Annotated in this window: 96 protein-coding genes (2 of these 96 only partly in view); 66 read left to right on the top strand and 30 right to left on the bottom strand. The window is 45.2% G+C overall.

Features of this window, described 5'->3' with window-relative positions; all coding sequences use genetic code 11:
• The 12 genes from MKX60_RS05025 to MKX60_RS05080 form a co-directional block, all read left to right on the top strand.
• Positions 1-1,695 carry the 3' portion of a catalase gene (locus MKX60_RS05025; protein ID WP_341059200.1) on the top strand. The gene continues 354 nt to the left of window position 1, outside the view, so only the last 1,695 of its 2,049 coding nucleotides appear in the window; its start codon lies off the left edge, out of view; it ends in the stop codon at positions 1,693-1,695.
• A gap of 173 nt (positions 1,696-1,868) precedes the next feature.
• Positions 1,869-3,008: a glycosyl hydrolase family 8 gene (locus tag MKX60_RS05030; RefSeq protein WP_341059202.1), complete on the top strand. Its 1,140-nt coding sequence runs from the start codon at positions 1,869-1,871 to the stop codon at positions 3,006-3,008.
• A 31-nt stretch (positions 3,009-3,039) separates the two neighbouring features.
• Positions 3,040-4,590 carry a glycan biosynthesis hexose transferase WsfD gene (gene wsfD, locus MKX60_RS05035; RefSeq protein ID WP_341059204.1) on the top strand — a complete coding sequence of 517 codons (1,551 nt, stop codon included), beginning with the start codon at positions 3,040-3,042 and terminating at the stop codon, positions 4,588-4,590.
• Entirely contained in the window at positions 4,587-6,143 is a 1,557-nt protein-coding gene (locus MKX60_RS05040; RefSeq protein ID WP_341059206.1) for a hypothetical protein, read from the top strand. The genes wsfD and MKX60_RS05040 overlap by 4 nt, the downstream gene beginning before the upstream one ends.
• Positions 6,144-6,171: 28 nt before the next feature.
• On the top strand, positions 6,172-7,422 hold the full coding sequence (locus MKX60_RS05045; RefSeq protein ID WP_341059207.1) for a glycosyltransferase family 2 protein: 1,251 nt from the start codon (positions 6,172-6,174) through the stop codon (positions 7,420-7,422).
• A gap of 52 nt (positions 7,423-7,474) precedes the next feature.
• Entirely contained in the window at positions 7,475-9,571 is a 2,097-nt protein-coding gene (locus MKX60_RS05050; protein WP_341059208.1) for a cellulose biosynthesis cyclic di-GMP-binding regulatory protein BcsB, read from the top strand.
• Complete coding sequence (locus MKX60_RS05055) at positions 9,561-10,415, top strand: diguanylate cyclase domain-containing protein (RefSeq protein WP_341059210.1); 855 nt, start codon at positions 9,561-9,563, stop codon at positions 10,413-10,415. Before MKX60_RS05050 ends, MKX60_RS05055 begins: the two co-directional genes overlap by 11 nt.
• 207 nt (positions 10,416-10,622) lie before the next feature.
• On the top strand, positions 10,623-10,871 hold the full coding sequence (locus tag MKX60_RS05060) for a type B 50S ribosomal protein L31 (RefSeq protein ID WP_042131530.1): 249 nt from the start codon (positions 10,623-10,625) through the stop codon (positions 10,869-10,871).
• 132 nt (positions 10,872-11,003) lie between these two features.
• Positions 11,004-11,525, top strand: coding sequence for a YcxB family protein (locus MKX60_RS05065; protein WP_042192757.1), 522 nt, complete (start codon positions 11,004-11,006; stop codon positions 11,523-11,525).
• A gap of 92 nt (positions 11,526-11,617) precedes the next feature.
• On the top strand, positions 11,618-13,192 hold the full coding sequence (locus MKX60_RS05070) for a sensor domain-containing diguanylate cyclase (RefSeq protein WP_341059211.1): 1,575 nt from the start codon (positions 11,618-11,620) through the stop codon (positions 13,190-13,192).
• An 18-nt stretch (positions 13,193-13,210) separates the two neighbouring features.
• Positions 13,211-13,918 (top strand): DNA alkylation repair protein, encoded by a 708-nt coding sequence (locus tag MKX60_RS05075; protein WP_081382694.1) that lies wholly within the window; start codon positions 13,211-13,213, stop codon positions 13,916-13,918.
• A gap of 245 nt (positions 13,919-14,163) precedes the next feature.
• A complete protein-coding gene (locus MKX60_RS05080; protein WP_341059212.1) occupies positions 14,164-16,884 on the top strand; it encodes a CHASE3 domain-containing protein in 2,721 nt (906 codons plus the stop codon).
• Positions 16,885-16,984: 100 nt separating this feature from the next.
• Here MKX60_RS05080 and MKX60_RS05085 read toward each other — a convergent pair whose 3' ends face one another.
• The gene (locus MKX60_RS05085) at positions 16,985-18,025 is read right to left on the bottom strand and encodes a copper amine oxidase N-terminal domain-containing protein (RefSeq protein WP_341059214.1); all 1,041 of its coding nucleotides are present in this window, start codon (positions 18,023-18,025) and stop codon (positions 16,985-16,987) included.
• 157 nt (positions 18,026-18,182) lie between these two features.
• Between MKX60_RS05085 and MKX60_RS05090 the strand changes: the two genes are divergently transcribed.
• Both MKX60_RS05090 and MKX60_RS05095 read left to right on the top strand, forming a co-directional pair.
• Complete coding sequence (locus MKX60_RS05090) at positions 18,183-20,750, top strand: DUF2339 domain-containing protein (protein WP_341059215.1); 2,568 nt, start codon at positions 18,183-18,185, stop codon at positions 20,748-20,750.
• Positions 20,751-20,783: 33 nt separating this feature from the next.
• Entirely contained in the window at positions 20,784-21,497 is a 714-nt protein-coding gene (locus tag MKX60_RS05095) for an HAD family hydrolase (RefSeq protein WP_341059216.1), read from the top strand.
• Positions 21,498-21,583: 86 nt separating this feature from the next.
• Here the strand turns inward: MKX60_RS05095 and gdhA are convergent, their stop codons facing one another.
• Positions 21,584-22,969 (bottom strand): NADP-specific glutamate dehydrogenase, encoded by a 1,386-nt coding sequence (gene gdhA / locus MKX60_RS05100; protein WP_042192743.1) that lies wholly within the window; start codon positions 22,967-22,969, stop codon positions 21,584-21,586.
• A 239-nt stretch (positions 22,970-23,208) separates the two neighbouring features.
• Here gdhA and MKX60_RS05105 point away from each other — a divergent pair, with 239 nt between their 5' ends.
• The 3 genes from MKX60_RS05105 (at position 23,209) to MKX60_RS05115 (ending at position 24,294) form a co-directional block, all read left to right on the top strand.
• On the top strand, positions 23,209-23,487 hold the full coding sequence (locus tag MKX60_RS05105; RefSeq protein WP_060626091.1) for a hypothetical protein: 279 nt from the start codon (positions 23,209-23,211) through the stop codon (positions 23,485-23,487).
• A gap of 257 nt (positions 23,488-23,744) precedes the next feature.
• Entirely contained in the window at positions 23,745-23,945 is a 201-nt protein-coding gene (locus tag MKX60_RS05110) for a cold-shock protein (protein ID WP_019914790.1), read from the top strand.
• 118 nt (positions 23,946-24,063) lie between these two features.
• Entirely contained in the window at positions 24,064-24,294 is a 231-nt protein-coding gene (locus MKX60_RS05115) for a cold-shock protein (protein ID WP_042131520.1), read from the top strand.
• A 104-nt stretch (positions 24,295-24,398) separates the two neighbouring features.
• Here MKX60_RS05115 and MKX60_RS05120 read toward each other — a convergent pair whose 3' ends face one another.
• From MKX60_RS05120 to MKX60_RS05145, 6 genes are all read right to left on the bottom strand, one after another.
• A complete protein-coding gene (locus MKX60_RS05120) occupies positions 24,399-24,860 on the bottom strand; it encodes a VOC family protein (protein WP_076297992.1) in 462 nt (153 codons plus the stop codon).
• A 44-nt stretch (positions 24,861-24,904) separates the two neighbouring features.
• Positions 24,905-25,372, bottom strand: a complete 468-nt coding sequence (locus MKX60_RS05125; protein WP_341059217.1) for a VOC family protein — start codon at positions 25,370-25,372, stop codon at positions 24,905-24,907.
• On the bottom strand, positions 25,369-25,932 hold the full coding sequence (locus tag MKX60_RS05130) for an NADPH-dependent FMN reductase (RefSeq protein ID WP_076284919.1): 564 nt from the start codon (positions 25,930-25,932) through the stop codon (positions 25,369-25,371). The genes MKX60_RS05125 and MKX60_RS05130 overlap by 4 nt, the downstream gene beginning before the upstream one ends.
• Positions 25,933-26,083: 151 nt before the next feature.
• A complete protein-coding gene (locus MKX60_RS05135) occupies positions 26,084-26,776 on the bottom strand; it encodes a response regulator (protein WP_042192733.1) in 693 nt (230 codons plus the stop codon).
• A 16-nt stretch (positions 26,777-26,792) separates the two neighbouring features.
• Positions 26,793-28,469: a GAF domain-containing sensor histidine kinase gene (locus MKX60_RS05140; protein WP_341059219.1), complete on the bottom strand. Its 1,677-nt coding sequence runs from the start codon at positions 28,467-28,469 to the stop codon at positions 26,793-26,795.
• Positions 28,470-28,615: 146 nt separating this feature from the next.
• Positions 28,616-30,007: an MATE family efflux transporter gene (locus tag MKX60_RS05145; protein ID WP_076284917.1), complete on the bottom strand. Its 1,392-nt coding sequence runs from the start codon at positions 30,005-30,007 to the stop codon at positions 28,616-28,618.
• A 263-nt stretch (positions 30,008-30,270) separates the two neighbouring features.
• On the opposite strand from MKX60_RS05145, the gene hxlA reads away from it, so the two are divergent.
• The 3 genes from hxlA (at position 30,271) to MKX60_RS05160 (ending at position 31,931) form a co-directional block, all read left to right on the top strand.
• Positions 30,271-30,903: a 3-hexulose-6-phosphate synthase gene (hxlA, locus tag MKX60_RS05150; protein ID WP_076284916.1), complete on the top strand. Its 633-nt coding sequence runs from the start codon at positions 30,271-30,273 to the stop codon at positions 30,901-30,903.
• A 7-nt stretch (positions 30,904-30,910) separates the two neighbouring features.
• On the top strand, positions 30,911-31,468 hold the full coding sequence (hxlB, locus tag MKX60_RS05155) for a 6-phospho-3-hexuloisomerase (RefSeq protein ID WP_341059220.1): 558 nt from the start codon (positions 30,911-30,913) through the stop codon (positions 31,466-31,468).
• A gap of 85 nt (positions 31,469-31,553) precedes the next feature.
• Positions 31,554-31,931, top strand: coding sequence for a winged helix-turn-helix transcriptional regulator (locus MKX60_RS05160; RefSeq protein WP_036682121.1), 378 nt, complete (start codon positions 31,554-31,556; stop codon positions 31,929-31,931).
• 95 nt (positions 31,932-32,026) lie between these two features.
• Here MKX60_RS05160 and pepT read toward each other — a convergent pair whose 3' ends face one another.
• The 4 genes from pepT to MKX60_RS05180 form a co-directional block, all read right to left on the bottom strand.
• Entirely contained in the window at positions 32,027-33,259 is a 1,233-nt protein-coding gene (gene pepT / locus MKX60_RS05165) for a peptidase T (protein WP_341059221.1), read from the bottom strand.
• A 96-nt stretch (positions 33,260-33,355) separates the two neighbouring features.
• On the bottom strand, positions 33,356-34,009 hold the full coding sequence (locus tag MKX60_RS05170; protein WP_339799324.1) for a sortase: 654 nt from the start codon (positions 34,007-34,009) through the stop codon (positions 33,356-33,358).
• A 31-nt stretch (positions 34,010-34,040) separates the two neighbouring features.
• Positions 34,041-35,144, bottom strand: coding sequence for a hypothetical protein (locus tag MKX60_RS05175; RefSeq protein WP_341059222.1), 1,104 nt, complete (start codon positions 35,142-35,144; stop codon positions 34,041-34,043).
• Positions 35,145-35,619: 475 nt separating this feature from the next.
• On the bottom strand, positions 35,620-36,633 hold the full coding sequence (locus tag MKX60_RS05180) for an LLM class flavin-dependent oxidoreductase (RefSeq protein ID WP_081382673.1): 1,014 nt from the start codon (positions 36,631-36,633) through the stop codon (positions 35,620-35,622).
• A 254-nt stretch (positions 36,634-36,887) separates the two neighbouring features.
• Here MKX60_RS05180 and MKX60_RS05185 point away from each other — a divergent pair, with 254 nt between their 5' ends.
• The 5 genes from MKX60_RS05185 (at position 36,888) to pgmB (ending at position 45,045) form a co-directional block, all read left to right on the top strand.
• Positions 36,888-37,892 (top strand): LacI family DNA-binding transcriptional regulator, encoded by a 1,005-nt coding sequence (locus MKX60_RS05185; RefSeq protein ID WP_076297981.1) that lies wholly within the window; start codon positions 36,888-36,890, stop codon positions 37,890-37,892.
• Positions 37,893-38,224: 332 nt separating this feature from the next.
• Positions 38,225-39,649 carry an ABC transporter substrate-binding protein gene (locus tag MKX60_RS05190; RefSeq protein WP_042194681.1) on the top strand — a complete coding sequence of 475 codons (1,425 nt, stop codon included), beginning with the start codon at positions 38,225-38,227 and terminating at the stop codon, positions 39,647-39,649.
• A gap of 136 nt (positions 39,650-39,785) precedes the next feature.
• On the top strand, positions 39,786-40,874 hold the full coding sequence (locus tag MKX60_RS05195) for a carbohydrate ABC transporter permease (RefSeq protein WP_042194677.1): 1,089 nt from the start codon (positions 39,786-39,788) through the stop codon (positions 40,872-40,874).
• Positions 40,874-41,965: a carbohydrate ABC transporter permease gene (locus tag MKX60_RS05200; protein WP_042131499.1), complete on the top strand. Its 1,092-nt coding sequence runs from the start codon at positions 40,874-40,876 to the stop codon at positions 41,963-41,965. The genes MKX60_RS05195 and MKX60_RS05200 overlap by 1 nt, the downstream gene beginning before the upstream one ends.
• A 74-nt stretch (positions 41,966-42,039) precedes the next feature.
• Positions 42,040-45,045 carry a beta-phosphoglucomutase gene (gene pgmB, locus MKX60_RS05205; protein WP_341059225.1) on the top strand — a complete coding sequence of 1,002 codons (3,006 nt, stop codon included), beginning with the start codon at positions 42,040-42,042 and terminating at the stop codon, positions 45,043-45,045.
• Between the two features lie 61 nt (positions 45,046-45,106).
• Here the strand turns inward: pgmB and MKX60_RS05210 are convergent, their stop codons facing one another.
• The 3 genes from MKX60_RS05210 to MKX60_RS05220 are packed head-to-tail and all read right to left on the bottom strand — an operon-like array spanning position 45,107 to position 48,403.
• Positions 45,107-46,498 carry an aldehyde dehydrogenase gene (locus tag MKX60_RS05210; protein ID WP_341059226.1) on the bottom strand — a complete coding sequence of 464 codons (1,392 nt, stop codon included), beginning with the start codon at positions 46,496-46,498 and terminating at the stop codon, positions 45,107-45,109.
• A gap of 31 nt (positions 46,499-46,529) precedes the next feature.
• The gene (locus tag MKX60_RS05215; protein WP_341059227.1) at positions 46,530-47,504 is read right to left on the bottom strand and encodes an aldo/keto reductase; all 975 of its coding nucleotides are present in this window, start codon (positions 47,502-47,504) and stop codon (positions 46,530-46,532) included.
• Positions 47,505-47,506: 2 nt separating this feature from the next.
• Positions 47,507-48,403, bottom strand: a complete 897-nt coding sequence (locus MKX60_RS05220; RefSeq protein WP_341059229.1) for a LysR family transcriptional regulator — start codon at positions 48,401-48,403, stop codon at positions 47,507-47,509.
• A 96-nt stretch (positions 48,404-48,499) separates the two neighbouring features.
• On the opposite strand from MKX60_RS05220, the gene MKX60_RS05225 reads away from it, so the two are divergent.
• Positions 48,500-49,387: a DMT family transporter gene (locus MKX60_RS05225; RefSeq protein ID WP_339799311.1), complete on the top strand. Its 888-nt coding sequence runs from the start codon at positions 48,500-48,502 to the stop codon at positions 49,385-49,387.
• 114 nt (positions 49,388-49,501) lie between these two features.
• Here the strand turns inward: MKX60_RS05225 and MKX60_RS05230 are convergent, their stop codons facing one another.
• Positions 49,502-50,599: an FUSC family protein gene (locus MKX60_RS05230; RefSeq protein ID WP_076284905.1), complete on the bottom strand. Its 1,098-nt coding sequence runs from the start codon at positions 50,597-50,599 to the stop codon at positions 49,502-49,504.
• Between the two features lie 307 nt (positions 50,600-50,906).
• Between MKX60_RS05230 and MKX60_RS05235 the strand changes: the two genes are divergently transcribed.
• The 7 genes from MKX60_RS05235 to MKX60_RS05265 all read left to right on the top strand — a co-directional run bounded on the left by MKX60_RS05235 (position 50,907) and on the right by MKX60_RS05265 (position 58,160).
• Positions 50,907-52,016 (top strand): ABC transporter ATP-binding protein, encoded by a 1,110-nt coding sequence (locus MKX60_RS05235; RefSeq protein ID WP_042194671.1) that lies wholly within the window; start codon positions 50,907-50,909, stop codon positions 52,014-52,016.
• The gene (locus tag MKX60_RS05240; protein WP_042192705.1) at positions 52,006-52,818 is read left to right on the top strand and encodes an ABC transporter permease; all 813 of its coding nucleotides are present in this window, start codon (positions 52,006-52,008) and stop codon (positions 52,816-52,818) included. The genes MKX60_RS05235 and MKX60_RS05240 overlap by 11 nt, the downstream gene beginning before the upstream one ends.
• Complete coding sequence (locus tag MKX60_RS05245; protein WP_042131492.1) at positions 52,808-53,641, top strand: ABC transporter permease; 834 nt, start codon at positions 52,808-52,810, stop codon at positions 53,639-53,641. The genes MKX60_RS05240 and MKX60_RS05245 overlap by 11 nt, the downstream gene beginning before the upstream one ends.
• Positions 53,638-54,711 (top strand): ABC transporter substrate-binding protein, encoded by a 1,074-nt coding sequence (locus MKX60_RS05250; RefSeq protein WP_076284904.1) that lies wholly within the window; start codon positions 53,638-53,640, stop codon positions 54,709-54,711. The genes MKX60_RS05245 and MKX60_RS05250 overlap by 4 nt, the downstream gene beginning before the upstream one ends.
• A gap of 209 nt (positions 54,712-54,920) precedes the next feature.
• Positions 54,921-55,595 (top strand): response regulator transcription factor, encoded by a 675-nt coding sequence (locus MKX60_RS05255; protein ID WP_341059230.1) that lies wholly within the window; start codon positions 54,921-54,923, stop codon positions 55,593-55,595.
• Complete coding sequence (locus tag MKX60_RS05260; RefSeq protein WP_076297974.1) at positions 55,592-56,959, top strand: sensor histidine kinase; 1,368 nt, start codon at positions 55,592-55,594, stop codon at positions 56,957-56,959. Before MKX60_RS05255 ends, MKX60_RS05260 begins: the two co-directional genes overlap by 4 nt.
• 220 nt (positions 56,960-57,179) lie before the next feature.
• The gene (locus MKX60_RS05265) at positions 57,180-58,160 is read left to right on the top strand and encodes an alpha/beta hydrolase (RefSeq protein WP_076284902.1); all 981 of its coding nucleotides are present in this window, start codon (positions 57,180-57,182) and stop codon (positions 58,158-58,160) included.
• A 71-nt stretch (positions 58,161-58,231) separates the two neighbouring features.
• On the opposite strand, the gene MKX60_RS05270 is transcribed toward MKX60_RS05265, so the two are convergent.
• The 3 genes from MKX60_RS05270 to MKX60_RS05280 all read right to left on the bottom strand — a co-directional run bounded on the left by MKX60_RS05270 (position 58,232) and on the right by MKX60_RS05280 (position 60,860).
• On the bottom strand, positions 58,232-59,053 hold the full coding sequence (locus MKX60_RS05270) for a class I SAM-dependent methyltransferase (protein WP_341059231.1): 822 nt from the start codon (positions 59,051-59,053) through the stop codon (positions 58,232-58,234).
• Between the two features lie 293 nt (positions 59,054-59,346).
• The gene (locus MKX60_RS05275; protein ID WP_341059232.1) at positions 59,347-60,198 is read right to left on the bottom strand and encodes a 1,4-dihydroxy-6-naphthoate synthase; all 852 of its coding nucleotides are present in this window, start codon (positions 60,196-60,198) and stop codon (positions 59,347-59,349) included.
• A complete protein-coding gene (locus MKX60_RS05280; RefSeq protein ID WP_076284900.1) occupies positions 60,198-60,860 on the bottom strand; it encodes a futalosine hydrolase in 663 nt (220 codons plus the stop codon). The genes MKX60_RS05275 and MKX60_RS05280 overlap by 1 nt, the downstream gene beginning before the upstream one ends.
• 290 nt (positions 60,861-61,150) lie before the next feature.
• Here MKX60_RS05280 and MKX60_RS05285 point away from each other — a divergent pair, with 290 nt between their 5' ends.
• The 7 genes from MKX60_RS05285 to mprF all read left to right on the top strand — a co-directional run bounded on the left by MKX60_RS05285 (position 61,151) and on the right by mprF (position 68,533).
• Positions 61,151-61,621: a MarR family winged helix-turn-helix transcriptional regulator gene (locus MKX60_RS05285; RefSeq protein WP_081393105.1), complete on the top strand. Its 471-nt coding sequence runs from the start codon at positions 61,151-61,153 to the stop codon at positions 61,619-61,621.
• Between the two features lie 141 nt (positions 61,622-61,762).
• Complete coding sequence (locus MKX60_RS05290) at positions 61,763-62,164, top strand: DoxX family protein (RefSeq protein WP_042192683.1); 402 nt, start codon at positions 61,763-61,765, stop codon at positions 62,162-62,164.
• A gap of 17 nt (positions 62,165-62,181) precedes the next feature.
• A complete protein-coding gene (locus MKX60_RS05295) occupies positions 62,182-63,132 on the top strand; it encodes a ring-cleaving dioxygenase (RefSeq protein WP_341059234.1) in 951 nt (316 codons plus the stop codon).
• Entirely contained in the window at positions 63,129-63,749 is a 621-nt protein-coding gene (locus MKX60_RS05300) for an alpha/beta hydrolase (protein ID WP_341059235.1), read from the top strand. The genes MKX60_RS05295 and MKX60_RS05300 overlap by 4 nt, the downstream gene beginning before the upstream one ends.
• 155 nt (positions 63,750-63,904) lie before the next feature.
• Positions 63,905-65,137 (top strand): multidrug effflux MFS transporter, encoded by a 1,233-nt coding sequence (locus MKX60_RS05305; protein ID WP_341059236.1) that lies wholly within the window; start codon positions 63,905-63,907, stop codon positions 65,135-65,137.
• Positions 65,138-65,248: 111 nt separating this feature from the next.
• Complete coding sequence (locus tag MKX60_RS05310; RefSeq protein WP_042192675.1) at positions 65,249-65,599, top strand: FlxA-like family protein; 351 nt, start codon at positions 65,249-65,251, stop codon at positions 65,597-65,599.
• A gap of 282 nt (positions 65,600-65,881) precedes the next feature.
• The gene (mprF, locus tag MKX60_RS05315) at positions 65,882-68,533 is read left to right on the top strand and encodes a bifunctional lysylphosphatidylglycerol flippase/synthetase MprF (RefSeq protein ID WP_341059238.1); all 2,652 of its coding nucleotides are present in this window, start codon (positions 65,882-65,884) and stop codon (positions 68,531-68,533) included.
• A 587-nt stretch (positions 68,534-69,120) separates the two neighbouring features.
• On the opposite strand, the gene MKX60_RS05320 is transcribed toward mprF, so the two are convergent.
• Both MKX60_RS05320 and MKX60_RS05325 read right to left on the bottom strand, forming a co-directional pair.
• A complete protein-coding gene (locus MKX60_RS05320; RefSeq protein ID WP_076298125.1) occupies positions 69,121-70,593 on the bottom strand; it encodes an alpha-amylase in 1,473 nt (490 codons plus the stop codon).
• 138 nt (positions 70,594-70,731) lie between these two features.
• Positions 70,732-72,324: a histidine kinase N-terminal 7TM domain-containing diguanylate cyclase gene (locus tag MKX60_RS05325; protein WP_042192671.1), complete on the bottom strand. Its 1,593-nt coding sequence runs from the start codon at positions 72,322-72,324 to the stop codon at positions 70,732-70,734.
• Positions 72,325-72,608: 284 nt separating this feature from the next.
• Between MKX60_RS05325 and MKX60_RS05330 the strand changes: the two genes are divergently transcribed.
• The 6 genes from MKX60_RS05330 (at position 72,609) to MKX60_RS05355 (ending at position 79,320) form a co-directional block, all read left to right on the top strand.
• Entirely contained in the window at positions 72,609-73,391 is a 783-nt protein-coding gene (locus MKX60_RS05330; protein ID WP_076284892.1) for an ABC transporter ATP-binding protein, read from the top strand.
• Between the two features lie 2 nt (positions 73,392-73,393).
• Complete coding sequence (locus tag MKX60_RS05335; protein ID WP_076284891.1) at positions 73,394-74,206, top strand: ABC transporter permease; 813 nt, start codon at positions 73,394-73,396, stop codon at positions 74,204-74,206.
• Positions 74,206-75,123: an ABC transporter permease gene (locus MKX60_RS05340; RefSeq protein WP_341059239.1), complete on the top strand. Its 918-nt coding sequence runs from the start codon at positions 74,206-74,208 to the stop codon at positions 75,121-75,123. Before MKX60_RS05335 ends, MKX60_RS05340 begins: the two co-directional genes overlap by 1 nt.
• 138 nt (positions 75,124-75,261) lie before the next feature.
• A complete protein-coding gene (locus MKX60_RS05345; RefSeq protein ID WP_341059240.1) occupies positions 75,262-76,362 on the top strand; it encodes an ABC transporter substrate-binding protein in 1,101 nt (366 codons plus the stop codon).
• 104 nt (positions 76,363-76,466) lie between these two features.
• Complete coding sequence (locus MKX60_RS05350; protein ID WP_076284889.1) at positions 76,467-77,930, top strand: CoA-acylating methylmalonate-semialdehyde dehydrogenase; 1,464 nt, start codon at positions 76,467-76,469, stop codon at positions 77,928-77,930.
• A gap of 31 nt (positions 77,931-77,961) precedes the next feature.
• Positions 77,962-79,320, top strand: coding sequence for an aspartate aminotransferase family protein (locus tag MKX60_RS05355; RefSeq protein WP_341059241.1), 1,359 nt, complete (start codon positions 77,962-77,964; stop codon positions 79,318-79,320).
• Here the strand turns inward: MKX60_RS05355 and MKX60_RS05360 are convergent.
• The gene (locus MKX60_RS05360) at positions 79,295-80,983 is read right to left on the bottom strand and encodes a PucR family transcriptional regulator (protein WP_341059242.1); all 1,689 of its coding nucleotides are present in this window, start codon (positions 80,981-80,983) and stop codon (positions 79,295-79,297) included. The genes MKX60_RS05355 and MKX60_RS05360 overlap by 26 nt on opposite strands.
• A gap of 318 nt (positions 80,984-81,301) precedes the next feature.
• On the opposite strand from MKX60_RS05360, the gene MKX60_RS05365 reads away from it, so the two are divergent.
• The 4 genes from MKX60_RS05365 to MKX60_RS05380 are packed head-to-tail and all read left to right on the top strand — an operon-like array spanning position 81,302 to position 85,708.
• Positions 81,302-82,693, top strand: a complete 1,392-nt coding sequence (locus tag MKX60_RS05365) for an NAD(P)-dependent oxidoreductase (protein ID WP_341059244.1) — start codon at positions 81,302-81,304, stop codon at positions 82,691-82,693.
• Positions 82,694-82,737: 44 nt separating this feature from the next.
• Positions 82,738-84,027: an NAD-dependent dihydropyrimidine dehydrogenase subunit PreA gene (gene preA / locus MKX60_RS05370; protein WP_076284885.1), complete on the top strand. Its 1,290-nt coding sequence runs from the start codon at positions 82,738-82,740 to the stop codon at positions 84,025-84,027.
• Between the two features lie 2 nt (positions 84,028-84,029).
• Positions 84,030-85,457 (top strand): dihydropyrimidinase, encoded by a 1,428-nt coding sequence (hydA, locus tag MKX60_RS05375; RefSeq protein ID WP_076284884.1) that lies wholly within the window; start codon positions 84,030-84,032, stop codon positions 85,455-85,457.
• Positions 85,457-85,708 carry a hypothetical protein gene (locus tag MKX60_RS05380; RefSeq protein WP_076284883.1) on the top strand — a complete coding sequence of 84 codons (252 nt, stop codon included), beginning with the start codon at positions 85,457-85,459 and terminating at the stop codon, positions 85,706-85,708. The genes hydA and MKX60_RS05380 overlap by 1 nt, the downstream gene beginning before the upstream one ends.
• 144 nt (positions 85,709-85,852) lie before the next feature.
• Here the strand turns inward: MKX60_RS05380 and MKX60_RS05385 are convergent, their stop codons facing one another.
• Positions 85,853-86,980 (bottom strand): copper amine oxidase N-terminal domain-containing protein, encoded by a 1,128-nt coding sequence (locus MKX60_RS05385; RefSeq protein WP_076284882.1) that lies wholly within the window; start codon positions 86,978-86,980, stop codon positions 85,853-85,855.
• Positions 86,981-87,097: 117 nt separating this feature from the next.
• Here MKX60_RS05385 and MKX60_RS05390 point away from each other — a divergent pair, with 117 nt between their 5' ends.
• Both MKX60_RS05390 and MKX60_RS05395 read left to right on the top strand, forming a co-directional pair.
• On the top strand, positions 87,098-87,715 hold the full coding sequence (locus MKX60_RS05390; RefSeq protein ID WP_042192646.1) for a TVP38/TMEM64 family protein: 618 nt from the start codon (positions 87,098-87,100) through the stop codon (positions 87,713-87,715).
• A 44-nt stretch (positions 87,716-87,759) separates the two neighbouring features.
• Entirely contained in the window at positions 87,760-88,674 is a 915-nt protein-coding gene (locus tag MKX60_RS05395) for an aldo/keto reductase (RefSeq protein WP_076284881.1), read from the top strand.
• Positions 88,675-88,682: 8 nt separating this feature from the next.
• On the opposite strand, the gene MKX60_RS05400 is transcribed toward MKX60_RS05395, so the two are convergent.
• Positions 88,683-90,194 carry an aminotransferase class V-fold PLP-dependent enzyme gene (locus MKX60_RS05400; RefSeq protein WP_076284880.1) on the bottom strand — a complete coding sequence of 504 codons (1,512 nt, stop codon included), beginning with the start codon at positions 90,192-90,194 and terminating at the stop codon, positions 88,683-88,685.
• A gap of 343 nt (positions 90,195-90,537) precedes the next feature.
• Between MKX60_RS05400 and MKX60_RS05405 the strand changes: the two genes are divergently transcribed.
• Positions 90,538-92,757: a copper amine oxidase N-terminal domain-containing protein gene (locus tag MKX60_RS05405; protein WP_341059245.1), complete on the top strand. Its 2,220-nt coding sequence runs from the start codon at positions 90,538-90,540 to the stop codon at positions 92,755-92,757.
• A 174-nt stretch (positions 92,758-92,931) separates the two neighbouring features.
• On the opposite strand, the gene MKX60_RS05410 is transcribed toward MKX60_RS05405, so the two are convergent.
• Positions 92,932-93,654: a helix-turn-helix transcriptional regulator gene (locus MKX60_RS05410; RefSeq protein ID WP_341059246.1), complete on the bottom strand. Its 723-nt coding sequence runs from the start codon at positions 93,652-93,654 to the stop codon at positions 92,932-92,934.
• 188 nt (positions 93,655-93,842) lie between these two features.
• On the opposite strand from MKX60_RS05410, the gene MKX60_RS05415 reads away from it, so the two are divergent.
• From MKX60_RS05415 to MKX60_RS05430, 4 genes are all read left to right on the top strand, one after another.
• Positions 93,843-95,138 carry an ABC transporter substrate-binding protein gene (locus MKX60_RS05415; protein ID WP_076297952.1) on the top strand — a complete coding sequence of 432 codons (1,296 nt, stop codon included), beginning with the start codon at positions 93,843-93,845 and terminating at the stop codon, positions 95,136-95,138.
• Between the two features lie 83 nt (positions 95,139-95,221).
• Positions 95,222-96,100, top strand: a complete 879-nt coding sequence (locus MKX60_RS05420; protein ID WP_231573358.1) for a carbohydrate ABC transporter permease — start codon at positions 95,222-95,224, stop codon at positions 96,098-96,100.
• The gene (locus MKX60_RS05425; protein WP_076284877.1) at positions 96,100-96,948 is read left to right on the top strand and encodes a carbohydrate ABC transporter permease; all 849 of its coding nucleotides are present in this window, start codon (positions 96,100-96,102) and stop codon (positions 96,946-96,948) included. The genes MKX60_RS05420 and MKX60_RS05425 overlap by 1 nt, the downstream gene beginning before the upstream one ends.
• A 22-nt stretch (positions 96,949-96,970) precedes the next feature.
• Positions 96,971-99,247 (top strand): glycoside hydrolase family 65 protein, encoded by a 2,277-nt coding sequence (locus MKX60_RS05430; protein ID WP_341059247.1) that lies wholly within the window; start codon positions 96,971-96,973, stop codon positions 99,245-99,247.
• Positions 99,248-99,333: 86 nt separating this feature from the next.
• Here the strand turns inward: MKX60_RS05430 and MKX60_RS05435 are convergent, their stop codons facing one another.
• The 3 genes from MKX60_RS05435 to MKX60_RS05445 form a co-directional block, all read right to left on the bottom strand.
• Positions 99,334-99,810 (bottom strand): DsrE/DsrF/DrsH-like family protein, encoded by a 477-nt coding sequence (locus tag MKX60_RS05435; protein WP_042131456.1) that lies wholly within the window; start codon positions 99,808-99,810, stop codon positions 99,334-99,336.
• Positions 99,811-100,051: 241 nt separating this feature from the next.
• Positions 100,052-100,369, bottom strand: a complete 318-nt coding sequence (locus MKX60_RS05440; RefSeq protein WP_076297950.1) for a hypothetical protein — start codon at positions 100,367-100,369, stop codon at positions 100,052-100,054.
• Between the two features lie 54 nt (positions 100,370-100,423).
• A complete protein-coding gene (locus tag MKX60_RS05445; protein ID WP_042192624.1) occupies positions 100,424-101,047 on the bottom strand; it encodes an acetate uptake transporter in 624 nt (207 codons plus the stop codon).
• A 335-nt stretch (positions 101,048-101,382) separates the two neighbouring features.
• On the opposite strand from MKX60_RS05445, the gene MKX60_RS05450 reads away from it, so the two are divergent.
• The 4 genes from MKX60_RS05450 to MKX60_RS05465 all read left to right on the top strand — a co-directional run bounded on the left by MKX60_RS05450 (position 101,383) and on the right by MKX60_RS05465 (position 105,358).
• Positions 101,383-102,300 carry a prenyltransferase gene (locus MKX60_RS05450; protein WP_231573357.1) on the top strand — a complete coding sequence of 306 codons (918 nt, stop codon included), beginning with the start codon at positions 101,383-101,385 and terminating at the stop codon, positions 102,298-102,300.
• A 133-nt stretch (positions 102,301-102,433) separates the two neighbouring features.
• The gene (locus tag MKX60_RS05455; protein ID WP_339267698.1) at positions 102,434-103,210 is read left to right on the top strand and encodes a DUF6081 family protein; all 777 of its coding nucleotides are present in this window, start codon (positions 102,434-102,436) and stop codon (positions 103,208-103,210) included.
• Between the two features lie 38 nt (positions 103,211-103,248).
• On the top strand, positions 103,249-104,202 hold the full coding sequence (gene menA / locus MKX60_RS05460) for a 1,4-dihydroxy-2-naphthoate polyprenyltransferase (protein WP_149645390.1): 954 nt from the start codon (positions 103,249-103,251) through the stop codon (positions 104,200-104,202).
• A 160-nt stretch (positions 104,203-104,362) separates the two neighbouring features.
• Complete coding sequence (locus tag MKX60_RS05465) at positions 104,363-105,358, top strand: Gfo/Idh/MocA family protein (RefSeq protein WP_042192615.1); 996 nt, start codon at positions 104,363-104,365, stop codon at positions 105,356-105,358.
• A 91-nt stretch (positions 105,359-105,449) separates the two neighbouring features.
• Here MKX60_RS05465 and MKX60_RS05470 read toward each other — a convergent pair whose 3' ends face one another.
• Positions 105,450-106,808 carry a dicarboxylate/amino acid:cation symporter gene (locus MKX60_RS05470; protein ID WP_042194660.1) on the bottom strand — a complete coding sequence of 453 codons (1,359 nt, stop codon included), beginning with the start codon at positions 106,806-106,808 and terminating at the stop codon, positions 105,450-105,452.
• 412 nt (positions 106,809-107,220) lie between these two features.
• Here MKX60_RS05470 and MKX60_RS05475 point away from each other — a divergent pair, with 412 nt between their 5' ends.
• Together MKX60_RS05475 and MKX60_RS05480 are read left to right on the top strand one after the other, a co-directional pair.
• Positions 107,221-108,003 carry a hypothetical protein gene (locus tag MKX60_RS05475; RefSeq protein WP_341059249.1) on the top strand — a complete coding sequence of 261 codons (783 nt, stop codon included), beginning with the start codon at positions 107,221-107,223 and terminating at the stop codon, positions 108,001-108,003.
• 73 nt (positions 108,004-108,076) lie between these two features.
• Entirely contained in the window at positions 108,077-111,805 is a 3,729-nt protein-coding gene (locus tag MKX60_RS05480; protein ID WP_341059250.1) for an S-layer homology domain-containing protein, read from the top strand.
• 60 nt (positions 111,806-111,865) lie between these two features.
• Here the strand turns inward: MKX60_RS05480 and MKX60_RS05485 are convergent, their stop codons facing one another.
• Positions 111,866-112,879, bottom strand: coding sequence for a zinc-dependent alcohol dehydrogenase family protein (locus tag MKX60_RS05485; RefSeq protein WP_341059251.1), 1,014 nt, complete (start codon positions 112,877-112,879; stop codon positions 111,866-111,868).
• 114 nt (positions 112,880-112,993) lie between these two features.
• Here MKX60_RS05485 and MKX60_RS05490 point away from each other — a divergent pair, with 114 nt between their 5' ends.
• From MKX60_RS05490 to MKX60_RS05500, 3 genes are all read left to right on the top strand, one after another.
• Entirely contained in the window at positions 112,994-113,386 is a 393-nt protein-coding gene (locus tag MKX60_RS05490; protein ID WP_042192606.1) for a winged helix-turn-helix transcriptional regulator, read from the top strand.
• Positions 113,387-113,587: 201 nt separating this feature from the next.
• The gene (locus MKX60_RS05495; RefSeq protein ID WP_339243859.1) at positions 113,588-114,388 is read left to right on the top strand and encodes an ABC transporter ATP-binding protein; all 801 of its coding nucleotides are present in this window, start codon (positions 113,588-113,590) and stop codon (positions 114,386-114,388) included.
• Positions 114,381-115,343, top strand: the 5' portion of a protein-coding gene (locus MKX60_RS05500) for a hypothetical protein (protein WP_076297944.1). It continues 696 nt past the right edge of the window; the window shows 963 of its 1,659 coding nt (coding positions 1-963); the start codon lies at positions 114,381-114,383; its stop codon lies beyond the right edge, outside the window. The genes MKX60_RS05495 and MKX60_RS05500 overlap by 8 nt, the downstream gene beginning before the upstream one ends.

Consider the following 115,343-nt stretch of genomic DNA (forward strand, 5'->3'; position numbering starts at 1 on the left):
GGATCACGGGGATCAGCCGAGACGGTGCGGGATGCCCGCGGATTCTCTACCAAATTCTATACAGAGGAAGGCAATTACGATTTAGTCGGAAATAATATGCCCGTCTTCTTTATCCAGGATGCGATCAAGTTCCCAGATTTAGTACATGCGCTTAAGCCTGAGCCGCACAATGAAATGCCTCAGGCCGCATCGGCTCACGATACCTTTTGGGATTTCATAGCCAATAACCAAGAATCGGCCCATATGGCAATGTGGCTGATGTCGGACCGTGCTATTCCACGTAGCTTCAGAATGATGGAAGGGTTTGGGGTGCATACTTTCAGGTTGATTAATGAGCAAGGAAAAGCCCATTTTGTTAAATTCCACTGGAAACCGGTGCTCGGTGTACACTCTTTGGTGTGGGACGAAGCTCAGAAAATATCAGGTGCGGACCCTGACTTTCATCGCCGTGATTTATGGGAATCGATTGAAGCCGGTAACTTTCCGGAATACGAGTTGGGCATTCAACTTCTAAGTGAAGAAGATGAATTTAAGTTTGATTTTGACGTGCTGGATCCTACAAAGCTATGGCCAGAGGAAGATGTACCTGTACAGATTGTTGGGAAAATGACCTTGAACCGCAACGTGGATAATGTCTTCGCCGAAACGGAGCAGGTAGCTTTCCACCCTGGACATGTGGTTCCAGGCATCGATTTCACCAATGATCCACTGCTTCAGGGTAGATTGTTCTCTTATACGGATACTCAGCTAATTCGGCTTGGCGGTCCTAACTTCCATGAGTTGCCGATCAATAGACCGGTATGTCCTTTCCACAACAATCAGCGTGACGGGTATGGACGGCAGACGATTAATCAGGGTTCAGTGAGCTATCATAATAATTCGCTTGCTAACAATACGCCTGCACCTGCAACAGAGGCTGAAGGTGGTTATGTACATTATCAGGAGAAGGTTGAGGGCCGTAAGGTGCGTAGCCGGAGCAAAAGCTTTGAAGACCATTTTTCACAAGCCAAGCTGTTCTGGAACAGCATGAGTGCTCCAGAAAAAACCCATATTATTGAAGCCTATTCATTCGAGCTCGGGAAGGTAAAGAATAAGTCTGTCCGGCAGCAGGTTGTAGATATGCTCGCGAACGTTACGTTAGAGCTTGCTGTGCCTGTAGCAGAAGCTATTGGGGTGACGCCACCGAAAACAGGCGGTTCCGAGGTGGCTCAAATCTCCCCGGCACTAAGTCAGGCAAATACGAAGAAGCACCCAAACACACGTAAAATAGGTGTGATTATAGGCGACAGATTTGATGAAGACTTGGTGATGCCTGTTCTGGATACGCTTATGAGAGCCGGGATCCAGCCGGAAATAATCAGTGATAAGCTTGGATTTATTAAAGGCTCGAAGGGGACAGAGCTTGAAGTCATTCATACCTTATCCACGACAGATTCGGTGCTCTTTGATGCAATTTATGCAGCTGGTGGAAATTCGGAACGTAAGAAATTCCATAAGGATACAGCACAATTCTTGAACCAAGCCTATTCTCACTTTAAGCCCATCGCGGTGACTACTGAAAATGCTAAACTACTTGAAACGGCCGAGCATAGAAGCAGTCCGGGTGTAATCATTGGAGATGGCGGAGAGGTGTTCGCTGCCAGCCTTGTCGCGGCAATTACTGCCCATCGTTTTTGGGAACGTATGAATGAATAAATAACTGATACAGAGGGGATATCCCGCTCGCCAAAGGCGTAAGGATATCTCTTTTTTGTCTAAGGATAGATACATAACGCTCACAGTTTGATTTAACATTTTGTTGTATATTACCGTTATAGATAATACTAGGCAGTAAGCAGAATAGGAGAATATTAAAAGGAGGTGATCACTTGAGGAAAATAATTATTGCTGCACTAGCGATATTTGCAGGCATTATAGGGTTAACGGCATGCGAAAAAACGGCAGTACCGAATCCGTCCAATAGTGTTCATACTAATTCTCCAGCTCCAGTAGATTCGGAAAATGATACTAAGGTAATCCAGACGCAGGAAGTAACTAACTTAGAGCAGTTTATTACCTCGAAACTCACAGGCGAGTACGGTGTATATACTAATTTTATTGAAACAGATCAGTCGGCGGAAGCGGCGAGTGGACACGAAGTTCTGAGTGAATCGGCATCTCTCCGGATGCTGGCAGCTGTGCGTAGCGGCCAACAAGAGAGATTTACAGAGCAATGGCAACTAGCTAAGCAAACCTTTGATATCAACAGCGGTTTCAGCTACCGTTACAGTCCTAAACAGCAGAAGCTATACCCCTTGAATGCTGCCGTTGATGATTTGCGTATGATTCAAGCTCTTTATGAGGCAGGGGAGAAGTTCGGCGATAAACGTTATACAGCTGAAGCGGATAAATATGGCGAAAGATTTTATGATTATAATGTAAAAGACGGAAAACTTTATGATTTCTACGATATGGAATATTCTTCAACAAACACATTCGTCACTTTGTGTTATATTAATTTGGGCACTTTGCGAAAAATGTCGTTTCCTAGCCAATTTAGTAAGAAACTGACGAATGATTTGAACGTAATATTGGAAAACGGATATTTATCGGATGAATTCCCCTTTTATGAGACACGGTTTAATTATGAGACCGGAAAATATAGTTCGGAAAACATCAATACAGTAGAGTCGCTTTTATCCATTCTAGCCTTAGCTGAAGTGGGCCAGCAGAAAGCCACCAGCATTGATTTTATCAAGCAACAGGTCGAAGCTGGAACGTTATATGGGCAATATTCGAGAGAAGGTAAGCCGCTGAACGATATCCGCTCCACAGCCATTTATGCCATTACGGCTATGATCGGCGCAGAAATCGGCGATGAATCTCTCCACCATAAAAGCATTGAAAGAATGAACGAGTTCAGAGTAACAGATGTGGATAGCCCACTGTACGGAGGATTCGGTGATGTCGCTAGCGGCCAAGCGTATTCTTTTGACAACCTGATGGCATTACTGGCCTATGTCTATTAACTTAAACTTATTGTATTGAAGGTGAACCTGCATGATGGACAACACGGTGAAAACGCCTCTAAGGCAGGGGATATCACTTGCTAATTTATCGGTTTCTCCTGCATTTCTTGCTGCATTTGGAGTGCTGCTTATTACCATCATCGCGCTGTTCACAGCTCCGTATGTCGGAGTGGCGGATAACGGTGACTTTTTCCGTAGCATTTATAGTAATGGACTCTATTTCAATCTGCCGGATTATGATAGTCAGTACTTTGGTTATTTTGTGAAGCAATATGGGATCTTTCAATATTTTAATGAGAATGGTGCAATGTTATTTTCCTCTCAGTCCTTATTTATCAAGCTGGCTATAGGACTTAACAAGTTGTTCTTCAGTAGTGAGGTATTCGACATCCGCTTTCAAGCGGCGATTTATACGATTCTATATGTAATCGCAATTTACTTATTAATAGAGGCTATTACATGGAAGATGTCCCGAAAACAGGGATTCATCATTGCAGGTATTGCTATTTTTATATTCGGAGATACCGGGTATACGGCTTATTTTAACTCCTTTTACGGCGAAAGCGTTGTGATGATCACGATGATCTTCATGTTCGCTTCATGGCTGATGTTATATCGAAAAAGATTCAATGACTACGCGATGCTGGCCTTATTCGTAATTAGCACGCTGATCCTGACTACTTCTAAGCAGCAGAATGCGCCAGTGGGTATGATCATTGCTGTTCTGGCATGTTCACTGCTTTGGATTCGTAGAGACAAGATATTTCGGATACTGACAATGGCGTCTCTTGCTCTGATGCTGTTCGCAGGTGTGTTCACGTATTTGAATATCTCAAATGAGTTCGTAAACATTAACCAGTTCCATGCCATGACCCGAGGGGTGCTGAAGGAATCACCTGATCCAGAAGCCGCTTTAAAAGCGTTAGGGATGGACGAGCAATTCGCCATTCTGAAGAACAGCATTCACTATGAGAAGTACGTGACCATAGACGTGAATTCACCACTTCTCGAGGAGAATTTCTACAGTCGTTATGGATTTGTATCCATCCTTAAATATTATTTAACGAACCCTGACCAGCTTAATTCGATTCTTAATGTAGCTGCTCAAAGTGCATTCTCGATTAAGCCTGCGGCTATGGGGAATTTCGAGCATTCCGTTGGTAAGGAGTTTCGAGCACAGAGTCACTTTTTCACCGGATACAGCCAACTGAAACAAACGCTGGCCCCGCGAACATTCGGGTTCATCTTCCTCTGGATGGTGCTTGTCATCGGTCTCTATATGCCTTCCTTTGTAAAAGCGATCAAGTCCCGTGATTTCAGAGGTATGCAGCGAATGGTATTGATTGTCGCTTCGATTGGCATTGGGCTTTCAGGTATTTTTGTATCAATTATCGGGGCAGGCGATGCCGATATTTCCAAGCATGAGTTCTTATTTACATTATCCTTTGATTTAGTCACTTTTCTGACCCTATCCAGTGTGATCGGGCGTAGAGTTTCTAAAAACAGCAATCGGGTTAAGCAGGTTAACAAGAGCATCCCTTCTAGCCCGTATACAAAGCCTCAAAAGGATGTGAGTGTGTGAGCATCAGAGGAGTTTTAAACGGTATATTGCTACTGACGTTGACCCTAACAGCCCTTCTGATTCCCGTCACACCTGTCCAATCTGCTGCTTCGCCACAGCAGGTCCTACTACTCTACGACAGCCTCGCTAAGGGGACGACGAAGGAAGGCAACGTGACTGAACTCCAGCGACTGCTGGCGGCCTATTCCATGAAGGTCACACTTAGAAGTCTGGATCAATATGAACAAGGGATGCTGAATCATTACTCTAAAGTGATTATGGTCCGTAATGCAGCGGATATTTTGATTACTAATAAATTTTATGTAGAGGATTGGGAGCATTATCAGGGACAGTATTTGCACATCGGGTACAGTCCTCCAGCCTCGCTGAAAAAGAAACTACAGTTAACCACAGATGTCATGTATGACGCGAATCCAGATCTCCAGATCGGACAGTTCTCGGGAATTTCACTTCAGGTACAGGATATGCTCTATATAGCCGGAAGTCAGGGAACCCAGCCCCTTGGAAAGCTGATCTTCCAGGATGATAGCCTGCAAGCACCTTATGCTGTGAGTAAAGAGGATGCTGCTTATGTTCCGTATTTTGAACAAGGGAATGTCAGTGCACTGGCGATGGGGTATGTTCTGAAGGATTGGCTTCATATCAACGCAACGCCTAAAGTGTATCTTGCGATCAAAGAGATCTATCCCTTCTCTGATCTGGGATTGCTGACAGAGACTGCGGAGCGGCTGTATCAAGTGGGGATTCCTTTTCTTGCAAGTGTGCGGCCAGTGTTCAGCAATACCGATTATCCGGCAATGCAGCGTTATTTGGTAGCCATCAAAAGAGTGCAATCGAATAATGGCAGCATTCTGGTCAATGCCCCTATTGCGATGCATTCAACGAGTACCAGTAATATGGATCATTCACTTCAGGTGAAGATGAACGCGTTCATTAATCTGCTGGTGCACAACAAGATTGGGCCGCTTGGAATCGGAGCACAAATGCACTGGGCGTATGACAAGGAATATTCGGAGGCGGGGATGGGGTTTTTCGATTCTGTGATACTGTATCCGGATGAAAATGTTGATTATATGGAGCAGAGCAACACCTCCAAGTCCTTTCCATCCTCTTTATATAGTGTGCCGATTGATTTTTTGCAGGATCTGCAAACATCCAATAATGTGATGCCAGAACTGCCGATGGACACGGTAATCACTGTGGATATGCCTAAGGATAAGGAAGAACTTGAGGGAATGCTGAAGATGCTGGAACAATACTGGGTTTCTTTTGCGGATTATAAACAAGAAAAGCATGAGGTTGTTACAGACGTCAATACGATCACTTCATCAGAAGGAGTGATTTCTATTAATGGACAACCCCTGAGTCTGAATTATACGCCAGAAACAGTGAATAGCGATTATCGGTATACAGAAGAGCAGAAGAAGAGCTTTACGACGCTTTTTAATATACAGAATCAGTTCTTTATAGTTGCGATAATGATTTCTCTGTTGCTATTTGGGGGATTAATGATCATCGGATACCGATTGTATAGGAAAAAGTATTTGAAATGAGACAACTAATCGTGATTTGGAGGATCCTATGACGATTTCAGACATACTGATGGTAATTGCAGTGATCTGTATCTGGTCTCTATTGCTGGTGAATGTGACCCTCATTATCGCAGGCTATTTATATTACATTAAATCTGAAAATGAGGACATACCAGAGATAGAGGGCGAATATCCTTTGGTTTCAATTATGGTTCCTGCTCACAATGAGGGGGTAGTAATCTGTAAGACGGTAGAGTCTCTGCTAGCGCTTGATTATCCGGAAGATCGATATGAGATTATTGTGATTAATGATAATTCCTCTGATAACAGTGCTGAACTGCTGGCCGGTATCCAAAACCGAAATCCGGGGCGGCAGCTGATCGTTATTAATACGGATGCGATTACTGGTGGCAAAGGGAAATCGAATGCGCTGAATATAGGCTTCACCCATTGCAAAGGGCAGTTAATTGCGATTTATGATGCAGACAACACTCCTGAAAAAACGGCTTTACGTTATCTGGTCGCTGAGATCATGAATGATTCTAGCCTAGGCGCAGTAATCGGTAAGTTTAGAACCCGTAACCGTAACGCAAGCCTACTTACCCGGTTTATTAATATTGAGACGTTGTCCTTTCAATGGATGGCACAAGCGGGACGCTGGAAGCTGTTCAAGTTATGCACCATTCCCGGCACTAATTTTATTATGCGTAGGTCTATCGTAGAAAGTATCGGTGGCTGGGATGTTAAAGCGATAGCCGAAGATACAGAAATCAGCTTCAGAATATATATGATGGGTTATCGGATCAAGTTCCAGCCGAAATCGGTCACATGGGAGCAAGAGCCACAGACTTTAAAAGTCTGGTTCAAGCAGCGAACGCGCTGGGCTAAGGGCAACATTTATGTCATTGTCAAAAATATCCCCTTGCTGTTCGATAAATCCGCCGCAAAAGTCCGATTCGATATTCTTTATTTTTTAGCGATTTACTTCTTATTGTTGATTTCGTTAATTACCTCCGATGTGCTGCTCATTCTGCATGCTTTGGGCTATGTACATACTACTATTGCTGGGCTTAGCAATTTTCTCTGGCTGCTTGCCATCATACTGTTCGTTGTAGGTACTTTCATAACGTTGACGACAGAGAAGGGCGAGATGAGCTTGTCCAATTTATGGATCGTAATGTTGATGTACGTCTCTTATTGTCAGCTGTGGATGATTGTCGCGGCTTACGGATTATATCTTTATGCCAAAGATCTCATCTTCAAAAGAGAAGCAAAGTGGTATAAGACTGAACGCTATTAATAATGAACAAAGAAGTAATATGAGAAATATGTGATCACAGGAGAAACAGAACATGATGATGAAGAAACAAATGGTTATACTGTTAACCTGCCTCTCTCTTTTTCTAATTCAATTGAATGTTGCAGCCGCCGAGGCTCCGCCTCAGGATACTAGATTAACCTACACAACGTCTTTCACAGGAACAGATACTGCGTTAAAGGGTTCGAGTGCTCAGCAGCAATATTTTGAGGTCATGGATTATTGGAATGTGGATGAGATCAGAATTAACCTGCACTTTCAAATTTCGCAAATTACCAAGGAGCAGATTTCTAGCGTTACCTTAACGCTAAATGGCAGCCCATTCTATACATTTAGACCCTCTCTAAAAGATAATGGCGAACAACAGCTGGTCCTTCAGGCACCTAAAGGGTTTCTAAAAAAAGGAACCAATACGCTTGGAATTCAGGGCTATTTGCAGTCGAACTATACAGATGAACAATCTTGTTCTGTCGATTATGATTTTGATAATTGGCTGCATCTGTTTAATACATCCAGTATTAGCGTGATGTATACGCCGAAGCCCTTGACTGGAGGGATTAGTGACTTTAGCGAGCGCTTCTCTGGCGTTGATACCTTAACGAAGAATCATAGTGTGCTGACCGTACCGGATAAAAGCACAGGGGCAGAATTGGAGTCGGCTACTTATGCGCTCTCCGGGCTTGTGAAGGGAAATACATTGGACAATAGAACGATTCCAATGCTTCCCTACCGGTCAGATGCGGTGAAGAATAAAGCTGCGGTTGTACTGGTAGCTATGTATGACCGAGTACCAAGTGGGCTAAAGGCTCAGCTAAGCACCTCTGAAGATTTAAGTACACATGCACTGCTGCAGTTAGTGAATAAGGATACTCAGCCCACACTTGTCGTAACCTCGAAGGATGAGAACTTACTGATTAAAGCAGGTCGTTTTGTTGCGAATGAAGAGTTATTGGGTCAAATCAGCAGTGATTTAAAGGTGGTCGATGATGCTACAGAAGTATCTGCACCCCCCCTTTCGATTAGCTCCAATATTACGCTTACAGAAACGGGTGATAAACTCACTGGGGCACGTCATCAGGAGCAGACATACTTTGTTGCACTGCCCTCTAACCGCTCGATTGCAGATTCAGGCAGAATCAGATTGGATTTCCGTTATGCACAGAATTTAGATTTTGACCGTTCATTAGTGACTGTCAGCATCAACAACACACCCATTGGCAGCAAGAAGCTGACCAAAGAGCTGGCGAATGGCGATAAGCTGGATCTTCCAGTTCCCCAAAGCTTGAATATCTCTGGTAATTTCACGGTAACTGTAGCCTTTGATTTGGAGCTGAAGGGAGCCGAATGTACTTTAGATAAGCAACAAATGCCATGGGCGTATATCAGTAAAGATTCTGTAATGCGTCTTAATACTAAGGATCGTACGGATCTTTTGTTTAATAACTATCCGTATCCGTTTATACGTGACGGGCTTTACAATCAAGTAGCAGTTGTTTTGCCGCAAGAAATGGATGATTACTCATATTTGAGTTTAGCTAATGTATTTAATCTACTGGGAAAATACGCTAGCGGAAATATAGGTAACATTCAGTTCTACACGGATAACATTAGCGCTGATCATTTGAAGAATAATAATGTTATCGCCATAGGTACGTATAAGAATAATAAGATCATCCGTGATCATAATGATAAGCTCTATTTTCAATATAACGGGAACGGAACAGCGATTCGCTCCAATGAGAAGATGAGTATTGAAGATCATTACGGTGCTCAAATCGGTACACTGCAGCTGATTGAATCGCCATTTGAAGCGGGACGGGGGTTGCTTGCTGTTACGGGAGCACACTCTGAAGAGTACTATTTGGCGTCGAAGTTGATCGCAACAGAGCGGGATAAATGGAAGGTGTTTGGCGATGGGGTAATCGTTGATAAGGACGGTAATGTCAATGCACACCGTTTCAAGATCATTACTGGAGCAGCAGAGGATTCCGTGGTTAAAAAAATAGCGGAACGAACGGACGTGCTGAGTTTCATTATCGTAATTGTGCTGGTGCTGACACTGGTGATTTTATCGCTGATCCTGCTGCTTCGTAAACATATGAAGAAACGTGGTGATAAGCGTGAGACGTAATCGCAGCGGTTTAGTTTCGGATATCGCTCTCTTATCGTTCCTGGTGCTTCTTTTTATTTGTATTGTCTTCATTTCAGGGGCACCCGATGATTATATCCAGAATATTATCATTTTAAATGTGGCTTTTATTCTGGCGATTGTTACGTATTTTACAACGGTGACTGCAGGGTTGGTCTTGAACCTGGTGTTTATATTTGCTTACGGCTTCTACATGATGTATCAGACGATATCTTTGGGAGAGACAATTGGACTGAATACTTACTTCTGGCTAATTATGACCCCATTGTTAACAGTGGTACTGTGGATATTTACACTAAGCAATCGTGAGCTGCAGGCTGAGAATCAGCGTTTGGAGAAAAAGACTGCTAATATGGCCATCATCGACGAGAACACAGATCTGCGTAACAGTATTTCTTTTCAGAAGGATGCTGCCTTATTTACAGGCATTTCGACTCGGTATCAGATTCCACTCACACTGCTTGTAGTGAAAGTGAAATACTGGAATGAGATTAGACGTATTATTCCCGAAGATAAGCTGGCTGAGGCCATTCATGACGTGTCTCAGCTCAGTCAGGCCAGCATTCGTACCAATGATGCACTGTATCTGCTGGACAAAGATGACGCAACATGGGGCCTGCTGCTGTTCACCGACAACGATGGAGCAAAAATCGTGATCGAGCGGATTAAATTGAAGCTTCAAGAGCTTAATGACACTGAATTTGTCAAAAAGTATAAAGTTAGCCTCGGTCTCAAAATAGGTGCTGTAGAATATCAATCCAGCACTATTGAGAACCCGTTAGATTTTATTGTTCAGGCTAAAAAACAACTGGAGTATGATGTATAAGTCAGTTGAACGTAAGGGAATATAAGGAATATCGGATAGTAGTTGACTTTACATGTCGATTTCACGTATGATGGAGTGGTGGTCTAAATCGTAAGATTTACGAATTTTCCTACGTTTATTAGGTTATACTTATAGATAAACCTACAGATCATTTGGTTAATTTACCATAAAGGCTCCACTAATTTGTTCAGAAGGAGGACGATCAGAATGAGAGAAGGCATACATCCAAAGTACAACAAGGTTATTTTCATGGATGCAAGCGTAGGCTTCAAATTCTTGAGTGCATCTACAAAATCATCCAATGAAACAATGGAATGGGAAGATGGTAACACTTATCCTGTTATCCGCGTGGACGCAAGTTCCGCATCCCACCCATTTTACACTGGTAAACAAAGAGATACAGAACAAGGCGGCCGTGTTGACAAGTTCAAACAACGTCTTGCACAAAAGAAATAAGAATCCTTACGGATTAAAAAGGGACAACCCATTTAGAAGCGATCGCTTCAGGGATGTCCCTTTTTTGTGTTCAGACATGTTAGAATGAAATGGAATTGACAAATTTCGATAGTGGCAGGGGAGCGATCAGTAGTGGAAAATGAAATAAAAGTAGATACCGTCCTTAAGAGTGAGGACGTTCAGGAGTTTAACCTATGGTTCAGCTTGAACAGCCGAATTATACTTAGCTCTTTCAGTGTGGTTGCTTATTTTGTGATTTTGCTGTTAATTACTAAGGATTACAGTATTAAAAATATTTCAATCCTTGCTGTGACTGCTGTGATTCTTGCCGCTGTTTTATGGTATATGACCAAATCAAGTTTGACCAAAAAATCTAAGAAAGCCTTCGCAACAGACAGTTTAGCCCAGCAGCCTCAGAGCTATTCCGTATCAGATGAGGGTATAAAGTACGTATCTGAGGCAGGTTCCGGGCAAGTAAAATGGGAAGAGATACATAAAATAGGTGAAACGATGAACCTGTTCGTGTTTTTTGTGTCTTCTAATCGAGCGCTGATTATCCCTAAACGGTACTTTCAGTCGGTACAAGATAAAGATGCATTTAAGGACTTGGCCAGAAAGTATATGTTCTCCCATCGAGTAAAGTTCAAATCGTAAGATGTACAGATGTGCTGGTATTTGTTGATTCATTTGTAGGATTGATTAGGATATAATGATAGGAGCGACTTGAAAAATAGGAGAAATATGGCATGCCGTGGATTCAAGGATATCCGTATTACTTATTAATGGGCAGTGTTCTAAGCCTTTACATGGGCATCAGCTCCTATCGACATCGAAAGTCGGCAGGAAGACGCTATTTATGGATCTTAATGCTGCTGGTCAGCCTCATATTTATTGCAACGGCGGGAGAGATTATGTCATCCTCTTTTCAGGCTAAGTTGTGGTGGAAGAATATGCAGCAGGCTCCGCTTTTTTTAAGTGCGTTATTTACTTATGCTGTCGTTAAAGAATATGTGTCTCCTTCTGAGGAACGCCTACCTGTAAAACTTGCTATTTTCTCGATTCCAATTGCTTTGGACGTACTGCTTATTTTTACGGATACCTATCATCATCTAATGCGTAGTGAAGTGGGCATGGCCACTGTTGCGGGTGTTAGTGGAATTACTGTAAAGCCTACGCTTCTTAGCATGGCTTTTATTGCTTATGATCAGCTATTTGGTCTATATGCGGTCTGCTTGCTAGCTGTTTCCTTAATGAATAGACCGAGAGCCTTTTTGCGACGTGCGTTCTTCCTATTTGCCGGGTTACTTGTTCCGGTCGTTTCTGTTTTTTTACTTCCCTTGTTGAAGATCACGCTTACAGGCTTTACGGCCTTCACTTATCTACCCGCAATTATAGCGGCTTATTTGTGTTTATTCATTGACTCTAAATCTACGATCTATCCTTTAACTAAAATTAAAATCCTGGAGCATATGAAAGACGGCGTAGTTTTGACAGACCGGAATGATAGTATCATTGGTATAAATGAGGCTGCAACCTCCATTTTGTTTGAGATTACCGGGATATCGAATGAGACCTGGATGGGGAAAAATATTGATCTTTTTATGAGGCATCACAAGGACATTGGCGCTCATTATAGTCAAAGGACCGAAGGACAGTTTGAGATTGTATGTACTGGAATAAGAGAGGTTTGTTATGGGGTTTCCTTGATAGCCACTGAACATCAGGCAACAGAGAACAAGGGGATGCTAATTGTTTTTAGTGACCATAGTGAAAAGAAGCGGTATGAACGTGAATTGGTCTATCAAGCAACGATAGATGATTTGACGGGACTTTATAATCGCAGGCACTTTATGCAAATGGTGCAAAATCAAACGATTCCGGACGGGCTAGGACTGGCGCTGTTGTTATTTGATATCGATGATTTTAAGTTAATTAATGATACCTATGGTCATTTAGCAGGAGATCAGGCATTAGTTGATTTCTCGAATAAAATACTTCAGGTGTACCAAAACAAAGGCATTGCCGGAAGAGTCGGGGGCGAGGAGTTTGCTGTATGCTTTTTTGCTGAGGATAAACGTGCAGCCTTGATGGAAGCAGAGGATTTTCGCACTACGATGAGTGATTATAAAATAATTTTGAACGAACACGATAGCATTCAGCTTACCGCTAGCATCGGAATTTCTTTTACAGAGCGCAGAGAGGTGACTTTCGAAGATTTGTATCGGGAAGCGGATGAAGCGTTATATCGTTCCAAGAATTCGGGCAAGAATAGAGTAACGCTGGGTCGTGAGCCCATTTTAAGAGAAGCGATGAAGGGATAAAGAGGTGTTCTAATGAATCTGACAATTAATGAAGTGATGAGTAAGCTTGAGGAAATGGGTACAGAGCAGACGAAGCGTACCTTCATACGACATGGTGCTAAGGAGCCTTTATTTGGAGTAAGGATAGGGGACATGAAGAAGCTGGTAAAGGATATCAAGAAAGACCAAGGTCTAGCTCGCGCTTTGTATCAGACGGGGAATTATGATGCGATGTATTTGGCAGGGCTTACAGTTGACCCCAAGACGCTTACGAAGGAAGAGCTTCAAAGCTGGGTAGTGGCAGCTTACTGCTCTGGAATAGCGGAATATACGGTAGCGTCTGTCGCTGCAGAGAGCCCTTACGCACTAGAACTTGCAAGAGAATGGATTTCTTCATCGGATGAAATGGTGGCCACCTGTGGCTGGAGTACTTATGGGAATTACATTTCAGTTACGCCGGATGATCTGCTAGACATCGCTGAGATCAGAAAGCTACTACAGCAAATACAATCTACCATTCATCAGGAACGGAATCGAGTTCGTTACACGATGAATATGTTTGTAATTATCGCCGCCAGCAGCGTAACCGAACTGCATGATGAGGCAACGCAGATTGCTGCAAGCATTGGAAAGGTCCAGGTACAAATGGGACAAACTGCATGTAAAGTACCGCTGGCAGTAGATTATATTGCTAAGGTTGAACAGGCTGGAAAGCTTGGTGTGAAGAAGAAGACTTGTATTTGTTAATATACCCCGTGTAGTATCGCCTTCAAGTAGTCACTCCATGTCCCCTCATATTCTATTGAGGAGCGAGTGAACTTGGAGGTTTTTTATGGCAAATAAAGAGTGTTTCAACGGTATCCAAAAGTGTTTAATTTACAAGCAGTAAAAATTCTCATAGATGTCTACATAGGGTATTGGAGCAGGAGAAAAAGCTATTAATATAAGGATTTAGGCAAAGAGCTAGTTAGATGACAGGACGGAGGCACTTTGTGAAAAAACATCGATTTACTTTGCAGTATAAAATACTATCCGTTACAGTTTTGATCGTGATCTGTCTATTAGGATTTGTTATGATCATGCATGATAGAATTAATACGCTACAGCGGGAAACCAGCTTTATTTCCCATCAGGACCGAGAGATAACTAGTTTGGCAAACAAGATCGAGAAGAACATTCTTGATATGGAAACAGGACAGAGAGGTTATATTATCACCGGCGATGGAAAATATCTGGAGCCCTATAATTTGGGAAAAGCACAATGGAAGGCAAGCTATGATAAGCTCTCCGTGCTGAATGCTAATGATTCCTTGCAACTTCAGCGTCTGGTGGACATCGAAAATAGTATCCAGCATTGGATCGAGCAATCCGGGGATTATGTAATAGAGTTGAAAAAAGAGGGACAGGAAGCCGAAATCTTACGATATTTCAATTCGGATGATGGCAAGGACCAAATGGACCGGATTCGTAGTCAGTTCAGTACTTACCGCGAGACGATGAATGAGAACACTAATACTCTGATAGCCGAACAGGCAGATCGAAACAAATTGCTGCTAGATTTCCTTTATATTGCTTGGGCAATTATTGCTATTACCTCTGTGGTCGCCTCGTGGATCATTTCACATGCTATCGTTAGTACGATTCGTAAGGTTACCCATACGATTGCTGGTTTAGATTCTTCTGTAGATATGAAGACAAGAGTGGAGATTACCACGAATGATGAAATCAGCGATCTCAGCGTCGCTACGAATCATCTGATAGATACGCAACAAGAGCGGATATGGATTCAGGATCATGCTAACGATTTACTGTCAAGATATCCGGGCATCACACATGTCTCACAACTGGGAGACATCTTTTTAAGTAAAACGGCAGAAGTTATTGATTATCCATACAGTGCCTTATATATACGGACACAAGAACATGATCAGGACTTGTTTAATAGAACCTCCACGTTTGGTGGGAGTAGCAACATTACAGATCATCGGATATTTCATATCGGAGAAGGTTTGGTTGGTCAATGTGCTAAAGAGGCGCGCTTGATGCATATACAGGATCTTCCGGAGCATTATATCAATATTCAGTCTGGGCTGGGCGTTTTTGCGCCGAAAACCCTTTTATTACTTCCAGTTTCTTTTTCAGGTGAAGTAGTTGCTGTGGTGGAAATTGCGACCTTCTCTCCGCTTACGGAGCGGCAGATTGAATTCTTGGATTCTATTTCAGATGCGTTCGGCGCTGCAATTAACAGTACGATCAGCAGTATGAGAATTGAGCAGCTTCTGGAACAATCCCAGCGTTTAAACGAAGAACTTCAGGTGTATACCGAAGAACTACAAACTCAATCTGAGGAGCTGCAAATCCAGACAGAGTCGCTACATGCAACGAATAGAAAGCTGGAGGAGAAGAATCTCTTAGCCGAACGAAAGTCATTTGAGGCTGAACAAGCTCAAATCGAGCTTGCTCAATCTGCGGAGTTATTGCGGCAAAGCTCTCAATATAAATCGGAGTTCTTGGCCAATATGTCTCATGAACTCCGAACCCCGCTTAACGGCATATTGTTACTCTCCGAATTTCTGATGGAGAATCAGTCGGGAGCTTTAAGCGAGGAGGATATTGAATTCTCACAAGCTATACATTCTTCTGGACAAGATCTGCTTAGGCTGATTAACGATATTTTGGATTTGTCCAAGGTTGAAGCAGGGAAGCTGAATATTGAAATTGAAGCAATAAATCTAACGGAGATCCCGGAGGCTATGCTTCAGAGCTTCAATCAGCTTTCTCGAAAAAAAGAGATTCCTTTCCATATACAAATCGGGGAGGACTTACCTCCATTATTTTATTCGGATGCTCAAAGGGTACGGCAAATTATTATAAATCTGCTGTCCAATGCGTTTAAGTTTACAGCTAAAGGCTCAGTAACGCTTGAAATACGCTTAGCGACTACAGACGAGTTAGTGAAATTAGGAAATTTGGAAACAGGGTTATTTATTGCTTTCGCCATCAAAGATACTGGAATTGGGATCCCCTATGAGAAGCAGTCCATTATTTTCGAAGCTTTTCAACAGGCGGATGGAAATACAGAACGTCAATATGGTGGAACTGGGCTTGGGTTATCCATATCCAGAGAACTGGCAACACTGCTCGGCGGTAGAATTACAGTGGAGAGTCAAGAAGGAATGGGTAGTGTCTTTACGGTGTATTTGCCATTGAAGCTTCAGGATCCTAGCCTTGAAGAAATCACTGAGAAAGTAGTAGATCTTAGTCATGAGGAAGAAGGTTCGGTTGCTCTTGCCGCTGCAACCAGTGAGAATATTAGTAGCGATTTCACCTCGCTAAATCATAAGCATGTTCTAATTGTGGATGATGATGAGCGGAATCTGTTCGCGCTGTCTAACATGTTAAGGAAGCGTGGACTGCAAGTGACTACAGCTGCGGATGGAGAGAGAGGCATACATGCGCTGGAGCAATCTGCATCCATAGACATCGTTCTTATGGATATCATGATGCCGGTAATGAACGGCTATGAGGCTATCAATCGAATCAGAGAAATACCGACAAAGAAGCAAATTCCAATTATAGCGCTGACTGCGAAAGCGCTGAAGGAAGATAAGGCGAAAATCTTACAAGCGGGAGCAACAGATTATCTCAGCAAGCCCATTAACTTAGACCGTTTATTAGCTTTGATGCAATTGCTCTTAACTAGTGATTCATAGAGTGCTAGATTCTAGAAAAATCAAACAAGCGCGCGCCAATACTTCATTGGCGCGCGCTTGTTTAGTTTGTGCGATATGTCTATTAATAACGTTATGCTTCTTATTGTTGAGCGGAATCTACTACGACTTTAGCAGCTGTGCCGATTGGTGGCAGGCTCTTAGTCAGCATAGGGCTGTAGAATCCTATAACTTTTGCGCCTTTTACAAGCTCGCTGCTGTTTACAGCTTTGCCATCGGTATTAATTAGCGCGGTATCTTTGCTAATGCGAAGTACTACTTCTTGTTGTGACTGTTCGTTCAGGCCGCTGCCTTTAACGGTGATGCTGATGTTTCCTTCATCGTCTTTTTGAACTTCTTCAATGGTACCTGCAGTACCCAAAAGATCATTTTGTTTCTGCTCATCTAGAACAGTGATCTTGTAAGTTGGAGTTTGCGGTGGCAGGCTCATGGTCATGATCATGGAATGCTCTGCTTTTACGGTCATACCGATATGAAGATCTTTTAGAGCAAGCTTAGTACCGTCTGCCATTTCGATAGTCGTATCTTCACCTACATTCAGTACGATGCCATCTGTGCCTACACCCTGGATCTGAACGGATTGGTATTTACCCTCATTATTGACAGCTGTAATCACGCCAGTCTTGGTCATATGCTCTTCCTGATTAGCAGCAGTGATCACGATGGAATCTCCCTTCACTGTCATGTTGTGGTGGATGATTTCACTTACAAAGGAAGCTGGAACATACAAAATGGAGTCAACCAATTGTGGTGCAGTTCCAAGCGTAGTATTCATTTTATTAATGCTATAGCGATCTTCTCCGGCTTTCACTGTAGTGAACACAGCACCATTGATAAGATCAACGGATTTAGTTTGTCCATTCCAGGTTAATTCAAAGCCAAGTGCTTCAGTAACCGATCGAAGTGGCACCATAGGCTCTTTGCCATTTGTAGTTTGGAAGCCTGTTTCTTTCAGAGCGGAACCGTTGATTTCAATCGCAAATGTTTTTTGGTTAGCGCTAACGGTAGTTTGAGCAGCATCATTTTTGGTAGAAGTTGTTGTTGGTGCGGCATAGGCTGCTCCTGTTGATAGTGCTAGGGACAAAGTTAAAAGAACTGTACTTGTTTTTAAAATGTTGTTCATAGTTGTGAGCTCCTTTTAATTTCATTTGTTAGTGTTGTTATTATCTAGACGGGACATCCCTCAAATATGTTGCAGTTTTTTGCATAAAAAAGAGTAAGAGATCCTTCCGTTTGTAGTAAAATGGAAATATTAACAATCGCTCACATTAGGAGGCGCTATGGAGTCATTCAAAGATCGACTTAGATTTATGAAGGTCCAGCAGGACGGGCTTATTAAGGAATATGAAGCTCTGATCGCGGAATATGAAAGTCACGATCTGGTCAACGAGAATGAACACTTAAAGAAGCAATATGAGAAACATAAGCTTGCTTTAGTGGAGTTAAAGACTCAGGTAGGGAAGCTTCAAGAAGAGAATACAGAGCTAAAAGTTACGCTAACGGAACAAATTTTAGATGAGAAGCTTGGCATTCTTAGTCTGTCGAGACAGAAGCTGCAGACTTATTTTGCCTCTAAAAGCCTTGCCCATACGGACCGGCTGACGGCTTTTGAGATGGACACAAAGCGTCATATTCAGCAGCTGTACCAAACAGCCGCGAGGCAGCTCGGTGAGGATAAAGCGGAGTTATCCAGTCGACTTGGAGCGTTGTCGGCGGAGTTAAATGAGCGTGTACTAGCGCAGCGACAAAGACTGAGGGAATCCGAAATTGCTCTGAACTCCAGAATGGATAACGGATTACATGATTTTGCCTCAGAAGAGATCAGTGAAGAAGTATTGGAGCGTCGAAGAAAACAAAATCAGATCGAAATGAAAATTGGACTAGGCTGGATTAACAAGCTTGGGATCTTGTTGCTGATCTTGGCCGTGGGAGCAGCATTCAGATACTCCTATTCCAATTGGTTCACCGGTTATATGAAGGGAGGCGCCTTTTTCCTACTGGGTTTACTGATGTTAGGGGGCGGGGAGTGGTTATACCGCAAAGGAAAAGGGACGTTCGCTTTAGGGCTACTTGGCGGCGGGATTTCAGTGCTGTACGGCTCTATTTTCTATAGCTATTTTTTACTGGATATTATCAGTATTTATGTAGGGCTGTCCTTATCCGTGCTCGTCACTTTGACTGCGGTGCTCCTGTCTTTAAGGTATGAATCACGAAGTATTTGTGCGTTGGGTTTAATCGGAGGGTACCTGCCACTATATTCTTATCTTGGGGCTTTCGGGCTTTCAGGCAACGCAGTTTATGTGGCAATGGGCTACTTGTTTCTTCTAAATTTATTCATTCTACTAATCTCCTTCCGCAAACGCTGGAACGTGGTCAATTACATCAGCTACTTATTTAATACACCCTCCATGCTGATATTAATAGCGTTATCGGATAGCAACGCAATGAATATGATTTATGCGGTGCTGACTTTTGCGATGTATTTGGGTATTACGTTATGGTACCCGTTCAAGTATCGCTCCAAGTTGTCTTGGTGGGATTTCTCTCTACTGGGATGCAACACGTTTATTAGCTGTCTTACCTTGTATCTTCTATTTCTGGATGCAGGGCTCAAGGATTACAATGGTGCGCTGGCGCTGCTCTTCTGTCTGCTGTATCTAGGGCTTGGACGAGGGCTTGAAAAGCTGATGCCACAAGAAAAAGAAAGCATGCTGCTGTTCTACGCTACTTCGCTGACCTTTGGTATTCTGATGATTCCGTTCCAATTCGGAGCGGCTTGGTGGTCCATTGGCTGGTTGGTTGAAGGCGTTGTGCTTACCTTGTTTGGTAATCTGAATCGGTTTAAAGGGATGGAAAGGGCAGGCTGGGGGATTTTAACGCTTTGCCTTGCGGTGTTCTTCGGATTAAATGTACCAATGCAGCTCAGTATAGCCAATGAATGGTTGAATTCCGCAGACGTCTATTTTCCGCTAAAATATGTCTTCATTACTGCAGGCATGCTGATCATTGCCGTATGGTACGCCGTTCAGCATAATCGAAAGGATGTCCTACAGCGCAGTGAGCCTTACGAAATCACCTTAGCCCTGTGGTTTAAATACGCGGCATTATTGAATTTCTGGATCTATGGTTTGTATGAATCGAGAAGACTGTATCGTCTGGCTGTACCGGAGGATTTCTCGCATAGAACCTTCTATAATTTGCTGCTGTCCGCTCTGTTAACTATTGTTCTGGCCTATGTATTGCCAAAGGTGAAGGTGCTTTATGACACGATTGTTAAGTATTTTGTGAGACTTCTCTTTGGGATCGGCTACGCTATTTGTTTGGTGATTACAGTAGGCTTGCCAAGCCTGCAGAATGATCTTTCACGTAATACTGGTGCTGATTATATCGCGCTGAGTGTACTTATCATCTTCAATATCTTCGTGTGGTTTAGTGGACGTGATCTGCTGATCACCTTGCTTAAACGTGAGTATAAAAGTATGGAAATCTATCCTGTCTTCATGGGAGTGTATCTACTCGGAATCATCACCGCTTTTCTAGGGGTACAGCTGCAATTAAGCGATGCGGGATTAATATTTAGTCTTGTGTATCTGTTGATAGCAGTTCTGTTCATCATGTACGGCTTCCGCAAAAGATATGTGTATATCCGGCGCTTCGGCCTTGGATTAACGCTTCTGGCGACAGGTAAGCTGCTGCTATACGATCTTGGACTACTGAATACCGGAAGTAAAATTATCGCTTATGCCAGCTTTGGGATTTGCCTGCTCGGGATCTCCTATCTCTATCAAAAGGTGTCAAACAAAATGGAGGAGGGGCAGGCAGCGACGGAGAATGTGACTAAGGGGTAATTTACAATGTGAATCATGGGAAGGAAGACAGGGATGTATCAGACTTATATTTTCGATCTGTACGGTACACTGATTGATATTGAGACAGATGAGGAGCAATCTCAGGTATGGGAAAGGTTGGCTCTCCATTTCGGATATCAGGGACTCTCTATATCAGGTGGTGAACTGCAAGAACGGTTTTTGCGGGAGCGGGATCTTCAACTTGGTGAAGCCGCACGGAGCTGCGAGTATCCGGATTTCGTAATGGAGGAAGTGTTTCGGTCTGTGGCCCGTCAATTAGGTGGAGAACCGGATCAAGCCTGGTTATATGAAACCGTGAGGTGGCTACGGACGTTATCAATGGTCCATATCTCTCTATATGAGGGTGTGACTGAAATTCTACAAACGTTAAGAGAACGCGGCAAAAAAGTATTCTTGCTCTCCAACGGGCAGAAGACATTTATTGAGGCAGAGTTAACTATGCTCGGAATCATACATCTATTTGATGGCATTGCGATCTCTTCGGAAGCAGGGGTGAGCAAGCCTGATCCGCTATTTTATCGCTATTTAGTTGAAAGGTATGGAGCGGATTTGAGCTCAGCCATTATGATTGGAAATGATCCTCGTACGGATATTGAGGGGGCTCTGAAGGCAGGGATTGATTCCTGTTACATTCACACGGCTTCTTCACCGTCCGATATGGTTGTGAAGAGTACGTATTCTATATGGGATGGTGGTTTGCGGCAAATCCCAGGTTGGAACTCATAGTTGAATTAAAAAGTCCCCGTCCCCGGCTTCTTACTCACCGGTTACGGGGACTTCGTATGATCACAACGCCGTTTGTTTATGCTTGATTAGATTACGCCTTCAGCCAACATAGCATCGGCTACTTTCTTGAATCCAGCGATGTTCGCTCCTGCAACGAGGTTGCCGGACTGTCCATACTGCTCGGATGCATCTACAGACTGTTGATAGATGGAAACCATGATCTCATGTAGCTTCGTATCAACTTCTTCAAAGCTCCAGGACATACGCATGCTGTTTTGGGCCATTTCAAGCGCAGATACAGCTACGCCGCCAGCATTAGCAGCTTTGGCAGGCGCGAATAGCACGCCAGCTTGTTGGAACTGGTGAATAGCTTCAAGGGTGGATGGCATGTTGGCGCCTTCGCCTACTGCTTTAACACCATTCTCAATCAGTTTCAAAGCCATAGCTTCATCAATCTCATTCTGAGTAGCACTCGGAAGGGCGATATCACAAGGAATAGTCCAAATTTGTGTGGAATCTTCGGTATACACTGCGTTAGGGTGTTCATTCACATATTCACTAATCCGTTTTCTTTCGACTTCTTTCAGGCGGCGGACAGTTTCGAGGTTAATGCCGTTTTCGTCATAGATATATCCAGCGGAGTCACTACAAGCTACGACTGTTGCACCTAGCTGTACAGCTTTTTCAATCGCATAGATCGCTACGTTACCAGAACCGGAAACAACAACGCGACTTCCTTCAAAGGAAAGGCCTTTTGCTTTCAGCATCTCGTTTACGAAATAAACTGTACCGTAACCAGTAGCCTCTGTCCGAGCCTGACTTCCACCGTAACCAATACCTTTACCAGTCAATACGCCAGCCGGATATCCTCCGCGGATCCGCTTGTATTGTCCGTACATGTAACCAATCTCACGACCACCTACACCGATATCTCCTGCAGGAACGTCTTGGTCAGGACCGATGTAATTTTGCAATTCAGTCATGAAGCTTTGTGCAAAACGCATGATTTCGCCTTCGGATTTTCCTTTAGGATCAAAGTCGGATCCGCCTTTACCTCCGCCGATGTGTTGGCCGGTAAGAGCGTTTTTGAAGATTTGCTCGAAGCCGAGGAATTTGATAATACTAGCATTAACGGAAGGGTGAAAGCGAAGTCCACCTTTGTAAGGTCCAATGGCACTGCTGAACTGTACACGATATCCACGGTTAACTCTGACCTTGCCTTGATCATCTGTCCAAGGAACACGGAACATAATCAAACGTTCTGGCTCAACCAATCTTTCCAGAATGGCATTTTCCTGATACTTAGGTTCAGCAGCCAGGATTGGAAGCAAAGATTCAAGGATTTCCTTTACAGCCTGATGGAATTCGGGCTCGAAAGGATTACGCGCAACAACCTGTGCGTATACGTCTTCGATATAACGATGTGCCTTGTTGCTGTTTGTGTCTAATTGCTGGGAAGATACAGAGCTCATGAATTCAACCGCCTTTTCTAGTATTCAATTTGGTCCAACACTTTTTTTATATTTTGGCACAAGTCAATGTTCCTCACAACTGTTTTTATTAAATAACTTACCTGAAGTGGAATGTTGCAGAGCCTGTGATAGCAAGAAAAGTGTGAACAAACCGCGGTATACTTCGCGTAATGACGCGTTAAAGCGTGAAATATGCTACAATGGAGATGTAATAATTGTAGGGAGATGAAATTTGAAAAATGAGTGACAAATTAAACGAGCAGGAATTAGTAACCGTATTATCTGCCAAAACCAAAGTAGATCCTAAATTAATTCGTTTAGTATTGAAGCATGAACAGACCTTTATCAATAACGCCAAGGCCAATGCCAAAGGCGAGGTAGACATCGACAATGATGATCTGGTTGACTATGTTGTTGCCCAGCGTGATGTGAAGCTGGATGAAATCACAGTGGAGACGATTCTTGATGCGGAGATGGATTACTTAATGGATAAAGGGTTGGCAGGATACATCGATTAACCCTTGCACATTTCCGGCTCTAAAGCCTTTAATATAGAGGATATTGAGCCGGAATGAAAAAAGTAGGCATTTACATTGCATTCAATGATTTAGTGTGGTACAATGAAGTTAATCATAAATTTAACCCTTAATTCACATATTGTAAAAGGTTATCATTTGTGCGTATGAGTCCTTTTCCAATGTGTGAATTTTTATTTGTTCGTACACTACGTAGGAATAAAAGGACATGTGTTAAATAAAATATTGGAGGTAATATCATGCAAACAGGTACAGTTAAATGGTTTAATGCAGACAAAGGATTTGGTTTTATCGAGGTTGAAGGTGGAAGCGACGTATTCGTACACTTCTCCGCAATCACAGGCGACGGATTTAAATCTTTGGACGAAGGCCAACGCGTTGAGTTCAACGTAACTCAAGGCGCTCGTGGACCACAAGCCGAAAACGTTGTAAAACTGTAATTCGAAAATTAGGCTGCCCTTAACACAAGTTGAGGGCAGCTTTTTTATTTTTCATCTTATGAATCTGCCCCTAATAGGGTGGCGAAATCGTCTCGATTCGATCCAAGGAGGGGTACTTATGTATTTTCGTAAAAAAGCACTGGAGGATCTTCCGCAGGAAGACACAGCCATTTGGTCTTGTACCAAGGAAGGTTGCACCGGTTGGATGCGCGATAACTTTGCATTTCAGTACGTACCTACCTGCTGGCAATGTAACTCTCCCATGACGAGAAGTATGAAGATACTGCCAATGCTTGTGAACACGAATTCGGATATGAAGGCTATGAAGAAAGGCATCACGATTAAGTAACAGCCTTTACTAAAACCATGCTAGAGATGGTTAAATAGAAGCAGCTAACATACTCAAACAGCTGGACCCTTGATGGTGGGCAGCTGTTTTTTTGTTGGATTATTTTATTTCTGTTCGAGCAATTTCTCCCACTCGGTTAAGATGATATTCTCTGAGAGATGCTTCAAATGTTCAGGAACCTCTACATGGCACATCAATTCCAGGCTGTTGCCGTCCGGGTCGTTGAAGTACACAGAAGCATTCCCTTGATAAGCTCGAATAAAAGGCTCAACGGAAGTTCGATTACGGAACGGAACAGCGTCTACCCCAATGGATTCCAGCCATTGCAGTGATTGCTTCAGATCCTCATAAGTTACGCGGAAGGCAATATGCCGTAAAGATGGGTGGTATGGCGTTTCTACTTCCTTTCCTTCCCAAATGCCGATCCAACTCCGACCTTCCTCAATCCAGAAGAATGCAGTTTCCTCATCCCGCCAGGCCATTTTTAATCCCAATTTCTCATAAAATTCGATAGATACCTCAAGATTGCTTACTGGTAAATGTGCTTCGTATAGTCCTTTTATCATATTCTCGTCTCCTCGTGCAGGCTTAGCCTGAATTCTATCAATAACTACCAGGTTCTTCCGTGTATCAGTTCCCATTCTTTCCAGGATACCATTCCTAGCTCAGGTCTGGGTGAATCAGACAGTACAGCTAGGAACTCTAAGGAATGACCATCTGGATCACTGAAATACACGGATACGGCAGGCATCCAGCCAAATACATACAATTGTCCCTTATCATCATCGAGGAAGTTAGAGGTTTGAATCCCCTTGGCCTTTAGGTAGGATACTGACTGCTTCAAATCCTCAAGCGTTACTTGAAAAGCAAAGTGCTGACGCACAACCTCGGAAGGTGCCTTCTCCCAAATCCCCAGCATGGCCTGATTACGATCTTCTCCAATCCAGTAAAATCGCCGCTTGCGGCCTTCAGTATTCTCCGAATGTGCTAAGGGTAGTCCTAGAACATGTTCATAGAAATGAGCAGATTGTTCAAGGTTAGTCACGTTCAGATGGGTTTCAAACAGTCCTTTGATCATAGGGCGGCACCTGCCGGGCTATTGATTTTGCGAGCTAAATTTAGGAATGATTCTAAGACTAGGCGAATGCGATCTTCAATTTCTTGACCACCCTCGTACCCGTCGTATTCAACCTCGAACCGCTTGCGCTGCATCCCGCCGATGGAGATCCAGTCTGGCGTATTAATCCCATGTAGATTGCGTACAACCGCCTGCAATTGAAGCAATGAGCTTACACCTACAGCTCCACCTGCAGAGCTAGCAGACAATACCACTTTGCCGTTGAAGTGCGTCTGGCCTAGATGGTCGAGAGCATTTTTCATCACGCCGCTCATGGAACCGTGGTATTCCGGGGTAATCAGGATGATTGCGTTCGCAGTTAGCATCTCTTGATGGAGAGCGCTTAGATGCTCATGCTCCGCGTAAGACTCATCTGGTGAATAAAAGGGCAGTGGGCGTTTATGGAGATTAAACAGGGTGACTTGTTCGCCTTGCTGATTAATAAAATGTGCGGCATGCTCTGCCAACTTTGTGCTGGTCGCTTCTTTTCGATTGCTGCCTGTCAGGATCATGACTTTCATCTGTATCCACTCCTATAAGGTCGATTGCTATAAACCAATGATAGCTGAATCGACATTTGTTGACGTCAGCACATGGAATGAACCTGCATAATAAAAACGCTCAGCCATTGTGCTGAGCGTCTAAGACTATAGTTGTAGATGAGCTGTGGCGCTATGAGTTGTAGCCGCTTTTCAATGCAAAAATGGCAGCTTGAGTCCGATCCGATAAGTTCAGCTTTCCCAGTACATGACTGACATGTGTCTTAACAGTCTTCTCGGTGATGACCAGCTTACTGGCAATCTCTTTGTTGCTCATACCTAGTGCAATGAGGTCTAACACTTCCTGCTCTCGCGGAGTAAGAAGCTCAGATCCGGTGATTGTAACCGATGTAGTACTGGATCCATTCAGATCTGAGTTGCTAACATTCAGTTGTTCTGGTGTAGAAGCTGCCATTAGATTCATCAGTTGGCTGGCAGCTGCGGAATGCAGCTCAACTTGACCACTGTGTACCTTGCGGATGGCGACTACCAGCGCTTCTGGTTCTATGTCTTTTAGCAAATACCCTTTGATCCCTACGCGGATAGCAGGGAGTACATGATCCTGATCTGAAAAGGAGGTCAACACAATGATTTTGACCTGTGGATGGGAGACCCGCAGCTGTTTAGCCGTCTCGATGCCGTCCATAACGGGCATGTGCAAATCCATTAATATGATATCCGGCTGGAGCTCAGCCGTTCTCTCTAGTGCCTCGCGGCCGTTCGACGCTTCTCCGATAACCTTGATGTCCGGTTGTGTCGAGAGAAACACTTGTAGCCCTCGACGAACCATTGCATGATCGTCAACCAGTAATAAACCTATTGTCATTTGTGATCACCCGACTTCATGTGGATTGGAGGGGCAAAGGGATGGTTACCTCAACCGTTGTGCCTTGGTGCTCCTCACTGTGGATCTGAATATGGCCGTAGAGCGCCTCGGCTCTTTCCTTCATAATATGCAGGCCGAGAGATTCATTGGTGTCTGTGTTACAGCGCCGTTTGGCACCGCCCTTGCCCTGATCGGCAATGCTCAGTATCACCTCGGTAGCGTTCAAAAGTAGAGATACTTCAGCTTTAGAAGCACCGGAGTGCTTTCGTACATTATTAAGTGCTTCTTGACCAATGCGCAGCAGTCCTTCTTCCACATTGCGGGGAAGTTCGAGTACACTGCTGCGTTGAGTCTGTATTAACAGCCCTAGTTGCTGACCATGAGCCTGCAGCGCGGTCAATAACCCGGCTTCCAGTCCTGCAGGGCGAAGCTGCATGATTAAAGCACGCATTTCTTTGAGTGCAGATTGAGAGAGCTCTTGAATATCGCGGACAGCCTCAGCAGCCGGATGGGAGATGTGCTCTTGCTGCAGCATGCTTTCTACACCTTTGGCCGTCATCGAGAGGGAGAACAGAATCTGGTTCACCGAGTCGTGGAGGTCACGGGCCAGTCGATTCCGCTCGTCCAGACGCGCGATTTCGCGGCGCTTCTCTCCGAGCTGTACACTTTCCAGTGTAGCTGAAATATGCTCGGCAATCGCTTCGAGTACTTCTCCATCTGCGGTTGCGGAGGCGAGTGCTTTAGGCGAGGTGATGAGTAGAATGGCTGAACCATGTGCAGTAATCTGCCGAAAGGGGACGGCAAGCATTACAACTCGCTCTGTAACAGGCTGTTCGGAACAGCATGAGTTCGTAATTTCCTGTTCTTCGTCAGAGGTTAATGTTGCGAAGCGCTGTCCTTTTGCAATATCCCTTAGACGATTCTTAAAGGAATAAGAGAGCTCAAAAGGGGCTAATTCAGGTGTTATATTAGCTGCATGAGCGGCTGCATGTACTTCGAATTTGCCCGCGTGTTGTCCAATAATCGCTGCAAAAGGCCAATCGAAATATTGGCCAATCAGGGCGGTGGTTTTCTCCACCAGAATGCTTGGGGAGATGCATTCACTAGCCGTTATATTCAAAGCAGCGCTGAACTCCCCTAATTTGGCGTACAGATTGGCACGGCGCTGCTCGGTGCTATATAACTGCATGCGTTCAATGGCACTGCCAATTTGCAGGGCCACGGATTGTAGCAGAGCCAGCTCACTGTCGGGGTAATGTGCTTTGCCCGGTGCAGCTACATTCATAAGTCCTAGGTAGCGATCGCCTGAATGCAGCGGGATAGTGGCGTGGTGGGTGATCCCTAATGTATCGCCCCAGTTATTTTGCCTGGCATTACTCAGCCGCTTGCAGTTTAGAATGTTAACAGCATGCTCTAGCCGTCCGTCCCATAGGCGATCTAAGCACCAGCAGCTTCCACACTGCATCGGCTGTTTATTGTCCCGCTGCAGCGCTGGCGGTAAACCCCGATCTGCGGCGAATTCATACTCCATATTCTCTTCGCTCAGGAAGATCCAGCCTGCCGTATTTCCTGTTAGATCTAACAGCTTGCCCATAACTGTATCGAGCATCGGTTTGAGCTCATTGGAACTGTTTAAGGTCTCCGCAATCGTCTTGAGCGTCAATAACTCGTGGATCCCGGTTTCTTCCGACATGAGGTTCTCCCCTTTAGATTAATTACGTTCTATCTATTGTAACGTAGAATGCTTCATTCATTCTAAAATTTTGTAATCATGAAGCGACAAAAAAGGTGGACCCTTAAGATCTGGTATGACCTTAGAGAACCACCTAAATAAATTCGTTAATTTACAGCTGCAGGGGTAGTGGAAGGCGCGCTGTGTTCTACATCATCGTGCTGAATCAGTCCATGTTTCTCCCAAGCTCGACTCTTCCAGCGGAAATACATAATGACAGCTCTTGTCCACTCATCAGCCGCAGTGGCAATCCACACACCGGCTAATCCTAGGTTAAGCTGGAATACCAGAAAATAGCCAAGGGGTAAGCTCATACAGACCATGGAGATCAGTCCCATATATACTGGGAACTTCGCATCGCCCGAGGCGCGTAGTGAGTTAATGATGACCAAATTAGTTGTACGCCCGGTCTCTAGGAAGAAACTAAGCAGTATAACCTGAGCCCCCATCAGAATAATGTTCTCGTTGTCTGTGAAGAGGCCGAATAGCGGTACCCGGAAGACGATCACAAGCACATCTATTACTACTGTGACCAGAAGTGCCCACTTCACACTGGTGAATACACGCTTATAGGCCTCCTTGGGACGTCTAGCTCCCACCAGATGTCCTACGATAATGGAGGTTCCCATAGAGACGGCTACACTGAATAAATAAATATAATTGGAAATGTTGAGCGCATATTGACGAGTGGCCATAGCCTCGGCGCCCAGATAGGTAATATACAGCGTGAATACGAGCTGACAAGATTGATAAATAATCGATTCAAACGCGGACGGGATGCCGATTTTGAGAATTTGCTGCACATATTTTTTGGAAAGATGAATGTAGTAGGTTAACTTCACCCGTACCTCCATCACTCTGTAGAGCAATAAGAAGAAAATAATAAGACAGATAAACCGACTGACAACCGTTGAGATAGCTGCACCTTCGACACCTAACGCTGGAAGTCCAAAATGACCATAGATGAGTAAGTAGTTACCCACCACGTGAATGATGTTCATCAGCAAGGATACGACCATCGTCTGTTTAGTGAAACCGTGCGTACGGATTGTGGTCGCCAGAGCATTGATTAATGCTTGGAGAAAAATACCGCCCCCGACAATATGTATATAGGATTTAGCGTAAACGAGAATATCCCCTTTTACATTCAGGGCAGTTAGTAGAGTCCCTCCGAATATCAGCAAAAACGTACTTAGGAGAATTCCTACTAACAGGTTTAGGGTAATGGCATTGCCGGTCACTTGAGCGGCTTCCAGAGGTTTTTTGGAACCGAGGTATTGGGAGACCACAATCGCTGCGCCGTTACCAATTACACTGAGAACTAAAATAGCCATCGCGATAATCTGATTCGCTGCGCCAACACCCGATACGGCATCGTCCGATACGGAGCTGATCATAAAAGTATCCACACTGCCCATGAGCATAAATAGGAACAGTTCCAGGAATATCGGCCAAGTTAGTTTTACAAGGTTAAATTCTTGGTGATTATTGTGCTTCATTGTACACCTTCTTACATCATGATTAAATTGCTGTTATTCCATAAACAAACTGTAATGTTAGCACAGCTTTCATGAAAATGCAGTACTTTTACAAAAATATGACAAAAGGTTGTTAATGTCTGCAAAGATAAAGCTGGCAGCAGCACATTAGTATCCTCCAGGTAACTACATCACAATAAAGTGCCTACTTCCCTTAAAGGATGTAAGGATCTACAATTTGTACATGACTTACTAAAATATATTAACAAGGAGTGCAAATAAATATGAAATTGCAATTAGCATTGGATCTAGTGGATATTGCGGGAGCGAAAGAGATTGTCTCAGAGGTTGCTGAATATATAGATATCGTTGAAATTGGAACACCTATCGTTATTAATGAAGGCTTGCATGCGGTGAAAGCAATAAAGGAAGCTTTTCCTGCTTTGACAGTATTGGCTGATTTGAAAATAATGGATGCTGGTGGATATGAAGTGATGAAGGCGGCAGAAGCTGGTGCTGATATCGTTACTGTGCTTGGTGTATCTGATGATGCTACCATTCGGGGTGCGGTGGAGGAAGCTAAGAAGACGAATAGAGAGATTCTGGTTGACCTGATCAATGTAAAAGATATTAAGTCAAGAGCAGCTGAAGTAGACGCACTTGGCGTAGACTATGTCTGCGTACACTCTGGATATGACCATCAGGCGGAAGGGAAAAATTCTTTTGCAGATTTGAATGCAATTAAAAGTGTGGTTAAACAGGCTAAAACCGCTATCGCTGGGGGTATCAAGCTAAGTACGCTTCCGGAAGTTATTGCAGCGAATCCTGATCTTGTTATCGTTGGCGGAGGCATTACGGGTGAGGCTGATCAAAAGGCCGCAGCGGCAGAGATGAAACGTCTAGTTAACCAGGCTTAAGATTACAATGGACACATTGAAATATGCGCAGCAAATTATAGAGGAGCTTCAGCGCTCCATTTCTCAGCTTGATCATCAAGAGGCTGAACGAATGGCTGAACTGCTTCTTCAGTCGAATAAGGTATTTGTGGCCGGGGCTGGTAGATCAGGATTGATGGGACGAGCTTTTGCAATGCGACTCATGCATGTCGGTAAAGAAGCGTACGTCGTGGGAGAAACGGTAACCCCGGGTATTGAGCTTGGTGATGTGCTTGTGCTCGGTTCGGGTTCAGGAGAGACGAAGGGGCTGATCTCTATGGCAGAGAAGGCCAAAGGAGTAGGTGCAGAGGTTATTGCCGTTACGATTGCGCCGGACTCGACCGTCGGACGTTTAGCGAGCTATGTAGTGAAGCTGCCGGGATCTACAAAAGATCAGACCAGCGGAGGCTACAGCACGATTCAGCCAATGGCTTCTTTATTCGAACAGACGATGTTAGTCTTTTACGATGCAGTGATTCTGCGGATGATGGAGAAGACGGGGCAGACGACTAAGCAGATGTTCGGCAAGCATGCTAATTTAGAGTGAGAGTACAGAAACGAATGCCTTCCTAGTAAGGAGGTTATTCGTTTTTGTGTTAGTATGACAACAGGAGAGAGGAGGCGCTTTAGTTATGGCAACCGAGATTAAAGATCGCATCAACTTGAAGGAAATTAACTGCGAGAAGGAACTGACGCTTGCGGTGATTGGAGGCAAATGGAAGCTGATAATCCTGTGGCATCTTGGGCTTGAAGGGACAAAGCGGTTCAGTGAGCTGAAGAAGCTAATTCCTCATATCACGCAAAAAATGTTGACCAATCAGCTTCGAGAGCTTGAAGAAGATCAGTTGGTTCTTCGGAAAGTGTATGCCGAGGTTCCTCCAAAAGTTGAGTATTCTCTGACTTCATATGGACAGAGTCTGCTTCCCGTCCTTCGATTGATGTATGATTGGGGTAAGAATTACGGGGAAAACGTGATCTGGAAAGACACGCCGCCGGAAGAAAGATGCTAATCGAATAGACTTTGAACATTAATAATCCCTGAGAGGTCTGAATCGACCTTTTCAGGGATTTTTTGTATTCAATATGGAGTGACGTGAATTACGATTTAGGCTTTTTGTTCGAACAGCTTGGCGATCTCGACGATTACGTTTACCGCTTTTTCCATGTTGTCAGCAGAGGCGTATTCGAATTTACCGTGGAAATTTTCGCCCCCCGTGAAAATATTAGGTGTAGGTAAACCCATGTAGGAAAGCTGTGAGCCATCTGTTCCCCCGCGAATCGGGCGGATGATCGGTGTGATGTTCAGATTCTCCATCGCCTCATGGGCAATATCGACAATATGACGCACCGGTTCGATTTTTTCGCGCATGTTGTAATATTGGTCTTTCATTTCAAGCACGATGTTCTCTTCACCATGGATGCTCTTGAATTCATCTACGATGGCAGAAAGAAAGGCTTTACGTGCCTCGAATTTCTCGCGGTCGAAGTCACGAATGATATATTGAAGCTTGCTGAATTCCGGTGTGCCTTCTATGGAGCTAAGGTGGTAGAAGCCATCATAACCGTCTGTGAATTCTGGAGCTTCCTCAGCAGGGAGTCTAAGGTGGAGCGCCATAGCGATTTTTGCGGAATGAATCATTTTTCCTTTGGCAGTACCGGGATGTACATTGACGCCGTAAACCGAGATTTTGGCTGATGCAGCATTAAAGCTTTCATACTCTAGTTCACCGAGTGGGCCTCCGTCCACAGTGTAAGCATAGGAAGCATTAAAAGCAGCTACATCAAATTTATGAGGTCCGCGGCCGATTTCTTCGTCCGGTGTGAAGGCAACTCTAATCTTGCCATGTTTGATTTCTGGATGCTGAAGAAGGTAATTCATAGCTGTCATAATCTCGGCAATACCGGCTTTATTGTCTGCGCCAAGCAGGGTGGTACCATCGGTTGTAATTAATGTATGGCCTTTATATTCTGCCAGCTCTGGGAAGCTCGCTTTAGACAATACAACATTTAATTCTTTGTTCAAAAGAATATCTTTGCCATCGTAGTTCTCCACGATCTGTGGCTTTACATTTGTTCCTGTGAAATCAGTTGCTGTATCGAGATGTGCCAAAAAACCAATGGTCGGAACATCCTTCTCCGTATTGGCTGGGAGTGTAGCCATGACATACCCATGCTCGTCCACCTGCACTTCATCCATGCCGATCTCCTTGAGCTCTTCGACCAGCTTGTGGGCCAGCACCATCTGCCCCGGAGTGGACGGACAAGTTTCATTATCCTCGTTCGATTGGGTATCCATTTGAGCATACGAAATAAACCGTTCTACAACCTCTTTTTTCACTGTGGGTCATCTCCTCATTACTGTTGTATCTATATAGTATCACTTTCCATATCCGGTCTCATCCCTGAGGAGGAAGATTAAGAGTTAAGATTAGCTTTAATGACGCAATATTTCTTGCTTCACTAGCTTCGCTGAAAGTAAATACCGGTCCGGTGCTGACCCCACGTATGAAAAAGGATAACAGGTGATCAAGGTAAGAATAGCCTTATCGCTTGGTTTTATTGCGCCGCGTTCAGTCCCGTCTACAATCGTGCTGCCTGTCACTTCATAGGTGAACGTACCGTCCATGCTTTCCAGTTCGATTAGATCTCCTGCGACAAGTTCTCCTAGATTGCGGAATACGGTATCACGGTGTCCAGCAAGCACGCTATTACCGATGGCGCCGATGGCTGCGCTACCTATATAGTGTCCAGCTCCTTTTTTTAATTCAGGGCTTTCCGTACCCTCCAGAATAGCCACCTTCTTATTTAAGGTGGGGAAGCGGATTTCTCCAATCACTTCACCCTCTTTATAGGAGGGAGGAGAAGATGGTTGTTCTTTTGAAGAACTGACCATTCCCTTGGGGAGAGGGTTCTCTTCATTTGAAAGGGGGCGGGCGATGGCTTCCTCCCTCTTTTTTGCCCAATCATTTAGGGCCTGCTTGGCCTCGATGGGTGCTTTGACGACTTGGACGATCGAATAAATCAGCACAACTAAAGAGAGTATGAAGATTAGCTTCACGGTTAATAAAACACCATTACGCTTCTTCATACTCTCTCCTCCAGACTTATATTACTAAATGTTATTCTTTCTTCGATTTCAATCTGCGCATGATGATCACGCTGAGTACCGCAATAGCTAAGCTGGCCAGAATTAAGTTATACCAAGGCTCGGCGGTATTTGGAAGCTCGTTGCCTGCCTCTGGTGCTCCCAAAGGAATGTCGCCGTCAGGTAAGGCTACCTCATCGCTTGGCTGAGGTGTTGCACTGGTGGTTTGACTACCAGCACCTGGTGACGCTGCAGGTGTAGGCTCATTACTGCTTCCGCCCATTGGAATCGGTTCTTCAGTAACGCTTATTTCATCGACTGCAGGCGGTGAAGCCGTAGGTGTAGGCGATGGTGTTGCTGTTGCTGTTGGAGGCACTGACTGACCTGGTGTTACGACAGCTGTAGGTGAGGCAGTAGTCGTTGGTGAATCCGTAGGTGTTGTGGTTGGTGCAACCGTAGGTGACGGTGAAGCTTCAGGTGTAGCTGCTGGTGTTTCAGTAGGTGTTTCAGTAGGTGTTGTAGTAGGTTCAGTTGTTGCTGTTGCTGTTGCTGTTGCTGTTGCTGTTGCTGTTGCTGTTGCTGTTGCTGTAGGTGATGGATCAGGTGTAGGTGCAACCGTCGCTGTTGGCGTTGGCGTTGGCGTTGAAGTAGGCTCGGTGGTTGGACCTGGTTCTCCGGAAGCGGAGAATTCAAAAGCTACGGTCGTGGCCTTCCCTTGATATTCGTTGCCGGCTTCCCATGGGAAGGTTACATCCATTTGAATTACACTCTTCTCTCCTCCAGCAAGTGAACCGATAGTTACTCTGCCAGCAGCCTCACTCATCACTCCCGAATAGATGATTACTCCCTCTTTTTCGAGTGTCATTTGGAGAATATTGTACAATTCTACGTCTCCAGAGATGAATTTAAAGTCCACAAAGTAATCAAAGCCTTCTGTGCCATCATTAATAATCGTGTACTCTGAGCTCATTTCGTCACCGGGCTTCATATTGTTCATGGTGGCTGTGCTCGTGGTATGAGAATTCACAGTAAGCTTAATGGTATCCTGAGCGCTTACCCCTCCAGCGTGCCATATTACTCCTACCAGAATAATCAGAACGTAAGCAGCTATGAAGACCGAATGGTATTTCTTCTTCACTTTCTTTGCTCCTTTCTCCTGAGCCCATTGTAGCTGTTGAAAAACAAAATCTGCGGGCTTCCGGCAAAATTCTCCGTTTTAAACGATTATTCCATTCTACATTGTCGAAATAAGTGGTATTGTAAAGTACCACTCTTTCATTTGTGGGCGGAATCTTTCTGAATGAACGGAGAAAGAGGGCATAGCCAAAATACAAATCGTTCGTTATAGCGAATATATAAAGTATAATCAAAATGATATCCAAAGAAAAATGATGTATTACAACTAATTAGATCATATTTGCTTAAATAATAAGTATATGGTCTGTTTATCTGTTGATTTCTCTCTATATCTCTTTATTTTTATGTTTTTTAATATCTTATTAGTGTTTTATTAAGAACGTTTTCGAAAACAAAACAAAAAAGGCAAGACGAATATCTGAAACGGGAGAATTCCCGATACTCAGATAACGTCCTGCCTTGTTAAGACTGCAATCTTACAGTTCTTTCATAGCCTCAGCTACAATTTCATAGGAACGAAGACGAGCTTCATGATCATAAATCCCTGCGGAGATAATCAATTCATCTGCTTGTGTCTCTTTCAGAATGTCTTGAAGTCTTTCTTTAATCACTGCTTTATCGCCAGAGAAAGAATAACGCTGCTTATCGAGCATGATTGCTTTTTCTTGTACCGTCCATAGCCCATCCATACTCTCAACGGGTGGTTGTAGCTTGCCTGTACGCCCGCGGATGATATTGAGGAACTGCTGCTGCTGCGAGGTAGCTAGCTTTCTTGCCTCATCTACGGTATCGGCTGCTGTAACCCCTAGTCCGACCATAACATAAGGTTTGTCTAGTACTTCTGATGGACGGAAATTACTGTGGTATATGTGCAGCGCCTGAAGTAAATACTCAGGTGCAAAATGGCTGGCAAAGGCAAAAGGCAACCCTAGCTTGGCTGCTAGCTCAGCACTAAAGCCGCTGGAGCCTAAGAGCCAGATGGGAACATTTAAGCCTTCCCCAGGAACCGCGCGTACTCCAGCTGGGCGCGATCCTGCTCCTGCAGGGTCGAAGTAAGCTCTTAGCTCACTTAGCTGCTCAGGGAATTCACTGCCATCGCTTCCGAGCCCGCGACGCAGCGCACGGGAAGCTGGTTGATCAGATCCGGGTGCTCTGCCCAGTCCAAGATCGATCCGTCCCGGATATAGAGATTCGAGAGTCCCGAACTGTTCGGCAATAACAAGTGGTGCGTGGTTGGATAGCATAATGCCACCAGAGCCAACACGTATACTTTGGGTGCCACCAGCAATATGTCCGATCAAGAGTGAGGTAGCAGAGCTGGCAACTCCGATCATATTATGATGTTCAGCGAACCAATACCGATGATAGCCCCACTTCTCAGCGTTCCGAGCTAAATCTAGAGAGTTATGAAAAGAGTCTGCCGCGGTCCCTCCTTCCACAATAGAAGCTAGGTCCAGTACGGAGAATCGAATGTCACGAGGTTGTTTCAATGTTATCCCTCCTATAATAAATGCTCTATGCTCATAGAGCAGTATTTGTAGCTACGAATATCGCTACTCGGATAGTATACCATGTAATAAAACTATATACACACTTTAAGTAAGTTGTTTATCTTCCGAGTGAAGAAAGAGGAGGAAAGATGAATTTTTAAAATTATGTAAGCGCTTCAAAAATTCTATTGTTATTTCCAATCGGGCTTGCTATAATCACATCGAAAAGTTCCCTAAAAAAGGAAGTTATCATTATGAAGCCAACCATAAGAGATGTTGCCAGAATGGCCGAGGTGTCGATTAGCACAGTGTCACGTGTTATGAATGCACCGAATTCGGTAGTGGAGAGCAAACGGAATCGAGTGATGGAGGCTGTAGAACGATTGCGGTATCAACCTAATTCATTTGCACGTGGTTTGATTTACAAGAAGTCCTTTACACTGGGCCTGCTTATTCCGGATATTGAGAACCTGTATTTCGCAGGGGTGATTCGGGGGATGCAGGATGCTTGTATCAAGCTTGGGTATAGTCTAATGATCTGCAATACGGACCGTGACAAAGAACGACTACTGTCCTATATTGATAACTTCCATGAGAAGCAGGTGGATGGAATTGTATTCGCCAGTGATTTTCTTTACCCTGAGTATCATGACAAATTGGTCGGTTGTAGAATTCCATTTGTGCTAGTGTCCTCGCATTCCGATGAGTTCGACATTCCAAGTGTGGAGGTGGATGATGAAGCGGCTGCCTATGATGCGGTAAAGTTCCTGATTGATTTAGGCCATAAAGACATTGGTATGATTGGTTTTAACCATGATAATTCCGTATCAGGACCACCACGCTATGAGGGATTTGTAAGAGCACTAACAGAGTCAGGGCTACAGCAGAATATTGTGAAGAGCAAATATGCCAGTCACCGGTTTGAACATGCTTATCAAGCTGCGCACGAACTATTTACGGATTACCCTGAGCTAACTGCTGTTTTCTGTGTTGCTGATGAATTCGCGATGGGGACGATTTCTTATCTGAAGGATCGTAATATTCTTGTTCCGGGTCAGGTATCCGTGATTGGGTTTGATAATCTAAGGATGTCGGGTATGTTCATCCCGAAGCTAACTACGATTGCACAGCCAATTTACGAGTTAGGGTATCGTGCGGCCGAGAAGCTGCATGAATTGCTTACAACAGGTGAAGTGCAGGTATTGAATGAGAAGATGGAGCATAAGCTGATTGTGCGGGAATCTACACGAGAAAAATAGGAGTAGTTCACTTTTGTACCACCCTTTGAAAAGCTTTTCAGAATTCAGCGCTCGTCTTAAGCAACATTTGAATATTTGCTTAGACAATAAAAATAATTTTTACCAAAACATTTCAAATACAGATTGGAAACGCTTACTTCATGTGATACTATAACAAATGTAAGCGCTACAATTAATTGGAATTTGTGATTGGATTCTTTTTTAGTATAGATCCTTAGATTCTGAAAAGCTTTGCAAGGAGGTGATCTGCTACAAGCTGCTTATACATGCCAGGGTACCGGATGATTGAGTCAGAAGCAATCTCTAAAACCATTAAAGGGGATGTACAAAAGATGAAGAAAACCTCAGGACGTAAAAAGTCATTGGCTTTAGTGCTGTGTTTATCCTTCACTATGATGCTGAGCGCATGCGGCGGAGGCAATAACAACAATGCAGCGCCTACAGATCCACCTGCGGCGACTACCAGCCCAACAGCAGATAACACTGAGAAAGCTACAACTGCTCCTAGCACCGAGCCATCGGGATCTCCGCTAGAGCTAGCCATGAAGGGCGACTATAAAGGAACTAAAGTAACGATGTTTGGCCCCTTCGTAGATGCTGACCAAGTGAAATTTGAGAATAGTATTAAAGAGTTTGAAGAGAAGACAGGAATTGATATTCAATACGAGGGCTCAAAAGAGTTCGAAGCTACGATAAACATTCGAGTAGACGGTGGAAATGCTCCGGATATCGCTGATTTCCCGCAGCCGGGACTGCTAGCCTCGATTGCTAAGACTGGCAAGGTTATCGATTTAACTAACGTGCTGGATCAAGCCAAATTGACGGCTAATTACAACAAGAGCTGGCTTGATATGTCTAATATGGACGGGAAAGACGGCAAGATCATGGCGGGGATCTGGAACCGCAGTAACGTAAAGAGCTTGGTCTGGTATCCAAAAAAGCAATTTGATGAAGCGGGCTACAAGGTTCCTGAGACATGGGATGAGATGATGGCTCTGACGGAACAAATTGCGAAAGATGGTGATCCTGCTTGGGCTATTGGAATCGAGAGTGGTGCTGCAACAGGCTGGCCGGCAACAGACTGGGTAGAAAACATAATGCTGCGCACAACTACACCTGAGAACTACGATAAATGGGTAAAAGGTGAGCTGCCATTTACCTCTCCAGAAGTGAAGAATGCAGTTGAAACCATGTCGAAAATTTGGCTCAACAAGGATTATGTCTATGGTGGTGCAAAATCCATCGTGACGACATCGTTCGGGGATGCCCCAGCACCAATGTTCAATAATCCTCCTAAAGCATGGTTTAATATGCTCGGCAACTTTATTACAAGCTTCTTCCCTGAAACCGCAAAGGTTGATGTAGATTATGATTGGTTCTACCTGCCGCCTATTGATCCTCAATATGGTAAACCAGTGCTAGTTGCTGGCGATATTTACGCGATGTTCAACGATCGTCCTGAAGTTCGTGCAGTTATGGAATTCTTTACTACAGGAGAATCCATTAAGACCTGGGTGCAATCGGGCGGCGTAATTGCTCCAATGAATGATGCTTCCCTGGATTGGTATACCTCAGAATCCGATCGCCGGATGGCGAAGCTGGTTCAGGATGCTTCCACGCTGCGCTTTGATGGCTCTGACCTGATGCCGGGCAAAGTGGGCGCAGGTACCTTCTGGAAGGGGATGACCGACTACGTAAGTGGTACTGCGACGCTGGATCAGGCGTTGGAACAAATCCAGTCTGGCTGGAACAACTAACCTAATATTGAAAGCACACAGTTAAAAGAGGGGCAGCGAGATTTGAAGGTTCTCTGCCCCTCTTTTTGTTTTCCAAAGCGTGAGTATAGGAGGAGCTGGAGCTAATATGGGTGGACAATCACAACTACAACCACAAATGAAGCCACAATTAAAAGCCAAGCAGACGGTAAGCCTTAGGGCGGTATTGCTGTCTCTTTTAGTATTAATAGCCAATGTTGTTGTTAATGGCTCGATCTTTTTATTCTTTCGGGATTCCACGCTAAACCCGCTACTAACGGCGGTTCTGGCTGTTCTATGGGGGGTTCTGGGTGTTTATCTGATCTATTACACACTTACCTGGGCAGTCGAGCAATATCCTGATTACGTACGCCGAAAGGTATTGCCTTATATTTTTATTGGTCCGGCAGTGATTATATTGGGGTGGCTATTGGTGCTGCCTGCGCTGCGGACGCTGTATTTAAGCTTTTTCAATGCTTCTTCAGAGAAATTTGTAGGTCTCAGCAACTATGCAGCGATCTTTAGCGACCATCTAATGGCGACGGCACTGCGTAACAACTTACTTTGGGTATTCGTTGGTACACTGGCATGTGTAGCTTTTGGGCTCTTGATTGCAATTCTTGCCGACAGAAGCAGCTATGAGAAGCTAGCTAAATCGATCATTTTTATGCCGATGGCTATTTCTTTTGTAGCCGCAGGCGTTATTTGGAAGTTTGTATATTACTATCAACCCGGCGATGAACAAATTGGACTTTTGAACGCCATCGTTACTTATTTTGGGGGAGAACCACAGGCATGGACGAGTATGCTTCAGCCGTGGAATAACTTTTTCCTCATCATCATTCTGATCTGGATGCAGACCGGATTTGCGATGGTGATATTCTCGGCAGCTATTAAGGGAGTTCCTGACGACATATTGGAAGCTGCACGAGTGGATGGTGCTAATGAGGTGAAGATATTCTTTGGAATCATGATCCCCTACATTTCAGCAACCATTCTGACTGTGACAACGACCATTATCGTCTTTACATTGAAAATATTTGACGTCGTCATGGTGATGACAGGAGGTCAATACGATACAGAGGTAGTGGCTACACAGTTTTACCGCCAATTCTTTATGTACCGGAATTTCGGTTACGGCTCCACGCTGGCTATTGTTCTGCTGATCGCGGTGTTGCCTGTGATCATAATCAATCTACGTCAGTTCCGTAAGCAAGGGGGATTCTAATGGCCGGGAAAAAGAAGAGAAAAGGCAGCAAGACGATTGTTAATATCGTGCTGGGTGTGATTTGTTTCATTTGGTTGCTTCCGACCCTTGGGCTGTTCATTTCCTCCTTCCGTCCGGCTGCCGATATTTTGCAGACTGGATGGTGGAAAGCTTTTCCTCATCAGGAGTGGAAGGCTGGAGAGACCCTTCAGCTATCTAAAGATGTGGATCTGCGGGAGCCGATCGAGGTGAATGGCAAAACCTATACAGATGATCAGCTGAAGGCGGGTGTGAAGGCCGATGGCAGTCGTTTGATGTGGGAGAACCGCAGAGCGCGTACCATAAATCAACAGGAACAAGGCTGGAAAATGACACCGGATCTCACATTGGATAACTACAATAATGTGCTCTCGGGCAAGGAATACAAGCTCAAGCAAGCCGATGGCAGTGAAACGGTGCAAAAAGGCACCGGATTGTCGCAAGCCTTCTGGAATACACTGACGATTGCAGTTCCAGCAACGGTTATTCCGGTGTTGATTGCTTCTTTTGCCGCCTATGCTTTTGCTTGGCTGCGTTTTCCTGGGCGCCGAACACTCTTTGTCATCATTATCGCTATGCTCGTTATTCCAATACAAGTGGCACTTATTCCAGTACTTAAAGATTATACGGCTCTTGGACTGAACGGAAGTTACTTGGGCATTTGGCTGGCGCATACGGCCTTTGGATTACCGCTGGTTACCTACTTTATGTATAACTTTATCAGTCAGCTTCCTAAGGATTTGTTTGAGTCAGCTTTTATGGATGGGGCGAGCCATTTCACTATATTCAGTAGGCTGATTCTACCGTTATCTGTGCCCGCACTGGCTTCTATCGGAATCTTTCAATTCCTATGGGTGTGGAATGACTATTTAGTCTCGCTGATTTTTATCGGCAATCAACCGTCAGTGCAGGTCATGTCGATGAAGATCGCCGACTTAGTAGGCTCACGAGGCAACGACTGGCATTTACTCACCTCGGCTGCATTTATCTCCATGCTGATGCCGCTCGCGATTTTTTTCCTGCTGCAAAAGTATTTCGTCAGAGGGCTTATGGGTGGATCAATAAAAGGTTGATTTGAACATTGCAGGAATTATAAGGATAAAGTATAGCTAATTGAACAAAACTGTGTCAGGAGGAGCATAGAGAGATGAAGATGAAACCATACGTACATCCGGCTGCGGTGTATCCTTACCGGGAGTGGAGTCTTGATGAGGAGACTTATGATGAAGAGAACAATCAAAGAAGCGAAAGTGTATTTGCTCTGGGTAATGGATACATTGGCATGCGCGGTAATTTCGAGGAAGGCTACCATGGCCACTCGGGCTCATCTGTAATAGGGAACTACTTGAATGGATTTTTTGATTCCGAGCCTATTGTGTATCCAGAGGGAGCTTATGGGTATCCTTCCCGCAACCAAGCTATGCTGAACGTGACGGACGCCAAGATTATTGAACTCAGCATTGAAGGTCATACCTTTCAGTTGAACAGTGGGCAAGTGCACCGTTATGAACGGAAGCTGGATATGCGAAATGGGATCTTGCATCGGCAGGTAGAATGGGAATCTCCTGCCGGACACAGGGTACAGCTGAACATTCGTCGGATGGTGGCCATGCAGCATAAACATTTAGCGGCCATAGATTACGAGGTCAAGGCATTGAATTTTGAGGGAACCCTAACGATTACTTCATCGATCGATGGTGAGATCCAAAGGCCGGAGGTCACGGATGACCCCCGGCTGGGATCAGGGAGTAAGGAACCCAATTTACTGCTAGTCGAAACCGGTCATGAGCTCGAGCAGTCCTTTTTGTGGATGAAGCAGAGGACGCGGCATACTGGGTTTGCTCTTTTAACAGGGATAAGTCACAGTCTGAATTGTAGCTCTAGATATGAAAGGCTCGTGCAGCTAGAAGATCAGCGATTGTCCATGCAATGGGTTGTTCCAGTGATAATGGGGGAAAGGATCTCCCTGACCAAGTACATTTCGTATCACACTTCTAAGGATTATGCAGAAGACGAGCTGTTAGGCAGGTGCTTAGAAGTGCAACACTTGGCGGAGAACTGTGGGTTTGAAGCGCTAGTTCATGAACAACGGGCTTTTCTGGATCAATTCTGGGCACATACCGATGTGGAGATTCAGGGCGATCTTGCGCTTCAACAGGGTATCCGTTTTAATGCTTTTCAATTGCTGCAATCCGTAGGACGTGACGGGGTTACGAACATCGGGGCCAAGGGCCTGACGGGTGAAGGATACGAAGGTCACTATTTCTGGGATACTGAGATGTATATGATACCCTTCTTTACATTTACACAGCCGGAGATTAGCCGGAAGCTACTCGAGTTTCGTTATGCTACGTTAGATAAGGCACGGGAACGGGCAGCAGTCATGTCTCAGAAGGGAGCACTGTATCCTTGGCGCACCATAGACGGGGCTGAGAACTCTTCCTATTTTCCGGCAGGAACAGCACAAATGCATATTAACGCGGATATTTCCTATGCCATTAAACAGTATGTCCGGGCAACTGGCGATTATGAGTTTCTGGTCCTGGAGGGGGCGGAAATGATATTCGAGACCTCCCGCTTTTGGGTGGATCTGGGTCATTTTAATCCGGCCAGAGAGGGTGCGTTCTGTATTGACGCAGTAACAGGTCCCGATGAGTATACAGCTATCGTTAACAATAATGCATACACTAATCTTATGGTACGGGATCAACTCTATTATGCATATGAGATAGCCAGACTGTTAGGAAAGCAGTATCCGGAGGATTTTGAACGTCTGAAGGGCAAGATTGGTCTGACTGAGGAAGAGCCTGGTGATTGGCTGGTCGCCGCAGAAAAAATGTATGTCCCTTTTGATGAGGAGCTTGGCATCTATGCTCAGGATGATACGTTTCTGACTAAGAAGAAGTGGGACTTTGAACATACGCCAGCGGATAAATATCCACTTCTGCTTCATTACCATCCGTTGGTGATTTACCGTCATCAGGTGCTCAAACAGGCAGATCTGGTGATGGCCATGTTTCTGTTAGGTGATCAGTTCAGCTTGGCGGACAAGATCCGCAATTACAATTATTATGAGCCGCTAACGACACATGATTCTTCTTTGTCACCGTGCATTCACAGTATTATTTCTGCTGAGATTGGTGATTTAGCGGGGGCGTACGCCTATTTTGACCGCACGGTACGGATGGATTTAGATGATATTAACCGCAATGTGAAGGACGGGCTGCATACTGCTGCTATGGCAGGATCTTGGCTGTCGATTGTGAATGGGTTTGGTGGGATGCGCTTATGTGGCGGTATGCTGTCCTTTAATCCTGCCTTGCCAGCACAATGGGACAGCTATCGGTTTAAAATAACAAGCGGTGGGCACTTATTGGATATTTATGTTGATAGTAAGGTAGTGATTTATACACTACTGACAGGTGAAGAGATTGAAATTCTACATAAAGGGAGCCTTGTGCAGTTAACTGTAAAGAAGCCGGTGTCCCTTTCAAATGTGAAGCAGCTTGAAGCTGTTATTTTCGAGCTGGACGGGATTATTACCGATTCTAGTGAGTATCATTATCTGGCCTGGAAAGCCTTAGCCGATGAGCTGGCGATTTCTTTTGATAGAGAGAAGCATGTACGTCTGAAGGGCCATAGTCGAATGGAATGTTTAGAGATTCTACTGGAAGGAAGCGGTCTGAATTTACCCCAACCGGTAAAAGGAATGCTCTGCAATAAAAAGAACGAAAAGTATAAACAGCTGATTCAACAAATGACACCGGATGATTTGCATCCGGGTATCTATAGTCTTCTGACCGATTTGAAGAAAAAGCGAATCCCTGTCGGACTGGCTTCCGTTAATGAGAATGCAATGCTGATTCTTGAACGATTGAAGATCGGGCGCTTGTTTCAGGCGATTGCTGACCCTAAAAACATCCGTATGGGCAAGCCAGATCCGGAAATTTATTTACAGGTTACCGAGATGCTGGGCATATCACCTGACTGCTGCGTAGCTATCGAAGATACAGCGGAGGGGATAGCTGCCAGCAAAGCCGCTGGTATGAGGTCCGTTGGAGCCGGAAGTCCATCCTTGAAAGAGAGTGCTGAGCTCTGGTTTCCTTCTACCGCGGAGTTACATGTAGAGGAATTGGTACAGCTGTTCAAATAATGAAAAGTGGTTCCTCTGAAAAGTAGCAAGCCTCCCAGTCATGGGAGGCTTGCTGCTTTGTCTATTTTAATACTTTTCGTACCAGCTTGATCTTATTCCCATAGGGTGGGTACACAATCCCGAGGTCGATTCGTGTGCCTCTCTTAACGATGCTTTTGCGGTGGGAAAAGACTTCAAAGCTGTGCTTCCCGTGATAACCGCCGATTCCAGAGTTGCCTACCCCACCAAACGGCAAGCTAGCGTTCGCCACATGCGAGATCGTATCATTGATGCAGCCTCCTCCGAAAGAGACTCGGGAAAGCACCTCTTGTTCAACATTTTTATCCTCTGTGAATAGATAAAGTGCAAGTGGTTTTGGGTGCTCGTTAATACTCCGGATAGCTTCATCCAATTGATGATATTCCAATATGGGTAGGATCGGACCGAAGATCTCATCTTCCATAGAAGCGTCAGTCCAAGCCGCAGGATAGATTAGTGTAGGTTCAATATAACGTTCTTCTGAAATGACGGTTCCGCCCATAACCACCTTTTCCCGATCCCGTTCAATGAGACTGGCGAGTCTTTGCAGCTGGCGCTCATTTACGATCCGGCCATAATCTGTATTCGGCTGCGCATTTTGACCGTAGAATTCAGTAATCTGATGTTTGATTTTGGTGATCAATTCATTAGCAATGTCCTTATGAACGAGCAAATAATCGGGGGCGATACAGGTTTGACCGGCATTTAATAATTTTCCCCATACGATTCGCTTCGCTGCAACATCAAGATTGGCTGATGTGTCGACAATGACCGGACTTTTCCCGCCAAGCTCCAAGGTTACAGGCACTAGATTCTTCGCAGCGGCTTCCATCACGATTTTGCCGACCGGAACACTGCCCGTGAAGAAAATATAATCAAACTTGGCATGGATCAGCAGATTGGTGGTCTCTTTCTCCCCCTGAACTACGCGAATATACTGGGGTTCGAAGGTCTCCTGAATGAGCTGCTCTATAACAGCCGTAATGGCTGGTGTGCTCTCCGATGGCTTGAGGACAGCGCAGTTTCCAGCGGCAATGGCGCCTATAAGCGGTTCGATCAGCAACTGAAATGGATAATTAAAAGGACCTATAATGAGCGCGGTACCGTAAGGTTCACTTAAGATATAACTCTTCGCAGGAAATAAGTGCAGTGGTGATCTAACCTTTACGGGCTTCGCCCAACGTCTGAGATGTTTCATCATGTAACCTAGGCTGTCCAAGGTGAAGCCGATTTCTGTGGCATAAGCCTCGAACTCACTTTTTCCTAAATCCTGTTGTAAGGCAGTGATAATACGACTCTCGTATCGTTTAATACTGTCTTTAAGTTTCTGAAGCTGACTAAGCCGAAAGGCAACCTCTTTAGTTGCGCCACGATTAAAAAAGTCCTTATGCTCTTCAAGCATCGCTTGAATGCTAGCCGTTGTATGTGTTGTCATAATACTCCCCTCCTTCATTGTAATAGCTAGATTATGGGAGCCGATAAAAAGCGAAGGGCTCGCCAAAGCGGAAGGAATCACTTGCCTCATCCAGCTTGCTCACTGTCTCTTCGTTAAGCTGAATGGAGGTACTATGCAAATTCTGTTCCAGCTGCTCCACGCGTGTAGCCCCAACAATAACTGTCGAGACGGCAGGACGATTCATGAGCCAAGCTAAGGAAAGTGCTGTAGAAGAGGTTCCCAGTTCTTCAGCGATCTGCCCCACTTTGTTCCCCAGTTCGATCCGTTCATGATTCAGGAATCTTTTGAAATTAGGATCGGTATCTGCTCTGGATCCTGAAGGTGCGGAACCGTTTGAGTTATATTTACCTGTGAGAATTCCGCCCGCCAGTGGAAAATAAGGAATAATCCCTACACCTTGATCAAGACAAAGGGAGAGAAGCTCATTCTCCGGGGTCCGATCCGCTAAGGAATAGCTACACTGAATTGAAATATATTTGGCGAAGCTCCGTGCCTCACTAATTCCAATTGCCTTCATTAATTGCCATGCTGTATAGTTGGAAGCCCCGATATAGCGTACTTTGCCCGAAGATACCATATCGTCCAAGGTCCGTAACGTCTCTTCAAGTGGCGTTTTGGGATCGAAGGTGTGAATCTGGTATAGATCGACATAGTCCGTTTTTAGGCGGCGAAGACTATCTTCTAATTCCTGCATCAAATGGCGCCTCGAGGAGCCGCTTCCGTTAGGTCCGTCATTCTTAACTAAGCCTGCTTTAGTGGCGAGAACAGCCTCATGTCTTCTACTTTCCAAGGCCAGACCGATGATTCGCTCAGATTCGGAGCCGGCGTAAATATTAGCGGTATCGATAAAGTTAATGCCATGATCCAGCGCAGTATGTACGATCTGAATGGAGGTCTCTTGATCCGCCCTTTTACCAAAAGCGTTTGTCCCCAGTCCCAATGCGGATACTTGTAGTCCGCTATTTCCAAGTCTTTTAAAGTTCATCTTCAGCACTCCTCATCATCCATTTTTTTAGGCTTAGTAAAAAGATCCATAGCTGTCTCCATGAACATCTTTACAGCTATGGAAGTATCGGTATGCGAGCTGACTGCGATATGTATATCTCTGTAGGCGTCGGGCTGCAGTTCACGGGTTACTACATTTGGAGGTAAAGATAACAAAGATAGCTCAGACATCACACCTACAGCCAGCCCCTCTTGAACCATATTAAGAGCTGTTGCATAGTTATTAACCACATATTTTACATTCAGATAGCTGCTGCTTCTGCGGAATAAATCTACCACCGGTGGTTCATAACCTGCTTTACAGATCAGCATAGGCTCACCTGCTAATTCTCTCACACCTATGACAGAACGCTCGTGCAAAGGATGGTCATTTCTGATTACAGCGTACAGCTTTTCTCTATATAGTGGGATGGTTTCGAACGCCTCGCAAGGAGCGAGCAATAAGCCAACATCAATTTCTTTGGATTCCAGCCATTCTCTGACTTCGGCGATAGAGCCCTCCTGCAGGCTAATCGTAATATTCGGATATCTTTCAGTGATAGAGCTAATAATCTTCGGTAAAAAATAGGCAGAAGCCACTGGAAAAGCCCCAATTCGAATGCTTCCCTTCTCAAGCCCCCTCTCGGCGGAAATCTCCTGATTGACCTTATCAAAGCCCATTAGAATTTCACGAAAAATAACAAGGATACGCTTGCCGATGTCAGTAAGCATTAGACCGTTCCGTCGATCTCGAAGTAATAGCTTTACATCCAGTTCGGCTTCTAAAGAGGAAATTGCTCGACTGACAGCAGGTTGGGTCATATTCAGTTCTACACCAGCTTTGGTAAAACTACCGCTCTCCGCGATTTTGACGAACAAACGAATTTGATTATTGTTCATAACAAATATGATATGCCCCTTATGAGTATTATTCATTTCATTTATATTCTTAATTATTGTATCATTTGTGATGAATCTACACCAAGGAGTGAATACATGAATCAGCAGAAGAAAAGCATCATCCTTCTTATATTTTTGGTGATTGTATGGGGCATAAATTGGCCTATATCGAAAATCGCCTTAGACTACGCTCCACCCTTATTATTTGCAGGTATCCGAACCGTCATCGGCGGATTCATTCTGATTCTAATTGCACTTCCTAAGATGAAGGAGCTTCGCTTCAAGCAGCTATGGCCGATCTATCTGACCTCGGCTATATTAAGTATCGTGTTTTATTATGGATTTCAGACGATTGGCTTGCAGTATGTACCCGCAGGATTATTCTCGTCCATTGTATTTCTGCAGCCGGTATTGCTGGGCATTTTTTCATGGCTGTGGTTAGGAGAGAGTATGTACGGGCTCAAAATGGCAGGTCTGTTGCTAGGGTTCATCGGAGTAGGCTCCCTCAGTATTGGAGGACTTAACGGAAGCATCTCTGTATGGGGGATTGTGCTTGCTTTAGCCAGTGCTTTGAGCTGGGCATTAGGAACGGTATATATGAAACGAAATGCTGTGCGCGTGGATATGCTATGGATGACCGCTATGCAAATAACGATCGGTGGTATCATTTTGCTACTTTCGGGATCTGCTACAGAGAAGTGGTCGGATATCACCTGGAGTGGAACGTTTATAGCCGATACACTATTTATTGCAGTCTTTGTGATCGCTTTAGGCTGGCTGATCTATTTCAAACTGATTAACGAGGGAGAGGCAGGGAAGGTCGGATCATTCACTTTTTTGATTCCACTGATCTCGATAGGTACTAGCGTAGTCTTTTTAAATGAGCAGATTACTTTGAATCTTGTGATTGGTCTACTGCTTATTGTTAGCAGCATTGTTCTGGTGAATGTGAGGATAGGACGTGCCGCGAAGCAGTCGGTTTAATTAATTTATGTGGTGATTGTAGTAATCAGGGGCGTATGAGGGCATATTGATGAATAGGCAAGCATAAACGCCTTCGGCATCCTTATATTTGAACAAAAGGGACACTCCCGAAGCTTAAAGCTTCTGGGAGAGTCCCTTTTTAATAAAACGTAAAGCGCGTGCGACTTCAGCCGTTGAGGGCCGAGTGGCTACAACATAAGTAGCAGATTTAGCACGCTCTACTTCCTCCAACACCCGGTTTAAGTGACTGAAGACCGCACCAAGATCACGAATGCTTGATAGCGAACAATTCCCTTGTAGTTCAGAGAAACTGGCCAATTGCAGGTCACGAGCACGCTCTATACAATCGGCAAGAGAACGTTGGCATTCGGCGTCTGATAAGGTTCTGGTTCCATAAAGAGCAATGCAATCTGCGGTTGACTCCAGCACATCCTTCATCCAGTCCGAAGAGGCGTGATGCGCTGGCAGAAGACGAATATCGTCGGCGATTTCTTTGACGTAGGAATGAATGCTTTTTAGATGTGAGGTAGCCTGTATGAGTCCCTTCAGTTCACCCCGGCACTGATAATGTGTGAGGGTATAGAACATTTCTTTCTGTTCCCGGCTGCTATTCGACAGGAGTTTACCTGCTTCCTCCAGCAAATTATCTTTCGGAGAATCACGTCTTACGCCTACGAGATCTTTTAATGCATCCGCAAGTAGAAGACTTCCTTCGAATGCCAATGCTTTTACCTTGACGAACCTGTTCGGCGGCACGATAATCATATTGATGGCCAGGGCGATCAGCACACCAATAAATGTTTCCCCTATTCTCCAAAGCACGTAGTCATTCTGGTAAAAAGTAAGAGCTAGAACGGAAGTAACCCCCACCTGTGAGACAGCTTGAATGTTCATCTTACAGGCCGTAGCGATGCCAATCCCGATGAGTAGAATGAGCAGGATAGAAAGCCCACCTACATCAAAAAACTGGCCAACAATTAGGCTAACGATCCCGCCAAGAATAATGCCGATCAGGCGGTAGATTCCTTTTTCTAGCGATGCTTTAACACTGGCTTGGGTGATGAGGATAGCCGCAAGGGGTGCGAAGTATAAATATTGGCTACCATATATGCTGTGTACGGCGACCCATGAAAGTGAAGCGGCCAGCGTAATTCGTATCATGTAAAGTGAGAAACCATATTTTTCAAGGCGGTCTTGTAACCCCTCGTTCATTATCATTCATCTTCTTTCGGAAAAAAATGAAAAAACTGTCTGGTCTTTCAGTTCGTTTTCATTATAACACCTTAAAAAAGGCCTGGAGGACTGGATATTTTACAAAGTTGTTAAGTTTACGCATTCCTTCTCCATGTAAGCTATCGCATATAATGGTACAATCTAATATGCTATATCTATTGGAGTGTCGAATGAGAGGAGGAATTGTCGCTTATTAGCGCTGAGCATGCCCATTCGATTGTTCTCCGCGAGATGCGGGTAAAATAGTATTGTGATACTTTAGGCAGGGAGGTTGTTAGCTATAGCTATTCAGGAAGGCACCATTATTTCATTTGAAGAGGTTACCAAGCAATATGACGACGAAGATCCGGTGTTAAAAGGAGTCAGCTTTGAGATAGAGCGCGGCAAATTCTATACACTACTTGGTCCATCAGGCTGTGGTAAAACGACTATTCTACGATTGATCGCTGGGTTCGCAGAGCCAACAAGCGGTTCTATCTATTTAAACGGTAAAGTGATCAACCACATTCCAGCCAATGAGCGGCAGGTCAATACGGTATTTCAGGATTACGCATTGTTTCCACACCTGAACGTATTCGAGAATGTGGCTTTCGGACTGCGCATTAAGAAGCTTAAGAAAGACGTCATCACGAAGAAGGTGCAGGAAGCGCTAAGTTTCGTTAACCTTGTGGGTTACGAGCAGCGTGCCATTAACGAAATGTCCGGTGGTCAACGTCAGCGCGTGGCCATTGCTCGTGCGATTGTGAATGAGCCGCAGGTTCTTTTGCTGGACGAGCCGCTATCTGCGCTCGATCTGAAGCTGCGAACAGAGATGCAGTACATACTGCGTGAAATGCAGCAACGACTTGGCATTACCTTTATTTTTGTTACACATGACCAGGAAGAGGCACTCGCGATGTCCGACTGGATTTTTGTCATGAACAAAGGAAAAATCGAACAAAGCGGAACACCTAACGATATCTATGATGAGCCAATTAACCGTTTCGTGGCTGATTTTATTGGTGAGTCCAACATTGTTCCGGGTGTTATGATTGAAGACTATCTGGTGGAGTTTAACGGGCGCCGCTTTGAATGTTTTGATGCTGGTCTTAAACCAAACGAATCTGTGGAGATTGTTATACGCCCTGAGGATTTGGAAATTTCAACGCTGGAACAGGGTAAGCTACGTGTGCGAGTGGATTCCCAGTTGTTCCGGGGTGTCCACTATGAAATCAGTTGTTATGATGAATCCGGACATGAATGGCTTGTGCATTCTACACGTAAGGCTACGGTAGGTAGTGAAATTGGCCTTTATTTTGATCCGGAAGCGATTCATGTTATGCGTTTTGGTGAAACGGAGGAAGAGTTCGACAAACGTCTGGAAGCTTACGGCGAGGTGGAGAGTCATGAAGAATAAGGGCAGATCGTATTATCTCATCCCTTATTACCTGTGGATCGCCTTGTTTGTAATCGCACCAGTGCTGCTTGTCATCTATTATTCTCTATTTGATCTGGATGGGCATCTTACGCTAGATAACTACGTGAACTTCTTTACACCTGTGTACTTAAAAATGACGCTGACCTCATTCTGGTATGCGTTTTTGATTACAGCATTCTCTTTGCTGGTCGCCTATCCGGCGGCATATCTGTTGACGAGAACGAAGCATAAGCAGCTATGGTTATTGCTGATAATTTTACCGACATGGATTAATTTACTGCTGAAAACTTACGCTTTTATCGGCATATTTGGTACGTTCGGACCGATCAACAATTTCTTTGATCTGCTTGGAATCGGAGAACAGCAAATTTTGTTTACGGGCTTCAGCTTTGTATTTGTATCTGTGTATATCTTTATCCCATTCATGATCTTGCCGATCTACAGCGCTTTGGAGGATCTTAATTTATCCTTGCTGGATGCGGCACGTGATCTGGGTGCTTCGGGCTGGACGACGTTCCGGCGGGTTATTTTTCCATTGACCATTTCGGGTGTTCGTTCCGGATGTATGGCGGTATTCATACCAGCGCTGTCCCTGTTTATGATTACTCGTCTGATTGCAGGCAACAGGGTTATTACACTAGGCACTGCGATTGAGCAGCATTTTCTGGTCACACAGGACTGGGGCATGGGCTCCACGGTTGCAGTGTTTCTGATTGCTATTATGGCGCTGTTCATGATTATTACTGGCGGATCGCGGAAAGGGGTGCGAAATGAGAAATAAAAATGGGTTCTCTAATCTGTACCTAGTGCTAGTGTTCGCTGTTCTGTATGCGCCAATCTTCTATCTGATGTACTATTCGTTCAACAGCGGGGGGACGATGCACAAGTTCGAGGGCTTTACGCTTGATTACTACCGTGAGGTCCTTCAGGATACACGTCTGATTATCATCATGATCAACACACTTGTAATCGCGCTTCTGTCCTCGGCTATCGCCACGCTTATCGCTATTATTGGTGCACTGGCCATTAAGAGTGTACAGAACCGCCGTGCTAAAAACACCTTGTTATCTCTGAACAACGTGTTGATCGTTAGTCCGGATGTCATTATCGGTGCATCGTTCCTGATCCTGTTCACCATTGCAGGCATCAAGCTTGGCTTCGTGTCCGTCCTGCTTTCGCATGTCGCGTTCAGTGTACCGATTGCCGTGTTGATGATTCTGCCGCATTTACAGGATATGAGTCCTTCACTGACGGATGCCGCACGTGACCTCGGCGCAAGCCGCAAGGATGTTCTGACTAAGGTTATTCTGCCGATTATCAAACCGGGGATCTTTAGTGGATTCTTCATGGCACTTACGTATTCACTGGATGACTTTGCAGTTACGTTCTTCGTAACGGGTAATGGTTATTCGACGCTATCGGTTGAGATTTATTCCAGAGCTCGGCAAGGGGTGTCGTTATCCATTAATGCGCTATCGACATTGATCTTCCTGTTCACGATACTGCTCGTTGTCGGTTATTACTTCCTGACCCTTAAGAAGAACCGTCAGAATACCTCGGAAGCTGTGGCGGAGCCAGTGGCGGAAGCGGGGGTGCCTAGATGAAACAGCTGGTAAATGCTTTTTTGGCGATCATGATCACGGCATTCGCTCTAATGTACTTGGGCTCCTGGATGAACTCGAGAGAGGGCTATTCCGGAGGGAATACACTGACTATCTATAACTGGGGCGACTATGTCGATCCTGATCTGTTGAAGGAATTTGAAAAAGAGACCGGATTAACGGTCATTTACCAAACTTTTGACTCTAATGAAGCTATGCTAACTAAAGTGGAGCAGGGTGGAACTACTTTTGATGTCGTAATTCCTTCGGATTACGCTATTGCTAAGATGAAAGAAGAAAATTTGCTCATACCGCTGGATCATAGCAAGGTTCCGAATCTTAAGAATATTGATCCGCGGTTTATGGACCTTTCCTTCGATCCTGGCAACAAGTATTCCGTGCCTTACTTCTGGGGAACCGTCGGGATTATCTTCAACCCGGAGATGACCAAAGGGATGGACTTCACCAGCTGGGATTCCCTCTGGGACAGCAGGCTGAAGAACAACATTTTCTTGGTGGATGGAGCACGCGAAGTGATGGGTATGGCTTTGAACAGCCTGCACTATTCCGTTAATGACCGGGATGAGGCTCACCTGCAAGAAGCACTGACCAAGCTGAATAGACTGTCTCCTAACGTTAAGGCGATTGTCGGAGATGAGATCAAGATGCTGCTTGCCAATGAAGAGGCTGCCGTTGGGATTGTGTGGTCCGGTGATGCTTCTGAGATCATGGATGAGAATGATAAATTGGATTATGTAGTGCCTGAGGAAGGCTCGAACAAGTGGTTTGATAACATGGTCATTCCACGAACTGCGGATAATGTGGATGGAGCGCATAAGTTCATTAACTTCATGCTTCGCCCAGATGTAGCGGCTAAGAATGCAGAATACGTAGGTTATTCCACACCTAACATCCCTGCGCTGGAGTTACTTCCGAAGGAAACTTCCGAGGATACCCGTTTCTACCCGCCTGCTGAGATTACGGATCGGCTTGAGGTGTATGATAATCTTGGCAAACGGATGCTTGCTCATTACAATGAGCTCTTCCTGAAGTTTAAGATGAATAAAAAGTAAGTCGTTTGGAGGTAAAGTCAAACGACTTCAAGAGCGTCTACATGCGGATTACCGTGTTAGACGCTCTTTTTTGAAAGATAAGAAAGTATAAGTTTTGCGTTTTCGTGAAACGATCATTACCCTTTAAATGATGCCGAAGGCGTTCCTTCTTGGCTGGAAGTATATTGTAGTATAATGGCTAGGATGGATAACAGGAAAAGAGGGTACGAATGCCTACTATACTAGTTGCTGACGACGACGCGAACATTCGCGAACTCGTCTGTTTATTTCTACGTAACGATGGATTTGACACAGCCGAAGCTGCAGACGGCAAAGAAGCGTTAGCCGTTTACGCCTCAAAGCAGGTTGATCTTGTTGTACTCGATATCATGATGCCGATTATGGATGGGTGGACGTTATGTAAAGAGCTCCGAAAAGCCAATCCGGATCTTCCCTTACTTATGCTAACTGCGAGAGGTGAAACCTGGGAGAAGGTGAAGGGCTTCGAACTGGGGACAGACGATTATTTGACGAAGCCATTCGATCCGCTGGAGTTGACGGTTCGTGTTAGATCCTTATTGAAGCGATACAAGATTGGCTCTACTCAGACGATCCATTTCGGTGACGTCATCCTTGATCGGCAAACCTATAAGGTGATGAGAGGAACAGAGTCATTCACGTTGCCACTCAAGGAGTTCGAATTGCTATATAAGCTCGCTGGAACACCCGGACAAGTCTATACGCGCGAGCAGCTAATCGATCAGATCTGGGGGATTGATTACGCTGGAGATGATCGAACGATAGACGTACATATTAAACGTCTACGCGAACGGTTTGCGACTACACCCGATTTTCGAATCGAGACGGTGCGGGGGCTTGGCTATCGGCTTGAGGTTTACGAATGATCAAATCGTTATATACACGTGTTGTTCTGACCTTTCTAGTCTCCGTGATCGGAGGCACACTGATTTCTCTATTTGTGACAACCTGGGTATTTCAAGATAAATTAAACGAAAACCTGCGAATTCCCTTACTTCGCTTTGGTCAGGACATCGCCCGGATATACGAAACCTTACCATCACGTGAAGCGGATGTTCTTATAAGTGGAATGAAGCAGCTTGATTCCTACCATATTCGAATTTACGATGAGAACGGTCAGTACCAGTCTTACGGAGTGCTTAATGGAGAGAGCCCTGTTACCGTGACTAGGGAGCAACTGAAGAAAGTATTGGCTGGTGAAGCTGTTCAAGTTAAACCGAGTATAGGTTCTTCCAACCTCTTAGGACTACCTTTGAAAACTGAAATGGGAACGAAGGCGATGTTTGTGGAGCCAATTGTGCCTCCTACTTTGTCTTCTACGAGGAATCTGCTATTTAATTTTTTGGCGTATTCGTTAATAACGGGAAGCGTATTGATACTGGTCGCTTCTATGTTCTTAGTGAGACCGATCAAAAGGCTTACAAAGGCAACTAGGCGTATAGCAACTGGGGATTTTAATGTCGAATTGAATATTAAGCAGATGGGTGAGCTAGGTACCTTGGCTAATAGCTTCGAGGAAATGATGCACGATCTGCAGCACCTTGAGCAAATGCGTAGGGAGTTCGTAACGAATGTGTCGCATGAGGTTCAGTCTCCGCTTACCTCGATATCTGGTTATGCTATTGCGCTCAAGAAAGTAGCCCTCACAGAGGATGAACGGAATCGTTATCTCGACATTATTATTGCTGAAGCGGAGCGGATGTCCAAGATGAGCGATAGTTTGTTAAAGCTGAGCTTGCTTGAATCGCAATCCCAACAACTGCGGCTTATCACGTTCAGTCTTGACGAACAGATCAGACGTGTAATCGTGGCGATACAGCCCCAATGGTCGGCACGCAACATTAGTTTTGAACTTGATTTGAAATCAGTAATCGTATGGGCAGACCATGATCTGTTAAGTCAGGTGTGGACGAATCTCCTTGGAAATAGCATCAAGTTCTCCAAGGATGACAGTGTGATTAACGTCAGCATCAAACAAGATTTGGACAATGTAATCGTCCGAATATCCGACACTGGCATTGGTATTTCTCCCGAGGACCAAGAACGTATATTTGAACGCTTCTTTAAAGCTGATCGTTCTCACAGTCGCAAGTATGGCGGTAGCGGGATGGGACTAGCCATTGTTAAACAGATCGTATCGCTTCATAAAGGGGATATCCGAGTGGAAAGCGAACCTGGCCAAGGAACGACCTTCATCGTCACCTTACCAATTATAGTGCCGACAGAATAATTATCGTTCAAGGATATTTTGCGAGGGGTTGAACGCGCGCCTCTTGTTCATACTACGGTAGCACAGGTAAGATTTCTTGCTTGCGCTGCCGTAGTATTTTTTTGCCTATTCATATTTAGTTCATATTGTGGTCATGAGGAGTACATCATTGTTGGTTAAGATCTCATTAGCGAAACGTTAAGGCGACATAATAAATAGATTAGGACAGGAGAAGATGAGGGTGACACAAACAGAGGTAATAAAAACGGGGAATGAAAAGAAAAAGCATAAAGTACGTAACTTGTTGCTTAAAATATTAGGAGCAATAGTGATTTTGATCGTGCTTTTTCTAGCTGTTGTTTATACAGTTAATGTGATTAGCAACAAATCTGATCAGAAAAAAATACATCAATATGGTCAGTTAGTTCCTGTTGACGGAAAAAGTATGAATGTTTTGATCCAAGGACAAGGGAAGCAGACTATTGTGCTTATCCCGGGCTTTGGAACTGGAGCGCCAGCACTTGATTTTAAGCCGTTGATTGATGAGTTATCACCATTTTACAAAGTGGTCGCGGTTGAGCCGTTTGGGTATGGATTAAGTGATGAGACTGATAAGGAACGAACTACAGCGAATATCATAAGTGAGGTTCATGAAGCCGTACAGAATCTAAACATTGACCAATATATTCTAATGGGTCACTCTATTGGAGGTATTTACGGACTAGAATATGCGAAGACATATCCAAACGAAGTGAGTGCATTTGTGGGGGTTGATAGTAGTGTTCCTGAGCAAGGCGGTATGGATGTTAAATTCCCGATAAAAAAATTAAAGCTGCTCAAAGACTCGGGTATCCTTAGATTGGGATTGCAATTAAGCGGTGACCCTTATGATGGACTGCCATTTGATGATGAGACCAAAAAACAAATGAAATTGATCTCACTCAAAAATATGAATAATTCCACTACCTTAAATGAAATGGAACATATATATCCTAACTTTGTCGCAGCCAGAGGGTTGAAATTCGACAAGAACCTTCCCATTATATTCTTTATACAAGCGAATAATACAACCGTGAAAGATTGGATTCCTCTGCATGAAGGGCAAGTTAAGGAATCTGTGCATGGAAAAGTGATGACATTCGAAGGCGGACATTATTTACACCATTCCAGATCTAAGGAAATCGTTGAGAACCTAAATTTGTTCATGGAAGAAGTCAAATAAAATAAGAAAACGCTCCGACCTTCCTTCTAAATAAGGAAATCGGGGCGTTCTTTGCGCTTAAGGGGTGGAGATTATTTGATGCCGATTCTCATTCGGTAGCTGATCAGAACCTCTAAGGTGCGTCCTTGGAAATGATCTTCGACGGCAGCGCTGAAATCAGCAATGTCTTGATCGAGTAAGGCAGCGTCTTGCTTCAGCACGGTTCGTATTCCACCTTGGCTTAGAGCGAGTCCAACATAGCGCTGTGCATCGCAGGACTCAAGATTATGAAATACGATCTCTCTTGCAAAAGAGAAAGCTCCACTAGCCTGAACCCGTGACAAATGCCCTTCTTTGTCCCATTTATGTGCTCTCTCAGCATCAGGTAAGAGTGAGGCGAGCAGTTCCTCGGATTTGGAGATCAGTTGGTTGTAACGCTCTTCTACCTTCTGTTGAAGGGGGAGAGGCCAGTCGCAATCGTAGGCAGCGAAGACACCACCTGTTCTCAAGACCCGGGAGATTTCTCGAAGTGTGCTTTCAGGATCCATCCAGTGGAATGACTGTGAGCAGGTCACTATGTCTACGCTGTCCGCTGCAAGTGGAAGCTGGTTAGAATAACCTTGTACAAAAGTGATGGATTGAGGATCTTCTATCCGGCTTAATTTATCGATTGCTTTTCCCAGCATATCTGGATTCGGTTCAATGCCAATTACGTTGTCCGCGACATCCTTCCACAGAAAAGTAGACAAGCCCGTGCCGCAGCCTATATCTGCGACGACTGAAGGTGTGCTGCCTAAGTAGTCGGTCAGCAGCTTAATGATCATGGCAGGAGCTTCGGGACGGTAGCGGTCATAGTCCTCTTGAAAGCCGAGAAATCGATCGATGTTTTGTTTGCTATTGTTTTCAGGTATCATGTGATCCTCCTTCATAGAACCTATTTATAGGTCTATTGTATAGCCATCGCTTCGCCATGCCAAATAATGGATCGAAGCAATCGCGGGGAATGTTACTCAGAACAAGCATAAATGCCTTCGGCGTCCTTATAAGGACGGTAAGTGTTTAAGCGAGAAATATAAGACATAAAGTATGGTGTGAAATTTATACTTTCTTATATTTCAAACAAAAATCCCCGGAGAACACCTTATGGTGTACCGGGGATTGTGGGTTATGTCTAGTTTTAAAGTGCGCTAAGAACGTCTAGCAAATGCTACCGAAGTAATGCAGGATCGATGGCAGGTACAAGTCCTTCTGCTGCAGCACGATTTAGTAAGGAGGTGATTGCAGCGTAGCCGTCATCGCCTAGATTCATCGAGAAGTCGTTCACATAGAGATCAATGTGTGATTTAGCCACTTCTGGAGCCAGCTCTTGAGCGTGGCTAAGTACATAATCTCTAGAATCGGTAGGATGATCCCACGCATATTGTAGAGAGCTGCGAATCCAGCCAGTGATGGCATCGGCATCCAGATCGCGGCGAGCAATGATCGCGCCGAGTGGAATCGGCAGTCCGGTATCGCTTTCCCACCAGCTGCCCAGGTCAGTCAGCATATTAAGACCATAAGATGCGTAAGTAAAACGGGCTTCGTGAATTACCAGTCCAGCGTCGATATGTCCATCGCGTACGGCAGGCATGATCTCATCGAAAGGCATGACGACGATTTCGCCAATCCCTCCCTTTATATGCTGTGCTGCCCATAATCTGAAGAGCAGATAAGCGGTAGAACGTTCGCTAGGTACGGCAATTCGGCGTCCGGCTAGCTTCTCGGGACGTTTAATCGCGGTTGGGCCACTTGCTGTAAGAAGCAACGGCCCGCAGCCACGACCCAGTGCACCGCCGCATGGCAGCAATTTGTAGCGCTCAAGAACCCAAGGTAGAGCGGCATAGGAGATTTTAAGGACTTCAGGTCCCTCTCCATTAGCAGCAAGCGTGTTGGTAATATCAATGTCGGCATAGGTTACATTAAGTTGTGGTGCATTCGGGACAAGCCCGTGTGCCCAGGCATGGAATACAAAGGTATCGTTAGGGCAAGGGGAAAAAGCGATATTAAGCTCAGTTGTCATTACAGCACCTCCAATAGTATAGCGGCTGCCGCCGTTAATGCTTCCATTGCATCGCCGATCTTCCAGGCGGCCCGGTCGCGGGGACCGACCGGGTTCGAAATGGCGCGGAGCTCCAGTACCGGGAGCCCCAGCGCCTCAGCGGCCACGGCAACTCCGTGGCCTTCCATCGCTTCCGCGACGGCACCAGGATGCCGCGCGATGAGGGCGGCGGCCGTCTCCGCGGTGCCGGTCGCCGTCGAGACCGTAAGCACGGTCCCCGTGCTTACGGTCAGTCCGGCCGCTGCCAGCGCGGCCGAAACAGCCTGTACCGTGCCGCGATCAGCCGGCACGGACACGCTGCCGAAGCCGAGCTCGGCAGCGCTGCGAAAGCCCTCCGGCGTCTCGGCCCCGAGGTCGGCGGCAATCATCCCGCTGGCAACGACCAGCGAGCCTAAAGGTGCCAACCCCGGGAATCCGCCGCCGATCCCGGCGCTGATTACGCAGCCGTAAGATCCGGCTGCGAGTGCCGCGGCGGTTCCCGCCGCCGCTGCTGCCGTACCTGCGCCGGCAGCAATCACATGGAACCTGTCGCTGCCTTGTAGGCCGCGCAGGACCGCCTCTCGCTCTGCGGCTACAGCTGTTACGATCAGCACGCGCCGCGCACCAGCTTGTTCCTCCACCATCAGGTTGCCTCCTTTGAGAGAAGTGAAATCGCTTACTAAATAGTCATTCGTAAAGACAAGAATACGCCGTTTTAAGGGTCAGGTCAAACTTAGAGTGATTTTCATCACGCTCTTAAAAAGTCGTAGAAAGAACATTAACAGCTCGTTAAGCACCTTATGTTATCTTTTTGGAGTGGCAAGGTTGACAAAGGTAGTGTGAGGAAGTATAGTTATCTTAACTTAAAGATATTTAATGTAAAGACATTTACTTTATATTGAACAACATCGCTGTCAAACTGGAGGTGGGAATGATGAGTAATACCGAAGAGAATGTTCGTAATACAGAGAATACTACGGAGATGGATCAGGCGTCTTCTTTAAAGTTATTTGTTGTATTATCTAAGGCTTACAGAAGCTTGATGGATCAAGCTGTGAAGGATATGAAGAGTTATGGGCTGGCATCTGCCGAGTTCATGGTGCTTGAGGTGCTGTATCACCGGACCCGTATTCCACTACAACAGATCGGGGAGAAGATTCTCGTTACGAGTGGAAGCATCACCTATAATATCGACAAGCTGGAGAAGAAAGGTCTGCTGAAACGTGTGCCGTGTAGTGAGGACAGACGCGTGACCTATGCGGAGATTACGGATGCAGGGCGTGAGCTGTTTGATAAGATTTTCCCGCGTCATGTGGCTTCGATTCATGATTTGATGCGTGGACTGGATAAGGATGAGAAGGGTCAGGCGATTGAATTACTGAAGAAGCTAGGCAAAGGTGTATAGGAGCGCTGAAAAATCGTTATGTAGGGCGTTTCTGTAAGGTCGGAAGCAGCTCGCTGCTTCTTACCTCTGGAAGACAAAAATTTTTATCATATATCTTAACGTTAAGATAATTAAATCAAAGAAAATTGGAGTGGATTAACAATGATAAGTGTAGGAATATTATTGATGAGATTAGTGATCGGGATTGCGTTCATAGGACATGGTGCACAAAAGCTATTTGGATGGTTTGGCGGGTATGGCCCGAAGGGCACAGGCGGCTGGATGGAGTCCATCGGTATTAAACCGGGCGTTACGATGGCGGTATTGGCAGGACTAATGGAGCTGGTAGGCGGATTCATGTTCGCGGCAGGCCTTCTGACGCCTGTTGCAGCGGTGTTGATTGTTGCCACTATGCTGGGGGCTATCATTAAGGTTCACGCTCCAAATGGCTTTTGGTCTACTTCGAACGGAATTGAGTTTCCGCTTACGGTACTGGTAGTCGCTGCAGGTATAGCACTTACAGGGCCAGGTTCGATTTCTCTGGATGCATTGATTTTTAACTAAGAAGGGGGTTTATCATTATGACACTTCAAACTGCAGGAATCCATCATATTACCGCTTTTGTTGGAGATGCTCAGCGTAACGTTGACTTCTACGCCGGTATTCTAGGACTACGGCTTGTGAAGAAGACGATTAATTTTGACGCTCCGGAAGTTTATCATTTATATTTTGGAAATGAAGTAGGTGCTCCGGGAACGATTATTACCTTTTTTCCTTCACCTACCGGGCGTAAAGGCAGAATTGGGAGTGGGCAAGTTGGCGTAACAACTTACGCAGTACCAGTGGGCTCTCTGACATTCTGGGAACAGCGTCTTGCAGCATATCAAATTCCGGTTACTCTTAAGCATAGAATCTCGGAATCTTATCTATCTTTTGCTGATTATGACGGTTTGCGCATTGAACTTGTGGAACGTGAGGAAGGACCGCTTAGCAAGTGGTCTTTCGGGGGAGTTCCCACGGGGCATGCTATCAAAGGGTTCGGCGGCGCTGTGCTCTACAGCAACAATCCGTCGCAAACTGCAGAAACGCTTGTCGATACAATGGGAATGAAGCATATCGCTGATGGAGACGGGTATAGTCGATATAGAACTACTGGAGATTTGGGTAATATTATTGATCTGAAGACAACACCGGTTCCGCAAGGAGCAGGAGGTACAGGCACCGTTCACCATATCGCTTGGCGTGCACAAGATGACGCTGAGCAGCAGGAATGGGGGCTTCATGTGCAGAATCATGGGCATCATCCGACACCGGTTCAAGACCGCCAATACTTTAATGCGATTTATTTCCGTGAAAGAGGTGGAATCCTGTTCGAGATTGCTACGGACCCTCCGGGCTTTGCTCGTGATGAAGCGGTGGATGCGCTGGGTGAAAAGCTGATGCTGCCAACTTGGTATGAACCGCATCGTGCGGCTATCGAAGAAAATTTAAGTCCTTTTCAAATAAGAGAAATTGAGGTGAAGCAGGGATGATTCATGTATTCCATAAAGGTAAAAATGTAACGAAACCCACGCTTGTATTATTTCACGGTACTGGAGGCAATGAGCAGGACTTGCTGCCGCTTGCCGGGTTGTTATCTCCTGATTCATCGGTGCTAGGCATCAGAGGGAATGTACTGGAGAATGGTATGCCGCGGTTCTTCCGACGGTTAGCCGAAGGGGTATTCGATGAAGCAGATCTAATCTTCCGTACTCACGAGATCAAGCAGTTTCTGGATGAAGCCGCAGCACAATACGGCTTCGATGCCAACAATCTGGTAGCCGTGGGTTACTCTAACGGTGCGAACATTGCGGGTAGTCTGCTGTTCCATTATAAGGATGTTTTCCGCGCTGCAATTCTACTGCATCCTATGGTACCGCTTCGGAATATTACGCTTCCTTCGCTGGAAGGAGTATCTATCTTCATCGGAGCTGGCACAAATGATCCACTTATCGCTTCGTCGGAGACTGAGGATTTGGAGATTATTTTACAGAAGGCAGGCGCAGAGGTTACAACACACTGGGGCAACCAAGGTCATCGCCTGAGTGTTGCTGAGGCTGAAGCCGCTAGAGATTGGTTGCAAATACGCAGCACATCTACAAATGCATAAAACAATCAGAATAACCGCCGAATGGCGGTTATTCTTGTTATACAGGCACCTATAACCCTCCATAAAAGGATTGATCAATTCACTTCCTTTACGTTAGTATGAAGAATACAAAAAAAAGGCCCAAGGGTTGCTTTAGAAAGGTTGAAGTAAGGATCATGATTGGAATTCAAAAGGGTAATACGCTTGCCGCAGATGGACCAACACGGAAGCAGAGATTACAGCTGGCTGTGATTCTCGGCTCCATTACAACGATCGGCCCGTTGTCGATTGATATGTATTTGCCGGCACTGCCTACGCTTGTCGCGGATTTCGGTACGACCGCTGCTTTAGTGCAGCTTAGTCTGACCTTCTTTTTGCTGGGACTTGCTTCAGGTCAGTTGGTCGCTGGACCGCTGAGTGATGTATATGGCCGCCGCGGTCCGCTGCTTATAGGTATGTTCATCTACGCCGTTTCCTCAGTGCTATGTGCCTTTAGTCCCTCGATTGGACTGCTGATCGGTTTGCGGTTTATTCAAGGTCTTGCTGGTTCAGTGGGGGTGGTTGTCTCTAGAGCGGCTGTTCGTGATTTATATAGTGGCTCTGAACTCACGAAGTTCTTCTCACTATTGATGATTGTGAATGGTCTCGGACCGATATTAGCTCCAGTTATTGGGGGCCAGCTGTTAAGGGTGACTACATGGCAAGGGATATTCCTCGTATTATTTGCTGCCGGAATTATTTTTTGTTTAACTATTTTATTGCGCTTGCCGGAGACGCTGCCGAAGGAGCGACGCTCTAAGAGTGGACTGAAGGGTACACTGCTTACCTTCCGGGTATTGCTGGGCAATCGTAAGTTTATGGGTTATGCCTTGTCTCAAGGTTTCGTTACGGCATCTATGTTCGCGTATATCTCAGGTTCTTCTTTTGTATTGCAAAATATTTTTGCGGTTACCCCGCAGGTTTATAGTCTGATCTTTGCAGTGAATGGGATCGGGATTATTATTACTGGCCAAATAGCCGGTAGACTTGCTGGAAAGGTAAGTGAGACTAAGTTGTTACTTAGTGGACTATTGCTATGTACGATGGGGGGCATCTTGCTACTGCTGACGGTTCTGGTAGGAGGAGGACTGATCCCTATTCTGATCTGTCTATTTGCGGTTGTCTCCAGTGTAGGGATTGTCGGAGCGACCAGCTTCTCACTGGCGATGCAAGATCAAGGCGAAACTGCAGGCAGTGCCTCGGCATTAATCGGATTAATCCCCCTATTGCTGGGTAGCTGTGTAGCGCCACTTGTGGGTCTTGGGGGCGTTGAGTCTGCACTTCCGATGGCGATTGTGATGGCATGTACGGGAATTCTCTCGATTCTATCTTATGTGCTGCTGGTTAGACGAGGAAAAGCAAGCTCCTAGCAGTCTATCATTGTAACCTGGCAAGTAGTACTTTCAGCAAACTTTCAGCGGGTCTTAACGTTCCTTACTTGCAAAAGGATTATATTGGAGGTAAGGAAGGGAGGGATAACCATGAGTATATCAGCAGTCTCAGGTTCCACATCGTATACTACCTCGACATCTAGCACTACAGATACCAGTACGCTTGAGAAACAAAAAGCGAAACTGGAAGCAGAACTGGACAAGATTAATGCCAGCTCAGACGATGACAAGACCAAGGAAACGAAAACGAAGCAAATTGAGCAACAGATTAAGACTATCGAGGCACAAATCTCGCAGAAGTCTCAGAGCAGTGCTTCCTCCGCTAGCAGTGTTGTAGAGGCACCTGCCAAACCTGCGAACAATACGCTTGCTGCAGCAAGTCCGCAAGAGATAGCTACCGCAACAACGGATAGTAAAGGCAGATTTGATATTCGAGTATAAACGCTAGTTAAACCCGTGCTACATAACAGAGAGGACATCCTTTGCCGTGAGGGATGTCCTTTTTGTTGTGCAATTTTATGTGTAAACTACAGTCTCAATGTTCTTTAGCTAAATAGAATTTCATTAACATTCTTTAACTATTGCAGGGATTAGGGCTGTGCTGGCAGTCTAATGTAGTAGGTGTTGATTATCATGGGTTTTTTATTCCAATAATTGTTATAATGAAATGGTTGTAAAAATTGTCTAGCACAACGTGTGTCGGCGGTAAGGGTAGGTGGCCTAATGCAATCAAAACAACAAACATTAGAAAGATTCAAAATTGTAAGGCTGTTCTTAACCATCTATCGGATTCGGGCGGTGAGAGCTCTCTTTCCAGTAGCTATCATAGCGCTGGTGTATTGGGAGGGGCAACATGAGCTGAAGCAGGTTCATTTAGGACTTATTATGCGTGAGCTAAGAAGAGTGCCTACATCTGCCGTTTTGCAAATGATCGGATTTGCACTTCTCGCAGTAGCTGTAATGAGTGCTTATGATTATTTGATACGAGCACATTTTCGTTTAAAAGTAGGACTGTGGGACACCTTCCGTTATGCTTGGATAGCTAATACATTTAATAATTTAATTGGTTTTGCAGGTCTGGCTGGAGTGGGTTTAAGGACGTTGATGTACAAAAAAAGCGGAGTGTCAACTTCCGTCCTAACGCCGGCAATCGTATTTTTATCACCACTCATGATTACCGGGTTATCTTTACTTTCTTGGGCAAATATTTTTGGTTTACTCCCGGCAACGGCGTTGCTGGAAGAGCATCATTGGTTAGTATTTGCGGTATGGGGGATGGCGCTTTATTTGCCGTTTTTTGTGTTTGTACAGCGCTCTGCTCTTTATGCAAAGTGGATTAACCGGGGACAAGGTAGAACACCCTGGCTTACAGTAGTTGCCTCTGTAGGTGCCTCCTTTCTGGAATGGAGTTTTGCTGGCGTAACGTTTTGGACAATCAGTAGTCATCTCTTGCACGAGGTGCATTTTCCAGTTATATTCGGCATCTTTACGATTGCTGCTATCGCAGGCATCTTGAGTATGGCGCCTGGTGGTATCGGTGCTTTTGACCTTATTGCATTGCTGGGTCTTACGCAGCTTGGATTTAAAAGTGATCAGGCCATGGCAGTGCTTGTTATTTTTAGATTGTTCTATTATCTCATTCCATGGCTGATTGGATTGGTGCTGGCGGCACTGGAATTTGGTCTGCAGGGAAAAAAGGGTCAAGATCGTTCAGCTCCAGGGTTCGAACCCGCTCTTAACATTTGGCAGAGGATTTGGGGTTGGCCGGGTCAGTATACCTTTCTGAGCGATCTTGGTGTGTGGGCTCTAGGCAAGCTTGTACTAGCTAGCGGGCTTATTCTCTTACTATCAACAGCTACGCCCGGATTGTTGTACAGACTGAAGATTACAGAGGAAATATTGTCATTCTCGATCATGCAGCTCTCACATCATTTATCTGTACTTATTGGCTTTATGCTCATTTTGTTGTCGAGAGGCATTACATTACGGGTTCGTAGCGCGTACATCTGGACCAGCATTTTATTATTTTCCGGGTCTGTGTTTGCGGTGGCTAAAGGCTTTGATTATGAAGAGGCGCTGTTTCTGCTCCTCGTTGCACTCATTCTGTGGATCTCCAGATCTCGGTTCTACCGGATCAGTGCTCCCGTAAGCAGACAGAGTACGATTTGGTGGCTTGCGCTTACTTCAGTAATTGCCCTAAGCTATTATCTATTGGGCAGCCATGTTCATCGTGGATTTCTAAAGCATCTCCCGCCCGGTGTAGAGCCAGAGTGGCTACAGCGGCATAGTCATGTTGCTTTTACAGCCGTAGGGGGACTAGCTTTCTCTTGGATCATTCTTACTTTGCTGATCACCCTTAGACCCCATCGTAAACCGGAGGAGTTATTCGGAAATTTTGATATGGCAAGGCTGAAAAACTTCCTAGGTGAAGTTCAAGGCAATGCCTTAACTCATATGTTGTTTTTGGGTGATAAAAGCTTCTTCTGGGCGCAAGAAGGCAAGGTGTTGCTCGCTTTCGCTAGGGTTAGGGATAAGCTTGTAGTCCTTGGTGATCCATTGGGAGAGAGAAGTCTCATGAATGAGGCAATCAGTGAATTTAGACAAGCTGCAGATAAGTACAGTCTGGTCGTAGTTTTTTATCAGGCCACACCTGATTTCTTATCGATCTATCATGAGCAGGGATATCGCTTTTTTAAGCTGGGGGAAGAGGCATTAGTAACGCTCGATACCTTTACGCTCAGTGGCAAAAAGAACAGTGATTTGCGAAGCGTATGCAACCGTTTTGAACGGGAAGGCTATGCCTTCGAAGTTGTAGAAGCACCGCACGCTGAAGAATTGCTACGAGAGCTGCGATCCGTTTCGAACGAATGGTTGAATGGGCGCACCGAAAAAGGGTATTCGCTGGGTTGGTTTAACGAGGCCTATCTACAGCTGGCTCCAATCGTGCTCCTGAGGAATGCCCAAGGGACGATACTGGCATTTGCTTCGATTGCACACGGGTATGATCAGGGTATGACCTTATCGATTGATTTGATGCGCCATCGAAAGAATGTGCCGAACGGAACGATGGATTATTTATTTGTTCGTTTGCTAGAATGGGCGAAATCTAAGGGATATCATCGATTCAATCTAGGTAATGCCCCGCTGTCCAGTGTGGGTGAGAATGCTGGGGCCTTGAAAGAGGAGAAGCTGGCCCATCTCGTATTTAAAAGAGGGGGGCATTGGTACGGCTTTGTCGGACTTCGCCGCTATAAAGAAAAATTCAGCCCGGAGTGGGAACCGCGTTACTTGGCTTATCCGGCTTCTATAGCATTGCCGATCTTAACACTCGATCTGGTGAGGTTAGTATCCCGCCATCCTAGGGCGGAGGAGTAGAGTGAGACGTGCGTGAAGTCTCTATGTACATTGACCTAACCAAAGAAGAGGGTGCCGTCTCAAAGTAGTTTTAGCTACTTGGGTACGACCCTTTTTTTGCGTTGAAGGTTAATTGAAGTTTCAAATGATGGTTTGAGTGAAACATCAATACAACAATTAGGGAATTTCTCCCTGAAATTCTAAGATTACTGGTCATTAGATTTATAATTAGGGAAAATATCCCTAAAATTCATCTGATTTGGTGGGAAATCAAGGCATTACCCTAATTTTTAGGGAGGAATTCCCTAATTTCGTTGATTATAAGCGAATATCGAATATTTTTAGGGAGCTTTTCCCTAATTAGTGTTAAACCCACTCTGCCCACCGCAAAAACGCCCACCGCACATCCCCGCGGTCATCCTACGTCCCCACCGCACATCCCCGCTGCATATCCTCATCATCGTCTGCCATCATTACCCAATCTGAAAAGGTTTAATGGTTAAGTGAGATCTTTACTTGGACTATTCCATAAAATAGATGAAGCTGTCCCGTAAGCAGCATTCACTACTTTCGAGAGCAGCCTCATCTATATTTAAATAGCACCACTCTTATTTTTCGCCAGCTTCTGTATCAGGCAGAGCCCAGACAGATACGCTGCCACCGTTGACCGGGAAGGTCGCCCAGCCATCTTTTTCAATCGTTATAGTCGCCTTGTGATTATGAGTGAAATCTACCCATGCTTCACCCGCGCGTTGTTCCCCTACGAACATTCTTTTCTGACCGTTCTCGCCGTTACTAATCACAACCGCACAGCCGGATCGTTCGATGTCTTTCACGCCGAGTCGTGTCCAACCAATCGTGTTGGGATGATCGAAATAATCCTTCTGCTCACCATAGGCTTTGTGATAGCGGGTATATAGCAGCGGGTCAATCGCCTCTTTTTTGCCTGCGACAGGTGTAGGTCCCTCGATCCCATAATAATCTCCATAAAAGACCACAGGATATCCGTCGCGTCGCAGTAGGATAAGTGCATAAGCACTTTGCTTAAACCAATCATCTACCCAAGATTCCAGAGCTTCATGGGGTTGAGAATCATGATTGTCAACGAACGTTACAGCATTGGTAGGATGGGTCTGCACCAGTGTGTCGTCGAGGATTTTGGTTAAATCAAAGTTTCTACCCCCCAAGGAAGCTGAATGCAGCTTGTAGTGAAGGGAAACATCGAAGAGGTCGATCTTATAATCGACGGTATTTAGAAATTGTCGGCAGGATTCTAAATCCGAATTCCAGAACTCGCCCACGATATAGAAATCCTTCTCACATTTATTAAACATTTCTACCGCGAATTGTTTCACAAACTCATGGTTGATATGCTTGATGGCATCTAAGCGAAAGCCGCTGCAGTGGAGCGTGTCCACCAGCCATTTTCCCCATTGGATCATTTCTTTTTTGACTTCTGGATGACTGTAATCAATATTTGCGAACATTAGATAATCGTAGTTGCCGAACTCGTCATCAACATTCTGGTTCCATGTTTTATTCTCGCCTGCGATACGGAATACACCTGTTCGCCCCGACTTGGCGTCGAAGTCAGTGCCGTTAAAATGATTGTGATTCCATTTAAAGGAAGAGTGTTCATCACCGCGGCCGGGGAAGGTGAATTTAGTCCAGCCCTCAATCTCGAAAGGTTTGGAGATTTCTTTCATCCGGTCATTAGGGTCGACCTCGATCACCTGGAAGACTTCCTTTTCATCCGCTCCTGCCTTGTGATTCATGACCAAATCAACGTATACGGCAATGCCGTTTTTTTGACATTCCGAAATGGCTTCAATTAGTGCTTGTTTGGTGCCATATTTGGTGCGTACCGTACCTTTTTGGTCATATTCGCCCAGATCGTATAGATCATACACGCCATAGCCTGTATCGTCGGCGGAGACGGCCTTTGTCACAGGAGGTACCCAAACAGAATCAATGCCTACGGCTTTTAGTGCGGAAGCTGTTTCTTTCAGGCGATCCCAGTGTTTCCCATCCGCAGCGACATGCCATTCAAAAAATTGCATCATTGTATGGTTCCTCATTATTTCTTGCGCCTCCATATCCATAAAGCGAATTTTTTCTACACTCTGATTAGATTTTCAGATAACTCTTATTAAACGTAAAAACAGACTATGAAAAATAAGGCAGGCTGATGAATGCGCTGGGAGGGACAAAGATGCGATTTATATAGGCTTGAAAAGTGTAATTTCTGATCTCTGGGAGAGGTGGACAGCATTGCGTCCGTTTCGTTTGGAACTGTACAGAGCATGGTCAGCCTCTGACAGTAGCTCTTCTAGAGTGGCTTTAGGACTTAGGGCTTCTACTACTCCGAAGCTGGCAGTCACGTTAATGGACCCGATGAGCGTATACAAGACACTTTGTTCAATATCTGCGCGGATAGTTTCGCAGAGTTGTGCGGCTTGCTTCAGCGACGTATCTGGCAAACAGATCACAAATTCCTCACCGCCATAACGTCCGAAGATGTCACCCTCCCGGATATGTCTGTTGCATACCTCGACAATGTGCTGAAGGGCTTGATCTCCATATTGATGTCCGAATCGATCATTAATGCTTTTGAAGAAGTCTACATCCAGCAAAATAATCGATAGTGAACTCCGATTGCTCGCGGCCTGAACAAGAAGCCCTCGGCTCAGCTCCAAAAAATAGGTACGGTTATAAATCCCCGTCAGACTATCCATCGTAGCCAATTGACGCAGCTTATCTTGAAGCAGTATTCGTTCAGTTACGTCAATCAGCATGATCATTTGTCCTGCTAAGTATCCCCCTTGTTTCTGTACGGGAGAGGACCGAATTTGGTAGTAACAAATCTCGTCTCCTTTGATCCAAGCAACTTCCCGTTCTTCGCGTTGCAGTGGCTCTGTATCCATAACATAGGACAAGGCATCTTTGCCGGCATTAAGAAACAGTTGAGCCAGCGGTTTACCAATCGCCGAGGAATTAAGTCCTTCTATCATATCCGCGGCTGCGCGATTGTAATCGACGAGCATGTCCGAACGATCGGTGACAAGCACCCCATCTCGCATGCTTTCGAACAGATTCTCACGGGCGATAGGCGCAGCTGTTAGCATACCTCTTGATAGGATAGCCCAGATATATAGGGTGGAAGTGATACTCATAATGATGGGAACGGGATCCATCCCGTAGGGAGTCAGGCCCATTAAATATAAAAAAGAGCCTAACGTTGGAAGGCTTAGTCCAATTAGAATGGTAACGATTTGTCTCCGGTATACCCGTTTCATCCGGTTCCACTGCCATAACATAAGGCAGATAGCTGCCAGTAGACAACCAAAAGTAAAGCTGCCGTGAACGATATACCAAGGTCCCATCACTACATCAACGAGTGGGGAGGGCGTATTGTCTCGCAAATAAATGGATTTATAGAAGAGGTGGTGGTAATCATTGGTCCACACCATCAGTGTTGTGATGAACGGTATTATATATAGCGCTGCTCGCATGCCCTTTTTAATTAGACTCTCCAGCCCTACGAAATGCATCACCATAATAAGGCTGGCGGGCGCTATAAAAGGCATCCCCAGGTACTCTACTTTAATCCAAAAACTCATTTCCTCCAGTGTTTTCCCCGACAGTTCTAGTGCGAAGCCGAAGGTATAAATCGCGGAAGTGAAGGAGCTTATAACAAAGGCTCTAATTCCTAAGAAATCCGTTTTTTTATAGTAGGCGAAAAGGGCTAGTAAAACGCTCAGGACACCAGATATAGCCACAATAACAATATAATTCGAAATTACAGATCCCATGGGTCTATTGTCTCCTACTGAGGAAAGATATGGATAAATATTACCACAAATCTACAAATATTTAAAAATCACTTCATTTGAAACTTGAATAAATGTCCCCCTAGACAAAATGACGTGATTTAGCGGGAGCTATTTTACTAATTGTCTAATGAGAGTCCAGTGAGCAGCGTGTAACATGTTAGTTAATACTACACAACAGAAGATTTTAACTCGACACACTCTCTAGTGAGTCAGATTAATTAACATTAATTGCATAGCTTATTTTGATAAGGGGGGGGCTGAGGATGTCATTACTCGCGACAAATATTCCTGAAATTCAGCTGGAAAATGTTGAAATGCGCTATAGGGCAGAAGCTGCGGAAGTGCTTGCACTGCATCAGGTGAGTCTTGATATTGCAAAGGGGGAGTTCGTCTCACTGCTCGGACCTTCAGGATGTGGCAAAACAACGCTTTTGAGACTGATGGCCGATCTCATCGCGCCAACGGGCGGGAACATTGTAGTCGCTGGAAAAAGTGCTAAAGAGGCAAGGCTGGCGCAGAAATATGGCATTGTTTTTCAAAGTCCTGTGCTGTATGACTGGCGGAAGGTGAAGCATAACATCACATTGCCACTGGAACTGATGGGAGTTAAAAAGTCGATCCGTGAAGAGAGGGCGCTGGAGCTTCTTGATCTAGTGGGCTTGCAGAGCTTCGCGGATAAATACCCTTGGCAGCTTAGTGGGGGGATGCAGCAAAGAGTAGCGATTGCCAGAGCGCTATCGATGGAGCCGGAAATTCTACTGATGGATGAACCGTTCTCTGCACTGGATGAGTTTACACGTGAGCGTCTGAACGAAGAACTGTTATCTGTCTGGAGCAAGGTGCAGAACACGATTGTCTTCGTAACACATAGTATTCCTGAGTCGATATTCCTCTCTGACCGGGTGTTTGTTCTTTCCCCGCATCCAGGTCGCTTATCCGCTGTGGTTGAAATTCCTCTGCCACGTCCGCGAACGGCGGAAATGAGAAACAGCCCAGAGTTTTTCGAACTGATCGCAAGTATTCGCGACAGCTTTGAAGGGGTGTAGGGATGAAAGGGGGCAGTATCTTTGTACGGGGTCGCCTGCTGCCGTTGTTTGTCTGGATATTTGGTTTGCTGCTAGTTTGGGAAGGAGCCTCCTGGATGCTGCTCCATGTAGTGGAGACACCGTTAGCTCAGTCCAAGTTGCCCTACGTTCATGAGGTGCTATCCACGCTGTGGAAGTATAGTGGCACGCTTCTGAAGGAGGGGGCTGCCACCTTTGGCAATGCTGGTGTTGGCTTCCTGATTGGTGCGGTGGCTGGTGCTTCACTGGCGGTGCTAATGAGCTTGTCGAAGACGATAGAGCAGTTAACTTTTCCTTACGCTATCGCCTCGCAGATGATTCCGATCCTGGGGCTGGCGCCGATCATTTATGGGATTGTGAGAGATGAGCAGACTTCACGGATTATTATTTCGGGTTATATTACATTCTTCCCAGTGGCTCTCAATATGCTGCGCGGCTTGCGAAGTGTGGATCCTTCCGCGCTGGAATTAATGCATTCTTATGCGGCAAAACCTTGGGCGGTCTATTGGAAACTCAGATTTCCAGCGGCCCTGCCGGGTTTGTTCGGAGGGCTTAAGATTGCTGCTCCGCTCGCAGTGACTGGTGCTATCCTGGTAGAGCTCATGGGTGCGCAGCACGGGATTGGCGTAATCATGCTGCGTAATCTCTACTACGGCAGCTCTCATACCTACATGTTCTGGTCTACGGTGATTGTCGGCGCTTTGTTGGGGATTGTAAGTTACTGGTTGATCAGTCTGATAGAACGTTTGGTGGCGCCGTGGCAGCCTGAATTTCGACCGAAAGGAGGTAGCCGCTAATGGAAACCAACTCCGTTCGGGAGACTTCATTTATAGGCTCTACTAGTAAAGAGGTGGCCCAGCCGGTATTAACGGCTACGCAGAAGAATGTTGCAACAGGCTCGAAGCCTGCGGTAATTGCCAAGCGTAAGGGTGGCTCGCATGGCCTGAAGAGGATATTTAGCGCAGGGGTGCTGCTGCCTGTATTGGCGGGGGTGTTGTTTCTTGGGCTATGGGAGTTCGAATTCTTTCATAAGATCTTTGATCTGAAGAAATATCAGCTGCCGTTGCCCACAGCAATTGCCACGACCATGAGGGATAATTTCAGCATGTTGCTATCCTATACCGGATACACCCTTACTGAGGCTGTGTTGGGAATGTTGGTTGGTTCTGCTATCGGATTTCTGATCGCTTTAGCTGCTACGGCGTGGCCGCGTTGGGGAAGTGGAAGTTTAACTTTGGTTGCTGCTCTAAATGCTGTGCCCATCGTCGCCCTCGCGCCCATTATGAATCTGTGGTTTGGAGATGGGATAGGCTCACGAATTGCCATAGTAACAGCAACTACAATGGCAGCGATGGCGATCAACGCCTATAAAGGCATGGCGGCGATTGATCCATTGGCGCTGGATCTGATGCATTCCTACGCGGCAGGTAAGTCGGCAGTGTTTCGTTATCTGCGGATTCGCAATAGCCTGCCCTATGTATTTACAGCACTGAAGATCAACGCAACGGCGAGTATGATTGGCGCCATAGTTGGGGAATTCTTTTTCTCCTCAAAAGGGCTTGGGTATTTGCTCTCCAATTCCATTAAAGTCGCCAAAATGCCGCTGGGCTGGTCGTGTATCGTTCTGGCCGCAATTGCCGGCGTGCTTTTCTATTTAGTGGTTGAGCGGCTTGAGAAAGTATTCATTAAGTGGCATCCTTCGCAGCGTACTTAATCTCACACTCACTTACATCCAGCTATAGTGGGAATGGAAGAGAGAAACCGCCCACGGCTGTATGCATACAACGCACCACGATGATTGTCCATACTGTGCTTGTTACAAACTTAAATTACGATAGGGGGAGTTCGATTGATGAACGGGAAAAAACGCAAATTTCGTGGTGGTTTGTTGGCAATCGTGATGATGTTGAGTGTTTCTTTAATGGCGGGTTGCGGTGGCAACAATAATAACTCGGCAGCTGAAGCTACGACTGCCCCTGAAGCTTCTACAGCTCCTGAGGCAAGTGCTACGGCTGAACCAGCGGCTGATCCAGTTACAGTGAAGCTACAGCTGAAATGGGTGCCGCAGGCACAATTCGCTGGATATTTTGTGGCGCAGGATAAAGGATATTACAAGGAAGAAGGACTAAATGTAGAGATTCTGCCGGGAGGTCCAGATATTGTTCCAGAGCAGCAAGTGGCTGGGGGCTCCGCAGATATCGGTGTTGGCTGGGTAGCAAGCTTGCTTCCAAGTCTTGAGCAGGGAATGCCACTCGTGCAAATTGCTCAAATCTATCAAAAGAGCGGATTGGTCCTGGTCTCCAAAAAATCGGCGGGCATCAACTCAGCTGCTGATCTTAAGGGTAAAAAAGTCGGTAATTGGATGGGCGGCAACGAGTTTGAACTATTAGCGTTATTCGATAAATATAAGTTCGATCCTAATAAGGATCTAAGCTTTACGAAGCAAGGGTTCACGATGGATCAGTTCTTGGGCGATCAGATCGATGCGGCCTCAGCGATGACCTATAACGAGTACCAAGTAGTGTTGGAGTCAGGCATTAAGGCTGAGGATCTGAATGTCATCGACATGAATACAGAAGGCGTTGCAATGCTTGAGGATAACTTGTTCGCCAATAAGGAATGGCTTGCGGAGAACAAAGAGACTGCGGCAAAGTTTGTGCGTGCCTCCCTGAAGGGCTGGAAAGATGCAATTGCTGATCCTGCAGCCGCCGTGGATAGTGTAATGAAGCAAGCAGAAGACGGCAGTACTACTAAGGAGCATCAATTGACGATGATGACCGAGGTTGCCAAGCTGATTCTGCCTGAGGGCTTTGACAGTGCGAAGATGGGATATACCGATGCAGCGGCGTTCCAGCAAACGGCTGATATTTCGCAAAAGTTCGGTGTTATAAAAGAGCCTGCTAAGGTAGATGAGGCGTACACGAACGAAATCGTAGAAATGGCCGCAAAATAACCAACTGAGCTTAATGTTATAGTGGATGGCCGCCTGATCTGGCGGTCATCTATTATAATCAGCAGTCCATCAGTGCATCTGAAACAGAGAAAGAGGTGCGAGCTATGTCTCTCCTAGTAACGCAGGCTGAAAGAGTTAAGAATTATGTGAATGGAGCTTGGGTAGAATCGTCGTCCGGGCGAGATGAAGAGGTATATAATCCGGCGACGGGTGAAGTGATAGCTTATGTGCCCATTTCCAGTAAGGAAGAGCTGGGTGCGGCGGTAGAAGCGGCTGCTGTGGCATTTCAAGCGTGGAAAAGGGTCGCTGTGCCGCGTCGCGCCCGCTACTTTTTTCAATATCAACAGCTGCTGGTAAAGCATTGGCATGAGCTGGCCGAGCTGATTACGCTGGAGAATGGCAAAAGTCTGGAAGAGGCGCAAGGTGAGGTGCAGCGTGGAATTGAGTGTGTAGAATTTGCCGCAGGCATCCCCACATTGATGATGGGCAGCCAGCTTCCGGATATTGCTACCGGAATTGAATCCGGGATGTACCGCTATCCACTGGGGGTTATCGGGGGGATTGCCCCGTTTAATTTTCCGATGATGGTTCCTTGCTGGATGTTTCCGCTCGCCATTGCTTGCGGGAATACCTTTGTGCTGAAGCCTTCTGAGCGTACGCCTCTGCTGGTCAATCGGTTAGCTGAATTATTTGCTGAAGCGGGCTTTCCGCCAGGTGTGCTGAATGTGGTTCATGGAGCGCATGAGGTGGTGAACGGGCTGCTGGAGCATGATGAAGTGAAGGCGATTTCGTTCGTCGGTTCGCAGCCGGTTGCGGAATATGTATATAAGGCGGGGACGGCGCAGGGGAAGCGGGTTCAGGCATTGGCAGGCGCTAAGAATCACTCGATTGTGTTACCTGATGCGGAGCTGGATAATGCGGTGAAGAATATAATTGCCGCTGCGTTTGGCTCAGCGGGTGAGCGGTGTATGGCTTGCTCGGTTGTAGTGGTTCATGAGGATATTGCTGACGAGCTAGTGAGTCGTCTGGCTGCGGCTGCAGATGAGCTTAAGATTGGTAATGGTGCCGATGACGGGGTGTTTTTGGGTCCAGTAATTCGCCAGTCGAATAAGGAGAGGACTCTTTATTACATTGAGACTGGTGAAGCTGAACAAGCCAAGCTAGTGAGAGATGGGCGGAAGGACGCTGCTGCGGGCGGTGTGGGTTATTTTATCGGACCGACGATATTTGATCATGTACAGCCGGGAATGACCCTCTGGAAGGATGAGATTTTTGCACCGGTGTTGTCTGTGATCCGTGTGAAGAGTTTAAGTGAAGCTATTGCGGTGACGAATCAGTCTCCATTCGCGAACGGGGCGTGCATTTACACAGATAGCGCTAAAGCGATCCGCGAGTTCCGGGAAGAGATTGATGCAGGGATGTTGGGTGTGAATCTGGGTGTGCCTGCGCCCATGGCCTTTTTCCCCTTCTCAGGTTATAAGAAATCATTCTATGGAGATCTGCATGCCAATGGACGCGATGGGGTGGAGTTCTATACGCGTAAAAAGATGATCACTGCCCGTTATTAGAGAAGATGAGCTACTGAGAGGAGAAAATGTTATGCAGAGTCTGGGGAACGATAGTGAGCTTGCGGTAAACAAGGATCGGAAATATTTATGGCACAACATTACACCTTATAGTGAAAAGAATCCGCCTATGATTGCCGCCTCGGCGAGTGGGTCGTGGATTACGGATATACAGGGCAATCGATTTTTGGATGGGATGTCTGGCTTGTGGTGTGTAAATGTGGGATACGGGCGCAAGGAGCTGGCGGAAGCTGCTTACAATCAATTGCTGACCCTGCCATATTTTCCTCTGACACAAAGTCATCTCCCGGCGATTGCGCTGGCAGAGAAGCTGAATGAGTGGCTCGGAGACGAGTACGTGATCTTCTTTTCCAATAGTGGATCGGAAGCCAATGAGACTGCTTTCAAAATGGCCCGCCAGTACCAGCAGCAAATCGGCCAGCATTATCGCCATAAATTCATTGCCCGTTATCGTGGGTACCATGGCAGTTCACTTGGGGCATTATCTGCAACGGGCCAGGCCCAGCGCAAATATAAATATGAACCGTTGGCGGGTGGTTTTCTGCATGTGGCTCCCCCGGACAGCTATCGCCGCCCGGCCGGGATGACTGTAGAAGAATTCAACCTCCAGTGTGCACAGTCCATAGAGGATATGATCATCTGGGAAGGCGTGGAGACGGTAGCTGCGGTGATTATGGAGCCTGTAATTACGGGTGGTGGGGTCATTGTACCGCATCAGGTTTATTTGGATCGGGTGCAGGAAATCTGCCGTAAACACGGTGTGTTGCTCATTATGGATGAGGTGATTTGTGGATTCGGACGTTCTGGACGTAAGTTTGGGCATCACAACTATAATGTGAAGCCTGACATCGTGACAATGGCTAAGGGGTTGACCAGTGCTTATCTTCCCTTATCTGCCACTGCTGTTCGTAAGGATATCTATGAAGCGTTCAAGGATAATAGTGATGATTATGGTCATTTTCGCCATGTGAATACTTTTGGTGGCAATCCGGCTTCGTGTGCACTAGCGTTAAGCAATCTGGAAATTATCGAGCAGGAGAAGCTGGTGGAGCGTGCAGAGCTTTTGGGCAAAAGACTGAACACTGCATTCACCGAGTTACTGGATCACAAGCTTGTAGGTGATGTCCGCAGCTTTGGTTTAGTGACAGGCATCGAGTTGGTTGAAGATAAGGTTAGCAAAAAGCCAGTTGATCTGAGTATTGTGAAAGGCATTATTGCTGAATGCAAATCAAAAGGACTTATTATCGGCAAGAATGGCGATACGGTAGCTGGGTTCAACAATGTGCTTACCTTCGCCCCGCCGCTATCCTCCACGGATGAAGATATAGAATTTATTATCGATACTTTTAAATCTGTGCTGAACGGGGACTAGGCAAAGTGATTTTGTCTGGATATAGAAATTGGTAAGCGCGCAGGGCAACCTGAATGGAGATCCGGTTCTCTGGCTGCATGAAGTCTTCGCCTAGCAGCTCTGTTATTTTGTCCAGACGATAATACAGTGACTGTCTAACGATGAATAAATTCCGAGCGGCAATCTGTTTGGAGCCATCATGATCAAGGTAAACACGAAGGGTAAGCAGCAGCTCGCTGCCTTTGGTTTGGTCGTGGTCGATTAGCGGGCCGAGATAACTGCGAATGAAGTTCTGCAACGTTTTCCCATCATTTAGGCTAAGTAGTAATTGGAATACGCCAAGCTCATCGTAAAAGAGCAGTGACTTCTGATAACAAGAATATAACGACAATGCTTGTAGGGCTTCCTGATAACCGGAATAGGCTCGTTTTAGGCGCTTATGCGATTTGCTGACTCCAATGACGAGCTGCAAATCCTTGAGCTTCTCATCGGAGCGGATATGTTGAAGGGCCTCAAGTGCTTGCTGAAGCCGCATTTTTCCAGGCATTTTCGATTGAATGTCGAGTGCGATGACGGTGAGGCGATTGTTCTTGAGTGTGATCAGCGGACGTAGGGAATATTTTTCGAAAATGGAACGCAAGATGAGCGAAAGGTGGAAGGTGATTGATTCCCATTCGTTCTCTGAGCTGTTCCATTTTACGTCTCTAGGGTTCTTGATTTCGATAAGGCATACACGGTAAGGGAGTTCGTTGACCATGTTGAAATTGGAACCGATCAAGCCTTTTAAGCGATTGTCATCCTCTATACGACCATTGATCAGCTCATCGACCCATAGATTTTCTGAAAAAAGCTTACGCTCCTCCATATATCGGGTACGCAGCAGCTCTTGAGCAATGGACAACGAGGCGGAATCCAGCAGCAGGCAATCAAATTCCTGTGGCTTATGATTGCAGACCATCAGGATATAAGCCCAGGTCTGATCCAACGCGCCTACAGGCTTGATTGCAATCGTCTTTTGTCCATATTCTCGGGTGTAAGGAGCGATGTCTGGTTGAATGCCTTCCATCTCGTCACCGAAGGTGGTGAAGAAATTCAGCAGGGGAGTTTGCTCTTCGGGCGGAAGTGCCGGGAAGAATAAGGGTTTGCCTTGCAGCTGCATATAGACGATTTGTGTGCGGGTGCTTTTACATAATAATTGCAGTACCTTCACTGTTCCTTGTGAGGTTAAGGTCAGACGGTGGAATTCACGAGAGATGCTTTCGAGTTCTTGCAGCATCCGGTGATGCCGATTGATGATGATGGAATGGAGGTCTAGGGTGATATCGACGAAGCGAACCGTGCGGGTGAAGATAATCAGCGGGAAATCATTTGCGTTAGCTAAGTCGATCATCTCTTGCGGAATAGTGCTGAAATACGTGCCTAACTCAATGCATAGGCAAGCTGCATTTTTGTCGATTAGGTTCTGCATGAATTCCAAGGAGGAAGGGAGATTGACACTTGCACCAATCCCCGTAGTCAAAATCATTTCTTCGCCATGAATCAGAGTCTCGAAGTTGGCACTTTCCAGTACATGCACCCAGCGAATGGCACGGCTTAGGCCGCTTTTCCCGCCAAACACCTCGGCTTCTGCGAATAGTGGTCTTTTTAAAGCGTCACGAATGGTTAATACAAGCTCCCAGTCCATAGTTACTCCCCCTCGATCTTCTGCGCTCTGGCCTTCGGCTAATGCCCTGTTATTCTCAGCCTATTCTCACACGTAAAAAATACAGTTTTGAAATTAGACAAAGTGTCTAATGCAACGAAAATTCGAAATGACTATAGTTTGATTAACGGATGTCAGTATATATAACCTAATCAGGAAGAACGTTGAGAGATAATTTCTGTTAATGCTTATATTACTACAATAAATTAAAGATGTAAGCAAAATATTCAGACAAAACTTGAAATAATGTTATATTATATAACACAAATATGAAAAATTACCCATAAGGAGGGACTAGTGATGGAGCATTCATCTCCGTTAACAGCATTTACACCTGATATGTTCATGCGCAATTTCGCCGAGGCTGAGCCGCCTCTGACCCATAAGGGTGCCCTGGATGAGTCCAATCGCTGTCTATATTGCTACGATGCCCCCTGTATAAAAGCATGTCCGACCAGCATTAATATCCCCTCCTTTATCAAACGGATCGCTACTGACAATTTGAAAGGCTCGGCACAGACGATTATGGATTCCAATCCTGTGGGTGCCAGCTGTGCTCGTGTTTGTCCTACAGATGAGCTGTGTGAAGGAGCCTGTGTGTTAAATGATGCCTCGGCGCCGATCCAAATCGGACTGCTGCAGCGTTATGCGACAGATTGGGCAATGAACAGCGGAGTTCAATTATTTAAGGCTGGCACCCCTAATGGGAAAAAGGTAGCCGTTATCGGCGGTGGTCCTGCGGGATTGTCTGCGGCTAGGGAACTCGCCCGTGAAGGTTTTGCTGTTGTGATCTACGAAGCTAAGGCGTTAGCGGGTGGGCTGGATACACATGGGATTGTATCGTTTCGGCTCCCACAGTCTGTATCTCTTTGGGAAGTAGAGCAGGTAGAGAAGTTGGGTGTGGAAATACGTACTGGTGTAAAAGTCGGAGTGGATGTTTCTGTAGATGAGCTGAAGTCGAACTATGATGCCATCGTTTTGGCAGCAGGTATGGGTTATGTGCCTCCGATAGGGATTGAAGGTGAAAAATTGGCTGGCGTATACGACGCCATTGCACTCGTAGAATCCACTAAGACTGGCATTCCTTTGCTAGAGCTGATGGGTCAGCGGGTCGCTGTCATTGGTGCGGGTAATACAGCTATTGATGCAGCTACATGCTCAGTGCGGCTGGGGGCCTCAAATGTAAAAATGGTCTACCGCCGGACCCGCGAAGAGATGACGGCTTATGAGTTTGAATATGAATTTGCGAAGCAGGAAGGTGTGGAGTTCAACTGGCTTACCTTACCGAAACGTATCGTGGGTGATGAGTTTGGGAACGTAACCGGACTGGAATGTGTGCAGATGAAGCTGACAGAGGAGCTGGGCAAAGATGGACGTCCAGTACCTATGCCGATCGAGGGTTCTGAGTTCTTGATTCCTGTAGATGCGGTTGTAATAGCTATTGGTCAAAAGCGTTGCCTAGATCTAATAGATTCCTTAGGCCTTGTGCATGACCGTGGGGTTGTAAAGGTGGATGAAGCCACCTGTCAAACCTCCGATCCGCAAATTTATGCCGCTGGCGATATCATATTTGGTTCAGGCAAAGGCGAGGCCATGGTTGTATCCGCGGCCCAGCAGGGAAAAGATGCGGCCCATGCGATTGTTAAACAATTCTCAGGTCAGCAGGATGCCGTTATTAGATCTGCGGGTTGAGCGTAGAGATCAAATTGGATTTTACATGACAGGAGGGAACATCAATGGCAGATTTAAGTATTAATCTCGCAGGAATCAAATCACCGAATCCGTTCTGGCTGGCCTCTGCGCCCCCTACGAATACAGGCTATCAAGTGCAGCGGGCCTTTGAAGCAGGTTGGGGTGGTGCGGTGTGGAAGACGCTCGGTGATCCGATCATTAATACCTCATCGCGTTTTGCGGCAGTAAATTTCAATGGGCAACGGGTTGCGGGCTTTAACAATATTGAACTGATCACCGACCGTCCGCTTGAAGTTAATCTGAAGGAAATTTATGAAACGAAGAAAAGATTTCCGAATCATGCGATTATAGCCTCCCTGATGGTAGAACCAACGCAGCATAAATGGCATGAGATTGTTAAGCGGGTAGAGGATGTGGGTGTAGACGGTCTGGAGCTTAACTTTGGCTGTCCACACGGGATGGCTGAGCGTGGAATGGGCGCTGCTTCGGGGCAGCAGCCTGATCTGGTGCAGGCACAGACCACCTGGGTAAAAGAAGTTGCGACGACCCCGGTGATTGTGAAGCTGACGCCCAACATTACGGATATCACCGTCGTTGCCCGCCATGCGGTTAAGGGTGGAGCGGACGCGATTAGTATGATCAACACGATCAACAGTCTTGCTGGTGTAGATATTCATAGCTGGAACACAATTCCGAATGTTGGGGGTCAGGGTGCGCATGGCGGTTACTGCGGGCCGGCTGTGAAACCAATTGCGCTTAGTATGGTGGCCGAGTGTGCCCGTGACCGGGGAGTAGGCATTCCTATCTCCGGTATTGGAGGGATTTCGACCTGGCAGGATGTTGTTGAATTCATGTTGATGGGTGCTACGGGCATTCAAGTATGTACAGCGGTCATGCATCATGGCTTCCGGATTGTGGAGGAAATGATCGATGGCCTGAACAACTATTTGGATGACAAAGGTTTGGCTTCCGTAACAGAGTTAATCGGCAAATCGGTATCCAGATACTCCAACTGGGGTGATCTGGATCTCAACTATAAGGTCGTTGCCCGTATTAATGAGAACAACTGCATCAACTGTAATAAATGCCATATTGCCTGCGAAGATGCTTCACATCAATGTATTGATATGTTAACTGATGCAGATGGGAAAGCTATTCTACAGGTCCGCGAGGAAGATTGTGTAGGTTGTAATCTTTGTTCTATTGTCTGTCCAGCAGACGGCGCGATTGATATGGTTCCAGTGGATACCGGGGCAGCCCCGCTGACTTGGAACCAGCGGCAGAAAGTGATCGGTAGTTTGAATGGCACCTATTCGGAAGTGGAGGTGGTGTAAGGATGAAAAAGATTATTAAAAATGGCATCATCGTTACCGCAGCAGATACTTATACAGGCGATGTGGCGATTGAAAACGGGGTTATTACGGAGATTGGCCTTCATTTGGATGTCCCTGGTGCGGAAATTATTGATGCCTCGGGGTGTTATGTTTTTCCTGGAGGCATTGATCCTCATACGCATCTGGATATGCCTTTTGGCGGCACGGTTACAGCCGATGATTTCGAGACGGGAACCATTGCGGCTGCATATGGCGGAACGACCACAGTCATTGATTTTTGCTTAACCACCAAAGGGCAACCGCTACAGCAAGCCGTAGATACATGGCATCATAAGTCGCAGGATAAAGCGGTGATTGATTACAGCTTCCACCTTATGGTCTCAGAATTAAACGATAAAGTACTGGGTGAGCTTCCGGAGATAATTGAGAATGAAGGCATTACCTCGCTCAAAGTATTTATGGCTTATAAGAATACTTTTCAGGCGGATGACGGCACACTTTTTAAGACCCTCCAAGCTGCGAAAAAAGAAGGTGCACTCGTTATGGTGCATGCGGAGAATGGAGATGTCATTGAATATCTTGTAGAGCAGGCTTTGGCCGCAGGCAATACCGACCCGATCTTTCATGCGCTGACCCGCCCACCGGAGCTGGAGGGTGAAGCTACGGGACGCGCAGCTTATCTAACCGAACTGACAGATTCTCAGCTGTATGTTGTACACGTGACCTGTGCGGAAGCTGCTTGGAAGATTGCTGAAGCGCGTAAAAAGGGACTACGCGTCTACGGCGAGACTTGTCCACAGTATTTAGTGCTGGATCAGACGGCGTTGGAAAAGCCTAATTTCGAAGGTGCTAAATACGTGTGGTCTCCGCCCCTGCGTGAGCAGTGGAATCAAGATGTATTGTGGGATGCGTTATGGAGCGGCAGCTTACAGACGATTGGCTCTGACCAGTGCTCGTTTGATTTCAAAGGACAAAAGGATCTGGGACTTGGTGATTTCTCCAAAATCCCGAACGGTGGGCCGACCATCGAGGATCGGTTTACGATTCTCTATTCAGAAGGTGTGCAGAAAGGCCGGATCTCATTGAACAAATTCGTAGACATTATTGCTACCTCTAGCGCCAAGCTGTTTGGCTTGTATCCGCAAAAAGGCACGGTCGCGGTAGGCAGTGACGCTGACCTGGTTATTTTTGATGCTTCTGTTGAAAGAACCCTTTCTGCGGATACGCACCATATGAATGTCGATTATAATGCGTTTGAGGGCTTTGAAGTAAAGGGAGAGCCTGTTTCCGTCCTCAGTCGAGGCGAGTTTGTGATTCGAGACAAGCAATTTGTTGGTAAACCGGGGTCGGGAAAATATTTAAAGCGCAAGCGTTTTGCAGCGGAGGCTCCTCTTCCTTCCAAGGCGGAAATTAGCGGAGGTGTTGTCTGATGTCTGCTTTTGCGGAATATGCCAAAGAACAGCAGGAGATTGATGGGCTGCTTTTTAAAGGATATACGATTGCCGGCATCCAAGAGGATTTGGACGGTGCGCGAATAAAGTTTGTTAGAGGGGAGCCGGCTAAAAGCTCGGTAGAGCTGTTACTGCTGACTGCGGATGCTCGTAAGTACGTGACAACCCTTGTGGTTGCGGGGCTGAGGGCAGAAGGTGAGCAGGCGGGTTGTTACAGTGCAGAGGTTTGAGGTGCGGGTATTGAAAGCTGAGTAGTAAGCTCCTAAACCGGGGGCTTTGTGCTCGGCTTTTTTGTTGTGATGATGAAAATTTAAAGGCCACCCTGCAAAAGGATGGCCTTTTCTCTGAATTATTGAACTAACTAACAAGCTAGTTTAATTAGGCTCAATGAGGCCAACGGTTTGTAAATCCTCAATGTTAAGATACATAGTGCCCTTATATTTCTTTACACGTATGTCGCTTAACGTGAATTGGCCTGTTTTTGCTTTTTTGTATTCATCTGTCACAATGATATCGTATCTTACGAGGCCCATCTCAGCATATTTACCTATGCTAAGGGTGTTGGAATCACTATTTCCAAGATTAATGATTTTTTCAATTTCGGAGAGCATAGATAAGGAAATCCAACCTTTGCTCATAAGCGGAGGCAAGGTTTCCTTGTTTCCGGCTGCGGTTACATAATTGGCGTCAAAATAATCAGGGTATCCTTTATAGCCGGGATCTTTGGATTGCTCTTGTGTTGGCGGTACTCCGACAATACGAATTTTGGGAGCGTTAGCTGTGAAATCTTTAATGGCATCGATCTCAGCTATTTCCTTTTGTGAATTCATGTCTTTTAATGCGTTGGGACCAAACAAGACAGTTCCATTGGCATTGAATAAGATCGGGATGCCGTCAATGGTGTAAGAGGCACCTTTAAAAGATGGGCTATTAATTTGAATCACATCTGCTGCTGCTGAATAATAAACGGCGTTCCCGGTTGCTTCACCAACGATACGAACCGGAATTAACGTAGTGCCATTCTGAGCAAACGGCGCCGCCTGCAGCATTTTTTTCTGGCCATTCACGTATGCTGTTTTGCTACCAATAGTAAAAGTTATCTTCAAATCACCTTTGGTGCCCGTAACTTGTTTCAGTTTTGCGTTATAGTCTATACTCATCTTAAGCTTCTCGAATAATTCTCGGAAAGGGACGAACGAAACTCCGTTTTTACTCACAGATCTTGAATTTAGTGGCACCCCATCCACAAAAATGTGGGATCCCTTCGAAGCTGCTGACGCTGGAGCAGGAATAAGACCTACAGAAAATATCAAAACGCATATCATTGCTAGAACCGACAATCTCTTCAACAAATAACGCCCCCATAAATTCATTTTATTTCCATCAACTCTCATCTTACTATTAATCGTTGTGCTGTCAAGATAAGTGTCCTGAAGTCCCTTTGTAATGAAGTAACTTAATCTTATTTTGTCTATCGTAACGAAGAACTTACTCGCTGTCATTCATGTAGTTCTAGCTTGTTCTCTTTATATTGGAACAGCTGTAGGAATGCTCGCAACTTCGTGTATAATTGAGACCAGGTGTTAAGAATTCCAATCGGATGAGGAGATCAGCTGGTTATGTACTTTCTTGATATTATGTCTTGGCTGACAGAGGATAATCTGCGGCATCTGCTTGAACAATATCGTTCGTTTGGGCCCTTTCCGGGCATTGCGTTAACGTTTTTGAAATCATTTATACCACCACTACCAACTATTGCGATCGTCGGATTAAACGGGGCTGTATATGGTTTATGGTTAGGTTTTTTGTATTCTTGGATCGGCTTGGTTGCGGGCTGTGTGACAACATTTTGGATTATTCGCAAAGTAGCTTCGCATCGGTATCTGCGAAAATGGGCAGAACGGCCAAAGGTAGCCAAAAGTATGACATGGGTGCGGCAAAGCGGATTCAGTTATGTATTTCTGCTTAGTATATTCCCGGTAGGCCCCTTCGTTGTAATTAATATGGCTGCTGGTCTTGCTGGGATGAGATTTCGATCGTATCTTCTTGCGCTCACTGTCGGCAAAGCGATCATGGTATTCGCTGTTTCATATATTGGAAATGATCTGGAACGATTTATCCGCCAGCCGTGGGAGATCATCTATGTCTTGGTGTTTATTGGATTGTCACTATGGGGAGTTAAAGCCATCGAGGCGCGGTTCGCTAGAACGGTGGAAGATGGAAACAAGGCCGCTTAGTACTGTGAATGGACTATTTTAATAGAACAAAGGAGGAAATGATGATGAAATATCGTAAACTTGGCAGTACAGGGATGAATGTATCGGTGATCGGATTGGGTACTTGGCAGTTCGGTGGAGAGTGGGGCAAGGATTTCACTCAAGCAGAAGTCGATGCCATGTTAGATAAGGCTGGAGAGCTCGGTATTAACCTGATTGATACGGCAGAATGTTATGGAGATCACTTGTCAGAGAAGTTCATTGGGGGTTATCTGGCTCGCCGGAAACGTGAGGACTGGATTGTAGCTACGAAATTCGGTCATCATTTTCAGGGACATTTGCAGCGGGAACAGTTATGGCGTGCTGAGGATGTGCTGAAGCAGCTGGATGATTCCCTGCGTGCACTTCAGACCGAGTACATCGACCTCTATCAATTCCATTCCGGAACGGATGAGCAATTCGATAATGACAAGTTGTGGAGCATGCTCGACAGACAGAAGCAGGCAGGGAAAATCCGTCATTTAGGCGTCTCGATAAGTGCATCAGTCTCGGGTGTACATCAGACCTCTGCAGCAGCGGATGTGCAAGCAGAGGCCATACAAGTAGTATATAATCGGCTGGATCGTCAACCTGAGGAAGAGATTCTTCCACTCTGCATCGAGCATAAATTAGGTGTGTTGGCGCGTGTTCCGTTAGCGAGTGGTTATTTAAGCGGCAAGTACAAGCCGGATGCGGTATTTGGTCAGGGTGATGTGCGTGCTAACCATAAAGAGGATGTAAGGCAAAAACAGCTGCGCGCTGTAGCTGAAATTGCTGCCAATGAAGTCCCTTCTGGACTCGATATGGCGCAGTGGGCTTTGGCGTGGTGCCTTCAGCATCCCGCAGTAACCAGTGTAATTCCAGGTTGTAAGAATGTAGAACAGGTTATCTCCAACGCTAGTGCTGCCGATCTGGACATGGTGAAGGACATTACACAATAAGCTGGAAACTACACCGAAAAAAGTGCTTTGACCTTCGCCTCAGCGGGATCCTCATTGTAGATATGGGTCCAACTGTTCGTAGAAGCATCATAAAAATAGTCCTGTTTCCATTGTTGGAAATGGATCACGATATTTCGTACAGCGGATACAATTCTCTCTACCTCCTGATTCGTCATAATGGGGTGTAGAGAGATGCGGATCCAACCCGGTCTAAGCGACTGGTCTCCTACAGTAATTGCCTCAGCGATCTGAGCAGATTGCGCCCACCCTAATTCAAGTAAGTAATGCCCATAAGGACCTGCACAAGAGCAACCACCCCGGGCTTGTATACCAAAGCGATCATTTAGTAGTTGAACTGCAAGATTATAATGAATATCACGTAGTGTAAAAGAGACAATGCCATGACGTTCTGTATGATGTCCAGCTAGCAGCGAGCATTCGGGTATGCTACGGAGCCCGTTCATTAATTGCTGGCATAGCTCGTGCTCTCTAATCACCATATATTGACCGTTTCCATTCATCTGTTCCTTCAGCTTCACGCAAAGTGCTGTCCGAAAAGCTTGCAGAAACCCCGGTGTTCCCCCGTCTTCCCGCATCTCTATTTCGTTGGTGTAGCGGCGTCCTCCCCAAGGATTGACCCAAGCCACTGTACCTCCACCCGGTTCGTCAGGAATACGTCCATTACTTAGAGCCTCATCAAAAATTAGAACGCCATTCGTGCCCGGTCCACCCAGAAATTTATGCGGAGAAAAAAAGATTGCATCCAGCTTCTCCAGCGGTGAGACAGGATGCATATCGATAGGCTCATAGGGTGCACTGGCGGCAAAATCTACAAAACATAGGCCTCCGTGGCGGTGCATAATCGCGGCAAGCTTCTGGTAGGGAGTCTGAATTCCGGTCACATTGGAGCAAGCCGTAAATGAACCGATTTTCCAGCGACGATGCTGATACAATTTCAACTGGGCTTCAAGCTGCTGAAGATCTATATTTCCGTTTTCTCCGGGAGGAACAGTCACAACATCACCAATCCCCTCCTGCCAGGGAAGGATATTGGAATGATGCTCCATATGGCTGGTGAAGATCACAGGACGTTCCTCCATCGAATGGGAGCTATAGTCCTGAATCCACTCAGGGAGTCTTAAGCCCATGATACGCTGCAGCTTGTTTACAGCTCCCGTTGTTCCATTTCCGCAGAAGAGCAGGATGTCCTGAGGGCCAGCATTTACATGCTTTTTAATAATTTGTCGCGCTTCATTATAAGCCAGTGTCATGGTTAAACCGGTCGTGTTGGAGTCTGTATGTGGATTACTAACATATGGACCGAAGGCTTCCTGCAGCTTTCGTTCAATCGGTTCATATAAGCGTCCGCTTGCGGTCCAATCGGCATACAGCAGTGGCTGTCTACCATAGGGTGTGGTGATCTGATGCCGAATTCCAATGGTGTGCTCACGAAAAATCTCGAAATGGTTTTGTAGTGAAGCGGGCGTCTCTGCAGAAGAGGCGTGGATGATGTTTAGCACGGATTTCCCTCCAGCCCGTACGCCGATAGTGGTAAGGTCATAGTTTATTTTCGGCGTGCCAGTAGTTTCTATGGCATCAGTATATGCTTGCTTGGAGAATTGGGTTAAAGCCTAGGTGGAGTTTATAGGAATAACAAATAAAGGAGATAGAGGTGAATGGTGTAATTAATATACAACATTGTTTTTTATTTACTTATAATGAAACTTTTTGAGATCTACTGCGTCAAATAATACGATTTGAAATAATGAATGTACCATGAAGTAAAAGCACTGTCTCGTTATATAAGAGGAAGGTAAAGTTAGGGGCCACTTATATTCACAAATGGAGCAGAGGAGTCAAATCATGCATTTAAAAAAACTATCATTAGTTGTACTATTGGCCGTATCTCAGACTGCTGCGGCAGTGCCCGTTTTTGCTGAAGCTGGAAATATTACCTCCAGTAACACCAGTGGAGTAAGAGTGGCTACTACATCTGTTGCGGAAGTAATTCCAGAAGCTACTGATCCATTGCCATCATTGACACGTCCGGTAGTAGAAGGGGCAACACCAACAGCGACAGTAACGCCAATTACAGGGGGAACAACCGATTCTACTTTAACAACGTTACCATCCCCCACACCGAGTCCAAGTCTTACACTTATACCTGCGACCACCACACCACCGATTACAACTGACATAGTTAATGCAGGGGCTAGCAATCAGCTTGTACTTATGATGAATAGTAACAAAATGTATCAGAATGGCATTGAATATTTGGCTAATCAGCCAATGGCAGTGAAGAATGGCGTTTCCTACGTTTCGATTAGAGCTATGGTTGAACGTGTAGGTGTGAAATACATTTACGATTATAAGACGAAAGAGACTATTGTTACTAAAGGCAGCGACGTTATGCGGTTCAAGACAGACAGTAAGATTTATTCCGTAAATGGTAAGAATGTGACAATGAAAGGTCCAGCATATCAATTCAAAGGAACCTTTATGATTCCATTGACGTCCATTACTGGGGCGCTGGGCATTCCGTATACCGTGGATAATGTGCAAAAACGAGTCATTCTTTCGCTAAATTTGAAGCCTAAAGCTTCTTTTACAGTACCGGCTATAATTTATGCTGGTGATCCAGTGAATTTCCTGACTTCTAGCTCTTCACCGATTGGTTCAGCCATAGTTGAAGAGAAGTGGGAAGGGAAGCAGGATATCTATGATACACCTGGGCAATATGTAGTATCCTACTCTGTTAGGGATGCTAATGGACAATGGAGTGATCCTTACTCCACGACGATCACGATTCTAAAACCGAATACACCGCCGGTTGCAAATTTTACGACCGATAAGAATTCCTACAAAATGGGTGAGATGATCACTTATACGGATATGAGCACCGACCCAGACGGAGATACACTTAAAACAACGACCTGGACGAATAAAGCGGAAGCTTTCTTCACGCCTGGTCCTGCAACAGTTTCTATTCAAGTAGAAGATTCACATGGCGCAATCAGCACTTTTGAAAAAGTCATTAATATTACGGGTGAAGTCTTGTACAGTAAGGAAGATTTCTATAGATTGTTCGCTTCTCCGGGTAGTGTATTTGATATTGACGGATCCAATGTTCCAAACTGGCAGAAGGTAGCTTATACGCTCACTTCTGAGCCTTATAATCTTATTCGCGCTAACAGTCCAGAAACCGTAAATATGGAAGGGATTACTTATCGTGAAACATCGTTCGGTGGAACCCGCTTTTTGATTCACCACAAGAATAATATGAATACTAAAATGAAGGTATATGTGATAGCTAAGAACAACAATCTATCCCCTACGACGATCACAACAGAATATTTAGGCGTTGGAGGCCCACATCCATTTCCGGAAGCTACGGGTAAACTCTCAGTGCAACGTTACTGGGAATCCATGCAAACGAAAAAAGATTACAAGACAACGGTCCTGCAACCTGGTGAAAGCGTCTCTATCCTGTCTGATCTGAATAATATTGCAATAAAACCGAGCGAAATCGTTTCACTCCAAGCGGACTTATATAGTGATTATCCTATTGAATACAATGTTATGATGATTGATGCGAATAAAGATCCGTTAACCACACTTCCTATGCTTCCAATACTGGATCGTGATGGCGTGCATAACCGAGGGACTTATGCTGATTCTACACGTATCATGACTGTTACGGATGAAGTAGGGAGAACACCTGCGAGACTTCTCATCGGTGATAATTCAAGTGATTTGAATTTGATGGGCACCGACCCTATGTCAGGAACTGGTGCATCCAATGCAGGCAACTTCGGAGTACTATACAAAATCAAATTTGAACATGTTGCTCCCAATTCATTAATTACCTTTAACCCGCGTGGTGGTAATTATATGGGACCTGTTATGGTGAATGGTCAAATTGTTCAAATGCCAAGTACCGGCAGTATTACAAATGCAAACTTGAATAGTGTGGTTTACCGTACTGGTGATGAAGGGGGCTCTGTTGAGATATTGTTCACTGCAGCGTCTGGTAGTAATTTGCCGGTTAACTTCCTGATTACACCGCAACCACCGAAGAGATAGTTATGCAAAGTAATCATTAGGGGGAACAAAAGGCGAAATTCCATTCGGCTATGAATGAGAATTCGCCTTTTTTAAAAAATATACGGAAGTATAAGTTTCACGCTATACTTTATCCTTATATTTCTCGCATAAACGCTTTCCGTCCTTTAAGGACGCCGAAGGCGTTTTTGCTTATCATTTCATGTGATCTTTTCGATACTCCCTTGCGGTCATGCCTAGATGCGTCTTGCAGTAGGTAGAGAAGTAGGCAGAGGAAGCGAAGCCGAAGATATCACTAATATCCTGAAGCGCCATATTTGTATGGATCAGGAAGTTCTTGATCGCATCAATTCTTTCTTTATGGATGAAGTTGAGGACAGTGCTCCCTGTTTCTTGTTTGAATAGCGTTGCGAGGTAATTCGGATGCAACTGCACGATTTCCGCAACCCGCTCTAGCGTAGGCTTCTCTTCAATGTGCTTTTTAATATAGGCGATCGTCTTATTAATGATGGGTCCATACGAATACGAACGATGGGTTGAGATGACACTAATAAAGCTATTTAGCATGAGGTATTCAATCTCAACGGTCTTCACGATCGAGTCGCTCTCATCAATTAAGTTGATGTAATGGTCACTGAGAATGAACGCGGACTCGGAATCGACCCCCGCCTCAATGATCGCACGCGTAAAAATGGTGCAGCTAGCGACTAGAGAATATTTCAACGACTGCAAAGGCTTCGGTGACAGGTTGGCTCGTTCCAACAGGTTGATTTCATTCAATATTTTAACGGCACCTTCACGATCAATGCGTTGGATTGCATAGACGAGCTTCTTTTCGTGCTCATAGGAAGGATGCATATAGTTCTGATAGCGATTCTTCGCCATATTGCGTTCGAGGAAGGCAGTAATGTCTAGCATGGATAATCTCCTTTAGGCTACCTGTTTAAGGGAGGATTTTACAATATAATCCGTATTTATAAATCGAAACTAATGTTAAGAATTTATAATTAAGTGTTATATTATCGTGTAATATCAGTTTTGTAAAGGCTTTCAATTTTAGAAATACAAATAAAAATTATGAAATCTTCAGAAGAGGGGTATTGCAGATGAAGAAAAAAGTAGGGGCAGCATTATTATCTGTAGCTATGTTATCCACGTTAGTCGCTTGTGGAGCAAAAAGTGATGATGGGGCAAACAAGGCAAATAGCGCAGACACAACGTCTAAAGGAACTGGTAAAAAAGCGGTTATTACAATCATTCAGAATAAAGTAGAAATCCAAAGTGCACTAGAGGATGCAGTGAAAGAATTCAATAAAACTCAAGATAAATATGAAGTACAAGCATTAGGAGCAGCAGGCGACAACCTGATGACGGTGCTCCAGACACAATTCAGCTCCGCCCCAGAAAAAGCACCAACCATTTTCACAACAGCATCTGGCTCAGAGTTTCAAAAATATCTTCCATATATGGCACCCTTGGATGATATGAAAGCGGCTAGCAAAATTGTTGAAGGACAAGATACAGCAGCGCGTAATGATGGTAAATTATATGGCTTGCCAGTTGCGCTTGAAGGCTTCGGACTTATCTACAATAAGGATATGTTCAAGGAAGCAGGCGTGAATGCGGATGATATTAAGACATGGGATGATCTTGTAGCAGCAAGCACGAAGCTAGAGCAAGTGAAAGGCGTGAAGAAGGCCATAGCGTATGCACAAGAGTCTTACTTCCGTTTCATGCATCCATTTAACTGGCCATTTGCATTAATGAAAGATACATCGGGTACGATTGCTAAGATTAATGCTGGCGAATTGAAGCTTCAAGATATTCCTGAATTGAAAGAGTACGTTGCTGATCTGGACAAGATCAAAGACCATACGAACTTGAGTAAAGATACGTATGATGAACAAGTTGCAGGCTTCGCGGCAGGACAATATGCGATGATTCACCAAGGAAACTGGGCACAAGGTCTCTTGAACGATTATGATGTGAAATTTGAATACGGTTTCTTGCCAGTACCGTTCGAAGGTAATCAAGGGATTGCGGTAGGTAACAGTAACTTCTTCCGCGTGAACAAGCATGCATCGGAAGATCAACAAGCGGGTGCGAAGGCGTTCTTGGATTGGTTGCTAACAGATCCAGCGGGTCAGCACTATGTAACGGATGAGTTTAACTTTATCCCTGTGTACTCCGGTTTTGATACTAGCAAAATGGATCCGTTATCCCAAGAAGTGAACCGTTATGCAAGTGAAGGCAAGACAGTGAAATGGGTATTCGATCAATTCCCAGCGGGAGCAGATCAAGAGTTTGCGAACCAAATGGAAAAATACTATGCAGGAAAATTAACGGGCGAGGGCTTGTTAGAAGCACTTCAGAATGTTTGGATGACTGCGGTTAAAAAATAATCGTATGGCTATGGAGGCTGCTTCTCGAATATTCGTTAAGCGGCCTCTTCCTGTTTTGTAGAAATGGATAAGAGGTGAAACCATTGAAGAAAAGTGTAAAGAGAAATTTAATAGCCGCAGCTTTTATTGTTCCATCATTATTCATCTTTATAAATGTAGTCATCATTCCATTCGTTATGGGGATTGTGTACTCTTTTACAGATTGGGATGGGTTTAAATTTGCAGGTTCTAACTTTGTAGGCTTCGATAATTATGTACGGGTGTTTCAAGATTCAGATTTTCTTACATCCTTCGGCCTGACATTTAAATATGCCGTATGCATGATTATTCTCGTTAACGTTATCGGACTTTCACTCGCGATGCTGGTGACTTCCAAAATTAAGTCGCGTAATCTTTTACGCTCAATATACTTCCTGCCGAACTTGATCGGTGGTCTGATCCTAGGTTTCATCTGGAAGTTCGTATTCACGAAATTCTTCGTACAGGTTGGAGAAGTAATGGGGAATAGCTCGATCTTCTTCAATTGGTTGGATGATCCGACGGCTTCCTTCTGGGCGCTGGTCTTCGTAGGAACATGGCAAATGGCCGGCTACGTCATGATCATCTACATCGCAGCTATTCAAGGTGTTTCGGATGAGGTGCTGGAGGCAGCTGATATGGATGGCGCAGGCGGATGGATGCGATTCCGCAAAATTATGTTCCCACTCATTATGCCAGCCTTCACGATCAGCTTGTTCTTGACGCTGTCGAACGCATTCAAACAATATGATACCAATATCTCACTAACGAACGGTGGTCCTTACGGTACAACCGAGCTTGTTGCAATGAATATCTTTAAAACCGCGTTTAGTATGAATCAATATGCGCTCGCGCAATCCAAGGCGATTATTTTCTTCCTCGTCATCTTAGTTGTGACGGTTACGCAGGTCGTTATCTCGAAGAAAAGGGAGGTTGAACAATAATGAAACGTCGCAATAAATCAACTTCAATATTGCTTGAAGTTATAGCTTGGGTTAGTGGACTTCTTATGCTGTTGCCTATGTATATTATGTTTGTGAATTCGTTCAAAGGACGTGCCGAGATATTCACCGATACGTTCGGCCTGCCGAAATCCTTTTCCTTCGAGTACTATGCTGCGGCAATGGACAAAATGAACTTTTTGTCAGCATTTAAAAACTCGCTCTTAGTGAGTGTCATTAGTATTGGGCTTATTATTATCTTCTCAGCGATGACATCTTGGATGCTTGTTCGCATGAAGAATAAATTGTCCAATGGCATTCTCCTCTTATTCGTAGGTACGATGCTCATCCCGTTTCAATCAGTGATGATTCCGCTAATGCAATATTTAAACAAATGGGATATCCCATCACTTAATTTCTCTATGATTAATACACATTATGGCCTAATTTTCATGTATATCGGATTTGGGCTAAGTATGTCGGTCTTCCTTTATCATGGTTTTATTAAAGGGGTACCGATTGCTCTTGAAGAAGCGGCGATGATAGAGGGCTGTAATACGTGGCAGACATTCTGGAAGGTTGTATTCCCAATGCTTACGCCAATTACGATGACTGTAGGAATCTTGAATCTATTGTGGATTTGGAATGACTATTTACTTCCATCCTTGACCTTAACAAGCCCAGCGCTTCGTACCATTCCATTGTCAACCTTCTTCTTCTTCGGAGAATTTACAATTCAGTGGAACCTTGCAATGGCAGGACTTGTCGTATCGATTATTCCGGTTATTATCTTTTATCTGTTCGCACAGAAATACATTATTAAAGGCGTTATGGCAGGTGCTGTGAAATAAAATTGGATGAGGGGGCCTTCATATGAAGTCGGGCTGGATTATTGAGAATCATAGGGATATGCAAGACCTCGGCGTTAGTGAGAGTATTTTTAATGTGGCTAATGGTTATGTAGGTGTTCGAGGTAATTTTGAAGAAGGTTATGAAGGTGACGAGCCAACGGTTCGTGGAACATATATAAATGCATTTTATGATATTACACCGATGCTATATGGGGAGAGCGCGTATGGCTTTCCCGATACACAACAGAAACTTGTGAATGTGATGGATGTACAGGATGTGACCATTCATATCGGGGAGGAGAAGTTCAGTCTTTTCACAGGAACGGTCGTATCTGGGCGGCGTTATCTCGATATGCGCGAAGGGAAGTACGTACGGCTCGTGCACTGGATTTCACCACAAGGTAAAGAGGTCGAAATTTCATTCACACGCATGGCGTCATTGACAACACTCGAATTGTTCACGATAGATATTGAGGTAGCTCGTATCAATTGTCAGGATGAAGTGACAATTACCTCTGGTGTGAATGGCGATGTGAGTAACTATACGAATGCGAAGGACCCTCGTGTTGCTTCGGGTCATGCCAAGCTATTGGATATGAAGAATATCGAGGTGTTCGACGAGACTTCCTTACAAATCGTGCTTGAGACAAATACGTCGAAGCTACAAGTGGCGGCAACAACAGTTCATCAGACAACGCCTGCGGTGAACGGTGAACTGATCAAGGGTGAGAAAAGTGTAATGGTGCGGTATGCGTTCCCAGCCGGTAAAGATATTGTTCAATTCACAAAATTCAACGTATTTACAGATACACGTCGACACGAAGATCCAGCTGCTCACGGACGTGAGTTGATGGCTTTGGTATTAACGCAAGGGATTCAAGCGGCTTACATGGCACAAGAAGTATATTTACAACATTTTTGGGAAATTGCAAATATCGAGATCCAAGGTGATGAGGTACTTGAGCAAGGTCTTCGATATAACGTATATCAGTTGCTGCAATCTGTGGGCAAAGATAAATACAGTAACATCGCAGCCAAAGGCTTAAGCGGTGAGGGCTACGAGGGACATTATTTCTGGGATACCGAAATCTATATCCTGCCGTTCTTCATCCTCTGTCAACCAGAGCTGGCGAAGCAGTTGCTTCGTTACCGTTATACGATTCTAGGTGAAGCGAAGAAGCGTGCGCTAGAGCTAGGCCACAAGAAGGGGGCCGCTTACGCATGGCGTACCATTACAGGGGAAGAGTGCTCGGGGTACTTCCCAGCTGGTACGGCACAGTATCATATTAATGGTGATATTGCTTATACGTATATTCAATATTATCTCGCGACAGGCGATAAAGATTTCATTGCGGAATTCGGTGCGGAAGTCGTATTTGAAACTGCAAGAACTTGGATGGAGCTAGGTCATTATCATGAAGGTCTATTCAAGATTGATGATGTAACAGGTCCGGATGAGTATACGGCCATCGTAAACAATAACTATTACACGAATGTACTTGCAAAATATAATCTAGAGTGGGCTGCATCGTGGTATAAGCAGTTGGCAGAAACTCATCCTGCGGCATGGGAAGCTTTGTGTAGTCGCATTGGCTTAACAACAGATGAGATTACAGCATTTGAAGAAGCGGCTGCGAAGATGTATCTGCCTTTCGATGAGAAGTTGAACATTCATGCACAAGATGATTCTTTCTTAGCGAAGAAGGTGTGGGATTTCGAGAACACACCGGAAGAAAAACACCCACTGCTGCTTCACTATCACCCGCTACACATCTATCGTCATCAGGTGTTGAAGCAGGCCGATACGGTGCTGGCGCATTTCTTGCTCGAGGATGGCATTTCAACCGATGTCTTGCGGAACTCCTACGATTATTACGAGAAGCTGACAACTCATGATTCGTCCTTATCCTGCGCGATCTATAGCATCATGGCTTCGAAGTTAGGTTACTCGGACAAGGCGTACGATTATTTCATTGAAACGGCACGAATGGATTTGGATAACACTCATGGCAACACGAAAGACGGATTGCATATGGCGAACATGGGTGGTACATGGATGTCGATCGTCTATGGCTTCTCGGGTGTAAGGATCAAGGATGATCATTTGGCATTGAACCCGACATTGCCGAAGCAATGGAAGGGATACACCTTCACGATGCGTTACCGTCAAGCGACGATTACCGTGGAAGTGAATCATTTGAAGACGCAATTAATCGTGGATGCACAAGAGCTGATTCATATCAAAGTAATGGAGAAGAGCTTCAAGATTCCAATGGGCAAGACAATCATCACGGTATAATTTATATCCTTTCAATTGAAATCCGAAGCGGCATGAGAAATTCCCCATGTCGCTTTATGTTTTCTTATATTAATTAATTTCAACCGCTAAATGAACAGCTGAACATCACTCTCCAAAGCATCTTTTAAATACGCCGCAGCATCGATAATCTCGACCTCTGGCAGCAGTTCTTCTGTTTTAAAGCCCATGATTTCGACGGAGAGCTTACAGGCATAGAACTTGATGTTTTTTTTACGAGCTCCTTTTAGAAAATGAATCAGCTTCGGCGCGCCTTGCTCCTCCATCATCTCCTCTAGCATCATCCGGCCCAGCCCGCTGAAATTCAAATGGGAGAGTGGCAGCTGCCCAGGACCCTTTGGCGTAATGACATCCATCAGCTTCTCATAAATACTTTTATCCTCTAGCGTCATCTTCTCCGGATCACGCACCAGAAACAAACCCCAGAAAGAGAAAAACATCGTAACCTCTACATCTATATCTCTCGCGGCATTCGCTAAGATCAATCCCGCCATGGCTTTGTCGTATTCTCCGCTGAACATCAGAAGATTTATTTTTTTACTCACCTGGATAGTCCTCCCGTTCCTTATATTGAATTATAAGAAAGTATAAGTTTCACGGTATACGTTATCCTTATAATTCTCGCATAAACGTTTAGCCTCCTTAATAGGACGCCGTAGGCATTTTAGCTTGGAATGTCATTAGTATGGTTATGGAGGGGAGAAGTATGCGAAGGGACCTTCCGAATTCACAAAAAAAGCCCCCTTACGGGAGCTTCATCACCTTTATTTTGTTACCTAGCTTCTACTAATGTACTTCAGAATCTTTGGATTCTGGATCTAAGGTGCTGCGGATGTCATGGTAACGGGCGGAAAGCCAAATGCTTCCGGTAAATAATACGATGAGTCCAAGAACGATAGAAAATCGCCAGTCGCCTGCTTTGAAGTTCAGCTGAAGTACCGTTAGTACAAGCGAAACCTGGGTCCAGACCAGTGTTCTTTTGCGAAAAGCCGCAATATCTCCAGACATCTTTGGGATATTCCGAATGATCAAATAGGCAATAACTGCGAGAATAAGCGCAAATATAGCGGTTACGGCTAATTCAGAAGAGGATAGGACATGCATGGTCTCAGGCATCCTTTCGGCTTGCAAAAGTTAGGATTCAAAAAAGGTGAATTACTATTTCTTGAAAATACCTAGCGGAGCTCCGATCGGTAAGAAAGTGCGTCCGAAATGAGCGTTTAGCACAGAAGCGCCACATCCGTATAAGGATACGATACCAATTCCAAGTTCGGCACAAGCAGCAAGCTTATGGAAGAATTCTGGAGCGATACCAAAGGAATCGAAGGTTAGTCCAATAAAAAGGAAATCTATCAATACAAAAATGATAAGCAAAACTCTATTAGCCTCAACCGCGCCAATGGTCATAAAGATTGTAAAGATCAAGTAACCCAGAAATACAAATCCGAGCTGCTTAGGATCTACAGCCTCTGCAAGCGTTGGGCCGAATACGCCGAGCTTGATCAGCCAGCTGCTAGCCATGCCGAACCAAAAGAAAGCGTAGGCGCCAAAGGCAGTCATACCAAAGGTGTTGTTGTGCTTAGCATCTTGAATTGCGGCAAATAGTTGAGCAAATGCTCCCAGGAAGATAGCCCAAGGAATGACGTAGCTAAGTCCTGTTGTAAACTCAAGCTTCTGTGAAGAAGCAACCAATGTGACAATAGCCAGTCCGAATAGCCCGATGGCGCTAGGGTCTGCGGTGACGATTTTGACAGATTGGGTGTTAGGGGATTGCGCTGACATGACAGTAAAAGCCTCCATTATTATATATAGTTTTACGCTCTTAAAAACAGCACTCAAGGAGCGCTGTTCATAGGCTTGCCTATCATATCATATTGGTATGTGCTTGCCTATAAAACAGCGCTCATTTTTTGTTGTAAAAGGGTGGCCTTATGTCCAATAAGAGGTTATTTACATTTTTAGCTTCAATGAAGAAACCTTTTAGCCAAACAAACCGAGGTATTATGTCAAGATTAGACATTATATGCAGTGATAATCTTCACAATCTGTTGAAAATTGATGTATAATAGTCAGTGATAATTATTATCAAGTCATAATGAAAAGGCGGTAAGCTTGAAGTGAGCAAATGGACATTATTTACGAAGGCGACCCGGTTTTGGAGTTTTTCAGTTATGCTTATCCCGATTGTTTTAGGTACAGTTGGGGCATATGTATGGGAAAGGTCATTCCATCCGGTCTTATTTATTCTAACCTTAATAGGAGCGATTTCGGCGCATCTGTTTTCCAATATGGTGAATGATCTGTGGGATTATCGCAACGGAACAGATACAGAGGCGAAGAATTCCGCTGGTGAAATCAGCACAAACTCCGGGCTACTGACAGGTGGAATCCTCTCGGAGTCTTTTTATGCAAAGATGACCTGGAGTATGTTGGCGATTGCCCTTATCTGTGGTGGAATCCTAAGTATATATAGCGGTTGGAATATCCTCTGGTTTGTACTTGTAGGTGCTTTAATCGCTTATTTCTATGTAGCCCCACCCCTGCGGTATGGCTATCGCGGTAAGGGATATAGTGAGATGGCTATCTTTATAGCTTTTGGGATCATGCCTGTGTTAGGTTCCTTTTTCGTACAAACCGGTCATTTTAGCATGAAGCCTGTCATCCTTTCATTGCCGGTTGGATTCTTGACTACATTGCTATTGTTTAATCATCATTTCTTACATTGGAAAGCGGACGAGCAGGCTGGAAAACTTACGCTTGTTGTAGTGTGGGGTGAACAGAAGGCACTTGTCTTCTCGCGTGTGCTCCTCTTCACCGGTTATGCTTCTGTGGTGATCTGTGTGCTGATGGGCGTACTTCCAGTTTATGCACTATTGGCTTTGGTTACGGCCTTCTGGCCAATTCGTATTTATCGTGGACTGAAGCCGCATAATGCTTCACCAGCCTATATCCCGCTCATGGGTGCTTCACAAAAAGCCTCCGTTCGTTGCGGAGTAGTGATGGCAGCAACCTTACTAATTCAAGGATTATTCTGAAAATATAAGAATATATAGGTTTCACGCTATACATTATCCTTATATTTCTCGCATAAACGCTTACCGTCCATTAGGGACGCTGAAGGCGTTTTTGCTTGTACTAATAATTACCATACAGAAGGAGTGAGCTTTCATGGAAAAGAAGGACAAGGAACTGTTGAAGGAAGAACAAAATGTTAAAGGCAATCAAATGGTGCTTGGAGATTTCCACTCCATTTTAGAAGAAGGAAAGGTCTGGAAGACAGGTGGATTTACACTGCCTGATGGATCCTTTTGGGCTTATCGTGAACCGGAAGCGGTAGTTATCGTTCGTAATGATACGCTGTATGTGCGTGCGAAATTATCCCGCGAGAACCATCAAGTACAAATTCTAGACAATGCTAAGCATATGTATTACTCCGCGGAGCCAGTGGTAATTCCTGAGGCCGGAGAGATTAGCTTTGAGCTGCAAATTCGTAGCCGTACACAAGGAACAGCACCTGGAGATTTGTACGATGGTTATGTATCGCTGAACTTGCTTGATTTTACGACAGGTGCGGCGCTAGACTTTTTTGCGGGAAATGATAAATATGCTAGTGTATATGGTATTTTGCCGTTCCCAGGGGTACAAGTACCAGAGAGCAAAGGAACGAAATATTTCTGCATCTTTAAAGAAGATACGGATTTCAAACCACGTGAATTTAATACCTACCGCATAACGTACCACCGTGGCAACGATGAGGCTGTATTCTATTTGAATGGCAAAGAAGTGCGTCGTGAGAAAAATATTCCGATTAAATTCAATAACTTTACAGTGGCGCTTGGAATTATGACAGAGAAGGATCTGAGTCCTGAAGGCAGTGTGTCTGTGCATGGACAAACAGTTATTGCAGAATGGTCCCCAGTGAAGATTACAACGACTGAACAGTAATACCTTGCAGGCTCAATTGATAAATAAGGGTGTATGGTGTGAATATTAAAAGCTTTCTAAGATTTGTGGAGCTGCCGACAAAAGTAGCCAGTATGATCCCCTTTCTGATGGGAACGCTGTATGCCCTGTATCGGTTTGAGGATTTTTATGTGTTGCGTTTTGGTCTGATGTTCGTTTCCCTGCTTAGTTTTGATATGGCAACGACGGCGATTAACAACTATTACGATTTCAAAAAAGCTTCCAAAACTCACGGCTATGGCTATGAGACGCATAATGCGATTGTGCATTTTAAGCTAAAAGAGAGCACTGTCGTGGCGACGATTGTTATTTTGCTGGCTCTGGCTGCAGGGGGCGGGATTGCGCTTGTTACGCAGACGGGTTTGCTGGTCTTTTTGCTGGGTGGGCTATCTTTCTTAATAGGTATCCTTTATTCATTCGGGCCGATTCCGATCTCAAGGATGCCGTTAGGTGAGCTGTTCTCAGGTTTGTTTATGGGCTTTGTCATTATTTTTATTTCTGCCTATATTCATACGGACGAGCATGTGGTATCGCTGTTGCTTCAGAACGGTTGGGTCAGCTTGAATATCAATATTATGGAAGTGCTGTACCTGTTCTGGTTCTCTGTTCCTGCCATTCTAGGGATTGCAGGGATTATGCTCGCAAATAATATTTGTGATATTGATGAAGATGTGGAGAACCGCAGGTACACGCTTCCGGTCTACATTGGCCGACGTAATGCGCTTGTGCTGTTTAAATATCTATACTATGTCTCTTATCTGGATCTTGTAGTGCTGCTGATCTTGGGGATAAACCCTATTCTTGTCTTGGCGATTCTACTTACACTGATCCCATTGCACCGAAATATCGATTTGTTCAAACAGAAGCAGGAGAAGGCGAGTACCTTTATTCTTGCCGTCAAAAATTTCGTGTTGATGAATGCGGCCCGTATTGCTGTGCTTGGTGCGGCTGTGCTGTTAAACATGATAATGTAATTTTTCCACTGGATTAAAAAGCAGTATCTATCGGAGTCGAATCTCCTTTGGGTGCTGCTTTTTGCGCTCTGACTGTACTTTTCTATTAGTGATGAGTTTCATTCTATGATAAGGTGTCTTAAAGTATAGTAACTAATCCAAGGGAAGAGGTGTAGCCATTATGGTACAAAAACTTCGGTGGGGAATCATAGGCTGTGCGCAGATTGCGACTGGCTCAGTGATGCCAGCTATCATGAATTCAGATTCGGGAGTGATTACAGCGGTAGCGAGTCGTGGCTTGGAAAAAAGCAGCGCTGTAGCCGCAGAGTTCGGAATAGAGAAAGCATATGGCAGTTACGAAGAGTTACTTGCGGATAAAGAAATCGATGCGGTGTATGTTCCGCTCCCTAATCATCTTCATCGAGAATGGGTGATCCGTGCGGCAGAAGCAGGTAAGCATGTGTTGTGTGAGAAACCGATCGCACTGAACAGTGCAGAGGCTGCAGAGATGGTGAAAGCATGCAACGATGCAGGCGTTCACTTAGCAGAAGCGTACATGTATCGGCATCATCCACGGATTGCTGAACTCCAGGACATTATCGCTAGCGGTGAAATCGGAGAATTACGCTCGATTCGAGGTACATTTACTTACAATGATGCTACAGACACTTCAAATATTCGTTTTAAATCGGCTTGGGGTGGCGGCTCGCTTTATGATGTTGGCTGCTATCCGTTAAGTGCGGCACGACTGTTGTTTGGGACGGAGCCGGAAGCTGTGACCGTGCATGCGAAGTTCTCCCCTGAGCATGATAATGTAGATATGATGGCTTCAGGGCTGGTGGAGTTTCCAAATGGTTTAAGCTTGATCTTTGATTGCGGAATGTGGGCATATAACCGCCAGCTCTTAGAGATTCTTGGGACCGAGGGACGAATTGAGGTGCCTATGCCTTTCAACGCTAGAGACGAGGATGCGGAATTCTTTGTGTACACTGGTGATGAGGTGAGACGGGTCGATGCCACAGGGGCTAATCCATACATACGGCAGGTGGATGATTTTGCAGCCGCTGTGTTCACAGGTAAGAGACTCATTGCACCGGAGGATCCGGTGCTAAGTATGCGTCTGGTTGAAACCTGCCTTGCTTCAGCTAAACAACGGCAAAGAATTAGCATGGTGTAACAGCGAATCTAATATGGATCTACGTTAAAAAAACCTCCGGCTTGCTGCTATAAGCAGCTGCCGGAGGTTTTTTTGTTTGCATGTTCGGATTTTAAACTGTGCTCAAGAGAATATCATCTTCGTCATCATTGCTATTAAAGGCTTCGCGGTCAAATTCACCTTCTGAATTCGCGACCAACAACGCGGTTACAGCTGTTCCTGTTGCATTTACAGCGGTACGACCCATATCGATGAGCGCTTCTACACCTGCAACGATAGCGATTCCTTCAAGCGGCAGGCCAAGAGCGGTTAAGACCACCGTAGTGGAGATTACGGCTGGTCCAGGTACGCCAGCTACACCAATTGAAGAGATGATACTTACTAAGACCAGTGTAATATAGTCAGTCCAGTTCAGATCAATACCGAATACTTGGGCGGTGAACACAGCCACAATCGCCGGCCAAATGCCACCGCACGCATTAAAGTTGACCGATGCTCCTAACGGCGCAATAAAGCTCGCGATCCGCGGGGAGACATGAAGGCGCTTCGTAATCACTTCAAGATTGACAGGAAGTGTTGCGTAGCTGCTTCTAGTCGTGAAGGCAACGGTAATGGTTGGATAGATTTTGCGGAAGAAACGGATTGGATTCACCTTCGCTACTAATAGAACCAACCCGCCAAAGATAAGAACAAAATGAATAATCATTGCGACATATGAGGTAATGATTACGCTACCCAGTTCCTGCAACGTTTCCCAGCCATAACGTGCGGTAATTCCTGCTATCAGTGCGAAGACACCGTAAGGCGTCAAACGAATAATGAATTTCACGACCTGATGCAGTATCAGTGTCAGGGATTCAATAAGATCACGTACAGGTTTCACGGCTTCCGGTTTCTTGGAGCCAATTTTGATTATAGCTACTGCTAGGAAGATAGCGAAAATGAGCAGAGGCACAACCTTACCCGTAGCTGCTTCATTCACAGGGTTAGATGGCACAAGATCCAGAATAACCTGTGAGAAGGTAGGGATTTCCCGGGCGGCGAAATCCGCAGGTACATCCTGTTGTATCCCTTGACCAGGATTGAACAGCAGCGCAACCGATAGGCCGATAATAGAAGCGATACCCGTCGTTCCGAGGAACCAGGCGAAGGTTTTGATCCCTATTTTGCGCAGATACTCCAGATTAGTTAAGGAAGAAATACTGTTTAATACGAGTATGAATACTAAAGGAATGACGAGCATGCGAATCAAGCTGACATAAATGCTGCCGAATGTGCTAATGGCTTTGGTCTCTAAATCGAAGTATTGAAAGAATATTCCGGCAATAAGTCCGATGCCAAGTCCGATGAGTACCCGAGTACCAAATCCGATGCGTTTACGTGCCAGTAGAAACAAAATTGCAAAAACAAATATGGAAGCTACAAATCCATACCAGTTCGTTTCGATGGCGGATAACAAGTTGTTATCTATGTTCACTACTAATACCCCCTTAAACCTAGTTTTTTAATGTGATTAATCCTATTGAGATCAATCTATATAGAATTTATAGTAAAGTCAATGTAATAATATGTTAAAAATAATCAATCCCGATAAAAACCATGTGAAAAATAAAAATTGATTGACAAGGCGCATCGTCATGAATAATATGGAACTTAATCACAAGCCAATTGGAATCGACTGGACAGCCGGAGATTCAACGAAAGACGCGTGTTTTGCGTCTCGTTGAGTCTCTTTTTTTTATTTTAGAGAAAGGAGAATTTAGGGGTTAAAGGTACAACGATGAAGTTAAGAAGCATGGATCTACTGGACAGCCAGAGATTCAACAGGTACGTAATACGTGCCGTGTTGGGTCTTATTTTATTTGAAAAGGATGGTACACATTATGAAAAAACTTACGATATCTTTGGTTGCTGCAACTGTTGTCTTTTCCGCACTGACGTATGCCGCAGTATCCGCTAATAAAAAGACAGCAGAGGCAGCATCCATTGAAGCAAGCAGTAATACAGCAGTATCGGTTTCAGCAGCAGCGGCACCTGTAGCTACTTCTGCAGCCGAAGTCGTTGTTCAGGCAGAAGCCACTCCGGCTCCTGTTACAGTAACGGTTCAGCCGGAATCTTCAGCTCCAGCAGTGGAGACTGTCTCCGCAAAAGCGACTGCTGCCCCAGACGCAACCGTTGATTCTGCGGAGAAGACTGTTGCCTCAACAGCTCCAGCGGTGGGTGAAACTCAGCCTAAGGCGACCGCAGCTCCAGCCGTGGAGACCGCTAAGGTAGCTACAACTACAACCACGGTAGCTGCGACTGTCAAAACGCAAACTCAAACAGCTACACCGGTTCCAACGTCTGCGCCTACGGCAGCTCCAAAAGCAATCGTAACTGCCAAAGCAGCTCAACCGACATCTGCTCCTGTCGTATCTGCTCAGCCTAAGGCCACTGCGGCTCCTGTAGTAACGGCAACGGAAGCACCTTCGAAATCGAAATCCATTACTTTCTCCACAACTGAGGTGGTTAAAGCGACAGCCGCTCCGGTCGTTGAGTCTGCCCAACCGAAGACATCGTCTTCTGCACCTGCATCATCCACGGTCAGCGCACCAGCAGCTGCTCCAGCGGAAACGGTTCAGGCACCCGCACCGGCACCAGCCGCTGAGGAAGAGGTTTGTCCTTGATGAGCGGCAGGCTCATTCAGGATTCCTTTCAGCCCATACATCACATAAACCTATTTAAGGCGAGGTGCACATAATGATACGACCATTAACCTTTAAAAAAATTCTAACGCTGCTGTTGGCAGCCTCCCTGCTAATTCTGCCTACTCAGGCAGGAAGAGCTTATGCTAATCCGGATAACGCAGAGGCGCTAACTTCTTTTGGCTCAAGTAGTGGTGTAAGCCACTTTGATTATTTCAGTCATGTCTATGACCGTCTGAATGATCCTAACCATGTATTTAAAACGGCAACCTATGAGGATATCGTTCATCTTTTTGAGAGTGAAGGCACTTACGCTGTTCTGGTTGGCGGCGCTTGGAGCGAGAATACACAGGCCGACATCGGCTTTATCAATGAAGTAGCTAAAGAATATGGCATCTCTACGATTTATAACTTTGATACTAAGCTGGACGGTGACACGCTCCAGATTGCAGACAGCAATAATAAATTTGCTTACAAATACGTTGACCTGGTAAACAAATATTTAAAGAATTTGAATCTGTCCTCGAAGGATGTTCCAGAACGCAATGTTAGCTATACCAATAAAAACGGGGATGTCGTAACTGCTAATAAGATCGAATCTCCATTTCTCTTGGTATACAACAAGGATCACAAGGATGCACAAGGAAATATCGCTCCTGTTGTATCCTATCTGGATAAAAGCTACTCGTGGAATGAGTTCCTGACGAACGGAACACTTGATGCTGCGAAGGTTAATGCGTATAAAGCATCAGTAAGAGAGGTACTTAGTGCCGCTTCTGGGTATAACACGATCGATGAATCTGCTTATATCAAGGCGGCGTTTAACAAGAACTACGAGGGCGAAAATGAGGGCAAACCTACGATCTTCAACGAATCGGACGGTACGCTCGTGTATGAACATGTGACCTATCATCAGCTGAAGCAAATTTTGGCGAGTGATGGCAACTATGCGATTTTGTTAGGTGGATCATGGTGCCCTAACACGCAAGCGGTTATCAAATATATTAATGAGTATGCCAAAAAGCATAACATCGATAAGGTCTACTTCTTCGATACGAAGCTCGACTCTGGGGTGACGGTTGCTGAACCAAGCAATAACAGCGGCACCAAGGGCAATGCCAATCCGCACAATAATAATGAGCTTCAGATTAGAACAACCAATCACCCATATGCGAAGTTGTATGTTGATTTGGTCCGTACTTATCTGACTAATATCAAGACCGAGAACAATACAGCAGCCAAACCATCTGTGATTAGTTATGTGAATGAGCTTGGAGACACCGTGATTGGAGATAGACTTCAGGTTCCATATCTGTTCACGTACAACAAGGATAACAAAGATACAGACGGCACTAATGCACCTATTCTAGGGCATATTGAGCTTATGTACAGCTGGACGAACATCCAACCGGATTACGTGCAGGCGAATTACCCAGTCGGAGCCAGATACACTAACACTACAACAGCTCTGGATAAGCTATTCTCTAAACTGGAAGCTGTGCCCGTTGGACTTACAGGTGTTGCACCAACCGCAGCAGACAGTAAGGATGGGCAAATCTTGGGCACAAGTTCGGCCTTGGAATATAAGCTGGCTGGAGATACGGCATATACGCCAGTATCAGGATCAGCAATTACAGGGCTTGCGCCTGGTGTTTATAAAGTAAGATATGCGGCTACATCAGGATATCAAGGACCAACGAACGCAGCGGGACCGACGATCATTCCTTATAATGCTGGAGAAGATGTAAGTGTGGAGGTGCCTGCTTATATCCATCAACAAGCAGCTCCAACAGGTCTATTAGGCGTAGCTCCTACTTCTGGAGCTAACGATGATGGGCAAATTACGGGCTCAGCTGAAGGGCAGGAATATAAGGGTGTTGGAGAAGCTGATTATAAGCCTGTAACAGGCGTAGCCATCACAGGTCTTACTCCGGGCTTTTATAATGTAAGATTTGCGGCAAAAGAAGGATACAGCGTAGGTAAAGATGCTACTGTTGAAGTTCCGGCCTATGGCGAGCAAGCAGCTCCTATAGGGCTAGTAGGGGTGGCACCGACTACTGCAGCCAATAATGATGGCAAAATCACAGGGACTACGAAAGCGTTGGAGTATAAGCTATCAACAGTTACCGATTATGTCTATGCAACAGATGTAGAGATCGTTGGACTGGTACCGGGGACGTATCAGGTAAGATACGCAGCTAAAGAAGGATTTAATGCAGGCAGAGCAGCAGAAGTGATTGTTCCAGTATTCACTGCAGAGCAAGCAGCGCCATCCGGTTTACAGGGGGTAGCACCTACCTCTACAGCGAACAATGATGGGAAAATTACAGGAACCACAACAGCCTTAGAATATAAGCTGTCCAGTGTGACTAATTATGTGTATGCACCAGATAAAGAGATTACAGGTCTAATACCAGGTACGTATCAAGTTCGATACGCAGCGAAAGAAGGTTATAAGGCGAGTCCAGTAACTAATATTATTGTCCCTGCTTATGTATCTATTTCAGACCCAGGAACAAGTGGGCCTGGCGGCAGCAATCCTGCGCCGAGCACGACCACACCAACACCAACAGCAAGCCCTCAACTGGTTGCTACAACAACAACCGGTAACACTGTGAATTTATCATCAACAGCAGCAACCAAAACGGATAAAACCACAGGAGTAACCACAGCAACAATCACGAAGGAAGCGGCTACCGAGCTTGTGAATCTTGCTAAAAAGGCAGAAGCGGATGGGAAGAAAGCCGTACTTGAAATTAAAGTAGCAGCTACTTCTGAAACCCAAACAGCCGAGCTTACGCTACCGAGAAGCATAATTAACGAGTTGGTCTCTGGTACAAAGGCCGAGATTACCATTCATTATGAGAATGTAGGTACGATTACGCTTGATGCCAAATCTTTGGCAAGTATCAGCTCAGCCTCGGATGCAGGGGATATTGTCATAACCATTGCTAAGGTTTCGTTAACGGCAGAAGGTAAGGCCGTTCTCGGGGACAGACCGGTTTATGATTTGTCGGTAAAAGCAGGTCAGAGTACCCTTTCCACCTTTGGTGGGGGCATTATCCATATCAGTGTGCCGTATACACTGCAAGCAGGAGAACAGAAAGATGCGGTCATCGTATACCATATCAATACCAACGGAAGCTTGGAGAATGTACGCGGGAATTATAACGCTGCCAAGGGAACCGTAGATTTTGTTACCACACATTTCTCCCAATATATTATTGGATATAACAAGGTAAGCTTTGCGGATGTTTCAGAAACTTCGTGGTATAGCAGTGCAGTAGGTTATCTTGCGGCACGCAGTATCACATCCGGTACGGATGCAGAGCATTACAGTCCGAATGCTGCAATAACTAGAGGGCAATTCATAGTCTTGCTCTTGAATGCTTATGGCATCACACCCGACGCTACCGCAACTGATAATTTTGCGGATGCGGGCAATACGTATTACACGAACTATCTCGCGACTGCTAAGCGCCTTGGGGTAGCCACAGGTTCTGGAGATAATCAATTCCAGCCAGAGGTTCAGATCACTAGACAGGAGCTATTTACACTCTTGTATCGCTCACTTGTAGCGCTAGGTGAACTGCCATCCGAGAAGAAGGCTGTAGCTCTTTCTGATTTTGGTGATGCAGGGGAAATTGCTGGCTATGCACAGGAAGCCCTTCAGGCGCTGGTGGAAAGAGGTGTAGTAACCGGAGCGAATAGCAAGCTGAGTCCTAAAGAAGTTACTACAAGAGCGCAAGCGGCACAGGTCATTTATAATCTATTATCGAAATGATTGGCGGTAGCTGAATATAACAGTAGAACCCCCCTGCTTTTTTACAGGGGGGTTCTACTGTTAAAACTTAATGCAGATTTTTCCGAAGTGTGTACCCTTAGCCAAGTATTGCAATGCTTCAACAGATTGTTCAAATGGAAATACAGCGTCAATGATAGGGCGAAGTCCATTTTGTTCAACCGCACGGTTCATCGTCTCAAACATGTCACGGCTTCCGACATTGATGGCTTGAAGGCGTGCTTTTCTCAGAATTGCAGGGATGATTTTAAAGCCCTCAACTTGGAAGCCCGACAGACCGCCTACCAGACTGATCCTTCCACCCACCCGCAGCGCCACGATTGACTTATTTAATGTGGATGATCCACCGAGATCAACAATATGGTCTGCCCCGCGTCCCCCTGTCAGCTCAAGAACAGCCTTATCCCATTCAGGGGTCTTTAAATAATTGATACCGAAATCCGCTCCCAATCCCTTTGCACGCTTAAGCTTCTCATCGCTGCTTGATGTGATGATCACCTGTGCACCGTGAAGCTTGGTAAATTGAAGCGCGAATAGTGAAACTCCACCCGTTCCTTGTATCACTACAGTCTCTCCAGCCTTCACCTTTCCTTCTTCAACAATAGCATGCCAGGCTGTAACACCTGCACAAGGAAGAGTTGCCGCTTCTTCATCAGTTAATAGATCTGGCACACGAACTAATCCCTCCTCGGGAAGCACAACATATTCTGCAAGCAACCCATCAAGCGGACTTCCAAGTGAGCTCACCCAATTTTCTTGTGTAGGTTCTCCCGAAACCCAGCTTTGAGTAAAAATACCGCTTACCCGGTCACCAATCTTGAATCTGGACGTATGCTCACCTAAGGCGACAACTTCACCAACACCGTCCGATACTGGAATTAATGGAGCGTTCAAAATCGGGTTATAAAAACCATCAATGACACCTAAATCTCTAGCGTTAAGGGAAACTGCCCGCATTTTTATACGAACTTCACCAGAACCAGGATTAGGAATTGGACGTTCGGCTACCTTCAGTTGATCGAGGCCAAATTCACTTTGGATTTCGTATACTTTCATGAGCAATCTCTCCTTCTTGAAGTGCATAGACATACAATAATCCATAAATTACACTTAAGTAAGGAGGCACTTTATAGTGTCCAGGGAACCAAAAAGTGCATGGGAGGACTTTATATGAACAATCCATTTTCGACGAATGCCGTAGAGCCTGATATCTCGTTATCGATTTGTGGGTACAGTAAGGTCCTTGATATTATCTCTAATAAATGGACAGCTTTGGTCATCTATGCCATGGAAGATGGAATCATTCGTTACAGTGATATCAGAAGACGAATCGAAGGCATCTCTAAAAAAATGCTAACTCAAACTTTGCGGCAACTGGAACGAGATGGGTTGGTACAACGCGAGATTACACCTTCCGTTCCACCCATCGTAGAGTATTCTCTAACCCCCTTAGGGGTGTCGTTACTTGAGCCTATGAGAGCGTTAAATCAGTGGACGAGTAAAAATTATGTGTGGGTTGAAAAGGCCAGAGCTTCATATGATCAAGTGGATCAAACAGAATAATTTGTGTGGGATAGATCTCTACACTTTAAGGGGGAACCAATGGTTCTCCCTTTTGTGCTGAACAGGGCATTAGCATTCATAGATATAAGATTAGTGAGTTAAATTATGGAGCGGGATTCAGTGGAATGATACAATTATTGTAATTTTATGAAATAGTAATTTTTAACATCGTCAATTAGTCGCTAGAGAGGGGATTAGGATATGGGCCTTGCTGATGATCCAGTCATTGCGATTTCTGGTTTATGGATGAACTACACGGACCGAATGGTGCTAAAGGGCATTGACCTTAAGGTATACAGAGGACAAATTATTGGCTATATCGGCCCTAACGGGGCAGGAAAGAGTACAACTGTTAAGATTATGCTCGGTCTGGTAGAAGGCTATAACGGCAAAGTAGAGATTTTCGGTAGGGATATTGCTGATGGAGATGTTTCTTACAAAAAAAGAATAGGTTATGTGCCGGAGGTAGCCGAATTATATGATAGCCTCACCGCTAGGGAGTATCTAACTTTTGTAGGTGAGTTGTATGGCATGAAGCGTAGTGATGTGGATTACAAGGCTGGAAAATTAATGGCCTTGCTAGGTCTTGAGAAAGCTTATGATTCGCGGATCGCAACCTTCTCCAAAGGGATGAAACAAAAGGTACTGCTGATCTCCAGCATGCTTCATGATCCCGATATTCTGTTCCTAGATGAACCGTTGAGCGGTCTGGATGCCAATAGCGTAATGGTGGTAAAGGAGATTTTTGCATCTTTGGCGGCAAGGGGCAAGACCATTTTCTATTCTTCACACATCATGGATGTAGTTGAGAAGATCAGTAGCCGGATCGTTTTGATCGATGGTGGAGATATCGTGGCGGATGGGAGCTTTGCTGAGCTAAGAGAGAAGGGCCGCGAAGGGTCGCTTGAGGATATTTTTAATCAATTAACTGGATTTGATAAATACCGTGATATTGCTGGGGAATTTGTTGCGGTCATGCAAGAGGTATCTTCTCATGACTGATTTCTATGTGCTGAAGCTTCTGGATAAGCTGCGAGGTGGGTTTAGCCGAATCGGAGTTGATTATGATGTGATGCGGAGTATTCTGCAGGTCAAACTGACGATGGACGGAAGAAGAACACCGACAGTGCTCGCTGGAATGCAGAAGAAGGAGGAGAAGAAAGAGGGCTCGCCGCTGCGGGTGCAATGGATTTATTTACTTTTTGGCGTCATGTTAATTCCTCTTATGATGTTAACGGGGAACTATATGCTGCAGATGAGTCTAGTGTTTGGTGTAGTGATGTTTATGATTACGACCACACTGATCTCTGATTTCTCTTCCGTGATGCTTGATCTTCGGGACAAAAACATACTGGCTTCAAAGCCAGTGAACCGCCGTACCTTGAACATGGCGAAGAGCATCCACATTCTCATTTATTTATTTTCAGTGACGCTGACCTTGACCGGACCTTCGCTGATTTTATGCCTGTTCAAACAGGGAGTACTATTTTTTCTAATATATGCTGTTGAGATCATTCTGATGGACTGCTTTATTCTCGTCATTACGGCGCTGCTTTATTTACTGATCATGAAGTTTTTCGACGGGGAGAAGCTCAAGGATATTATTAATTATGTACAGATCATTTTGACTATAGGGATTACAGTAGGGTATCAGCTCGTTGTTAGACTGTTCGATATTGCTGAATTGAGCCTCTCTTTTAAGCCGGCGTGGTGGCAGTATTTGATTTCTCCGATTTGGTTTGCGGCTCCATTTGAGATGTTGATTGGCGGGGCGAGAGATACACACTTCGTGGTGCTTTCAGTGCTAGCTTTAGTAATTCCGGTTCTGCTGATTGTGGCTTATATTAAGCTGATGCCTTTATTCGAAAAGAGCTTACAGAAGCTTTCAGAGCAAGGGAACGTTGGCAAAAGTAACGCCCGAATGGTGGACTGGTTGTCGAAAGTAACTTGTAAGAAC

Source organism: Paenibacillus sp. FSL R5-0914 (assembly GCF_038004525.1).
In the GTDB taxonomy this organism is placed as follows: domain Bacteria; phylum Bacillota; class Bacilli; order Paenibacillales; family Paenibacillaceae; genus Paenibacillus_AQ.

Excerpts from the sequence above, each read along its gene's own strand:
- MKX60_RS05355 (WP_341059241.1), top strand. The coding sequence starts at position 77,962 with ATGCAGAGTCTGGGGAACGATAGTGAGCTTGCGGTAAACAAGGATCGG.
- MKX60_RS05425 (WP_076284877.1), top strand. The coding sequence starts at position 96,100 with ATGAAACGTCGCAATAAATCAACTTCAATATTGCTTGAAGTTATAGCT.
- MKX60_RS05440 (WP_076297950.1), bottom strand. The coding sequence starts at position 100,369 with ATGCATGTCCTATCCTCTTCTGAATTAGCCGTAACCGCTATATTTGCG.
- MKX60_RS05090 (WP_341059215.1), top strand. The coding sequence starts at position 18,183 with ATGGAGTCATTCAAAGATCGACTTAGATTTATGAAGGTCCAGCAGGAC.
- hydA (WP_076284884.1), top strand. The coding sequence starts at position 84,030 with ATGAAAAAGATTATTAAAAATGGCATCATCGTTACCGCAGCAGATACT.
- MKX60_RS05115 (WP_042131520.1), top strand. The coding sequence starts at position 24,064 with ATGTATTTTCGTAAAAAAGCACTGGAGGATCTTCCGCAGGAAGACACA.
- MKX60_RS05185 (WP_076297981.1), top strand. The coding sequence starts at position 36,888 with ATGAAGCCAACCATAAGAGATGTTGCCAGAATGGCCGAGGTGTCGATT.
- MKX60_RS05405 (WP_341059245.1), top strand. The coding sequence starts at position 90,538 with ATGCATTTAAAAAAACTATCATTAGTTGTACTATTGGCCGTATCTCAG.
- MKX60_RS05195 (WP_042194677.1), top strand. The coding sequence starts at position 39,786 with ATGAAGCCACAATTAAAAGCCAAGCAGACGGTAAGCCTTAGGGCGGTA.
- MKX60_RS05225 (WP_339799311.1), top strand. The coding sequence starts at position 48,500 with ATGAATCAGCAGAAGAAAAGCATCATCCTTCTTATATTTTTGGTGATT.
- MKX60_RS05255 (WP_341059230.1), top strand. The coding sequence starts at position 54,921 with ATGCCTACTATACTAGTTGCTGACGACGACGCGAACATTCGCGAACTC.
- MKX60_RS05360 (WP_341059242.1), bottom strand. The coding sequence starts at position 80,983 with ATGGACTGGGAGCTTGTATTAACCATTCGTGACGCTTTAAAAAGACCA.
- MKX60_RS05140 (WP_341059219.1), bottom strand. The coding sequence starts at position 28,469 with ATGTCGGAAGAAACCGGGATCCACGAGTTATTGACGCTCAAGACGATT.
- MKX60_RS05245 (WP_042131492.1), top strand. The coding sequence starts at position 52,808 with ATGAGAAATAAAAATGGGTTCTCTAATCTGTACCTAGTGCTAGTGTTC.
- MKX60_RS05160 (WP_036682121.1), top strand. The coding sequence starts at position 31,554 with ATGGCAACCGAGATTAAAGATCGCATCAACTTGAAGGAAATTAACTGC.
- MKX60_RS05170 (WP_339799324.1), bottom strand. The coding sequence starts at position 34,009 with ATGAAGAAGCGTAATGGTGTTTTATTAACCGTGAAGCTAATCTTCATA.
- MKX60_RS05200 (WP_042131499.1), top strand. The coding sequence starts at position 40,874 with ATGGCCGGGAAAAAGAAGAGAAAAGGCAGCAAGACGATTGTTAATATC.
- gdhA (WP_042192743.1), bottom strand. The coding sequence starts at position 22,969 with ATGAGCTCTGTATCTTCCCAGCAATTAGACACAAACAGCAACAAGGCA.
- MKX60_RS05145 (WP_076284917.1), bottom strand. The coding sequence starts at position 30,007 with ATGAAGCACAATAATCACCAAGAATTTAACCTTGTAAAACTAACTTGG.
- preA (WP_076284885.1), top strand. The coding sequence starts at position 82,738 with ATGGCAGATTTAAGTATTAATCTCGCAGGAATCAAATCACCGAATCCG.
- MKX60_RS05215 (WP_341059227.1), bottom strand. The coding sequence starts at position 47,504 with ATGAACTTTAAAAGACTTGGAAATAGCGGACTACAAGTATCCGCATTG.
- MKX60_RS05365 (WP_341059244.1), top strand. The coding sequence starts at position 81,302 with ATGGAGCATTCATCTCCGTTAACAGCATTTACACCTGATATGTTCATG.
- MKX60_RS05240 (WP_042192705.1), top strand. The coding sequence starts at position 52,006 with ATGAAGAATAAGGGCAGATCGTATTATCTCATCCCTTATTACCTGTGG.
- MKX60_RS05285 (WP_081393105.1), top strand. The coding sequence starts at position 61,151 with ATGAGTAATACCGAAGAGAATGTTCGTAATACAGAGAATACTACGGAG.
- MKX60_RS05110 (WP_019914790.1), top strand. The coding sequence starts at position 23,745 with ATGCAAACAGGTACAGTTAAATGGTTTAATGCAGACAAAGGATTTGGT.
- MKX60_RS05095 (WP_341059216.1), top strand. The coding sequence starts at position 20,784 with ATGTATCAGACTTATATTTTCGATCTGTACGGTACACTGATTGATATT.
- MKX60_RS05350 (WP_076284889.1), top strand. The coding sequence starts at position 76,467 with ATGTCTCTCCTAGTAACGCAGGCTGAAAGAGTTAAGAATTATGTGAAT.
- MKX60_RS05275 (WP_341059232.1), bottom strand. The coding sequence starts at position 60,198 with ATGACAACTGAGCTTAATATCGCTTTTTCCCCTTGCCCTAACGATACC.
- hxlA (WP_076284916.1), top strand. The coding sequence starts at position 30,271 with ATGAAATTGCAATTAGCATTGGATCTAGTGGATATTGCGGGAGCGAAA.
- MKX60_RS05280 (WP_076284900.1), bottom strand. The coding sequence starts at position 60,860 with ATGGTGGAGGAACAAGCTGGTGCGCGGCGCGTGCTGATCGTAACAGCT.
- MKX60_RS05385 (WP_076284882.1), bottom strand. The coding sequence starts at position 86,980 with ATGACAGCGAGTAAGTTCTTCGTTACGATAGACAAAATAAGATTAAGT.
- MKX60_RS05330 (WP_076284892.1), top strand. The coding sequence starts at position 72,609 with ATGTCATTACTCGCGACAAATATTCCTGAAATTCAGCTGGAAAATGTT.
- MKX60_RS05125 (WP_341059217.1), bottom strand. The coding sequence starts at position 25,372 with ATGATCAAAGGACTGTTTGAAACCCATCTGAACGTGACTAACCTTGAA.
- MKX60_RS05045 (WP_341059207.1), top strand. The coding sequence starts at position 6,172 with ATGACGATTTCAGACATACTGATGGTAATTGCAGTGATCTGTATCTGG.
- MKX60_RS05270 (WP_341059231.1), bottom strand. The coding sequence starts at position 59,053 with ATGATACCTGAAAACAATAGCAAACAAAACATCGATCGATTTCTCGGC.
- MKX60_RS05325 (WP_042192671.1), bottom strand. The coding sequence starts at position 72,324 with ATGGGATCTGTAATTTCGAATTATATTGTTATTGTGGCTATATCTGGT.
- MKX60_RS05220 (WP_341059229.1), bottom strand. The coding sequence starts at position 48,403 with ATGAACAATAATCAAATTCGTTTGTTCGTCAAAATCGCGGAGAGCGGT.
- MKX60_RS05445 (WP_042192624.1), bottom strand. The coding sequence starts at position 101,047 with ATGTCAGCGCAATCCCCTAACACCCAATCTGTCAAAATCGTCACCGCA.
- MKX60_RS05340 (WP_341059239.1), top strand. The coding sequence starts at position 74,206 with ATGGAAACCAACTCCGTTCGGGAGACTTCATTTATAGGCTCTACTAGT.
- MKX60_RS05465 (WP_042192615.1), top strand. The coding sequence starts at position 104,363 with ATGGTACAAAAACTTCGGTGGGGAATCATAGGCTGTGCGCAGATTGCG.
- MKX60_RS05455 (WP_339267698.1), top strand. The coding sequence starts at position 102,434 with ATGGAAAAGAAGGACAAGGAACTGTTGAAGGAAGAACAAAATGTTAAA.
- MKX60_RS05310 (WP_042192675.1), top strand. The coding sequence starts at position 65,249 with ATGAGTATATCAGCAGTCTCAGGTTCCACATCGTATACTACCTCGACA.
- MKX60_RS05430 (WP_341059247.1), top strand. The coding sequence starts at position 96,971 with ATGAAGTCGGGCTGGATTATTGAGAATCATAGGGATATGCAAGACCTC.
- MKX60_RS05410 (WP_341059246.1), bottom strand. The coding sequence starts at position 93,654 with ATGCTAGACATTACTGCCTTCCTCGAACGCAATATGGCGAAGAATCGC.
- mprF (WP_341059238.1), top strand. The coding sequence starts at position 65,882 with ATGCAATCAAAACAACAAACATTAGAAAGATTCAAAATTGTAAGGCTG.
- MKX60_RS05480 (WP_341059250.1), top strand. The coding sequence starts at position 108,077 with ATGATACGACCATTAACCTTTAAAAAAATTCTAACGCTGCTGTTGGCA.
- MKX60_RS05345 (WP_341059240.1), top strand. The coding sequence starts at position 75,262 with ATGAACGGGAAAAAACGCAAATTTCGTGGTGGTTTGTTGGCAATCGTG.
- MKX60_RS05335 (WP_076284891.1), top strand. The coding sequence starts at position 73,394 with ATGAAAGGGGGCAGTATCTTTGTACGGGGTCGCCTGCTGCCGTTGTTT.
- MKX60_RS05085 (WP_341059214.1), bottom strand. The coding sequence starts at position 18,025 with ATGAACAACATTTTAAAAACAAGTACAGTTCTTTTAACTTTGTCCCTA.
- MKX60_RS05250 (WP_076284904.1), top strand. The coding sequence starts at position 53,638 with ATGAAACAGCTGGTAAATGCTTTTTTGGCGATCATGATCACGGCATTC.
- MKX60_RS05135 (WP_042192733.1), bottom strand. The coding sequence starts at position 26,776 with ATGACAATAGGTTTATTACTGGTTGACGATCATGCAATGGTTCGTCGA.
- MKX60_RS05395 (WP_076284881.1), top strand. The coding sequence starts at position 87,760 with ATGAAATATCGTAAACTTGGCAGTACAGGGATGAATGTATCGGTGATC.
- MKX60_RS05260 (WP_076297974.1), top strand. The coding sequence starts at position 55,592 with ATGATCAAATCGTTATATACACGTGTTGTTCTGACCTTTCTAGTCTCC.
- MKX60_RS05485 (WP_341059251.1), bottom strand. The coding sequence starts at position 112,879 with ATGAAAGTATACGAAATCCAAAGTGAATTTGGCCTCGATCAACTGAAG.
- MKX60_RS05050 (WP_341059208.1), top strand. The coding sequence starts at position 7,475 with ATGATGATGAAGAAACAAATGGTTATACTGTTAACCTGCCTCTCTCTT.
- pgmB (WP_341059225.1), top strand. The coding sequence starts at position 42,040 with ATGAAGATGAAACCATACGTACATCCGGCTGCGGTGTATCCTTACCGG.
- MKX60_RS05300 (WP_341059235.1), top strand. The coding sequence starts at position 63,129 with ATGATTCATGTATTCCATAAAGGTAAAAATGTAACGAAACCCACGCTT.
- MKX60_RS05380 (WP_076284883.1), top strand. The coding sequence starts at position 85,457 with ATGTCTGCTTTTGCGGAATATGCCAAAGAACAGCAGGAGATTGATGGG.
- MKX60_RS05305 (WP_341059236.1), top strand. The coding sequence starts at position 63,905 with ATGATTGGAATTCAAAAGGGTAATACGCTTGCCGCAGATGGACCAACA.
- wsfD (WP_341059204.1), top strand. The coding sequence starts at position 3,040 with ATGATGGACAACACGGTGAAAACGCCTCTAAGGCAGGGGATATCACTT.
- MKX60_RS05105 (WP_060626091.1), top strand. The coding sequence starts at position 23,209 with ATGAGTGACAAATTAAACGAGCAGGAATTAGTAACCGTATTATCTGCC.
- MKX60_RS05290 (WP_042192683.1), top strand. The coding sequence starts at position 61,763 with ATGATAAGTGTAGGAATATTATTGATGAGATTAGTGATCGGGATTGCG.
- MKX60_RS05130 (WP_076284919.1), bottom strand. The coding sequence starts at position 25,932 with ATGAAAGTCATGATCCTGACAGGCAGCAATCGAAAAGAAGCGACCAGC.
- MKX60_RS05210 (WP_341059226.1), bottom strand. The coding sequence starts at position 46,498 with ATGACAACACATACAACGGCTAGCATTCAAGCGATGCTTGAAGAGCAT.
- MKX60_RS05495 (WP_339243859.1), top strand. The coding sequence starts at position 113,588 with ATGGGCCTTGCTGATGATCCAGTCATTGCGATTTCTGGTTTATGGATG.
- MKX60_RS05060 (WP_042131530.1), top strand. The coding sequence starts at position 10,623 with ATGAGAGAAGGCATACATCCAAAGTACAACAAGGTTATTTTCATGGAT.
- MKX60_RS05415 (WP_076297952.1), top strand. The coding sequence starts at position 93,843 with ATGAAGAAAAAAGTAGGGGCAGCATTATTATCTGTAGCTATGTTATCC.
- MKX60_RS05120 (WP_076297992.1), bottom strand. The coding sequence starts at position 24,860 with ATGATAAAAGGACTATACGAAGCACATTTACCAGTAAGCAATCTTGAG.
- MKX60_RS05390 (WP_042192646.1), top strand. The coding sequence starts at position 87,098 with ATGTACTTTCTTGATATTATGTCTTGGCTGACAGAGGATAATCTGCGG.
- MKX60_RS05190 (WP_042194681.1), top strand. The coding sequence starts at position 38,225 with ATGAAGAAAACCTCAGGACGTAAAAAGTCATTGGCTTTAGTGCTGTGT.
- MKX60_RS05490 (WP_042192606.1), top strand. The coding sequence starts at position 112,994 with ATGAACAATCCATTTTCGACGAATGCCGTAGAGCCTGATATCTCGTTA.
- MKX60_RS05230 (WP_076284905.1), bottom strand. The coding sequence starts at position 50,599 with ATGAACGAGGGGTTACAAGACCGCCTTGAAAAATATGGTTTCTCACTT.
- MKX60_RS05295 (WP_341059234.1), top strand. The coding sequence starts at position 62,182 with ATGACACTTCAAACTGCAGGAATCCATCATATTACCGCTTTTGTTGGA.
- MKX60_RS05070 (WP_341059211.1), top strand. The coding sequence starts at position 11,618 with ATGCCGTGGATTCAAGGATATCCGTATTACTTATTAATGGGCAGTGTT.
- hxlB (WP_341059220.1), top strand. The coding sequence starts at position 30,911 with ATGGACACATTGAAATATGCGCAGCAAATTATAGAGGAGCTTCAGCGC.
- MKX60_RS05475 (WP_341059249.1), top strand. The coding sequence starts at position 107,221 with ATGAAAAAACTTACGATATCTTTGGTTGCTGCAACTGTTGTCTTTTCC.